The organism is Chitinivibrionales bacterium, assembly GCA_014728215.1.
Taxonomy (GTDB): domain Bacteria; phylum Fibrobacterota; class Chitinivibrionia; order Chitinivibrionales; family WJKA01; genus WJKA01.
In genome coordinates, this window is sequence record WJLZ01000117.1 from 1 (window position 1) to 115,343 (window position 115,343).

Sequence of the window (115,343 nt, forward strand, 5' to 3'; positions counted from 1 at the left end):
TAGCGGCAGGACGGGCGACGAGTGTATTGTCAAGGAATACCAGGTATTCTTTGACGGCATCGTTGTCGGATGATGCATTCCATTGCAGGGTTATGCTCATGGGCGTTATGGTACCGCTCTGCAGTCCCGATGGTATTAGGGGAGGGTGCGTATCGGTAATTGTCGCCGGTGCCCAACTGTTCTGCACGATAACATCGGCCGCATTCTTTCCAAATTTAATCATTCCCAAGAGGTTATAATGAGAATGATCGTGCATGTATTTATCCCGGTCCATCGAAAAATCGGTGGGGATGACAGCACAATATTCGACCAGGTTGGGGAGATTTTCAATTTCGATAACAAGCTGGTTGGTATAATTCAAATTAACCGCATAGTCACCGTGAGAGTCCCGGTAATAGCCTTTTCTGAATTGAGAAACCAGAAAAGGAGTATCCGGTAGCCCGGTTTGTTGGCGGATTTTATCGGCAATGAGCTGGATATCTCTAATAAAGTTATTGACGCCGTCCATTGTGGAGGTCGGATTTGCCAGTTCTGCAATTATTCCTGCAATAGTAGCTGTGCCTTTGGCAGCATTGATTGCATCGACAACCTGATCCAGGAAATTCGCCCCGCTGCCGGTAGAACGGTTGTAGGCGTAATCTCCGACCGAGGTGCCGCCGTCGGCGTTTTGAATAATTCCAAAATAATGGTTTGGATACCGGGAGGCCATCTCTCTGACAACCGCCATTCCCATACCGCCGCCGACCGGTTTTTTGTCAGGGGTCTCGAAATTACGCTGGTCCCGGTGAACAGGTTCGGTTGCCGGAATCCATTCATGATGCGGCGGACCCGAATAGTTATCCTGAATATGGAAGTTCCAGCATCGTGGATGGGCTATGAAAAAGAAGTCACGACAACTGTCGGGCGTGGATCCCCGCCCAACCATGTTCGAATGGCCGATAAATACATAGACATGCATTTTTTCTTTGGGGACGGTGATCGAATTACCGCCGTCGGTCAAAACAACCTGAGCGTGTGCGCCGGATATCAAGAGAACAAAAATAAAAGCAGCAGAAATCAGATATTGTGAAGCGGCATGCGCAGCTCCGGAAAGTGGATGCTTCAGCATTGATAAACTCCTTTGAAAACCGGTGGTTGCTTAATCGCTTAAAATGCGAGTGTGTCTTTTTATGGATTAAGCCAGTAACAGCACCGGTTTCGATTTATTTTAAATTCGCCTTCAAATGCCAGGTAGTGGAAGCGTTGAGCATCCGTTACGTTAATATAATGAATATTGATGCATAATGTCGGTTGTTTTTGGGTTATGGAGCCTCTTTTTTTTAATTTTCTAAGCCAGGGAATACAAATGTGTATCTATGCAAAAGCGAGCCGGCAAAGTATATTCGTGCAGCAGTGAGAAAACAGAAAAGCAAAAGTGTCTGGCATGTTTATATACTACGCACGTGGGACAACACTCTTTATACGGGTGTTACAACCGATGTACGGCGGCGATTTATCGAACATTGTTCGGAAGGGCGCCGGCGGGCGAAATATCTGAAGGCCCATCCGCCCAGGGAAATAGCATTTTCCTGTGAGATCGGGAGCCGTTCGACGGCACTGAAAGTTGAATACCGGCTCAAGAAACTGACGCGATTGCAGAAAGAACGGATTATCGCGCAGGGTGAATTATCCTATCAACACGACAGTGGAAGGATATTGGTGAAATGACCTCTGAATTAGTTTATTCTACAGAAACAGGCCGGATATGTCCCTCCTGCGGCAAACCGGCTCAACACTGCATCTGCAGCAGGAAAAAAGGAGTTGCACAATCAAAAGGTGACGGACGTGTGCGGGTGTCCCTGGAGAAAAAGGGGAGAAAAGGGAAAGGGGTGACGATTATCACCGGTCTGCCGCTCAATTCCGATGAGATGAAAGCATTGACAAAAGAACTCAAGCGGGGTCTGGGGACCGGCGGCACGGTTAAAAGTACCCACATAGAGATTCAGGGCGATCATCGTGATGCACTGGTTGAAGAATTGAATAAGCGAGGGTATAAAGCCAAAAGGTCGGGTGGGTAAGCAGCATCATCGATAAGCCCGCTGTTTGCTTTCCATTGTGAGAATTGTTTATCCAGAGAAAAGAAACAAAATGCCGCGCCTGTAAAAATACACAGGTCGTCGGCAGCAGCAGAGGAGGAAGTATGCGCTATTTTTTATTTACGGTTATTGCAATCACAGCACTTGCCCATGCTGAGATCAAAACCGGCATGATCGAGTATTCGGTGGATACCGTACAGTTCAAAGGATTTTACGCCTTTGATTCCACCGTGCAAGGAGATCTGCCGGGCGTTTTAGTTGTCCATGAATGGTGGGGGCTCAACGATTTTGCCAGAGAGCAGGCAAAAAAACTTGCAGCGATGGGCTACTATGCTTTTGCGGCCGACATGTATGGCGGCGGCAAATCGACAAAAAAAAGAGAGCAGGCATCGCAATGGGCCTCGGAGGTGCGCGGGAATACAAAATTGCTTCGCAAGCGTGTGCGCGCAGCCCTGCAGACCCTCGCCCGGCAGGAGCGGGTGGATTCGACAAAGCTTGCGGCAATCGGTTTCTGTTTCGGCGGCACAACCGTACTTCACCTGGCATTTGGCGGCGTTCCGGTAGAAGGCGTTGCGAGCTTTCACGGGCATCTGCCAATTCCGTCCGAAAAAGAGCTGAAGCAGACCAAAGCGTCGGTCCTGGTTCTTCACGGCGCCGATGACCCCTCAATCAAAAAAGCGGATATAGATACATTCATGGCAGCCTTGAAAAAATCATCGGTTGACTGGCAGTTGATCTTTTTCGGCAACGCGGTGCACAGCTTTACTAATCCGAAATCAGGTTCGGATAAATCGAAGGGAGTTGCCTATAACGAGCGTGCGGCAAAAAGATCGTGGCGTTATCTGGAGGTGTTTCTGAGAGAGATCTTTCGGAAATGAGGATTTGATTTGGGGGAAAGATCGCTCGCAATACGTTTCTCAACGAGTCCGGAAAAAGAATAATATCTGTGACAAGGAGACCTCTCCCGGACTCGATCCGGAAACGACAACGATTTGCGAGCGCATCCATTTTTCCAATACCGTTTTTGCCCGGCTATCTCCCGAGACCGAAAACCAGGCCGCCGTTAAAATTCCAGTAGTTATTGGGTTGATCATCACGGGCCACATAATTCCATTGAGGATACAAACGGAGCATAACCGGTGTTGCATGGCCGATTGTTACACCGCCGCCAACAGAAACACCGAAATGAGTACCGGTGCCTTCACCAAGTTCCCTTAAAATATGCTCGCCCCGCAGATTGATGGCATTTGCGGTAGTTTCGGAATGAATTACATACAGTCCTGCCCCTGTCTGAACAAAGAGATTAATGACATTTTTCTCAAAAAGTGTGGTCAGGCGGACCAGCGGAGCAATTTCCATACTCCAGATAGTGCCTTCAATATCGAGAATATAGAGGGAATCGTCAAGCTCCGGAAGCATTTCGTCCATTGACGGCGCCCAATCGGTATAGCTGTACCGTAAACCGATATGAAGAAAATCGAAAAGGGCATAGACACCATCGGTGGTGAATGAAAAACCGATCTGCAGGTTATCGATCCCCTCTCCCAGCGATTTTGCCGCTGCACCGTCGGCAGCAAGAAAAACCGATTGTCCTCGGGAGGCTGAATTTATCGCAACTACCATTACGAAGAGATATATCATTTGTCGATTAAATATGAACATAGGTTTCTCCTTTCCCCCTTCCGAAGCGTAAGCCGGAGTGGTTTGTAAATCGTGTTTGTTGGCAGGATCGGGGGACTGATTGGACCTGCAGCTGTTGTATACATTTGCAAACATAATGCCAGATTCAGAGCAGTTTCCCTGTGATGTTGCCTGAAGTGGTGTACGAATGGTAAAGGCCGGGGCAACGTGAATCAGGCGCCGTGAGGGGGCAGTATGCTGTCATAAAACGGTTATACGCCCTGAAACCGAGTGTCCGCCATAGGTAAACTTCGCGTAGAGTATGGTATGAGATGGGGGATTTCGGTTTAAGGTGAATGTTCCGGGGGCCTGGTATCGCTGTAGTTCAACGCATTCTTCTCCGGTAAGAAAGAGCCATGGAATGCCGTGGTCGACCGAACTATCTTTTCGGGGTTACCACTACCGGAACCGCCGGAGGTGATTCCGGTGCTCCGGTGAGGTGACGGTGATTGTTCCCTGCGCAGAATCGCCGGGGGAAGGTCCGCGATCGATATACTGATTTCCATTAATAGAAGCATATAATAGAAGCATAAACCCCTGAGGGTTTGCCGGTAACGGAAATTTCATTAAGGACCCCAGTTCTTTCGTTGGTGAACGGTATGTCAGGTGATATTATTGAGGAACGTTTTCAAAAGTGACAATTTATGGAACAACTTTTGCTTTATTCAGGAATGTTCAAAAAGGTAATAATTATATTCATTGCCGCTCGTGAGTAGCTTCATATATTTTTCTTCTCAATTTTCCCCAATTTTTCCCATTTCCGGAAAAATCTGGATTGCAGCCCACTCTTTCAGGAGGTTCGTTATATGCATCTCAAAAAAATAATCCATTCTATCACCATCATTTCTATGTTGCTGATCTCTTTGATATCCCTTCCCCTGTCGGCCGAAAATAGTGGCATTTCACTGGGCCTCAATGTCATGCTGGGTGGTCGCTATGATGATCTTCGGATGTGTGTCGGCTCGCCTGAAGGAGTAAAAGGTGGTCCTATTGCAGATATCATGCTTATCACCCGTTACCACCTCAATGACCGGGCGGTGGTCGGTTTCAAGCTGCCGGTGATGCGTCCGATCCTCTTTGGCGTGGCCTTCGACATGCTGCAGTTCGAGCCCGAATTCATTTTCGAGTATTCGATCCCCGTAAATGATGATATGGATTTGGTTGTCGGCCCGGGGCTGGGCGCCAGCTTTCACTATGGTCCCGATTACGAAACTCCCAAAGACGCCGAAAATCCCGAGGAATTTTTCGCTGCCGGCCCCTTTGTCAGTGCGCTTTTTGGATTGAATTTTCAGTCGGAAACCGGCAAAACCCGCATGATCGGGATCCGTCCTTTTTACACACCGCTTTTTACCGGGGACCGCGGGACCGGTACCGTTGTCGGTGCGGCGCTTGAAGGGCATTTCGGGTTATACCGGTGGTGATCGACCGGCGTGGATGATCGGTTCTTCGGATATGCACATTTCAGCAGGAGGACCTTTGTGCAAAATTTCCGGGGTTCGTATGCAAAAACAGGCACCAAAAAATTGTCGATAATTGCACTATTTTATCGATGCCGGTATACAACTGGAAATAGGCCGATTCTGAATATTTCAAGGAGTGCTTAAGCGGTTAGAAAATCCCAAAATTATATGGTCCGATCCGGAATGGCGGTGAACCCGCGAGGGTGAAACAAGATGTATTTTTCTGAATCAGAAAATTACTTCATAATTAAAGCGAAGTATCCTCAGAGAAGCTCGTGGAATTATCCGAAAACAGAATCCTATGCCGGCAATCGAAGTACAAAATCTCTGTAAAACCTTCAAAGTCCATCAAAAACAGCCCGGGCTTCGGGGATCGATTCGCTCTCTTTTCCGACGGGCGTGGACATACAAGCCGGCTTTGACCGATGTCTCCTTTACGATCAATCAGGGAGAAATTACCGGCCTGGTCGGCGCCAATGGTGCGGGCAAGACAACGCTTATAAAAATTCTTTCGGGTGTTATTTTTCGCGATCGGGGGACGGTCTCGGTGCTCGGCTACGATCCCTGGGAGCGAAAAAACGAATTCCGTTCAAAAATCGCCCTGATCATGGGCCAGAAAGCACAACTCTGGTGGGACCTTCCTGCAGCAGACTGTTTTTTACTGCTCAGAGAGATATACCGTATCCCCAAGGAAGAGTATCATATCCGGCTGGAGAACCTCGCGACGATTCTTGATGTTTCACATCTATTAACGACTCAGATACGCCGGCTTTCGCTTGGCGAACGGATGAAAATGGAGTTGATCGCCGCGCTGCTGCATAATCCATCGGTCATCTATCTCGATGAACCGACTATCGGCCTCGATATAACCTCCCAGCGCGCAGTCCGCAATTTCCTTCTGGAATATAACCGTCGCCATAGTCCTGCAATGATTATCACTTCTCACTATATGGAAGATATCAAATCGCTCTGCGAACGGCTGATTATTATCCGTAAAGGCACGATTGTTTATGACGGTCCCCTGACCCACATCGTAGGCGAACATGTGCGCTATAAAATTGTTACGGCCCATCTCCCCGAGGGTATTAGGGTGTCGGAAATCGCCTCATCCTTACCGGAAACGATCGGTAGGGTGGTGCCCGGAACCGATAATATCCTCCGGGTGCAGGTGCAGCGGCGGTATGCGGTCGCTGCGGCACAGCATATCCTCAGCTCCTGGGATATCGCCGACCTTGCTATCGAAGAAGAAGATATCAGCACCATTATCGAATCGATCCAGAAAGACGGATGAATATACTAATGCGACTTGTAATGCCCCAGGTCTTTTTTCAGGAGCTACGGAAAATTTTTGCCTACCGGGTCAATTTCTGGATACAGTTTGTTGTTTCCCTTCTCGCCCAATTCAGCATCGCTTATTTCCTGTGGAAAGCAGTGTTCGAAAGCTCCGGCGCGGAGAAAATCGGCGGCTACAGTTTCCGCTCAATGATGATATATTATCTGCTGGTCCCGGTGATCGGCAGAGCAGTGCGGGGGATGCAGTTCGGCAACTTCTCCGAGGATATTTATCAGGGTGCATTGACAAAATACCTTGTCTATCCTGTTTCTGTTTTTGTCTATAAGTTTACCGCCAACCTGGCCCATTGCGTAGTATTTGCTGCCCAGAGTATTCTGATTATTATCCTCAGTTCATACATCGCCGATCCTTCGGAGCTGTCCCTGACACTTTCAGGAATTGTACAGGGGTTTCTGGCTGTTGCCGCGGCGTCGCTGCTTTTTTTTACCTTTAACAGTATGATAGAACTGATTGCATTCTGGGCCGACAATGTCTGGAGCCTGTTGGTGATCGCCCGGTTTATTACCGGCCTTCTGGGCGGCTCGATGTTACCGCTGTCGCTCTTCCCCCAATGGATACAGCCGCTTCTTACAGCTCTTCCCTTTGCCTATTTTGCCAGCTTTCCGATCCGTTGTCTGATGGGAGAGGTTACCTTTACTCAGCTCTTACAGGGGCTTGGAATTATGGCGCTCTGGAATGCCGTTTTTACCGCAGGATTTATGCTGATATGGTATCGGGGAAAGTATAAGTATACGGGGGTGGGGATTTAGAGAGAATGGAAAAAGTTGAAAGAGAAGAAGATAATAAACGAGGATAATGGATCAGGATGGTAGATTTTTCTTCCGCTCAAATGCTTGTCCTTCTCCCGGTAGCACCCCGGGACAGGTCTTTTGTCTCAAATCGAAATCAACCTTAACCTTAGCCTTAGCCATAATATGTTACGCTATATTCGATTATTCGGTTATTTTCTCAGGTTTTCCTTTTCAAAGGCCATGGAGTTCCGGCTCGATTTTTTCTTCCGGATTGTCATGGATACCATCTATTATGTGATAAACTTTATGTTTTTTGAAGTTGTTTTTTTGCATACGGATGTTCTTGGGGGGTGGACAGGGAATCAGATGCGGGTGTTTGTGGCCGGTTTTCTGGTTGTCGATGCGTTGAGCATGACTCTTTTTTCGAATAACCTCTGGCATTTAAGTACCTATGTCAACCGGGGCGATCTGGATTATTATCTGATTCGTCCGGTATCATCACTCTTCTTTGTCAGCCTTCGTGATTTTGCCGCCAATTCCTTTATGAACCTAATCATGGCTGCAGCCATAGGCGTCTGGGCTTTGAACAGCTATGATGGGACGGTGAGTTTTGTGAAAGTGTTGCTGTTTGTAATATTTCTTGTCAACGGCGCCTATTTGCGTTATTGCGTTCGGATGATGACCATTATTCCGGTGTTCTGGCTCCATTCTTCCCAGGGCATGGAAGCCGTTTTTTTTCATCTCAACCGGTTTATCGAGCGGCCTGACAGAATTTTCACCGGCGTTACCCGGATCATTCTGACAACAATTTGCCCTTTTCTCCTGATGGCGTCCTATCCTGCCAGAATCGTGCTGGAGCCCTTCAACCCAGCTGTCCCGGTAACCATAATTGCGGTTACCCTTGCCTTTACTTTTATACTTGGACTTTTATGGAATGCCGGTTTGCGGGCCTACGCATCGGCGTCATCATGAGATAAATGCATGAGCGTATACTACGGCGGAAACAGGTTGGGAGGATCAGAACCGGTGACCGAAAAATGCGCCCACATCGAAGCGGCTGTATGCGGCTACCTGCTCGTAGGAGGCATGGCCGCGGAGAAGGACGAAAGCAAAATGAATTGCCATTATTCCGTTGTTACGTATCCGGCGTTCGTGGGCTGTTTCCCAGGTTTCGGTACGGCCTATCGTGTTGAGCATGAGTGCATTTCTGGTTTCCGATGAACAAATGACAAATGCAAATCCCATCCGCCGTTTTCCCGGACCCACATTATCGTAATAGATCCGTCGAGCCCCTATCTTGAGCGGTCCCAGATCGGGAAAAGTGACGGTCACCTCATGTGGTGTATCCTCATACATACGGGGGGAGATGCTGAAACCGGACAGGCTGATATCATTGGTAAGTGCCTGTAAGGAATATCCGTTGCCTTCGATTTTCACCGGTGTATCAGAGGTGACCTCCGGCAGATCGATATGATCCACATTCCGGGTGAATCACCCTGTTGCGATTATTTTGAAAAGGTCGCCGACCGGATAAGCGAGGTAGTGATTCCGGAAACAAAAACGGCCATTCTCAGAATTAAGAACGCGCTTTCCCGATCAGGAGATTATTAGCTGGATGCCGTGAATGGAGCCGGCTTTTTGTCTGGGCAGGTCTGTACTAGCTTTTTGATGGCATTCTTTTTGCCTTCATTATTCAGGGATATTTCTTTTGCAGTCAAAAAGGATGAAAAATTATGCGTTGCCCTACCTTGAAGACAAAGTTTTTTTGAAAAGGCCGGTTCTTTTCCCTCTCGAAATAACTACTACAGAGGATACTGCAGATTTACCGGGATTTTTAAAGGAACTCTCTACCGAATTGCAGAATAAATGCTTTGTAGCGAAAACAGAAGAAGAGCTTTAACCTTCAATTTCTCATCTTGTCATTTCCGCAAGCATTATTTCCTTCACCCTTTGATCGGGTCCCGAAAAAGGTTCGACATCCATTGCTGTAGAAAGTGCGCTAAAGAGCATTTCATGCATGGTCCTGCAAGGGGGGAGGTGACTGCTCAGGATCATCGAGGGGCCCACGTGTCGGAGCGAATCGATTGCATGATCGACGACATACTTATCGGCGCACGAAAGCCAGGGAGAATCGGCGGTTGCCCAGGTGATGAGTCCTTTGTGAAGGTCATCCTGATCGATAACTTCGACCGCTGGGGCAGGCTTTTTAAGCACGGCCCCGAAGCAGTCGGAACTGAACAGATTACCTGTACGTTGATCAAGCACACCCGTGGTTTCCGGAGCATCGTAGGCCGGCGGTTTGATACAGAGCAGTTGACGGTCGCCGACATTCAGTGATTGTCCGGGATTAAGGAGATAACAGCGATCGACAGGATGCATCAGGAGCCCCATTTTCCCCATTCCCACATAGGTGGTGATTATCTTAAGATGAGGCGCCAGTGCAAGGAGCGCACCCAGATTTCCGATATGGTCGGGATCAGTATGGGTCAGCCATATCCAGCGAAGGTCTTCCGGATCGATAAGTCCCCGCAAGGCCTGGATAAATTCCTTTCGGAGGAAGGCCAGTCCTGAATCGATCAGGACCGGCTCCTGTGCATAAATCAAAAATGCGTTTGCCGGAAGAATTCCATATCCGGGAACGGGCAGATATGATTCAATCGCCCGCGTATCAGGGCCGAGCGTCTGGGGTTCGAAAAGTATAGGTTTATCGATAATCATAGAGACTAATTCTATTTCGGTTCGACATTAACGTCAACGGTTGTCTGTTCCTGCATTATGCCCTCCTTTGGGAAGTTTGTGTTGATCTTTTGGTACCCAAACGAACAAGACGTCGAGAATAATTCGCAATTCTTGTGCCAATTGTTAAGGGCACATAATCGATGAAAGATCCTCTATCCTGCTGATCTGTCCTTCACCCTGGTACAGAGATTGCTTGCTTTTTGAATCCGGGGATATTGTCTTGTTCGGAATGAATATCAGAGTCGATTTTGGTGATCCAATAAACTGGGAGGTTTCGATGGCCAGATTTAGGATACCGACGGGATTTAATGATATGCAGTCATTCGGGCTTATAGACGCATTACTTGGCCGCCGGTCCCGCCGGTTTTTTATGGGTGCTGAAATTCCCGATGGTATATTCACCTATAAAAGTAACCATGCTCCTGTTCCCCTTTCCGATTTCGAGAAATTGCTGGTTGTAGCGGCTTGTGGTGCCAATACAGGCTGGAATAATTTGATTTATCGGGCACAGCGTTTTGCACCGCATCTCTCGAACTACGCCGGTGCTGCCGGCGGACGTGTTTTTCCCTCGGCCGCAGCTGTTCACGATGAAATCTTCAAGGAGTGTATCGCTCTTCAGGCCCAATATATCTACAACACCTTCGGCAAGTTTCCCGGTACTGTGCCGTCCATGATGGTTATTACCTATCTCCAGGCTCATCATCTGGATACCGGATTCTACGATACATTCTACACGCCGGGAGCGTATCTGAAAACCCATGCCGATCATTTCGGGCAGTGGCATTCTGAAGAATCGGAATAAATCGGAATTACCGTCATATCAGGAGGTATCCCTATGTACATTGGTGGACACAATGCAATTTTTATTCTAACCGTGTTCAGCTTACTGCCGGCCGGGTGTTCCAGCAATGGTGCCGGTGAGAGTAACGACCATAGGGGGCAGCTTATCCGGGTGGATCGTTATACTCCGGCCGGTCGAAAGCATTTATTCAGAGACTATGCTGCGGTGGATTCTTCTGGAAATGTCAATGTCGTTGTTGAGATTCCCGCCGGGACCAATGAAAAGTGGGAGGTGGACAAATCGACAGGAGAGCTGAAATGGGATTTCAAGCGGGGAAAACCGAGAATTGTTTCTCATATAGGATATCCGGTGAACTACGGCATGATCCCCGGAACATTTCTTCCAGAGCAGATGGGGGGTGACGGCGATCCTCTTGATGTCATTATTATAGGACCCGCAATCGGGAGGGGAAGAGTGGTGGCGGTCCGCCTGGTCGGGGTTTTGAAAATACTCGACGATGGAGAAATCGACAATAAAATTATCGCCCTTCTTCCGGGATCATCACTGCACAAAATCTCCGGTATGAAGGAATTGAGAGATGAGTATAAATGGATAACGGATATAATCAAGATCTGGTTTTCTCATTATAAAGACCCCGAAAAAATGGTTTTACAGGGGTTTGGAGATGCCGCTGAGGCCCGCATAATGCTTGATACTGCAATTGCAGCTTACCATCGGTATTTCCTTCAGATGCAATAATATTTGACTATTCCGAGGGGAAGATCCGTAGTATGAGGGGCATGCTTTTTTGCGAATAAAATTTTATATCTGGTTGCAACGTCGTATTTTATAAGAGAATTTAAACGGTTATCCAAAAAGCGATAAAATCATGAATATATTTCTGAAACCTCGTGCAGGATTGTTTTTTCTTATTCTTTTGGCGAGGATGTATTCGTCTGGGGCCGAGCAATTTTATTTCAATATCGAAGATAAAATTAACACATCCCGCCATATCGACTGGCGCGAGGAAGAGATTCTGTTACGGAAAAAGCTTTATGTCTCCGCTTTCAAGGATTCGCTGCGTGACACGCTTGATGTCCCTAAAATACTGTCCTTGAGAGATATATCTCAGTGTCAATTCGAGGGTGTGGAGGAAAAGTTGACATTTGAGGTGAAATGGGGGTTTGTTTCGGCCGGATACGGCGTTTTGAGTGTTTCTCCGGGCCAAAACCCCGATTGTATCGAATTGACCGGTATGGCGGTTACTCACCGGTTTCTGGGCGCCTTGTACCGGGTTAAGGATTACAGCCGTTGTGAAATTGATACAGATGGTTTTTATCCTCTTTTTTTTGAGGAGCACATACGGGAGGGGCGATACCGGTCAAACCGCTGGCGTGTTTACGATCATGTTGGCGGCAAAGTACATGCATCAAATTCAAAGCATTGCTCAGATTCGGTTCCCCCCTTTGTTCAGACCTATCTTTCGGCGTTTTATTATTTCCGTACCGTACCCTGGGATGTCGGGGATACGGTATTCGTCAATTCCTTTGTGCAGGGAAAAACCTATCCCATGTATTTCGCCTGTATCGAGCGCGATACGATTGATATCGAAGGCGCCGAATTTCCCTGTATCAGAGTCCGTCCTCATCTGAAAGAAAAGGCAATGGTTTTCGGTGCAGGCGATCGTGTCGATATCTGGCTCACCGATGATAAGTATCGTTTACCGGTTTTCGTTAAGGCAAAGATTCTCTTTGGAGCGATCAAATGCTCCCTGGTGTATGGAAAACGGGTGAAGATTAAGTAGCGGTTATTTGGGAGTATATTGATCACGTCATTCTATCGATTTTTACTGATAATCGGACGAACCGGAATCGGGGAGTGATGAAAAACAATTTCTCTTCAATCTCTTCGGGCCCGTTGCATGACCGATTATTCCGTTTTCGATTTTCAGCTTTTGCGTTTTTGATAATTTTCCCCTTGCACCTTTTGTCTGCCGATCTTGTTCCTCTATGGGGCAGTTGATTTCTCCCTTTTCACCTTTGACAATAATTGACTACCGGGAGCCATCAACCCGCAAGCGGCTTTTCGTGCTTGATCTGAAAGACCGCCGGCTTCTCCATACCGGCCTTGTTGCGCACGGAAGGAACTCAGGAACAAATTTTGCTACCTCCTTTTCAAATAGACATGGATCACTCAAAAGTAGTCTCGGGTTTTTTATAACCGGTGATGTGTACTATGGCAAGCACGGATATTCGCTCAATTTGCATGGTATGGACAAAGGCTATAACGATAATCAGCCACATATCTTTTTTGCTAATCCGGTACAGGAACTCATTTATCAAAATGTTAAAACATTGCAGATCCCCCGGAAAAGGTATTTACATGATGGATTTCCTTCTGTAACAGATGTTGTAATACAATTTTATGAAATTCGTGGGTTTACCGCTGCCTGGCGTGACGGAACAAAAGTACGGGAGCTGACCCGGGCTATTGACAGTGTGCGGGCCGACGGTCTGGATCCCCGGGACTACAGGCAAAAGCAGGTCGGTTCATATCTTCAGAGTATCAAAGAATGGGAGTATCTCGATCCTGCAGTCTTTGCAAAATGGGATATCCTGCTCACTACAGTACTGGCCTTAATGATATGGCATCTTCGATACGGCAAGACCAATCATGAAGAATTTTATAAACATCTGCAAAGGGAATGTCCCGATAATATCATGGAAATTATCGCCTGTATGGAAACAGTCCTCGATGCGCCCTCGGTGTATATAGCAGTCGAACGGTGCAAAATCGGCCATCGTATCTACCGTGATCTTAAAAAAGGATACAAGCAGTACCGTTACATCGCCGCCCAGGGGGGCTGGCAGAGTATTCCCGGGTGGACCCAATTCGCACCGGGACACAGAGGCAAGGGTGTTGCACGAACCCGGCAGCGACTGGCCGCCGGTCACGACCTGGAAATAATAACCGATTCAGAATTATTCGATTCCGTCCTTCAGGATGCCGCGAGAAAATTCCAAAGCTGTCATGGCTTACCACCCAATGGAATTGTAGTTAAGCATACCGTTGCAGCGATGAATGTGCCGGTAGAAAACAGACTTGCTCAGTTGGAAGTTAATCTGGAGCGTTGTCGCTGGTTTGGGAGGGATTTGCCCCGTCGTTTTCCTTATCCCTATTATGTTTATGTCCATGGCACACCCTATTCATCTCTTTTTGAAAAGGGGGCCCGTACTTTCAGTTCGGGATGTATCCGGGTTGAAAAGTCGGAGGAGCTTGCAGAATTAGTTCTTGGCGATGATGAGAACAACGTCGCCATGCTTCACGAAGTCCTTGCCCGGGGGGAAACATGCACTATTAATCTTCCCGTACCACTTCCGGTCTTGGTACTCTATATGACTGCTATGGGTGATTCTGACGGCACAGTGTATTTTCGACCTGATATATATCAGAGAAATGATCGTGTCCTTTCAGCCTTGAGAAACATACGTGATGCCTTTTGATTTGTTTTTTACTATCTTCTCTTTCCCAACCACCAAAAGGTGCAGTAACCCGGCATAATATTTGCTTCATAATGCTGCCGATTCAAAGAAAAATTTGAGGGAATTAATTCAGTACCGTGATAAACAATTATCTATCCCAAGCCCGAATTCGACCCGGCGATCTTTATGCCTGGAAAGGATCATCAATGCTTATTGCCGATTCCAGTGGTACGTGTGGTGATCACCGGTTTAACGGCTACTTTTTTTACGGCACCCGGTATTTAAAAAAGCTCTCGCTTCAAATAAATGGAGAAGCGCCCTATGTATGCTCTCACGGTATTTCGGGTAATAATATTCTTGAGTTTTCACTGATTTATCCGGAAGTTAAGACAGGAGGGACAGGCGGGAGCGGATCGGGAATGATCAACAGGCAGAAGGGGATACTGGAGCGAAGTCTGACCTGCTTTGTACGATACACCATTCGCCCTGCCGGTTTTGATATTGAATTAAGCATTACAAATACCTGGAATGAGCGTGCATCGGTAACCGTTGGGTGGCTGCTTGATGCCGATTTCGAGTCATTTGAAAATGTACAGAACCGGAATTGCAAGGGGCGTGGAAAAGTTTCAATGGCGAAAGAGCCGAGGGATGTTCATTTCTGTCTTGAGAATGAAGCGTTGGGATTGCGTACAATCATTACACCATCAGGCGCTGATTACCGGATAAAAACCGATACAAAAAGTCTGGAAACCGAGCTGGATCTTTTTAAAAAAGAAAGAGCATGTATTGGGTTAAGTGTACGAGCGGTTGACCCACAACATAAAATCACCGAAGATCAACAGCGGGAACGGGAGAATTATCTCTACAACTGGATCCGGCAATTAAGCAGGCTTGATGCTGCAGATAAACACCATTTCACCCGTATATTCAATGATTCAGTTGAACTGGTGGGCACCGCAGCGGGGCTTGACGGTTCCTCTGATGAATGGATGGCTCCCTATGCGGGATATCCTCTTTATCCCTTTCTATTCGGCCGGGATGCGTTGACTTCTACCTGGATGATCGCTCTCTACGACCATGGACGGTCGCTCGATCATACATTGACAAAACTGGGGCGATTACAGGGATGCACCGATGATCCATGGCGGGATGAAGAGCCGGGGAGAATTATTCAGCAGGCACGGATGGATATACCTTCACGCCTGGGAGAGAACCCTTTTCTGCGGTATTATGGAGATTTTGCGTCACCGCTTATGTATGTCATATCAATGGCCTATCTCTACGCATGCACGGGCAATCTCGATCAAATTCGTAAACACTGGGACACCTGCTGTCGAATTCTCAACTGGGCCGAACGGATGGGCGATCCGGATGGTGACGGGTATCTGGAATATACTACCCGTTCGCCGGACGGTCCACGGAATCAGGGATGGAAAGACAGTGAAAATGCGGTTGTCTACGAAGATGGTACCCTGGTAGAGCCGCCCATTGCCACATGTGAAATTCAGGGATATTACTACGCAGCGCTCCAGACAGCATATGTATTCTCTTTTGCACTTGGTGCAAAGCGGGATGCATTTGCATATTACACAAAAGCAGCTTCACTTAAAAAGAATTTTAATCGTGATTTCTGGGTGGAGGACGGTGGCTATATCGGATTCGGTCTTGATTCGCAGAAGCGACTTATACGGGGAAAAACATCCAATATCGGTCATTGTCTTGCGGCAGGCATTATCGACAAAAAAAAGGTTCCCTTTGTTGTACGAAATCTTTTTACCAGGGATATGTTCTCGGGGTGGGGAATTCGAACACTTTCATCAAATCATGCAGCCTATAATCCTCTGAGTTACCATCTCGGCACTGTATGGCCGGTGGAAAACGCAACCATAGCTTTAGGTCTGCGAAGATACGGTTATACCCATGAGGCAATGCAACTTGTGGAAGCGAACTATGATCTGGCATCACTCTGGTATTGCAATCGGGTACCGGAGTGTATCGGCGGTTATGACCGGACGGAATATGGTCATCCCGGTTCATTTCCCAAGGCAAATGCGCCTCAGGTATGGAATGGAGCTGCGTTCGGGCTTTTTTTACAGGTGATGCTTGGTATGCAGCCGGTTGCGCCCTTTAAAACACTGTTTGTCGACCCGGCGCTGCCGGCCTGGCTCCCACAGCTAACGATCCGCTCACTGAGAATCGGCGATGCAACGGTGAGTATTGAATTCCGAAGGCGCAGATCGGGCAGGACAACATTCAAAATCCTGGAGAAAACCGGAACACTTCATGTGCTCCGGCAACCGCCGGTGAATTCACTTTCGACATCCTTATGGGGACGCACTTGGGCACTTGTGAAGGGGCGTTAGGGGAGAGGGTGTTTTTCTCCCTTTTGTCCTCATCGCTCATCTCCGGTTGTCCCGAGATACTCATGTTATACATGAACATGTGTCGAAGGATCATTTGTATTCTTCCCAAAGCCTTATCACTAAGGTTGATAATATTTCATAGCTTCATCCATATTTTCTTTGAGAAGTTCGATTCGTTGCTCGTATGATGGATGGGTGCTGAGAAAAGCAGGGGGTTGACCGTTCTGCTGCTTTTCTTGCATGCGTTTCCAGAAGTCAATAGCTTCATTGGGATTGTAACCTGCCATGGCCATGAATATGATTCCCAGACGATCGGCTTCCTTTTCGTGAAGTCTGCTGTAGGGAAGAAGAACGCCGACCTGAGCGCCGAGGCCGTAGGCAGCCATGAAAAGCCGCCGGGTAAACTCAGGTTCTTCACTGAGTGCCACACTGAGTGCGCTAGCCCCAAGTTGCAACAGAAGAGCCTGGCTCATTCGTTCATTACCATGGTGAGCGATAACATGGGCAATTTCATGGCTGAGAATAACCGCCAAACCGGTATCATCTTCGGCAATCTGCATTATGCCGGTAAAGACGGCTACTTTTCCTCCGGGCATTGCAAAGGCATTGGCCGAAGAGTCGTCAATAAGAGCAAATTCCCATTCAAAATCGTCAATGCGATCGGTAAGACGTTCCCGGCGCATATAGGTTTCGACCGCCCTTTTAACCCGCCCCCCCACACGATTTACCATGCGGGCCTTACCGGTACCCCGTACAACATCGCTTTGATCAAGATATGCTGAATACGATTGAGCACCGAGTTGAATGAGTTGTTGATCCGATATGAGAACGAGCTGCTGCCGCTGGCTTAAGGGGACAGGTTGACACAGGCAAATGAGTGCACAGAACAGGGGCAACCATATACATTTTTTGATATTGAACATCATAATCTTCTCCTTTCTGAAAAATATTTGTCCCTTTGGGCAAAAAGTAAGGTTTTTTCATTTAATAGGCAAATGATATGCCGAATTCCCTGGAGACAAACCTGGTTCGGTGGCATAAAAATTGCTGGTTTTCGGGGGGTATTTTATCAGGTCTGATAAATTGTATTGACTAAAATCAATAAATTATCATATTCGAAAAATTAATTTTTGAAAGCGGGAATATGGTGTGCACAATCAACTTTTTATCGCGAAAAAGCAAAAAATACAGAAGATCAATATTGATATACATTATGGCTTAATTTGGTTGTCATTGGCATAAGAATTGCTCCCTACCTTAGGCATAAATCGGACGCAAACTTTTACCCTTATCATTCAAGGAGGTTGCCATGTGCAGGCGAAAAAAATTCCAGGCGGCTATGGCGATGACGGTTGCCGCTATTCTGAGTTTCTCTTTACCAACTTTTTCTGAAGGTGGAGTGTCTTTAGTCAAGTATGTGCTTGGAGGCGCGGGCAAATACGATATGGAAGACATCAATAATGAAATTAACGGTTTTGGCATTGATGGCTTTAATGACTGGGCAGGACAGTTTGGTGCAGGCGCACAGCTTGGTGTGGGTGATTACTTTATTTTCGGTCATCAGTTCACAGTCAACTGGTGGGAAGAGGCCGATGGTGAAAACAATCTCGATGGCGGTTTTCAGACCTTTAACTGGGTAGCATATAGCGGTGTCGATCTGATACCCTTTATGGCAAATATCCCGCTTCGGTTTTACCCACAGCTTGGCGTCGGTGGCGCCTTAACCCGTCTGAAAATCAGCGACAGCTCCTTTGATTTCGATCAGGCTGTTGTAGAGACTGCGAGCAGAGATGCGCTTTATCAGGCCCATTTCATCATCGAAATTGCCGGAGTGGTCGATTATACTTTTTTGGTTCCGAATTGGAATAAAGGTATAATTGTTGGCGCCCGGGCCGGATTTTTATGGCAGCCATTTGTGAAGGACAACTGGAATCGGAGCGGTTCCAATTTTACCAATGGCCCCGAACATCATCTCAACAGCCTTCAACTTCAAGGATTTATCGGTTTGAACTGGCTATGCGAACGTAAATAATACCTGCTGCGTGTACGCAGGCGGTAAAGCCGTAGGAAACAGGGGGCGTTTTCTGCGGCTATTTTTGTATCCCGCACAATTACCCTCTGGTTATGCAAGCTGCAAAAACATATAAGGTCGGTTGCTCCTCCTCACTATAGTATAGTTGCGGTGCCTGCACCGGACCGTACCCCGTCTTTTCATTCCCCTTACATTCCCTCATATCATGTAATCGGAGTACTGATATATCTGGCACTATTATTGCATTTACTATCACAGGAGATTGTTACGCTGGTGTGCAAAAGTAAACGTTGAATTACACGATGGTTGAGCTTTCTCATTAAGCAGGGAAATGGCTGGAGGATTCATGCTTGATTCGCTTTTCGATATTAACAGAGGAGGAGGGCTTTTCCCCAGGGTTCCGGCAGGAGACATTGTTCTCCGGATGCTGGTTTCCATAGGATTCGGGCTGCTGTTGTCGCTATTACACGGAATGGTCCATCGGCGGATGGGAACAAAATCAAAGTTTCAATGGGCCCTTGCAGTGCTGCCGCTTATATCGGCTACTGTTATTCTCGTTATCGGCAATAATCTTGTGCGGGCTTTCGGTTTGATCGGGGCCGTGGCTCTGGTGCGTTTCCGTACGGTGGTAAAAAACTCTCTTGATATGTCGTTCATCTTTTTGGCAATCGCGCTTGGTATCGCTGCAGGGACCCATCTTTTTATGATGGGAACTGCGGCATTTGCCCTCTTCGGCATTCTGCTGATTTCCATGGATATTCTCGGCTATGGTATAAGGGATAAGCGCCATCATAAATATACGGTTTCAATAAAGACAGATGATATTCATGCTGCCGACGGCTGGCTGCATATGCGACTGGGAGATTTGGTCATGAATTCTGAATTCAAAACAATTAGAAAATCTAAAAATTATGACCTTGTATATCGAATGGTTTTCAAAAAGGGTGTTACCTATCGTGATGTTATGACAAGGATAGATACAATTGCCGAAGGAAATATCAAAAATATCACCGTTCGCCGTTTATAGCGGTCTTTTTTAGAGAGAAAATTGCAAATGGATAAAACGACCATAAAAGCAAATAATTGTCAATTAAGCGCTTTGTTGCTGGCATGGGTAATTACACTCAGCATGTGTATTGCAGCGGATCTTTCAATGGATGGGGCCGTACGGACCGGGTATGGGTATGAGAATGATGGTTATTTCGATTTAACAACAGGCAAGCAGGTTAAAGATGCTTCTACACTGTATATTGTTGTTGGGCAACTTGATATTGAAGCGGTCGTTACCGACGATATTCTCGCATTTATGGAAATATACGGAGATATAAACGATCTGGGTTTTATCCTTCGTGAGGCCTGGATAGAGTTTGACGCAGGTAAAAAGAAAACACTTCGTATCGGGTCGCAAAAAAAGGATTTCAGCCTCGAAGAACGTTCCAGTCGCCATGATCTGCGCACCATCGAACGTTCATTGTCCCATCGCTATATGGATTCATTTCATGTGCTGGGTTACGATTGGGATATACGATTTAAAAGAGAACGTGAACGTAGCGAAAATATGGAGCGGGATCTCTATGTGAGTATGGGCATTGATGGTGATATCAGATTTTTTCTTCTTGGAACCCTCGAATGGGAATGGCCGAAACGGAAAGTGGTCGTTTCTCTAATGCCTTTTCTTCACAACCGGCATCTGCCCTATGGATTTGCCGGCTCGGCATTACAGTTTTTTAATAAGCGGTTCTATTTTACCTCCGAGCTTTTTGTCGGGATCGATCCCCACGCTACAAGGCTTTCGGGGATAATAGAAGAAGAACGGTTCGTATATTTTATCACTCCCCGCGTGCTTGGGGCATATACGAAGTGGGCAAAATTTTTGAGAGTTTTTGAAGGGATAGAATTTGTTCTGGGACTCAGCGTTCTTTTCGATGATGCAGGGTATTCGCAAGATGCTAAAATGCAGGCTGTCCCGGGTGTGACACTCCTTTTTGATCAGGGGCGGGATGCGGTCTGGAAAACCAATGTCGATCTGGTATTCTCCAATGAACGTCCCGACCATGTTCTTGTCAATCAGAGTTTGTGGGTTCATACACAACTGCAGGTGGAATGGTGATTATGCATGGCAGAACATTGCGACATTTACGTGTGGTTATTTTACTTGTTATAATAAATCTGGCTTGGGAAGGTTGTCTGGTCTTTGAACCATGGGACAATGAAAACGATCCCGTTATGTATCTGCATTGTACGATGACCGAGGAAAACTACCACCAGTTGTTTAAATCGACCTATTATAATTCGTGGTTTGGAATTAACATATGTGAAGGCGATTCGGTTGTTGATGCCCGATTGCGTATTCATGGTAATGTTACAAGGAAAATGTTTAAAAAATCATTTCAGTATCGCACATTCTCGCATTCTGTGCCCAGAAAAAAGATTAGGAGTACGGTACTTTCTGCATTCAGAGAAAACTCCTGTTCCCATTATCGCTATGCTGTATATTTCTTTTCCAAAACATCACTGCTTATTACCGACCATCAACCGGTGCGGTTGTATATCAACCAAAAAGACCATGGTCTGTACCTGAAGCTCGAAAAAATTGACGAACACTTTTTCAGCCGCCGTAATTTACCCCTTTCCAGCCTCTATAAAATGAATGCCCGATCATATTTTGGCTTTCGCTACGGTACGGTCCAGCAGAATTTTGATAAGAAAATACCCGATGATGATTGGAGTTTTGATGATTTGATCCAATTGAATCGAATCATTGAAGAGGGTATCACTGAAGAACGCCTGGAGTTTCTCTGGCATTGGCTTGACAGCAGTAGTGCCCTGGACTATTATGCAATAAGCCGTCTGATCTATAACTGGGATGGTATCAACAATAATGTTTACTTATATTATAACAGCAGAATCAATAAATTCCAGTTTATTCCCTGGGACCTTGGCCATACTTTTGAGGGAAGCACGTTTTTTGTCGATGTCGAAAATGGCCTGGTCGAACAATTACTCGAAATTCCTCATATAAGAAGTTCTGTTGAAAATCGGATGGCGCACTATTTTGATTATCCGCGGGATTCGGTAGCGCTCGATTCAATATTCTTTCATACATACGATCATTGCCAGCACGATATCTTTGCCGACAGTACAAACAATGACTGTATCGAAGCACTCTACTCAATGCGCAGCTATATTAAAGGAGTCCGGGACCGGCTCAGGGAGATGGGGTATAAGGAATAGGATAACGGTAAGTCGCTCAACCGCTCGGAGCGATGTGTACCCAGCTGCGTCGAAGTAAGCGGAAGTCCCGACCTGAGTCGGAACTCCCTTTCCTCATATTCGTTCAGCGGTGGGCAATTATGGAAAATCAGTCTTTTTTTGACTCTTCGTGGCGATTCCTGAAAGCGAAAAAGAGATTCTTACTTTCTGTAATTGATTGGAACAGGCGATAATCGGACGTGCTGTTGGACATATTAACTATCACCGAAAGGTACTTTCTTTTCTGGATTTGACTGCTCAACCAGTGCGGTGCCTCGATGAGGAGTCCTGATCAATTTGTTCGTTTTATATCCTTTATTTTGTGCACTCTGGATCATGCGGGTTAATGTTCTGGGATAAATATCGGGTTTCCTTGCGAACAACCAGAGGCAATCGCCTTTATCATCCGAGGCTATGAATGTGTGATAATTGACCGTATCAATATCAATAATGGAAAAATCCAGTGAAACGAAGGGGAAGACTTTAAGTTCCAGTTGAGCGGGTTTTCTTTTGTCCGGCAGGCATCCTCTGGCTTTGAATGAAACCGATTCACCACCAAAATGGTGTTTGTTTCCTTTTGTTGTAATACTGATTTTTCTTTTTTTGTTATCGATTGCAATGTTTATCGTTACGTTCACCATGTTTTTTTCGTGTTCGTTGGGAAACCGGGCTATCTCATACCAGGTCCCCGATAATTTTGAAAAGTCGATTTCTTTGACGGCCTTGGTACTGGGCGCCGAAGAAATCGGAGATATCATGGTGAAACAGAACAGGGGGAGAAAAAAAGAGAAAGAGTATGACGGCGTTTTCATGCAAGGATGCATAGAACCTCCGGTAAATAAGAGTACAACAGATTGCCTGAAGTAAACAGACGGTGTTCAATGTTGAAGTAATATACGGATTACCACCGGAGTTATTGCCTCCCTGCGAACAGGAAAATTGAGTATGCAAGGGAGTCTCATGCAAGGAATCCGCTCAGTTTTTGCAGCCGGCAGGAACGTATTTATGAGACAGGTTTTGCTCCGCTTAAGAACGATGGTGTGGGTGGGGGGGATGCCAGATGTTTTTGAATGCCTTGCCGAAATGGTCTGTTTTCCGCTCGGGATACTTCTTTCCGACATTAAGTGCTGCCCTGCTCCAGAAAATGGCGATGGCAATGGTTATAAACGAAAGCCATCGAAGGGTTGAAAAATCGGTAAATATCAGGGTGATAATCAGACTGACACCAATGGCCAGAACTTTTGCAAAACGCTGAACAAACATGTCGATAAATGCTTTGGCCTTATATTTTTCTTCTACAGTTACCGATACATAGAGAGCTTCTTTGGCCGACTGATTGATTGAATAGGCAAAGCCATTATCTGCGGTATTCAAAAAACTTCCCACCCAGAGAAGGGGGAAAAGCAAAAAAGCGGTTGACCCCGAGACCATTGCAATCGGCAGCACCAGAAGTGCGACGGTAATATTGTAATGGGTCATTATGAAGCCGGTTAAAAAGATCTGCACGAGCATGGAAACCCAGTTGGTTATCATATAAATAGTCGAGAACTGACGTCCGATTTCCTTTCCACTCAAATAATATTCGATTGTGGCGGTAAACTGGAAATCCATAATGGTGGAAGCTATCTCGTAAAATGCAACAATCGCAATAATAGAAAGAAGATATCTCGATTTGAAAACCAGCTTTGCTCCTGCTAACGCCGGATTGCTTTTTGTAGACGATGCAGGGGGCATCTGGTCTTCATGTTCATCTCCATTTTCGGGAAGTTTTTTCAGCCATTGTCCTGCAAAGAAAGCAAGAATGATAATTATTCCGCTCATGGTAAAACAGATCCACATCCATTGGCTCCGATCTATAACCTCGAGCCATGATCTGAGAATTGTGGCGCCGAATACGCCTCCCGCAACCCCTCCCAGACCTACGGGACCATAAATTCGTTTCGCCCGTTTTGGGGAGACGCTGTCATTGAGGAAGGCGAAGAATGTTGCTACCATAATTGTACTGAAAAGGTCTCCGACCAGATAAAATGTCCAGACGGAGATATGCGATGGAGTGCGAATGGTATAGCTGAAGATAACAAAGCAGGCCATGAAAAAAAGAGCAAAGGTGAAGGTCATTTTTTGACGGCGGAACCATCGGGACAGGAGGCTGAAGACCGTTACCGCACCGGCAGCGACAACCATATTCAATATCTTTGCAAGCAGTTCCGCCTGCGAACCCCACATCTGAAATGTCAAAAAATTGAATCCGCCGATCCGGTCGTAAAAGGTTATAAACAGCGATTTTTTTAAGGGTTTTAAAATCCAGAAAGTGCTGATAACCAGAAAAAAATAGAAAAACATTGCAAGAGCAAAGGGCAATTCATTTTTATGGATATCCATGAATGGTTTAATTATATTGCGCATAAATGGAATACTCTCTTTTAGCGCTCCACTCCGGTCAGTACCGGAGGGGCATGGGTTTCTTTGTTAACATATACCTTGATTTCTTCACCCGATTTTTCACCATCCCGAATTGTAATTATATGAACCGCTTCACACATACTTTTTTCTGTGGCAGCCTGAACCGGCAGGCAAGGTTTTTCGGCTAGTTGCCATTCTGATTTGCGGGAGGGGCCGGAAACCGGCTTGATGCGATACCGGTACTGAGTTGCCCTTTTATCGGTAAATCCTGCTTTTACCGCCAGATCTTCGAAACAAAGATGATACGCTCCTTGCGCAGGTTCCTCGATACGAAATTTATCGAGCGGGTTGACCTCCTCATAAAATTCTCTCCCGATTTTATCTCTTCTCTTTTTCAATATATCGGCAATATAGCGTGCGGCATCGGGATTGGAATACTGCGCTGTTCCAACAATCGCGTCGATCTGCTGGTCGGTAAAAGACATGACAGTGCGTGCGGCCCAGAATCCATCCTGAGGGCTCATATTTGCAAAGGCTTTGTTGGGCAGAAGATAGCGAAACCGGTGAGGGCGCAACGTACGGGCTTCCCATGCTCCCACACTCGGTAACGGGATCGTATCCCACCGGTCATACAGAGGGGTATACAAGCCCAGGGTAATAAACCGCAATGCAATGATCGGAATATCGAAATAGTATTCGTGACCGTGTATTCTCGACATCGGACCTTGAGATGAGGCACCCAGTGTGCCGCCGAAATCCAGAAGATAATGGAGCACGTAGCCTTTGCCATTTTGGGTTATATAGGTGTCGAAGGTGTTGGCAACGGTAAGATCGTAATGATTGATCCATGAGCCGATAACATACAGTGCCCGTAGTTCCCTCCGGTGCTGGTGGGGGATAAAATCATTGGGATCATCCTTTCGGGTACCTCTGAAACGCCAGGCGCTAAGGGGTTCTCCGGTGATATATTTGCTTGCCAGGCCGCGAACAAGGCCTTCTTCGGTTCGCTCTACAACTGCCAGGATCTTCTCGAGATGGTACCGGCTCATCTCCCGGGTGCGCCCCTGTTCATCGATGATCGTTACTCCGCTGTCGATATCTATCCTGCGGGGATCGAAATAGACGATATAATTTTCGGGTACGCGGTAACCCGCTGCATAAAGAATTTTGGTGGAAATCATTTCCGCGCCGCTGGTCAGCTCAGGATATCCCGGAGGATCCAGTTTGATGACATAGCGGTCTCCCCGTACATCTTTGATATGGAACCCGGCCGATTTTCCGACATCCTTTGCACGAAAGATAAGCCACCGGTTGCTCATATCCGGACCACCGGTTGTATTGGGGCCCCTGACAATTTCATCAAGGCTCATTGTTCCCCCGGTCTTCCGGTTGACATACCAGCTCGAATTGGGTACTTCGCCAAATGCATTGATATTCATTGCAGGATAATACCTCCCGGTGAGTTTCCTGATCTGACGGACCGGGTCGAGAGGATAGATGAATGAAGCCCGGGTTATGTTCATGATCCCGATACTGACAAAATTTCTATCCTTTGTTTCAGGCATGGGTATATACTGCATATCGGGAGGAAAGGGCTCGGGGATTACACAGGGGTTTTCGTTTTCAGATCCCCCTATCACCATCCCTGCAAAGAGCATGACAAAGTATTTTAAAAGATGCTGTTGTGTTATTCTTCCTGCCATACCCACCACGACTCCACTCCAAAGTTTAAATAGGCCCGAATATTTTCTTTGCTGAATGCCAGGTCAAAATCGAAAAGCAGCGTTGAACCGACATGAACACTGAGCCCGCCGCCGTAGCCGAATCTCAGATTGTCGGTGGTAAAATTTTGAAAGATATCATCGGATACTTCACCGGCATCGATAAAGGCTTGAAAAATTATCCTGCGTTCGAAAAATTTCCAGATTGCGAAATGATATTCACCCGAAAAAAGAACAAAATCTTCGGCAATAAAGCGGCCGGCGTCATACCCCCGAACCGCGTCAGGACCTCCAATGTTGTTGAGCAGATAAAAAGGGATTTCCCTGTTTTCAAAGGGTTTTTTGAAGTTTCCTGCAACTCTGAATATGAAAAGGCGATCGGAAAGGCGCGGAATTTCCAGATAGGTTTTAAGGTCGACGAATGCAGTCATGAACCCGAAATCATCAACATTCACTTCATTGTGCACCCCACCGCCGATTTCGGCCCGTACGCCATTTACCGGAGGTATTTTTTCCCTTCGGGTATCAAGAATTACTCCGCCCCGTACTCCCAGAAAAAAAGGATCGCTTCTGAGGCCGGGAATTGAAGGGGCAAAGAAAAGCTCCTCTATCTCAGGCGCCTCATCTCCCCGTCCCTCGGATATAAACCAGGCATCGCCAAGGATGCCTGCCCAGGGAAAAATAATCCGATGCAACGGATACCGCATCGAGAGAATCAACTCGATGTTTCGTTGACCATAGATGCTTTCATTGCTTTCTCGGGTATCCGGTCCAATACCAAAAAATTCTTCATCTGGAATATAGCGATAGTTGATAGAGGTCCCAAAATCAATATCACTATCGAGTATATCATATTTAATGAGTGTCAGATCTATACCATGGCGGTCAAGAGAGCCGTATCTGAGCATTCCCGATATCTGGAGTGATGGGTCAAAGTTGTCCGTTGTGCTGAAATGTATTCCGAAACCGTCTCTGGGGAGATATGACGGCACAATAACAAAGGCCCGTCTTCCGAATAAAATGCCCAGAAGAACCTGGGCGATATTCCGTTCCTCCACAAAGTTGGCGACACCTGCACCGGCACGGGCCATCAAATAGATTGGAAGTGTCGGCATTCTTCCGAGCAATGATACCGGATACTCCCATGCCGGGCGAGAGGGCCTTTTTTCAGGAAATGCTCCGGAATCGGCAAGGGTATCGGTTTCATCGTCTGTCCCACACATGCCTGCAGAAAGAAAACAGAGGATAAAAAAGGGGGCCAGAAACAGTCGTGGTGATTTCTTGTGTAAAGGGAGCGGTTTTTCGCACAAATGAGTATATATGTGTCGAAAATGGGAAATGATGAATATTGTACCATGTAATTGTTGCATGATCCGCCCATTTCAAATTAACGGTATATTGTAAAGTGGTTAATACAGGGAACAGGTGCATATCAATTCACGAGAGAAAAGAATATGCCTCCACCGGATTAAGTAAAGAGCGTGTTATTGACCGTTTATCAAAAAGAAAAGAACTGCACCAGTTTTCCATAGAATAAAGCAAATAGCATACCATTGTTAACCTCGAAATGCGATCATGCAGAGCGGGGCGAAAGGATGTTGCTTTGAGTATGTCAGGGGTTTTTGATTGGAACGGTGATCGTGAGGTTGACCCGTTCGGGTGAAAAATGGACATTTAATGCATTGAGCGGCAAGGGTGTTTGGGGAATGAGAAGATTGGTAAGGAGGGTGGCGCAGAAATTACCGAGGGATGCTCCAAAAAGGACATCGGAAGGATAGTGCTTCCGGGCCTCGACTCTTGCCCATGCTGTTGCGGCGGTGAGCAGGGAGAAGCCGACGGTGCTCAGGGTTTTGGCTACGGGGGCGATATCCATTCGGCGAACCATCTGTGCACCGACAGCGGCATGGACTGACGCGGTGGAAGTATGTCCCGAAGGAAAACTGTAGTCATCAGATTTGTCGGGACGAATACGATCGGTTTTTCGTTTCATGTGACGGGTAATCATACGATTGGCTTCAACCGCGCCCAATCCGGCGCCGACTCCTGTTATAACCGGCAAAACCCGGAGATCGGAATTCCCGAGTGTATACTTGAGAATCACGGCGGACTTGGCGCTGATTTGTGCTGCTTCAAGAAAACGATCGCTCGCCCGGCCTGCACGATCTGGTGAACCGAAAATCGGATTGGTTGAAGAAGCCCAATCGCTTATTGTCTTATCACCATTGAACAAATATATCAAACCGGCTGCGGTGGCAGGTATCCAAAAGGAGGGAGAAGATGCGGCCTCAGTAACCGCTGAACTCACGTGCCTGACACCGGAATGTATCATCGGAACACCATCGCGGGAGCCAATCCGATATGATGAACAACCGGTAAGAGAAAACAAAAAGATTCCTGCGGTAAGAAGAATAACTGATTGTGAAATGGAGCACATGCACAGGAATGATCTTGATAAAAATGACCCTGGCGATTTTTTGGAGCAGGAATTGGTTAAGCGTTTAAATTGCGATTTCAATGTGAATCTCTCCTGTTTTTCGGATTTTTGGGTTTCCATGAATCCCTTGTAAAACTGCAGACGTTTCTGATTTACCTGGTTTGTCGTATCTATAAAATAAATTAATGTATTAGAGAGAATCCGGTTGACAGGGATATGCGAAAAGTGGCCGGATATACCGGCCACTCCGCCTGCGGTCACTCATTTGTGCGATTTAAATGGATATTGCTGGAACTTTGCGTTTTGCTCCATTATTTTTGAATGGTTTCCTGTAAGATATTTTCTGCTTTTTCTGCAGCCTGTTGAGCTTCCCTGGCAGCCTCTTCAGCACGATTCGCCGCCTCCTGAGCATTTTCAGATGCTTCCTGGGCATTTTCAGCAGCATCTTCAGCATCAGCTACACCGTCCGCCATGCCGTCCGCCATGCCGTCAACCTGATCCTGCTGGACGCCATTTGCTACTGCATCTTCTTGCATGCACATTCTGGACGCCATCAAACTGCAACCATTCTGAAAAATCACCATTCCAAGAACAAGGGCCGAGAGAGCGATCCTTTTTACCATCTGTGTCGCTTTCATTGTGTCACTCCTTTCCTTTTATAAAAAGTACATAGGCACGGTACACCACTTCTCAAGTTTTTACTTTAAGTAAATGTTGCATCGGGTAGTCCTCCACTTTTACATTCAGCAATTCTTATGCCATTTTATCTCTTTGCTGTTCCCTTTTTTAAAGATTATGTCTGGCCCTGTAATTGCTAAATATTAGGGTGTGAACAATAAGGATTTGCTTATGCATAAATATTAACAAAGAAAGCGGTTTTTGTCATAATGATAAAATATTCGCTGGATCACCTGCGGTATAACAGGAATAGCTATAATGTATATAATTATTATTATGCTGCTCTATATATTTTCCCTCGGATGTGTATCGGCGCCCGAAAGTAACCGAAACAAATCTTTATACAACTCGGTTTATTATGCTCAGCAAGCAGGGAGCATCATCGGGAAACCGGGAAAGCACATCGTGCAGGATCGGGAAACGTTTGCCCAGATAGCAAGAAAATATAATATCGGATTCAACGAGCTTACCGATCTCTATCCTGCAATCGATCCCTGGATCCCACCTGAAGGCAAGGAACTGCTTATTCCTACCCAGTGGATTCTTCCCGGAATCGAGAAACGAGGAATTGTAATCAATATAGCAGAAATGCGGCTTTACGATTTTGGAGACAGCGGCGCAACCATTTATACCTATCCCGTTGGAATAGGCGACAATACCTGGGAGACCCCGCAGGGTTCATTTAAAATCGTGACAAAAACAGAAGATCCCACCTGGTTTGTTCCCAAATCTCTCCAGAAAAAGTACGGGGTTAAAAAGATCGCTCCCGGACCACGGAATCCGCTGGGAAAACATTGGCTCGGGTTGGATAAGGACGGGTATGGCATACATGGTACCAATTTTCCTCTTTCAATCGGACGGCGGGTTACTCACGGTTGTATCAGGCTCTATCCCGACGATATTAAGGAGCTTTACGAGCGAACCGAAGAAGGTACGAATGTTACCATACTCTACGAACCGATAAAAATAGGGATGTTGAACGGAAGAATTTATGTAGAAGCTCATCATGATATTTATAATAATATCGACGATTATTTTCTTCATGGTCTGGATTTACTTACCCGGTCAAACCTTACCTGGAATGTAAATATGAAAAAATTCCGGCTGACACTGGAACGTAAATGCGGCTTTCCGGTTGATGTTACCGCTGAAGAATTCCCCGCCAGTTGAAGGTCTTTTCTTCTCGAATATGAGAACCGTAGTTTGTGTTTTTGGAAAAATTTTCAGAAGGGCATACCGAAATCAAAATACAATTCGACAAGTGATTGGTCTTCTTCCTTATCGAGCTTGAACCCGACATCGAAACGAAACATCCCGACCGGCGTTACCAGCCGAAGACCGGGTCCTGCACCGTATTTAATATCAGTCAAGTCGACAATCTCAGTATCCTGCCATACAAAGCCGGCGTCAAGGAAGCCTGCACCATAAAACCACCAGAAAAGAGGAAACCGGATATCGATAACATGAAAGACAAGCTGAACATTGCCACCCACCGGTTCGCCGGTTTCGTTGGTCACTAGATTGTTGAGTTCATATCCTCGTACAGAGCGTGGTCCTCCGGCAAAGAATTGCTCTTGAGGGGGAACGATTTCACTTTCACCCCAGGGTTTTGCCCACCCGGCCTCCACTCCCGTCGCAAAATATAGAATTTCACGCCAATGGGTATAGCCACTCACCAGAGCGGTGGTCTTTACAAACTGATTTGTTTCTCCTCCCCCCAGTATGCCTGCCACTTCGCTGGTTGCAAGAGCATATATGCCCTTGGTGGGAAGGAAAATGTCATTGCGCCGGTCATAGGTGAGGTCCACACCGATACTCCGGGTGTCCCTGTTGGAAACATCTTCGGGAAGGGTGTCCAGCGATGCTGCTGAGACGCGGAGTACCTTCTCATACATGAGCCAGAAACGGTAGGCGAAATGGAAATCGGTCTGTCGACCAAGTGCGGCTTCAATACCGGCGAATTCACCGCTGAAACCGAGCGGGACTTCAAAGAAAAGTGTATCGATTCGCCTGTAGAAGGCGCTGAGACTGGTTTGCAGGGGGAAAATAAAAAGCCATGGGGTAGCGTATCGAAGGGCTGCTCGCTGCTCGATACCCGACAGTTCGCCTTCCAGCGTTATCCGGTGCCCCCTCGAAAGAAAATTTGCATAGGAGAGTTCCAGAGAGGTTCTGACCCGCTCGGTCGAGCTGTAGCCGATACCCGCTTCGAGGGTATAGTAATCGGTTTGATCGATTGTAATAACAACCGGCACGGCCGTATCGATGACCGTAAGCGTTTCGGCCGAATCGGGAATGAGCGGTTCAATACGCACAAATCGAAACAGGCCGGTGCGATATAACCGTCGCTGGGATTTGCGAATTCTTTTTGACGTGAGTGTATCTCCCGGTTCAAATTTCAGCTCTCTTCTTACCACCAGAGGTTTAACCGTTGTAAGGCCCTCAATGCGGATGTTTTCCACCATAATTCCAGGCCCCTCCGTTATCTCAAACCGGACGTCGGCCAGATACTGGTTTGAATCAATATCGACCCTCGGTTCAACCTTTGCCTCAAGAAAACCTGCCGCCTGTAAAATGTCCTCTAAGGTATCGGCATCATCATTAACATAGGCCATATTGAGTGGAGAATCGACTTCTGTTTTAAGAAATTCTGCGGCCGGGGAGTCGGTAATTACCGGATTAGGAGCAAGGGACAGAGAATCGACAACTACCCGCTTGCCTTCATTAATGTCGAACTTTACATCAACCCTGTCTTCTCCATCATCTTTAATTGTCCAGGATTCAACGGAAACATCAATAAAACCTTTGCTCCGGTGGAAACGCTCAAGCGCTCTGACATCCATATCCATCATGAATTCGGAAAAATCCGTTTTGCGGAAAAAACCCGCCGGCTGAAGATTCGTAATCTGCAGCAGTATGTCCCGTGGGAATGTCTCATTGCCGGCAAAGATAACATCATCCACAACCGGCTTGGCCCGTCCAAACACAACGTCGACAGGGATACCAATGAGAATGATGCAAAGTAGTAATGCGCATTTGTCCATAAAGCTTCTCCTGTCTTTGTAATTTTACCAACTGAGCCTTACTTTAAGATCGATACTGGTATTTCCCTCCTGACCGGCCCTTCCTACTAAAAAGAGCCATCCTGTTAAACGATAGACTGCGGTGACAATCTGATTTCCCAGCGCCGACAGTGCGGTGCCATAGGTAAGGGTCAAGCGCTCTGAAATTCTCTTGGTCAGCGAAACCTGCGCTTCGGTGCCCGTGCCAAAAACATCGCCGGTAATCGTGATGTCCTGCAATCCAAGCAACTGTTCGAGCCTTCGAGTGCCGAATCCGATCAACTGGTTTGCAGCCAGGCTTTGAATGCGGTCGGCCAGTTCACCGCTGACACCGCCCAGGGTTGTACCCAGCGTGAGGACACTGACAATATCAGGTTGACTGAGCGGCGGTTCGGAGTTAAGAATAACTTCCGGATTTTCCAGCGTGCCGGTAACGATGAGCGTAATCGTATAGGTCTCGGATTCGGGAACCTCGGTTCCCGGTGAAGGCGAGACTGTTACAACGTCGGTTGTTGCGGTTATAGAAAGCGATGGGTTAAGCTCCCGGGGATCATAAAACCGGACAAAGCCTTCGGTAATATCAAATCGCCGGTCAAGATAGAATATATCACCTTCAACGACCTCGACAAAACCGGTAATTCCCGGTTGAGCAGCAGTTCCGGTGATTGTTACCGACCCGGTAAGCTGCGTCTCGGCAAGATTCATATCAATATAGAGATTCCGCTCCAATCCAACGTTGACCCGAAGGTCCAGCTGCTGCAAAAATTCATTCGGTTCTGCAGGAGCGCCGGGACGTGGACGGGCGAGTTCGATGAGCTGGGGAACCCAGATCTCCTGAATAATCCGGGTCTCGCCCATGTCAAGGTTTCCTTTCAAAAGGTATCGATTATCCCGTGATACCATACTCAGGTCGGCGGATTCGACACGGACAAGAGCCAGGTTTTCCATTTCCAGCGAAGCATCATCGGCATCAACGTTAATATTCATATAGGGAAGTCCTCCACCGGGACGCAAAGCGATCCATCCATTTATATCTATGCTGCCATCACCTAATTCAGTTTCCATCGATTGAATGACCATGGTATCCCCGGCTAATTTTATTCTTCCTTCGACCGGTCCGATTTCCGTATCGATGCCTTCAAAGGCAAATACACCGTTTTCCAGTCGCAGGGATCCGGTAGAGTAAAACCTGCCGTCCTTGAGTGTTATAGTGCCACCGCCTTGCAAAACACCTTTTTCAATCTCCAGACCGGGGATGAACTGCTCGATAATCGATATCGGAACATCGGTAAACTCGAACTGGAGATCAGGATCGCCTCCCGACAATATTTTGTTTACCTCACTGAGTGGTATCATGCCGCTGACTTTCAGAGAACCCCCCTGTTCGAAATAGGCATACCCGGTATCCAGTTGTACCGTATCACCATGCAATGTGCCTTTCCATTTCGATCGGATAATTGTCTGGTCTGATAGTTCGATATTATCCGTTGAGAGCAAAAAGGTAAGAAGTGGTGTATTCAGCGTTCCTTCCAATGATGATGCGAGTTTAATTCCTGAAGCCGAAAGGTTCCATGGTTCATAGGTAATGGTGGTGGTTTTGATACCAATGTCGCCGTCAATCAACCATGCCGCGGCATTACGGCGCAGGCTTACATCGATACGTGCCGGCCCTCCCGAAGCATTGAGGCTGTCACCCATCATGCCGTCCAGTTCCTCGAGCCGGATTGAATCGCCCCGTACGGTTATATAAAAAGGCGATGCTCCGCTGGTGTCGATTTCGAAAGTGCCCGGGGAAGCAAATGGAATTCGGCCGTCAACGGCAATGTCGGGCACCGAATCGTACAGCAGCAGGTCGGCATGGGCCCACACAAAGGTGTCCCGGAGCGATGCGCTGCCGTCAATAGCTCCCAGAGCAATGCCCTGATAGGCGGTGTTGTCCAGACGAAAGTGCATCTCGCCGGTCATACCGGCGGGAGTACGGGCAATATCTGCCGTCGCATTGAGAACGCCCCCTGCCTCCATTTCAACGGGCGCCCATAGGAGAGCTGTTCCGATTCTGATCTTTTCAAGTCGCACTATGCCCTCAAAGCGCCCCTTTTGTATGATTCCCGATGCTATAATATCGCCACCGGGTTCTTGCTCTTTTCCTTTCAGGTCCACAAGACGGGTTCTGAGCTGCACTTCCTGTGAATCTTCGTGCATGATATAATACCCATTGCTGATAAGTGAACTTTTTGCTTTCTCCAGACGAAGATCCTGCCACCTGAGTTTATTGAGACTGTCCAGACTTACCTTTCCTTGAGCGCTCTGGAGAGTAAACTGTTCATAATACAGATTGTTACCGTTCAGTTCTGCTGTTACCGAGGGATTTGTCAGTGTCCCCGATGCATTGGCTTCGATTGTCACGGTTCCCCCCGCGTTGGGGATATCGAAAACATCGAGCGCGCTGTCAAGTCTTCCCGAAATGACGGCATAGGCATTTTCAATCTCAAGGGTGCTTCCGGGAATTTCTGCCGATGCGTACAGAGTATCAATGTTCATATTGAGCCAGGTTAGCTTTGGTGATGACACATTCATTTGAATGCGAGGGCTTAAAAGAGGCCCTGTCATATCTGCCTGTGCATACAATGCTCCTTCTATTGTATAACCGGTGAAAGATTTCGAGATAAGCGAAGGCTCGAGGATTTGCGCTGCGAGATTTCCTGTGATGGTTTCATTGGCGACAATGCGTCCGTTGCCGGTAATCCGGTTTCTGTCCCAATCGAAATCCAGATTCCACTGGGCGGTATCGAGAAGAAAACTGAGTCTGGCAGGACCGGAAACCAGCTCAGGACCGGCAAGACGAGCTTTGATATCTGCATATGCTGGAAGCGTTTCCAGGCCTGTGCCGGAGATCCGGGCACGCATGTCAACCTGCGCATCGGCCATAATCTCCCCGGTAGCTTCGGGGATTTGCATACGGGAGATATCCAGGTTGTCGATTCGGGCATCCAGAGCATAGCGTTCTATTCGAAATGAATCGGCAGGTAGCGGGATAACGGCATATCCGTCCAGGCGGGCGTTCCCTCCGATCCCCCGGGTGAAAGCCCTGATGCTTGCGGTGTCCGATTGATCATAGGTCGCCCTCAGCCGTAAGGAGTCGACCGAATATCCTGCATAGCCGATATCCGCGGCATGAACCATGGTCTGGATATGGGGTTGGGCAAAATCTCCCCGGGCAGATGCGTCGATAGATATTTCTCCGGTTCGGGCAAGCTGCGGTGCCATATCCCGCAGAAAGAGTAGCGTTCCTATATCTCCCTGCACCTGTGCCGATGCGTCCCAGTTGACTTCGCTGGAAAAGGGGATTGTTCCCTTCCCGGTTATTTTCATGCCGCCGGTAAGTGCGGCAAGCGTATCGAGAGTCAGCTTATTTTCGCCGGTACTTCCCCGAATCATGATTTTTTCCACCGGCCCTTTCCACCATTGTGACCGGAGCGCAGCTTGAGAAACCAGAAGGTCAAAGTCGATAGAGTCGAGTTGCGGCAAAGCGCCGGTTAGTGATGCTTCGGATACAAAGGCGAACACCTCGGTCTGGTAATCGCGATACAGGCATTGAATATGATCGATTTGAATTGATGAAATCGTAATTTTCCAGGGAGATTCTTCCGGTGGTTCAACCTGCGGCTCTACAGGTTCGGGCATGACCGGAAGGATCAACGCTCCCTCTTCGGTACGGGTAATCAGACCCGAAAGAACATCCGTCCTGATTGATCCGATCTGTACCTTATTCCATAAAAGAGCGGGAAGAAAGAAGGAGATCCGAAGATCCTTAATTGCAATCGAATCGGGGCGAGACGAAGATGACCGTACGATAAGAGTGGATACCGAGAGTGCGGTCAGAACATTGGTGCCGATGCCGTTTACAGAAACATCGCCGACAAACAGAGGATCCAAAAGCTTCTCTACCCGTGCCTCTGCGAACCGTTGCACTGGAGGCATCTCCAGAGCAACGATTGCTGCAATGCTGAGTAGAAGCGGCAGCCCGACAAGCAGTGCTGCCGCTATAATTACAATCCAGAGGCCGGCTTTTCGTGGTTTCATCATGCAGGTTGTTGAACGCCTCCCAGACCACCGGTTACGGCCAGTACCACGGCCAGAATAACTGCCTGAATAACCCATCCGATAAGGCAAACTCCTATGGCACGCCAGGTGCTTTTGTAGTCGAGTGCTTGACGAACAGCTATTACCATGGCGGCCAGCATCCATATCGCGGCAACAAAAAAGGCGATTGCGCCGAGAAGGGGGATCAGGCCTAAAATCCGGATAAGACCGGGTGCACTGGAAAAACCGGTCGTGCGGAGAAGCTCGCCATAGGTTGCCTCCGTTGTTGGTTCGGGCAGGAGCCGGGTACCAATTAAATAGGTCAGATAAGCCCAGATAAACCACCCGGCCAAGGCACCGACTGTTCCCCATATAATTCCTGCAGCACCGCCGGTCCGTACTGAACCGATACCGGCTGCCAGACTCGATAAGACCACTACCGCCAAGGCCTGACCCGTAGCATGTTTATCAGCTTCAACATCTTCGTAAACACCCGAATCGAGCCATGCTGCATGAGTTAACCGAAAAGCAAAATCTGCCATAGGACCTCCTTGAGGGAAATTCGAAATAAAAAGGTAATGAATTGCAAACTCGAAATTCGATCCCGTCGAAGCGGGACGAAATATGAAAATGGGCAGATTCAGTTGATCTGCCCTTCTTCTGCCCGTTCTTTCAGTTCTTCGTCGGCAAAGATTGCGATTTCAACCCGACGGTTTTTCTGACGGCCTTCCGGGGTGGCATTGGTTGCAACAGGATCTGCGGCGCCCATGCCCACGGTTGATATTCGTACACCCGAAATGCCCTGCAGTTTCAGGTAATCGGAAACCGCTTCAGCCCGCTGTTCGGAAATCTCCTTCTGATCTTCTTTCGTACCGGTCGAGTCGGTATGGCCGACGATCAAAATATTGGTATCTTCATATTTCTGCATGACTTCAGCCATCTCCTCCAGATTGTCCTTTGCTTCCTGGTCCAGATCCGCAGAACCCTTATCGAAGAGGACATCCGAATCGAATGTTACTTTGATTCCTTCACCAACCCGTTCGACCTCGGCCTTTTCCAGTTCTTCATCCAGTTCATCGGCCTGGTTATCCATATAATTTCCGATTGCTGCTCCTGCTGCACCGCCGACGACGGCGCCGATTATTGCTCCGGCAGCCGTATTACCCGCCTGCCTCCCTGCTATCGCACCAACCGTGCCACCGAGCACCGCACCGAGACCGCCTCCCTTGGCAGTCTTGCCGCCATTGCAATTGAGTACCAATGCCGCAACAAGAACCATAATGCCAAGTGTTTTATGTAGTATGCTCATTTTCATTGTATACCTCCTGTAATCTTTATTGAGTCCTATTCCGGAAATAGAATTTCATTGCCGGAATAGGTTTAATGTGTCAATATGCCTGCGTTGGAAAGGTTGCATGAATGGTAAAAAGCAATTCGTGTGCCATGGGAAAAAAATGCCGCCAGGTACCGATAAAGCATCAGGAACGTGGGGGGACGGGCAAAACTGAACCGTAAGAATGTACTTCTGGCATAGTAATTGCAACCGCTCTTAAAGAGATATATTAAGCCGTTACAATCGACTTTTACAACGTTATACCGCCCGGGAATGAAGCTCATTATTGTACCGCAGATACATTTCCGCTCTTATCGTTGTGAAAGATGCTTATACAGAACGAATCGGATTAAATGAATCAGTATCGTCTTTATATAAAAATCAAACATTAAAAGAATACCACATCAGACAGACTGAGAGGGTATAGTGAGTAGAAAAAGCAAATGACCGGAGACAAGAAATGAGAACATTTTCCATATGTGCAAAAAATCCGGAGAGCATTCCTGCTATTGAAAAAATCGCCTCCCAAAAAGGTTTTGTTTATGATAAGGGCAATCCCGATTTTATCATTTCACTTGGTGGTGACGGCACTATTCTTATGTGCGAGAGAAAATTTCCCGGTATTGCAAAACTTCCGGTGCGCGAAAGTCTTATCTGTTATAAATGCCATGATGAACCACTCGACCGGATGTTCGATCTAATCAGAGATGGGTTGGGAGAAATTATTGAATTTCCGAAACTTGCAGTTCAATGCCGGAGCGTACGGCTTGTGGGAACCAATGAGGTCGTGGTGCGCAACGCAGATCAGCGACGAGCCCTTCGTTTCACTCTGAGATTCGATGGAAACGCCGGAAAGGAGATATTTATTGGTGACGGCATTGTGGCGGCAACTCCCTTTGGTTCGACCGGGTATTATCACTCGGTAACCGGGACACGTTTCGGTAAGGGAATCGGACTTGCGTTCAATAACTGCACGATATCCCACGATCCGGTTATTCTGAATGAGAAGTGCAGCGTCGAACTGGTGGTTGAGCGCTCAAGGGCTTGCGTGACAGTCGACAACGCACCCGAAATAATCACGGTCACTCCCCGTGATTCGATAAGCATAACACAGGCAGAGGAATCAACACGGCTTCTCTCCCATCGGCAAATACCGCAAGGAGCAGAGCCGAAATAGAAACAACAGCTAAGGACAGGGTTTATGTATGTCAAATTAGACGATTATGCAATATGGATTAAATGGGTGTCGATTGTTTGCGGCGTGATCAGCCTTTTCATCATTATGCTACATCTTCCGATGCGCACAATCAGCGAACGTCTCGGAGATTTTGTTCAAGGCCTCGGCATATGGGGCATGATCATTTTTGTAGTGGTATACATTGGCGCCACGGTCATGCTTGCTCCCGGTTCGGCCCTTACGCTTGCGGGCGGTCTTATATACGGGCTTGTATGGGGAACCATCCTTGTATCCATTGCTTCCACAACAGCCGCGGCCGTCGCTTTTCTTATTGCACGGTATGCAGCGCGGGACCGGGTCGTCCGCATGGCCCAACAACATCCCCGGTTTGCCGCAATCGACAAGGCAATTAATGATGGCGGCTGGAAAATTGTTGCCCTTTTACGTCTTTCACCGGCCATCCCCTTTAATCTTCAGAACTATCTCTACGGATTGACTCCAATCGATTTTAAAACATGTATCGCCACAAGCTGGTTGTTTATGCTTCCGGGTACATTCATGTATGTATATCTCGGCTATCTTGCCCGCGCCGGCGTAGCGGCAACTGCTGAAGGCAGAACGGCAGGGGCGGGCATATGGGCATTGCGCATTGCGGGATTTATCGCTACCGTCGCAGTGACCGTATATATTACCCGTCTGGCCGGAAAAGCGCTTGCCGGAAAGACGGAAATTCAAAAAAGTGAACAATCCAAAGCACATCCACCGGCTGTAAAAAAAACACCGCATTGGAAATTACTGTTCTACGCTGTTCCAGCGCTTATTCTCATGCTGTTTGCAGGCATTACGCTCGCGGAGCCATCCGTTGTCCGCGGTCCGGTTAAATGGTTGGTCTCGCTCTTTGGTCCTCCCGACGTTACAATGAAAGAGGCCTATGCGCCCAAACCACAGGGGCCATCGTTCGATCATTCACTCTTCGATTCGCTGCTTCAGGTGCATGTTGACAAAAAAGGGCTTGTCGATTATCAGGCCCTTGCACAACAGCCCGAACCGCTGAGGCGCTATATTAGGCAGATTGGAGAGGCTCCCTTTGATGCCATGGGACGGAACGAAAAACTTGCCCTGCTTATCAATGCCTACAATGCCTTTACCCTCCAACTCATACTCGAGTATTTACCTCTCGAATCGATTCGTGATATACCGCAGGACAAGCGATGGAAAGATCAGCGATGGCGTATCGGTTCCCATACCTGGAGCCTGGATCAGATCGAGCATGAGCAGATCAGGCCAAAATTCAAAGAGCCGCGTATCCATTTTGCACTGGTGTGTGCTGCAATCGGGTGTCCCATTCTCCGCCAGGAGGCATATCGTGCATCGCGGATCGATGATCAGCTTGAAGCTCAGGCGGTGTATACCCACAATCATCCACGATGGTTCCGGTATCCGTCAGACGATGAATCTGTTTTTCTTACAAAGTTATACCAGTGGTATGAAGGCGATTTTGAACAGATCGCCGGTTCGGCATTGCAGTACGCAGCCCGGTATTCACGCAAATTGAAACAGTCCCTGAAAAAAGGAAAAACACCCGATATACAGTGGCTTGAGTATGACTGGCGTCTGAATTCCCGGCAAAACAAGAATTTACTTGAAAAACAGTAACTCCTATGAAAAAAGTAACCGATATTCGTGGTGTACTGATACCGTTGGTGTTGTGCACTATTTTACCGGCTTGCGCAACCGCTGAAACCGCTCCTGCGCCGGAATCTTTCGCCAGGCGAAATCCGAGGGTTCTTGTTCTTCATTCATATCACTATGGATTTACCTGGTCGGAAAATATCAGTGAAGGCATACGAGCGGTTTTCGACAGCCTTGCGCCGGGCGTGGAAATCATTACCGAATATATGGATGTAAAGCGGATCTATGGCGAAGAATATTTTGGTGTACTCAAACAATTTTTACTATTGAAATATGGAAGGTATCCCATTGATGTTATCATTGCCGCCGACGACTGGGCGGTTGAGTTTCTGCTTGGTATTGGAAGTGAAATCCTGCCGGGAACACCGCTTGTATTCTGCGGGTTGAACGACTATGATCCCGAGCGGCATAAGGGAAATGGCCGGGATATTACCGGTGTGGTTGAGGATATCGATATTAAATCTACGCTTGAAGTTGCGCTGTCGCTTCATCAATCGGTGACCGATGTCGCTTATATTTCCGATCCCACGATAACCGGGAGCGCATTGAAACGGAATGCCGAAAGGGTTTTTGATGAGTACCGCGACACTATAAATTTTCATTATATCGAGCACAGGTCAATGGGGCAGCTACAGCAAAGAGTTAAAGACCTTCCCGATACATCCGTCGTAATCGCCTTTATCTTTACCCATGACCGCTATGGCCGCATCTGGTCTCATGAATACAATCTCGAACGTCTGGTGTCGAAATGCCCGTACCCGATTTACAGTGTGTGGGAGTTTTATCTGGGGCACGGTATTGTGGGCGGCATGCTTACCAGCGGTATGGAACAGGGCAAGACCGCCGCCCTGCTGGCGTACCGCATACTTGATGGAGAGAATGCAGCTGATATCCCTATTGTAACAAAAAGTCCCAATGTTTACAAGTTCGATTATGTCTATCTTGAGCATTTCGGTATCGATCTCGACGATTTACCGGAGAACAGCATCGTTATCAACGAGCCATTCTCCGTGTACCAGGAATATAAATATGTTATCTGGAGTTCGATCGCCCTTTTTCTGCTCCTGATCATTGTTGTTGTTCTGCTTGTTGGGAATACGGTTTTACGCCGCAGATCACAGCTCGCTCAGAAGATCAGTGAGGAACGGTTTCGTTCCTTTATGGACCATGTTCCCGGACTCGTTTTTATCAAGGAACCCTCGGGCAAAATTATATTTGCCAACCAGGGATTTTATTCATATCTGGATCTTAAACCTGAAACAATTGTAGACAAAAACGATGAGGGGGTTTTTCCTCCGGAGCTTTCCCGCAAGCTTGGTTTTGATGATCGACAGGTGCTGGAATCAGGCCGGAGTGAGGAGGTCGAAGTTTCTTTTGCGGGTCGAATATGGTCGATACACAAGCTGACCATAAGCCAAACGAACGGCCCTGCACTGCTCGGAAGTATCGCCCTTGATATTACCGAACGGAAGCACGCCGAAGAGAGGCTCAAGACCTCATTGCAGGAAAAGGACACCCTTCTGCACGAATTATATCACCGCACAAAAAATAACATGCAGGTGATATCGGCTTTTCTCGAATTGCAGGCGATATCATCGGGTAACGAAGAAGTCGAAAGGATAATCCGGGAAAGCCAGTTTCGAATGCAGACCATGGCCCTGGCTCATGATAAGCTTTACCGGTCTCAGGACCTTTCCCGTATCGATATGGAGCGGTATTGTATCGATCTTGCCCGGATGCTCATGTCAATATACGACATTCCTCCTCACAAGATTGATATCCGCTTTGATATCCAGAATATCAAATTGCTTATCGATCTTGCCATACCCTGTGGATTGATAATCAACGAACTGCTCTCCAATAGCTTCAAGTATGCCTTTCCTCAGGGCCGGAAGGGACGGATCACTATCGGCTTGCACAGAATCAACGCTCATCAACTGGTACTGAGCATTACCGACAACGGCATCGGCCTTCCTCCTGATTTCGATGTCATGAAGAGCGAGACACTGGGAGTACAGATAGTTCATCAGATTGTAGAACACCAGCTTCATGGTTCAATAAATGTTGCGAGTGATCGTGGGCTTAAGTGGCGCATTACATTTAGAGACGATCTCTATTCGGAAAGGGTATGACAATGAGAGCATCACCATCAGTACTAATTGTTGAGGATGAAGCGGCTATGGTAATGGCGCTGAAAGCACGACTCAGAGCCGATGGGTTTTCGGTATGCGGAACAGTTTCAACCAGGGAAAAAGCGGTATCTTCGGCAATCGAGAATTCTCCGGATTTTATTGTAATGGACATTCGTCTGAGCGGTAGAAGTGACGGTATCGAAGCGGCGAAGGAAATTACTGATAAGATACATACGAGTATCATCTTTGTAACCGGTTATTCGGAGGGAAGCATCAAACGCAAAGCCATGCGGGTAAATCCGGTGGCCTACATGGTAAAGCCTTTTCCAATATCCGAACTCATATCAATCATGAACCGGTGCCGCTGATGGACCCGCACCAGTGGCATGATCCTTGCGAATCCAAATTTTGATGGGGGAAAGCCGGAAATTTTTTCGATTACAACATAATTTAACGTTGCTTATGGAATACGCATGCAGCGGAGGAGTATGTTCGACGAAAAAAACCCCACCAGAAAGTGCAAAGGGTGTCCTCAATCCGGGATGGTATTGTGTGCAAAGTGGCATCAAAAGAAAAAATCGGCGTTTTCGTCGGCAACACCAAACATCGCATGGTGCTCCAACGGATGCTGGGGAAATGCTGTCAGATAGAATCCGGTTCTCCGGAAGAGATTTTTCCCCGGGGGCTCGATTTCTGCATTATCGACCGTCGCTGCCTGAAGAAATATGAAAATCTCATCGCTGCGCAAAGGGAGCAGGCAAAACCGTTGATGTTCCCGGTTCTCGGGCTGATCTCCAGAACCGGTGTGAACAGCGTGAGCCGGTATCTGCATACATGTATCGATGATCTTATCCTGACGCCGCTTATTCCGGAAGAACTCATGACCAGAATCGAAAATCTCATGCGCCTGAGAAAATGGTCGATTAATAGAGAACGACCGGGTGGTATACACCGTAAACATCAATCGGTTTCCGGACCGGTTCCTGTATCCGATCGTGGCGGAGCGTCGGAGAAGGATAGGGATGAGGAGTTGGACTCGAGCGGAGGCCGGTATCGTAGGGTGGTTGAAGATCAAACCGATTTTATTGTCCGATGGAAGCCCGGATTTATTCGGACCTTTGTCAATACCGCCTATTGTCGGGCATTCGGGATAAGCAAAGAGGATGCGCTGGGAACCTCATTCATATCCCTTGTTGCACCCGAACACCGTCAACAAATTATTCAAAAGATTGATCGTCTCAGCCAGGAACATCCGTGCGAAACCGACGAGCACCGCTCATTTCTTTCCGACGGCAGCATTGAATGGCAAGAGTGGACCGACCGGGCTCTGTTCGATGATTCGGGACAGATCGTCGAGTATCAGTCGGTAGGAAGAGATATCACCGGGCGAAAGCAGATCGAAGAAGCGCTTCGGCGGAGCGAGGAGCGGTATCGACTGGCCCAGCAGCTTTCCCGTATCGGAACATGGGAGTGGAACATAATAACCAGTGAGGTATTCTGGTCGGATGAAACGCTTGCAATGTGGGGTCTTAAACCGGAAGATTTTCACGGCTCGGTTGATGATGTCCTCGAGCGCATCCATCCCGACGATGTCGAGCAGTGGCGTAAAAATGTGCGTGCCTGTGTGGAAAAGGGGGGGAAGCACAGCGTTGATTTCCGGATCGTTAAACCTGATGGGGAAATACGCTGGATTGCCGGGTATGGCGATACCGAACGGGATGAAGAGGGGAACCCGCTCCGGATGATGGGGGTGGGGATGGATATCACCGAGCGCAAGGAGGAAGAGCTGAAGCGTAAGATCGGTGAAGAACGGTTCCGGTCGTTGATGGAACATACCGCCGAGGGATTTTACCTTCTCGAATTACCGGAGCCGATGGCAACCGATTTGCCCCTGCAACAACAACTCTCTATTCTCTATCGAAGTGCAATTGTCGAATGCAATAATGCCCAGGCACGAATGTATGGGTATACAAAAGCCGAAGAGGTAATTGGAAAGCAGGTATATGAACTCCATGGGGGGATTATCAAGTTGGAAAATATTGCTTTTGTCACCGCATGGATCGAACGCGGTTATCATATCACCGGTGCCCAGTCGGTCGAATTTGACCGATACGGCAATACTGTCTGGTTTTCCAATAACGTGACGGGAATTATCGAAGATAAACGGCTCGTTCGTATCTGGGGGACACAGACCGATATAACCGAAATGAAACGGGCCGAGGAAGCTGTAGTCCGTGAGCGGAATGTTTCTAATACCATCGTGGAAAATCTGCCGGGGATTTTTTATTTATTCGATGAGCAGGGGCATTTTCTCCGCTTTAACAAGGTTACTGAAAAAATTACCGGTTATTCTATTGAAGAACTCCGGAGTATCCGTCCGGCGGAATTGTTTACAGGAGAGAGCCGAAAAAAAAATCGAAGAAGGTATTCTTAAAGCTTTTGAAACAGGAGAGGCGGATGTTGAAGCCGAACTTGTTGCAAGGGACGGCAGGAAAAAACCTCATTATTTTACCGGAAGGCGTATCGAATATGAGGGACGCTCCTGTCTTATCGGCATGGGAATCGATGTTTCCAAACGCAAGCAGGCGGAAGAAGAACTGAAAGCATCTTTGCAGGAAAAAAACACCTTACTCCAGGAGTTGTATCACCGCACAAAAAACAACATGCAGGTGATTTCAGCACTTCTGGAATTACAGGCGGCATCATCCAACAATGAAGACGTTGAGAGAATTATCAGAGAAAGTCAATTTCGCATGCAGACAATGGCGCTGGCTCACGAAAAACTATACAAATCAAAAGAGCTGTCCCGTATCGATATGGAACCGTACCTTATCGATTTAACCCGGTTCCTTATGACTATTTACGACATTTCGCCGGAGAAAGTCGGTGTCCGGTTTAAAGTCGATAATATAAAACTATTGATCGATCTTGCCATCCCCTGCGGGTTGATCATCAATGAATTACTCTCCAATAGTTTTAAGTATGCATTTCCGGGTGATCGGGAAGGCCGGATCTATATAGAAATGCACAGAGAAGAAAAAACCATCCAGTTGAGTGTAAGCGATAACGGCACAGGATTACCCCATGGGTTTGACATCACGAAGAGCGAAACACTCGGAATACAGCTTGTTTATCAGATCGTCGAGCACCAGTTGCATGGTTCGGTAAGTGCTAAAAGCAATGGCGGACTCCGGTGGCATATCCGGTTTCGTGAGGACCTTTACTCAGAAAGGGTATAACAATGAAAACATCGCCATCAGTACTGATTGTTGAAGATGAAGCTGCTATGGTAATGGCGCTCAAAGCACGATTCAAGGCCGGTGGATTTTCGGTTATCGGATCAGCTTCATCAAAGGAAGAAGCTGTTTCGCTGGCTCTTGAAAAATCGCCGGATTACATAATAATGGATATACGCCTGAGCGGTGAGAGTGATGGTATAGAAGCCGCGCAGGAAATCGCCGATAAACTGAACACCCATATCATTTTCATAACCGGTTATTCGGAAGGAGACACCCGGCGAAGGGCCATGCAGGTGAAGCCGGTAGCCTACTTGGTAAAGCCCTTTGCAATATCGGAACTTATCTCGATAATGAGCCATGACGGGGGTGGACGGTGAAATGGTGGCATAGTATTTGCTTTTTCCTCCAGATAAACACAAATAGAACCATACAGGTATAAAAAGGTTTGGAGTTTTCATGAGCAAAGAAAAGGGTCCATGATACTATGGCTCACGAAAAGCATTCTTCCGGTCCCAAGGGACACAACGGCGGTGGGAATCATGATTCCCATGGGGGCTCACAGAATCATCAGGGCCACCATAAACACATGGTGGAGGATTTCAAACACCGTTTCTGGATATCCCTTGCACTGACCGTCCCGGTTTTAGCCCTGTCTCCCCTGATTCAGGGATTTATCGGTGTGCGGGAGGCGTGGCGGTTTCCGGGTGATAGTTTTCTGCTTTTCGGTTTTTCCTCCCTTATTTTCGTTTATGGCGGTTGGCCTTTTGTTAAGGGGTTGTACAATGAAATGAAAAAGCTGCAGCCGGGGATGATGACCCTGATCGGGTTGGCGATTACGGTTGCTTATGGCTACAGCGCCCTGGTCACCTTCGGTCTTGAGGGTAAAGTATTCTACTGGGAGCTTGCGACACTTATCGATGTTATGCTTTTAGGGCACTGGATCGAAATGCGTTCCATTATGGGAGCGTCGCAGGCGGTCGAATCGCTGGTAAAGCTTCTGCCGTCTCAGGCGCACAAGATTGTTTCCGGGGGTGATACGGAGGATGTCCCCATCAGTGAGCTTAGTATGGAAGACAAGGTGCTTGTCAAGCCTGGGGAAAAAATACCTGTTGACGGCACAATCGTGGAGGGTGAGACGTCGGTTAATGAATCGATGCTGACCGGGGAATCGAAACCGGTGCATAAAAGGGATGGTGAAAAAGTAGTCGGCGGTTCGGTGAATGGTGAAGGCTCCATAAAGGTGAGTGTGGAAAAGACCGGCGAAGATTCCTATTTATCGCAGGTCATCACCATGGTGCGGAATGCACAGCAGGGGAAAAGCCGCACTCAGAACCTGGCCGACAAAGCGGCCGCCTGGCTGGCCGGTATCGCCATTACCGCAGGAATTATAACGCTTATAATATGGCTCGTGGGGTTTGGCGCCGAATTTGTGTTTGCTCTCGAACGGACCGTAACGGTCATGGTAATTACCTGCCCTCATGCCCTTGGGCTTGCCATCCCGCTTGTTGTAGCTATGTCAACCTCACTCAGCGCTTCTCACGGTCTCCTGATCAGGCAGCGAAGCGCATTTGAGCATGCCCGCAATCTTCAGGCGATCATATTCGATAAAACGGGAACATTAACACGGGGAACATTCGGTGTTACTGAAGTCAAGCCATTGTCGAAAGGCATGGATAAGCAAAAAATCCTATCCTATGCCGCCGCAGTTGAAGCCCAGTCGGAACATCCCCTGGCAAAGGCGATTGTAGAGAACGCCGGCGATAAACGGCCACAGGTGAGTGGTTTCAAGTCGATAACCGGACGGGGTGCGCAGGGAACGGTGGATGGCACAGAGGTCAAGGTGGTCAGCCCTGGCTATGTGAATGAAAATAATATCGAATACGATAAAGATGCTCTTACCACTATGCAAAAAGGCGGCAATACCGTCGTATTCGTTGTATTTGATAAAAAGGCTGCAGGATTGATCGCGCTTTCGGATATTGTCCGTGAAGAATCTAAAGAAGCGGTAGCATCCCTGAAAGAGATGGGGATACGGACCATGATGGTAACCGGTGACAATGAAGCGGTGGCCGAATCGGTTGCGAAAGAAATCGGTCTCGATGAATACTTTGCACAGGTGCTTCCGGAAAAGAAAGTAGACAAAATCAAAGAGGTACAATCGCGGGGAATAATTACGGCGATGGTTGGTGATGGTATCAATGATGCTCCGGCGCTCGCTCAGGCCGATATCGGCATTGCAATCGGTGCGGGTACCGATGTTGCCGCCGAAACTGCGGATATCATCCTGGTCCGCAGTAATCCCATGGATGTGGTATCGATTACTGCTCTGGCAAAGGCTACCTACCGCAAAATGCTCCAGAATCTTGCCTGGGCCACCGGCTATAATGTTATCGCAATCCCCCTTGCCGCAGGTGTCCTCTACAATTGGGGAATTATCCTCAGCCCGGCAGCCGGTGCGATCTTAATGTCGGCCAGCACGGTAATCGTGGCCGTTAATGCCCGGTTTTTGAAGGTCCCGCAGTATCAGGAAAAGAAAACCTGATCCTTTTCAGGATTTGAGAAGCCAAATTCGCAGATTTGGGAATACGAAGGAAGGTCAAAAGCCGAAGGCATTAGATCCCAAAACTCAAACAACATTTTAAAAATTTAAGGTCACCCCTGACGAACCATCATCTCCTCCATAACCGACTTAAGTCCCTCCACATACCGTCGTCCGTCTTCACGGCCATCTTCGGGATGAGCTTTATCTTGGAGTGCATCGGGTAAAATCGGCTTTCCGAAGGTTACTTTGATGGTGGTCGGCCGGGGGATTGCCCGTCCTATCGGCATTGCGCGTTCGGTTCCTTTGATAATGACCGGCACTATCGGAAGGGGGCGGTGTTCCAGCACAAGTCCCAGACCGGGGCGGAAGGGAAGGAATTCACGTGATGTTTCCCGCCGTCCTTCGGGATACCAGATAAGGTTACGTTTACGATCGATTGCTGCTGCAGCAAGGGCCATATCTTTGCGTGCATTTCTGCCGTGCTCGATCGGTAGCGCGTAGGCGAGACGGCTGACAAATCTGAACAGCGGATTGCGAAAGGCAACTTCAACCCCCGCAGCCCAGGCACATCCTTTAAGATAATCGTATGGAAGTATTGCGGCAATCACAAAGGAATCGATATAGCTGATATGGTTAGGGGTGATAATGCACTGTCCGGCCTCATACAGGTTGTCGATACCCTCTGTGCGCATACTGAAAAGAGCGCGCATCAGTGTTCTGTTAAAGAGATAGAGCCCGTGGGCGCAAGCCTCCGTTGCCGGGGTGTGGGGCCTGAGCCAGTGCCGTTCAGTAGCATTCAAAAGCTGCTCCGGGGCTCGGAATGGATCGCCACCCTGCTGGGCACCGCTCCGGGTCTGACCGGCGATCTCGCGGAGGAGGTCACGAACCGTTTCGATTCGTCCGATAGCCTGCTCATCGATTTCCACCCCTGTTTTCTCGCTGATGTCAAGGGTTATTTCGAGCCATCCGAGAGAATCGATTCCCAGATCGATTTGAGGTGATGTGTCGGGTGTGAGGGGGAAGTCGCTGAAACGACGGGCCAGGATTTCCCATGCTGTGTGAGACGCGGGATTTTCGAGCAAAGCTTTGTCATCGGAACTCATTTCTTCGATGGGGATCGGGCCTGCGTGCGGCAGTGGAGACTCCCGGCTTTTCTCTGCGCGGCTATAGTGCTCATCAAGCAGATGACGCCGTATTTTACCCAACCGGGTCCGGGGGAGATTTTCACGAGATATCACATACTGTGCGATACGTTTATAGGTGGGCAGGTTTTTGCTTTGTTCTTCCATAGCCTCTCTGATCGCTTCACCGGCAGGCATGCCGTGGCCGGTGATTGCACCGATATCGGGTACCACAACCGCAGAGAGTTTCCCCTCGCGCATCAGTACCCCTGCCTCTTCGATAAAGCGATGCTTTTCGTACCACTCTTCGATCTCATCGGGCTGAATGTTTTCGCCGCTTTCGGTTACCATCACTGTCGATATTCTTCCGGTGATAAAGAGAAATCCATGGTTGTCGACATATCCCAGATCACCGGTGCGAAACCAGCCATCGGGGGTAAATGCTTTTTTTGTTTCTTCATCGAGGTTTCGATAGCCTTTGAAAACATTCGGCCCCTGTACCTGTATTTCTCCCTGGCCGGTAACACTTTCGGGTGAATTTGACTTATGGATACGCAGCCCGACCTTATCGATTATCCGTCCGGCGCTTCCAGGCTTTGCCATGCTCGGAAGGTTGAGGGTGAGCAGGGGTGATGTTTCGGTGAGTCCATAACCGGCGGCAACGGTGAATCCGAGGGATTCCAGTTTCAAGAAAAGCTCTTTGGAAAGAGCGGAACCGCCTGAGGCGGTCACCCGGAGATGGGGACCGATACGGCGCCGAAGCGGCTGTAAGAAAATTGCACCGATTCCGGTGTTAAACCGCTTCCTGAGCACCATTGACACCTTCAACCCTGTCCGCAGAGCAATACCCGCCGGCCCCTTGTATTCTTGCAGTGAATGTTCGATGTTTTCATAGAACGCGCGATAAAGGCGGGGGACGCCGATGATAACCCTTGCATCACCCTCCTTTATAGCGCGCATAAGGTGCGGGCCGGTAATGGTATGGGGAAAAATCACACAGACACCCAGCGAGAGCGGTGCAAAAAGACCGATAAAAAGTGGATATACATGATGTAACGGAAGCGGCAACAGAACTCGGTCGTCCCGGTTTATCAGTTTTGCATTGGCAACCGTTTCGAGTTGAAAGGCGATATTCTGAGCGCTCAGTGGTACGCCCTTTGACGGACCGGTTGTTCCTGATGTGTAAAACAGCACTGCAACATCATCCGGTTCAAGGGACGGCAATTCTCCGGTGGGGTGGCGATAGGTGTCGGTTTCATCAAGCCGGATCAGTTCGGGCGTGGATTTGAGAGAGAGCTGCTCGATCTTTTCAAAAGAAGAGTCATCGGCAATAATAAGCCGCAAAGCGGCATCGTCGATTATATGCTCAAGCGAATCATCGTCAAGCTGCCGGTCAATAGGGACAAGGACTGCACCGGCCCTGATCAGCGCAAGGGCAATGGTTGTCGTTTGTATTGAAGGCCGTGCGATAAGCCCCACCCGGTCGCCTTTTTGAATCATTCCGGCGCCAATTCCCCGGGCAAGGGAATTCATGTGTGAAGAAAGCTCTTCGAAAGTACATCGATAAATGGTGTCACTTTCCCCGAATTCGATGATTGCGGTTTTTGAACCGTATTGCTTGAGCACATCGGTAAGACGGTGAAGAGTATTGGTAAGGGCGCTCATAAGTTTACTCCGAGGTTCCCATAATGGATATCGCAGCAATTCCGATTTCCATAACACCCAAAAAATTTTTTAGTTTATGCTTTCTGTTGAATTAAAAAGGCCCTTGCCTTATCCGGCGAGAGGGCCCAATCGACATTCATGTGAATACGAATTACTTTTCAAGGTATGGAATTTTGTCTCCAGCGTTTTTAGCGGTTACCGGAAAGGATGCGCACATCATGCATGACCTCCGGTTGGAGCATGACGGCCTGCGCGCGTGCCGGTTTCCAATGCCCGCCATAGCGCCAAAGCAGCTACAACGATTCCAACTACCAGAAAATTAATTGCCGTCTGCAGCGCGGGTACGAATGACGAAATGATAAGCCATACTCCCAGGGCGCCATTGACATACCCCTGCCATTTGTGCTTTGGAGTCCAGAATCCAAATACAGCAATAACAGCTCCGGTAATCAAAAAATTCGTAGTAGTAAAAAGGGGAGCCGATGTGCTTGATATAATGGCCCAGATCCCCGCGATAACATTTATCCATGCTTGCCACATATATTCCTCCTTGTTTTACATATTTATGAATACAGATAGTAAATGCAATTTAATAAATTGCAAATACTGTGCCATTAGGCAAGGGTCCGGTTTATCATTCGCCACTTTGCCGCCTGAGTTTACCACATGCCACCGGCAAAGTCACATGTGCCGGGACATTGGGAAGCGACTGGACTGATCCGGGAAGTTGCATGTCGGGTGCTACTCCGTGGATGTAGACGATTCGGTGGTCAAGGAGCAGCGAATCGATGCCGTACTTCTGCTTCATGGCATCCTGCAGTGTGCCGATCATTACCGTATCCCTGTAACTGATCGTTCCCTGGCTGTCGGCTACGGGATACGTTTGAGTGGTGATCTCCAATGCAGCGGGGTCGGCATTGAAAGGGACAAGGGTAATACCGGAAACCGCCTGTGTTTCGACCAGGTCGATGATGCTGTCGTTATTGGTATCCTGGGCCATTTCCGCACAGTCGGCATCTTTTCCATCTTCAAAGCCGTGATAATGTTGAAGGTGCATAATACCGGGTACGAGACCGGTCGCTTCAACCGAGATAAAAAGTGAATCACCTTTCCGGGTTAATGTGGCGGTTCCGGATGCTTCTCGACCGGTTACCGAGCTATTGAGAGACTTCAAATCCGCTTTATACACTACATTTTCCGCCTCTTTTTCCTCGCCGGTTTCCGGGGCGCAGCGGAAATGGGAAAGACTTAAACTTAAAAGCAAGCCTGTTACAAGAATATGAGGGGTGATGTGCATCGCTTATCTCCTTTCGGAATAATGTGACCTGCATAATTGTGGGAATATCGGGCAATCAATATGCCGAATGCCGATTATTGTGAGCAGAGCATTTTTTGCGGCGGAATTATTTCCCTCCTGCTTTTTTACCGCCGATACGCTCGATAACCCCGATAACACTGTCGGGATTGAGCGAGATCGTATCGATTTTATTATCCACAAGAAATTGCGCAAAATCGGGGTAATTACTTGGCGCTTCACCGCAGATCCCCACTTTACGTTTTGCCTTGTGCGCTTTCTTTATTACCATGGCGATCATCTCTCTGACTGCGTCGTTACGTTCATCGAAAAGCGCTTTCAGGATATCGGAATCCCGGTCGATTCCCAGAGTAAGCTGGGTGAGATCGTTCGAACCGATAGAAAAACCATCAAAGCGTTCGGCAAATTTATCGGCAAGAATCACGTTTGACGGGATTTCACACATGACATAGACTTCCAGACCCCCCTCTCCCCGTTTCAGCCCCTCGCTTTCCATGACCTCGAGCACCTTATCGGCTTCCTCGAGGGTGCGGCAGAAGGGAATCATAACCTTGACATTTTCTAGTCCGATTGTATGTCTGACTTTACTGATTGCCCGGCATTCCAGAGCGAAGCCCTCACGATAGCGATCATTGTAATACCGTGAAGCGCCTCTAAAACCGAGCATGGGATTTGCTTCGCCGGGCTCAAACGATTTCCCGCCGATCAGATTGGCATATTCATTGGTTTTGAAATCGCTCATTCGTACGATCACCTGATTCGGCCACTGCGATGCGGCGATACGGGCGATACCCCGCGCAAGATTATCGACAAAGTACTGCGTTTTATCCTCGTACCGTTGTGTCAAATCTTCGATCTGCCTGCGGTCGTCTTTGTCCTCCACCGCATCAAAATGGGTCAGCGCCATGGGGTGGATTTTTATTGCGTTATTGATAATGAATTCCATACGAGCCAGGCCGATCCCTTTGACGGGCAGGCGCCACCATCGGAATGCCGCATCGGGACTGGCGATATTTATCAATATATCAATCGGTGGTTTAGGCAATTTTTCGGTATCGATATCCCGCGCTTCAAAATCAAGCTTGCCTTCGTACACATTCCCCTGATGTCCTTCAGCGCAGGAGATCGTTACCTCGGAAGAGTCTTTGATTTGTTCGGTAGCATTCCCGGTCCCCACCACGGCGGGCATGCCGAGTTCGCGACTGACAATTGCCGCATGCGAGGTCCGGCCGCCGTGATCGGTGATGATTCCTGCGGCCTTTTTCATGATCGGCACCCAGTCGGGATCGGTCATGCCGGTAACCAGTATTGCTCCGTCTTCGAACTGGTCCTGCTGTTCCGGTGATGATATTATCTGGGCTTTGCCGGCGGCAATGCTTTCGCCCACAGCAATGCCTTCGGCGAGTTTATTCCCCTTTTCCTTGAGACTGTACGTTTTAAAGGACGTTGCCTGTTTCTGGGACTGGACAGTTTCGGGCCGGGCCTGAACAATGAACAGGTCGCCGCTGTCGCCGTCTTTTGCCCATTCCATGTCCATGGGCTTGCCATAATGTTTCTCGATAGCCGCGGCCCATTTCGCAAGCTGTACGATTTCATCTTCATTGAGCACAAAGGCCTGTCGTTCCTGTTCCGAGGTTTCGACATTTTTTGTGGCCTTGGATCCTCCTTTACTGTAAATCATCTTTTTGGCCTTGTTACCCAGCGACATGCTGACAATCGGTTTGAAGTCATTGTTATCGAGCAATGGTTTGAATACAACGTATTCGTCGGGATTGATAGTACCCTGGACGATATTTTCTCCAAGGCCTAAACCGCCATTGATCACCACTGCATTGGGGAAACCGGTGTCGGTATCAAGCGAAAACATGACTCCCGAACCGGCATGGTCGGAGCGGACCATTTTCTGAATGCCCACCGACAGGTAGACTTTCATGTGATCGAAGCCTTTTTCGGTACGATAGCTTATGGCCCGATCGGTAAAAAGAGAGGCAAAGCATTTTTTGCATGCATCCAATACATCATCCTCTCCTGATATATTCAGAAAAGTCTCCTGTTGTCCTGCAAAGCTTGCCGAAGGAAGGTCTTCTGCGGTAGCGCTGCTCCGGACAGCAACATCCGTCTCTTTCTTTTTATAACGTTTTGATAATTCATTATATGAATCGCGAATTTCCTGCGATATATCATCGGGAAAGTGCGATTTGAGAAAGAGCTGACGGATCGATTTGCCGACTTTTTCGAGCGATTTATCGCCCTTTTTCAGATCGTTGATCAGCGAGCGTATTTTCTGGTCGATCTCGTTTTCCTGCACAAATTTCTTATAGGCTCCAGCGGTCGAGGCAAATCCGTCGGGAATACGGATCCCTTCAGCCTTGAGCGACCTGATCATTTCGCCCAGTGAAGCATTTTTGCCTCCCACCGTTGCGGTATCATCTGAACTGATTTCTTCAAACCATCGTATAAACGTTGAATTCTTCGCCATAATTCCACCTTATCGGTCAAAAAGTTTCTGGATTACAAAAGAGATTGGACGGCAAAAGGAATGTCGCCCCTGTATGTCAACTGAGAAATTTTGCCACCTTGTTCGATTCACGCACCATCTGTGCAGCATAGCCCCATTCATTATCGTACCAGCTCATGATTTTCACCAGATCGCCGTCGATTACCTTCGTCATGGTAAGATCGACAATCGATCCCCGGGGATCCTGAACGATATCCGAAGAAACGATGTTCTCATCTGAAACACCGAGAATGTCTTTATACCGTTCTGTTTCACTTTCTTCTCTGAAAGCATTGTTTATTTCATCGATACTTGTTGATTTTACGGTAATACAGACAATGTCGGAGATCGATCCGACAGGTATGGGGACACGGACGGCAACACCGTCGAACAATCCTTCGAGATCGGTTATGACTTTGGTGGTCGCCTTGGCCGCGCCTGTTGATGTGGGTACTAGATTGGTCGCAGCAGCTCTTCCCCGTCGGACCTTTTTGGAGGGGCCGTCAACAATCTGCTGCGTCGAGGTATAGGCATGAATGGTCGACATGATCGCTTTTTTCACTCCAAAACGCCGTTTCATGATTTCGATTACCGGGGTGATGCAGTTGGTCGTGCAACTGGCGGTCGAGAACATGGTATCCGATTTTTCAGCATGATTAACACCGGGAACAACGAATTTCATGCCGTCACCTTTGGAGGGTGCCGAAAGGATGGCGTATTTGGCGCCGGCCTTAAGATGTTTTTCGAGGCCTTCCTTGTTGGTAAAGTGTCCGGTGCACTCGAGTGCGACATCGATTTTCATGTCTTCCCACGGGAGCTCTGAAGGTTCTTTGCTGTTCAGCATCCTGATATTGGTATCGCCGACCTTCAGATGTTCGCCTTCGGCTTTTACCGGTTTATGGAACCGGCCGTATACGGAGTCGAATTTGAGAAGGTAGGCCAGATTTTCGGCGGGAAGGAGATCGTTGACAGCAACCACTTCCATATCGGGCATATCTGAAGCAATTTTCAGAACCGCACGGCCGATTCTTCCTAATCCGTTAATTGCGAGACGTGCCATGGTATTTCCTTTCTCAGGAGGTGAGATGAGTATTCATCATTAAAATTGTAGTAAAGGATCTGCAATTCTGATGCCAACCTCGAGTTTTGTGCGGCAAAATCATTTGCAAACCGCCGGAAGGAGAAGTACCATGATCTGGCTATGGTTTTGTGACGATTCTCATAATCGACAAATGCATTCGCAAAAATAAGAGTCGGGGACGGACGCTTCTCAAAATGGTTCCAGACGCACCCAGGGAGCTGGAGCAGGGGCTTGGCCTTCTTTTCGGTGCGTTGGGAATATTTTTAGCATCACCGCTTACCGTATCGGTAATGGTTTTCATTCAACTGCTCTACGTACAGGATATTCTGGGTGATTCTATGCGAGCCTTTGGAGAGACGTGGCCTTTCTGGTCACCGGCGATGGTGATCGATTCTTTGGGCCATATTCGTCAGTGTGAAATCCATGCAAAGTCGGCTTTCTGTTTCGGTCCCACAACAAAGATTTTGGTCTGCAGTTTGCATGAATATATATCAAAAGAGATTGATGGTACGATATGAAAGCACAAATATCTACTCTGTGGTACTGGCTGCAGAACAGTTTCTGGTTTGTTCCCGCGTGTATGATCCTGGCGGCAATAGTTACGGCAATAGGAAGTTTGTATTTCGATGCTGTTGCGGGGGATTATATACAAGAATGTTTGCCCTGGATTTATACCGGCAGTCAGGAGGGAGCGCGGCAGGTTATGGCAACGATTGCCGGATCGATTATCACCGTGGCAGGGGTGGTTTTTTCGATTACCATAGTCGCCCTTGCGCAGGCATCATCGCAATTCGGCCCCCGCGTTCTTCGTAATTTCATGCACGACAAGGGGAATCAGCTTTCACTGGGTATATTTGTTGCCACCTTCAGTTTCTGCATAATCGTGCTTCGAAGCATTTTCGGGAATTTCGATCCGGCCGTGGTTCCGCAGATCTCGGTACTAATCGGCGTGGTACTGGGATTTGTCAGCATAGGGTTTTTTGTTTTTTTCGTTCACCATGTAGCGGAACAGCTTCAGGTCGACAACCTTATTGCAAATCTCGCATCCGAAATGAAACATGCGATTGCTTTTGAATACCCCGGCGACAAGAGGGTGAAAGATGATACCCAATCGGACTCCGGTACCGACAAATATACAGAGGGGACCGAAATACCATCGCTTCGCTCGGGATATATACAGGAGGTTGATATCGGCAAGCTGATCAGCTATGCCTCGAAGCTTGATTGCTGCTTTTATGCCAGGCTCCGCCCGGGCGACTTTTCTTCACCGGGAAAATCCCTTGGCACTCTTTTACCCAAAAAGAAGGTAAACGATCGTGATATCCATATAATTAACAGCCTGTATGTTCGGGGGTCTCATCGAATACCCCGTATGGATCCAGCCTATAACATAAATCTTATTGTCGAAATTGCGGTCCGGGCACTCTCTCCCGCAGTAAATTCACCCTCTACGGCCATGATATGTATCGACTGGCTCGGGGTTCTCCTTGGCATAATAGCACGACGTACTCCCAGGCAGACAGGGTTCGCCGATGACCGGGACGAGCAAAGGCTGGTCCTTCCCGTTATACCATTTGAATCCTTTTTCAATAGTGCATTCGGTGAAATCGTCCACTTTGCAGCTTCACAACCACGGGTTATAATCCATCTGATCGATACCTTTCTCTATGTGGCCTCGCAAGTAAGACAGCGCGAAAAGTATGATATTATTCAGGCCTATGCCGACAGGATCCAACGGGCAACGAAAAAACTGAGCGAACCGCAGTCGGTAGATTTGATCATGGAAGCCCATGGCCGATTGATGCATGCAGTTGGAATGCATTAATCCGGTAATGGGTTCTAACGCGTACCCAAATGGCATCAAAGAGGGAAAAATCTTTGCTTAAAAATAACTCAAGCCCCCTCAATCTCTGGCACATAGTTTGCACATTTAACATTCACCTTTACCCACCCAAAATAAGGAGAATGCACAATGACATGCCGTTGGTTGATGTATAAAGAGCAAATAAAAAAGAATTCTTATTACCTTGTGATTTACTGCCTGGCTGTCGCATTAGCCGGTTGCGCTCCAGGCCCGGACGTGAGTACACAGATGTATTCTCAGGCGATCGATTACCCGGCAACGGATCCTGAAACTGTCGAGGTTTTTAGGAAAGAACCAAAGAGCCGGGAGTTTGTCGAAATTGCGGAGATCGTTGTTGATGGAGTCCGGGAATGGGAACAGGCAGAAAAGATTTTGCGGATCAAGGGGGCCGAATTCGGCGCCGATGCTGTTTACGTCTACGAAACAATGGTACACGAACAGGAGACATATCCTTCACGATGCTATTCCCGATACTACTATGGATTCGGCCCCCCGCACTTTGGCGGTTTTCCCGGCGATCCCTATTTCCGGTACCGCAGTTACCCTCATCATTACTATTACTGCTACGGCGATCCGGCATTCAGAACCATAACCTATACAACAGTCGTAGGGATTGCGATAAAGTATAAGGAAACTCAAAACAACAATGATGAATGAATCTTCTGCAGGCACGCGCCGTGAGCGTTCGGCCGAATGGTCCATTGTACAGCTCGTTTTAATAATTCATTCAGCCGGCCATGATTTCATTAACCGGGAAAGCTATATCCTTTCAACACAAATTCAGATGTCATTTTAAGATAACCCTGAAGGATGGCTGTTATGATAACCCAAATCTTTATGCGGGCAACAGCATACAGCGTTCCAGTTGTGTGCATCCTGTGCGTTTCATGTGATGAGTATCCTCCTCGCCCCGACAGAAACGGCTCACTGACGGTTGTTGAGCTTTTCATTGATGAATTCCGGTGGAGCGCTCTTTTGAAATCGAGCCATCTTGATGAATGGGAGGCGGTTTCGGTTGAAACCGACAGCGGTTTTTTTTATGGAAAAGTCCGTATGCATGGTGGGGTGTCCCGTCAGTATCCGAAAAAATCATTCAAGCTGGTCTGTTTCGACAGCGTTTACCGTGAGTGGGGAGATAAGGCAATGGTAATTTCCTCCCAGTTTTCCGATCGAAGTTTCTGTAAATATCGCCTTGCAAGTTATTTCTTTCGCAAAACATCACTCCATGTACCCGATGACCGGCCTATGGAACTGTATGTCAATGGGCGCTATGTGGGGCTGTTTCTGGAACGTGAGCCGATCGATGAATATTTTTTGCATAAACGCGGATTATCCATAGCAAGTTTATACAAAACAAATTACGGCGCCCGATTTACATTCCGTCATGACATGCTTGCACAAAACGGCTGGCAAAAGAATGTTCCCGATGACGATATGACGTATATCGATCTGGAACGGCTTATTCTGACTTTAGATAAAGGGATTACCGAAGACCGGCTTGAAGAAATCGGCAGGATTCTGGATATTCGCAATGTTCTCGAATACTATGCGGTAAGTCTTGTTATTGGTAACTGGGACGGCATAACAAAGAACTTCTATTTGTATTATAACCCGCTTGTCGGCCAATTCCAGTTTATCCCCTGGGATCTTGATCTGACTTTCCCCGGGAGGCCCGGGGAACTGCCGGAATATGAAAACGATCTATTCGAATATCTTGCCGAACTGCCGTCATGCAAGCCGATTCTCCATGATATTATGGCAGATATATTTGACCTCGATGAAGCCCTGAGAACGCTTCGTCGTTATGAGGAAGAGGTGAAGGATGCCTATTTCCGCGACCCGTATCTCGGTTCTTCTCCCGAAAAACAGTCCAGAAAGATCGAAGAAATCGAAGAATATCTTCGGGCCATGAATGCGGTGCTTGTGGAAATGGGTATTGAATGATTATTGCCTACATAACCGCCTGCCGGAGAACCGAAACCCCCAATGCCCCAGCTTAGCTGTAAAGAAAATATTTATGCGCCGCAGCATCCGTGAGCAATGGCGTTCTGAATCGAAATGATTCACTATGTATTTTATAGAGAGTATGGTTTATTAATTCTCATAGGCACAAAAAAGGGCACCCTTTGATCACACACGTTCATATAAAAAATTCGGTTGGCCGTGCTCCTGCTGCGAAAAAAGTGATTGCCGGAATTCTTGCAGAGGAGCGTAAAAAGCTCGACCGGCCGTTTCTTGTAGCAGTTGGAGGTCCCGGGGGAACGGGCAAAACAACCTTTTGCAAAGAGTTGGCACAGGTTCTTGATAACAGGATGGTTTTAACGCTGGATGATTACAAATTTTCCCGTTCTGAGCGACAGGGAAAAAATCTGTTCGGCGCACATCCCGACGCCAACAGAATCGCTTTGATCAAAGAACATCTGGGATTGTTGCGAAAAGGGGAAAGCATTCAGAAGCCGGTTTACGATGCGGTTTCGGGCAACTGCGATGCCTCAGAGCCGTTTATGCCCGGCGACATAATTATTATCGATGGAGAAATATCCACCTACGAGATTTTCAAGGACCATATCGACCTGTCCATATTTATCGATTCCGACTGGAAGACACAACTGAATACCCGGGTAACGAGGGATATCGAAGAACGGGGCTATACAAAGGAAAAGGCGATTGCGACCTTTTTGCAGTCGAATCTGCGCGAGTTCGAAGAACATGGTGCACACAGCAAGGCCTGGGCAGATATTCATCTCTATTGCCGCGAAGACTACCGCCTGCTGCTGGAATCAATCAGTAACCGTCTGTATGATTCCTATAAAGCGCTGTTCACTGCAGAGTACGATACAGTCGATTTTGCCGGCCTTATTGTTGCCGTCCCGACTCCCTTTAAACAATCAACAGGAGAACTGGATGTTCGATCCCTTATTCTTCTCTGTGAATATCTGGCTGAAAAGGGAATGACCCGAATTCTGGTCAACGGGACAACCGGTGAGTTTTTCTCACTAACTCCTGATGAACGGCGGATTGTTCTGGAAACGACCCGCATGTATTTCCCGGGCCTGGTGCTGTATCATACCGGCGTTACCGGAGTGCAGAATAACAGGGATGGAGTCTCTATGGCCGAAGATATGGGTGCTGATGCCTGTGTTGTGCTGAGTCCCTGGTATCCTGCGAGGCTGAGTGAGCAAGGGCTTGTCGATTATTTTTGCGCCATAGAAGAACAAAGCTCTCTACCCTTCTACATTTATAATTTTCCAAAAAACACATCAAATCCGATAACGCCGGAAATTGTAAAAAACATCCCGCACCATGGATTGAAGGACTCGGGATGCGATTTCTCGTTGATAGCGCATACGCCGCGGTATTTTATCGGCGGTGATCGAAAAGCATCGGAGGCCCGTTCTCTGGGGGCCTGTGGTTTTGTTTCAGGAAGCGCACCGGTTGCGCCTGCGGTGTATACCCGTTTTGAAGAAGCGTTGTTAAAAAAAGATAAGGATGCATTACCTGAGCTTCAGGAAAAAGTAACGCAGGTCTCAGGCTTTGTGAGCCGATCGAATTCTATTGCCACGATAAAGAGATGCCTGGCATGCATTATTTCGGGCTTTCCTTCAGCAGTCCGTCCTCCGCTCGAGAATTCAACAATGAACGATGAGGAAATACAAAAGCTGTCGATATTATTTTAAACCCCGTTCAATGTGGAATAATGAAGTCGAAAGAAAAAATAGTAACCCTGTATCTTCTTGTTTCCGGTGGCGTGGGGCTGATATATATGGGGCTTTTGTATATTCTGGATTCGGTGGCTGGATATTCGCCTGCGGTTTCGGTAACCGGCGCCTATGTGACCGCCATGTCTTTCTATTTTATAATCAACAAACTTGTCATATTCGGGCGCTTTAAAAGCGGTAGATCCGGTCGCGAATTCCTTCAATTCGCCCTTGTTGTAACGGTCAATTATTTCGTAACCCGGTTTATCGTACAGGGCATTCATGCCCTGACGGGAGAAGTCTACTCCGGCTCTGTTCTGGCCGGGGTTATAACTATATCGCTTACCTACCTTGTATTTGACCGAATTGTGTTTAAAACGCGGGATTAATCGTTGGTTTTTTTTCCTGTTCATCAACAATTCCCGCATACTTTTCGTGAATCATTTTGCGGTCGAATTCCCGGAATCGGAAAAGCATGTCCTGCTCTTCCTTGTCTGAAAGATAGGTCCGTGCTGCCGGAAAGAATATTTTGTCTTCTTTCTCAATGTGTTGAGGATAGAAATCGATGAGTATCTGAATTTTTTCCGCCATAACCGGAAGAGCTGTTGTATCACCAGTGCGATAACGATTGTTTGCGTCGACCAGGGCTCCGGTTGTCTGGCGGGCAAATACATGCTCCCGGATCAACTCATTCATCATAACATTGTCCTTTTCGGTAAGGGAGCGAGAACCCAGATCCTTAAACAGAATATCTTCTTCTTTACCATGATGTGTTCTGTCGGCGTAGGTGCGCAGAAAATCAACGATCGTGTCGATAAAAAGGGGATCGGCCTGTTCGATTGAACGTATCCTGGCAAGTTCATTACGAGCTACAGAAATCATCCGCTCGATCAACCGGTGTTCTTTCATAAGCGGGCCACGTATCTGCATGAGTTGACTCCCTATTTCGAAATCGGAATGGTACTATTCTCCAGCATGCTTCATAGGATGCCTTGCGCTTTCACATCCTGCCTCCAAGGCACTGTCGACAATTTCCTGAGGAGTACATTTCATGCCCTGTTTAAACGTGCCTCCTGAACCGTGGATCTGGGAAATCTGCCAGTTCTGACAGAAATCGCAACGGAAATTGCACCCTATGGTCGCCACCGAATATGATGTGCTACCCGGAAGGACCTGATAAAACGGCTTCTTTTCTATCGGATCGACATGCTGAGCAATCAGACGGCCGAAAGTGTGAGTATAGAGAACTCCATCAATATTTTCGCGTATACAGCAAAAACCTAGTTTGCCCGGTTTAATCCTGCATCGATGAGAACACAGATAGCAATCGACAGCGTTGTCATCCCGTTTTTTGTAAAGCATCGCTTCCTTAGTTGACATAAAAGCACCTATCGGTAATTTAGAAAATCGAAATTCGAAATGATATGGAAACAAATTTTGATGTTTGAAATTCGAAATTGATTACAATTACTGTTCCTTGACTATAACTTCACCGACCATTCCTGCTTTCTCATGGGGAATGCAGAAATAGCGGTAGAGTCCGGCAGTGGTAAATGTATGCCTATATTCTTCACCCGGTTGCATAGTGCCCGAATCGAAGGGCTTGGCTCCTTTTGGGAGTGCAACATTTTTCGGATCATTGGCTTTTTCCAGATAGGACCAGAGCGAATCCGCGGTTGTGTCCGGCATGACTTCGTTCATACCCTGGGGGCTTTCTTTCTTACCTTCACACCCGCCCAGACCGAAAATTACAATGGCTGACAAAAATAATGATGAACATGCACATGGTCTGTACATACACCCTCCTTCGTGTTTGGTAATGGCCACTATTCTTTTTAGTAATGTATCGATTTCCCGTAAAAAATTCATTTGATTGTCTCCTTATGATTACCGGTTTATGTATGGGCTCACACTGTCGCCCGCATTTCTTTCCACGATTCGACCATGACTCCTCTTGCATTGGGATCTCCTTTAACCATGGCTGACATCTATCCTTTTGCCTGCTCGAATGTAACATGAGGAGGCCAGATAGGAACCTCAGGATCACAGTGAGCATCGATAACAAAGGGACGGTCGGCTCCGAATGCCTTGTCCACGGCAGGAGCGATAAATTCCGGCTTGTCTACTTCGATACCATAAAATCCCAGGCTTTCCGCATAGCCGGCATAGGAGAATTCGGGGATATCCTGCGATGCACTGAATTTGGGATTTCCTTCCATAACCCTTTGTTCCCAGGTAACCTGGTTCAAATCTTTATTATTCAGCACGAGGATTATAAGCCGGGGATCGTCCCACCGTTTCCAGTACTTTTTGATTGTAATAAGACTTCCATTATCGAGCATCTGCATGGCCCCGTCACCAACCATGGCAATTGCAGGGCGATCCGGGTGAGCGAATTTGGCAGCAATCGCATAGGGGACAGCAGGACACATCGTTGCGAGTCCTCCGGAAAGTGAACCCTTCATCCCGCGGCGTATTTTCAAATCCCGGGCATACCAGTTGGCTGCGGAACCCGAATCACAGGTGAGAATGGAATTGTCGGGAAGCCTGCGTGAGAGTTCCCGGAAAAGCCGTTGGGGATTGATCGGATTGGCTGAATGCATGGCCCTGGCTTCAAGAACTTCCCACCACTCCCTGATATCATTTTCTATTTTTTCCTGCCATGCTCTTTCGGTGTTAAATTCGAGCAGGGGCAGGAGGGCTTGAAGGGTAAGCGCACTGTCGCCGATAAGGTTGAGTTCCATAGGATAGCGAAGACTAAGCGCGCGGGGTCGAATATCGATTTGTATGCCCCGTGCCTGCCCTTGTTTGGGGAAAAATTCCGCATAGGGAAAGGTGCTGCCGATCATCAGAAGGGTATCGCAGTTCATCATCATGTCCCAGCTCGGTTTGGAGCCTAAAAGCCCGATCGGACCGGTTACATAGGGGAGATCATCGGGGATTGCAGCTTTACCAAGAAGTGCTTTGGCAACCCCGGCACCGAGCTTTTCGGCCACATTCATGATCTCATCGGTCGCATTCAACGCACCTGCGCCCACAAGCATGGCGACTTTTTTACCTTTATTGAGGATGTCCGCTGCCTTTACAAGGTCATCCTGCTGCGGCACAATACGGGGAACGGTTGCACCCACACCGGTAAAGGTCGTTCCATGTTTACGTTCGGGCGATTCAACAGCTTTCATCTCCTGAACATCATTGGGAATAATCAGACAAGTAACCGTCTTTTCGCCCACAGCGATTCGTATGGCCCGGTCGATAAGCTGTCGTATCTGTGATGGTTGGCTTGCCATATGCACAAATGTATTGGCGACATCTTTGAACAGTGAAACCAGATCGACTTCCTGCTGATAGTCGGAGCCTAACGCAGATCGGGCCTGTTGTCCTACAATTGCTACTACCGGCTGATGGTCGAGTTTTGCATCGTAAAGTCCGTTGAGCAAATGGATTGCGCCAGGTCCTGAAGTGGCCATACACACACCAACCCGGCCGGAAAATTTGGCATGGGCACAGGCCATGAAAGCCGCTTCTTCCTCATGACGGGCCTGGATAAAGTCGAGTGTGTCTTGATGACGATTCAGGGCTCCCATAATGCGTTAATGCCGTCACCCGGAAAGCCAAATACGCGATCGATATCCCATTGATGGATCCTTTCAACCAGGAAGTCACTTGCTGTTTTCGTCATTACAATTCTCCGTCTCTTGATATGGTAATGTTCACAGCCAAAACTGCTTTGATAGGAACTACTTACTAATTTTGCAGAAAAGTGTGCAAATTCCATGCCATGAGAGCCAAATAAAAGTTGGTATAGATATTGCGGGAGAGTAGCAATTGGATATTACTATTTTAAAAAAAATCTTCTCAATTTCAGAATTTCAGCAATGATTGCAAGGAGCGAGATGTGCCGTGGAGAGTTAAAAAGTCAAAGGTTATGCTGATTATCAATCCACACTCGGGCCAGGAATCGCCGATGCCGCCGATGTTGAAAAGGATCACCGGTATGAAATCGGCCCAGATACCTCAGCGAAATCACCGTACCGATATTACCGAATATATTGTCGACGCGCTCAAAAAGGCAGGCATTAATCCTAATGTCGTGAAGACAAAAGGTCCATCCGATACCACTCAGAAAGCCAGGCAGTGTGCAGAGCAAGGGTATGAAACGGTGATTGCAGCAGGCGGTGATGGTACAGTCAATGCGGTAATTAACGGTCTGGCAAATACGAAAACCGCTATCGGTGTGATCCCCCTGGGTACCGCAAATGTCTTTGCAATACAAATGGGTATCCCGGTGGATGTGCATGAGGCATGCAGAAACATCGCTTCGGGCAAAAAAAACCGGATCGATCTGGGGCTGATTAACGATCGGTATTTCGGGTGTACGGCCGGGGTAGGATTCGATGCCTTTGTAATCCGGCAAACCCGATCACGGCTGAAACGGAGTATCGGAACACTCGCCTATGTTTCGGTCGGTTTAAGTAACCTTTTGAAATATCCTTTTCAGCGAATCAAATTTACGGTGGATGACAACTCCGAATCGCGATACGCTTACATTATTATCATAGGCAACGGAAAGTATTATGGAGGAGAACTGATTGTGGCTCCCGAAGCCGATGTGCAGGACGGGAAACTCGATGTCTGCATTTTCCGTCACCGGGGGATCATGCATCTTCTCTCATATCTCTGGGGTTTGTGGCGGGGTACCTTATGGAGCTATACCGATGTCGATTGTATTAAGTGTAAAAGCCTTTCGGTATTTAAAAGGGGGCACCACCCGGTCCATGTGGATGGTGAGTATTACCGCAGAACACCGGTGCGCATTACCGCTCAACCCGGAGCATTGTATGTTATCGGATCAAAGATAAATCAATAAATGAGGTGGAATATATGGTTGAACTGAAAAAAGCTGCAATTTTTGATCTTGATGGTACATTGATACGAAATGCAAGTGCAGAGGTGATCTTTTTTCGCCATTTGCTCTTTCACGGTGGTCTTTCACCCTTCAATCTTATCCAGATGCTGGCCGCTTTGTGGACTGCCCGTGGCAATTTTCATGCAATGACCAGAGAGAACAAGCGGTATCTGCGAAATAAAAATACCGACAAGCTTGAGACGGTGGCTCGTGAGTATTTCGAACCCCGTACCGACAACCTGGTATTCCCAGTGATGCATCGGGTGATTGAAGAGCATCGGGAAAAGGGCGACGTACTCCTTTTATTGAGTGGCACCCTTGATCTGATAGCCGCCTGTTTTCAACGGCATCTCAAGTTTGACGGGGCCAGGGCGGCAAAACTCGAACATAGAGATGGAAAATATACCGGTCGGCTCGAAGGTATTATTCCCTATGGATTCGGCAAGCTTGAAGCACTTCGTGAACTCATGCGCCATCACAATGTCGATGCAAATAAGACAACACTCTATGCAAATATTTTTTCCGACCGCTATGTCATGAACGCAGTTGAACGTGCTGTTGCCGTCAATCCCGACCGCCGGCTTCGGGCCTATGCCGCGCGCCGGGGATGGCAGGTTATTGATCCGGTTAAGAGGTGAGAGCCGAAGGTGGAACGTTAAGAGAAGAGGATAATGGATGAGGATAATGGTATCCAGCATCCGGCAACCAGTATCGAATACGTTTGATCTTCTGTGATTTTTTTAATTTTGCGAAAGTTTTTCGCAAAAATGAAATAAGAACCTACTTGCCTTCGACCGCAACATCGAGTTTCGGGAAATTAACAATTTCGATGGTTGATGAAGCAATGGTGTTCCCTGCCTTGTCGAATCCCTCGATTACCTCTCTGCTAATGGCATCCTTAATGTCCCTGATATTGTATTCCCGGGTAATAAATCGGGTTGCAAGTTCGAGCCAATTGTCGGTTAACCGGAGATACACTCTGGGTGTGAGTTCAAAAAAAGAGCGGTTGTTGTTATGTTTATTCCCTGATTCGACCGGAACAGTGCCGCAGCATCTTTCCTTCCACGAACAAAAAGGCGGGCAAATCGTTTGCTCCCCTTGGCCGCAAGCCACAGGACGACAAGCACTCCAAGAGTCAAAAGCAATTTCCGTCCGTTTGCATCTGTAAAGCCAACCAGCTTGACGCCAAAAATGCTGAGTGCACGGTTCGGGCCGATGATATCGAAGATTTGTGACATAACAGTACCCACATGATTTACGCCATGTTAAGCAAACGGTGTGCCATGGGAATGGGCTAAAGGTTGGTGGATGAAGATAATCCGAATCCGATATCCTGATCCCTCTGCCCTGTATCCTGCTTCACTGGGGAATAAAATTTGCTTTCTTATAACAAAATCTTATCGGGGGAAGCGTTCTATGCGACCCCTATCGGATTTGCGGGAGAGAGCGATCAGAGGACATGTCAAGGATATCGTTATCAGCGCCCTGAGACAGGAAAATTTTTATGCCCAGCCACTTATCTCGGTAACCATATACGAATAACATTTCGCGAAAAAATTGCCATTGGTGCGAACATCTTTCGCAAATTTGTAACTCAGCCTCCTGCGGATGCTTCCTTCTGCAGGTATGAAAAATTTCGGCACCAAGGGACTCTCCTGTTGATTAGAAAGATTCCGGTATAATCAAGCGAATGGCATAGGAATTGCTTCACCCATAGACTTGTACAAGAATTCATACTGGTGACTGGGCAAATTTGCTTCAAAGTGGTGAGGCGCATATGAAAAGTAATGTTCTTATTGCCGGTGGGGCCGGTTTTATCGGTTCCCATTTATGCGATTATCTTCTTGAACGCGGCTATCGAGTACGAGTGCTTGACAATCTTGAGCCGCAGGTGCACGGCGGTTCCCAAAAGCCGCCTTCCTATTTGAATCCGGAAGTCGAATTTATTCTTGGTGATATCCGGGACTCCAGAAAGGTAGAAACTGCCTTGCGAGGTGTTGATATGGTAGTCCATCTTGCCGCCGCAGTCGGCGTGGGGCAGAGTATGTATGAGATCCATAAATATATGGATACAAACACCCGGGGAACATCGGTACTGCTGGAGGCTCTGATGAAGCATCCGGTCCGGAAACTGGTGGTTGCATCGAGTATGAGCATTTATGGAGAAGGACTGTATAAATCTCACACGGGCCATTTCGTCCAGGGGCTTGAGCGGACAAAAGAGCAACTTCAACGGGCAGACTGGAATGTCTATGATGAAAGCGGAGACGTTCTTTATCCTGTTGCTACGTCTGAAAAGAAGCTGCCAACGCTCTCTTCTATCTATGCCCTGTCAAAATACGATCAGGAACGGATGTGTCTACTTTTCGGCAATGCCTATTCTGTCCCTGTTGTGGCGATGCGCTTTTTTAATGTATACGGACCCCGTCAAGCATTGTCGAATCCTTATACAGGTGTACTGGCAATTTTTGCTTCACGACTGCTTAATGGAAAACCGCCACTCATATTCGAGGACGGGAATCAGATGCGTGATTTTGTAAATGTCCGGGATATCGCTTCTGCATGCACACTGGCGCTCGAAAATGATTCAATTCAAAATGAGGTTTTCAATATAGGGAGCGGACGGGCCTGTTCGGTACAGGGGATCGCCGAAAGCCTGGCTGCCGTACTCGATAAAGAATATATCGAGCCGGTTATCACAGGAAAATACCGGGTTGGAGACATTCGACATTGTTATGCCGATATCGAAAAAGCACAGCAGAAACTCGGGTATGCTCCTGCGGTAACACTTGATAAGGGAATGGTTGAACTTTCAGGATGGCTTCAAACACAAATTGCCGAAGATAATGCGGAAATGGCTGCAGAACAACTTGCACAAAGGGGGCTGACTGTATGACCGAAAATGCCACCGGTACAAAAGCTTTGCAATTAATAGATGGAGATGCTGCATCCAGTCGGACCAGTGTCGGTTTTCCCCACATTCGCAATTTCGGAGACCGTGAGCATGCCGTCCTTATAACCGGAGGCGCGGGCTTTATCGGAACTAATCTGGCTCATTCTCTTCTTACGAGGGGAAAGGATGTTGTCATTTATGATAATTTCTCCCGGAAGGGGGTGAAAAGGAATTTTGAATGGTTGAGAGAGCGACATGGTAAAAAAGTCTCATTATGTTTTGATGATATCCGGGATAGTGAAGCGATAAAGGTTGCGATGGAACGGGTGTCACAGGTTTATCATTTTGCCGCACAGGTGGCGGTTACGTCAAGTCTTACCGATCCTCTTACCGATTTCGAGATCAATCTCAGGGGCACGCTCAATGTTCTTGAAGCCGTGCGATCACAAGAAAATCCGCCTTCAATCGTTTTTACCTCGACAAATAAGGTGTATGGAGATCTTGCTTCTCTCACAATAACCCAAAATGACAGCCGCTATGAGCCTGTTGACGAACAGATGAAATGCACAGGAATCGGTTCGAATCAGGGATTGTCGTTTCATAGCCCCTACGGATGTTCCAAAGGCGGCGCAGACCAGTATGTTTTAGACTACGCGAAAAGCTACGGTATTTCAAGTGTGGTATTCCGAATGAGTTGTATCTACGGACCTCATCAGATGGGTACTGAAGACCAGGGGTGGGTGGCACATTTTATTCTTAGCGTACTTCTGGGAAAACCCATAACCCTGTATGGCGATGGCATGCAGGTTCGTGATATTCTTTATATTAACGATCTTGTTGAAGCATTAACGATAGCACAGGACAATGCTGCATCCCTTGCCGGGCAGGCATTTACAATAGGTGGTGGGCAGGAGAATGCAATTACTCTTCGTACTTTGCTCGATATCATTTCTTCTTTGAACGGAAATATGCCGCCGATAGAGTATTCCGAATGGCGGCGAGGCGATCAACGATATTTCGTTGCCGACACATCGGCATTCAGAGAAATCACCGGCTGGAATCCCCGGACCGGGTTTAACAAAGGGATAGAGCTGCTGTATCGGTGGCTGGTCGAAAATAACATCAATGCACAAAACGCTTACAGTCAATTGTCGGCACAGGAAGGAGTCGTAGCATGAAACAAGGCGTAGCTTCAAAGAAGAATAATGTCAAGGTTGAGCCCGCTGCATTCGGGATAATCGGGGGACGGAAAACAATGGCTGCCGCTATTTTTGAAGCACCACAGCGTGTAAAAGTGAAAGCGGTACCGGTTCCTGAAGTGAAAGAGGACCAAGTTCGAATAAAAATAGAGGGCTGTGGTTTATGCGGATCAAACCTTCCGGTCTGGCAAGGCCTTCCCTGGCTCAACTACCCCTTTGCTCCCGGAGCACCGGGCCATGAAGCTTGGGGATATATCGATTAAGCCGGAGAAAATGTCGCTCATGAGAGGGAAGGAAAACCGGTTACCTTCCTTGCCGGCAATTCTTTTGCCGAGTACGATGTCGTTGATGCATCGATGGTCATACAGTTGCCCGAATGGCTGAAAGGAAAGCCTTTCCCCGGTGAACCGCTTGGATGCGCAATGAATGTTTTTGACAGAAGTGATATTCATTCAGGACAGACAGTAGCAATTATCGGGATGGATGTTTCGGTGGGTTGTTCCTGGAATCTGTCTGCAGGGCGGGATGCCGTTATCGAACTGCTGTTATACGGTACACAGGGAGGGCTGTCTATCCGGAATGTAAATGGTTCGTTCTATGATTTTATTGCCGAGCGATTCTCGGGAACTTCCTGTGAAAAGCTGCATGGACCGCCGGATGACTGGGGTGGCCGCGCAGCAGTCGGCTGGGCCAGAAATCTCGGCCATTCGCCCGGGTACGATGCCGCCATTGAACAGGCGGTGACGGTGGCAACGATTATCGATCGTATTTACGAAAGTTAAAAAGGTGTTGTTTTCGAAAGGAGGAACGGTATGTCGGTAGAATCAAAGGCAACAGTAAATCACGATGAAATAAAAAGATGGGCTGAGGAACGCAATGGCGTACCGGCCACAGTAAAGGGAACCGAACATGGTGGAGAAGAGGCCGGGTTACTGCGGATCAAACTTCCCCAGGGTGAGGATGAAGCCCTTGAAGAAATCGGCTGGGAAGACTTCTTTAAAAAATTTGAAGAGAAAAATCTGGCATTTCTTTATCAGGAGACAACAACGGAGGGTGAACGGAGTTACTTTTCAAAATTTGTAGACCGAAGTTCGGTAGAGGCATATGCTTAAAGAAAAATTTAATGAAGGATCATTCAACCCCTGGGTAAAGAAAGTACTCATGAGTGCCGATGCTATGGGCGGCGTGTGGACCTATGTACTCGAGCTTAGCCGGGGTCTCCGGGATTATGGTGTTGAGGTTATTGTAGCGACGATGGGGAGAAGACTGAGTCCTCAGCAACGGGCAGTTGCCCGGAAAGTGACTAATTTACATGTGGAGGAGAAAAGTTTCAAACTGGAATGGATGCAGGAGCCGTGGGAGGATGTCCGGCGCGCCGGCATGTGGCTTCTGGAGCTTGAGTCGATGCATTCTCCCGATATTGTACACCTTAACGGGTATGCTCACGGCTTTTTGCCTTTCAGCGCACCGGTGATTGTTGTTGCGCACAGCTGTGTTTATTCCTGGTTTTCTGCGGTGAAGGGGGATAGGCCTCCAAAGATATGGCGGCGATATTATCGCAATGTAAAACGGGGGCTGAATGCAGCCGGTTACCTTGTTGCACCAAGCCGGGCCATGCTCCAAGAAGTGCAAAGATATTATGGCCCCCTTTCCCATAACCGCTATTCGGTTTTGTATAACGGCTATTCGCTTCCCGGGAAAATCGAGTCGACACAGAAAGAAGAAATATTTGTTTCGGCCGGAAGGGTCTGGGATGAAGCCAAAAATATGGCATTTCTGGATTGCATATCTTCAAAACTGAAATGGCCACTTTATATCGCCGGCGATTCAATCGCTCCAAACGGTGTAAGTGTGACACTGGGAAAATCGATGTATATGGGAGGGATATCTCACGGAAGTGTTCTTGATCTTCTGAACCGGGCATCGGTATATGTATCGGCAGCATTCTACGAACCCTTCGGGTTAAGCGCGCTGGAGGCTGCAACGTGTGGGTGCGCTCTGGTACTGCCCGATATTCCAAGCAGCAGGGAAATATGGAACAATAATGCGCTCTATGCATCACCGAACGACCCGGAAAAATATTGTGAGATATTGAATATGGTAGCGGAGAAGCCCGGGCTTCGAAAAGAAATGGCGAGAAGAGCGCAGGTGCATGCGGCAGGATTTTCTTCATCAAAGATGGCGTCCGATTACATGCAGCTCTACTCCACTATGATAGCAAACAGCGATAAGTTCGAAACTTTCAGAGATTACGGGCGCGGCAGTGAAATAAAAATGGGGAGATTGATAGCGTGAAAATAGTATTGTTTTGTCATTCTTTACAATCCGACTGGAACAATGGAAATGCCCATTTCCAGCGGGGAATTGTTTCGGAACTGGCACGTCGTGGGCACCGGGTTGAAGTTTATGAACCCGAAAACGGATGGAGTTTTGAGAATCTGGTCCGGTTCTACGGCCGCCGGCCTTTGCGGGAATACCATCGGATCTATCCATCGGTTAAAAGTACTCCCTATCAACTGGAAAACCTCAACCTCGATGAAGTTCTCGATCATACAGATCTGGTTATAGTTCATGAATGGAATGATCCGGAGCTTGTCCGGCGTATCGGCCTGTATCGGCGAATTCATAACGATATCAGAGTGCTGTTTCACGATACGCACCATCGTTCGTTCAGCAGTCCTGAAATGATCGACGCCTATGCGATTTCAGAATTTGATGGAGTGCTTGCCTTTGGGGAAAGCATCAAGCATCAGTACGAAAGAAATGATTGGAGCCGGCGGTGCTGGGTCTGGCATGAAGCTGCCGATATTAATGTCTTTTTTCCCCGCCCTTATGCGGGTAAAAAGAAAGATCTGGTGTGGATCGGCAATTGGGGGGATGATGAACGGACTGAGGAATTGAAAGAGTTTCTGCTTGAGCCTTCGCGGATACTTGGTCTTTCAGCACATGTTTACGGAGTACGTTATCCGCCGGAAGCTTTGTCGCTTTTGGCATCGTGCGACCTGCTCTATAATGGATGGCTTTCCAATTTCAGAGTTCCCGAGGTTTTCAGTGAATTTTCCATGACGGTTCATATTCCACGCCGGTATTATTCACGATATCTGCATGGCATTCCGACAATCAGGCCTTTTGAAGCGCTTGCGTGTGGTATACCGTTGATCTGCGCGCTCTGGCACGACAGTGAAAATCTTTTTACTGCCGGTGATGATTATCTGCCGGTACGCAACGGCAGAGAAATGCAACAGGCGATCAGAGCGGTACTCAATGACAAAGATCTGGCGCAACATTTATCACAACACGGCCGACAAACAATTATTGAACGGCATACCTGTTCAATTCGAGTCGATCAGCTACTGGAAATTGCAGAAGAAATAGGAATTCAACCTGCTGTAAAAGCCCATGTGGATGCGGATTAGCGGGATAAAAAAAGGAGACGCAACGTATGATACAAAAGGAGAAAAAGCAGTCGATAGCATTTTTTGGATCGAGCCTTGTTTCGGCCTACTGGAATGGTGCCGCAACATACTACCGGGGTATTCTTGAAGCCCTTAACAAAAGAGGGTACAGAATCACCTTTTTTGAGCCCGATGCATTTGAGCGACAGCAACATCGTGATATTGCCGATCCCGAATATGCTGAGGTGGTTGTGTATAGTGCGGAAAGCGAGCGGGATGTTTTTGACACATTGGATCGGGCAACAGGATACGACATTATAATCAAAGCAAGTGGCGTTGGTGTCTTCGACCACTTACTGGAACGGTCGGTTCTCGAATTTCGTTCATCGGGAAGTCGTGTTATATTCTGGGATGTTGATGCACCGGCTACGCTCGACAGAATGAGTAATGCACCGGATGATCCTTTCAGAGGGCTGGTACCTCAGTATGATCTGATATTTACCTATGGCGGAGGCGATCCGGTAGTTTCGGGATACAAATCCTTCGGCGCCGCTCGTTGTGTACCGATTTACAATGCCCTCAATCCCGACACACACTTTCCAACAGATTCCCGGGAAAATTTTCGTGCCGATTTATCATTGCTTGCCAACAGAATGCCCGACCGGGAATCCCGTATCGATGAATTCTTTTTCAAACCGGCACGTCTTTTAAACGCCAGAAGGTTTCTTCTTGGAGGAAACGGATGGGGGCAGAATGTCCCGAACCTTCGGAACCTGAGAATCATGGGCCATGTTTATACCTCCGACCATAATGCATTTAATTCTTCGCCCCTGGCGGTACTCAACGTAAGCCGTCAGAGTATGGCATCCTTTGGCTTTTCACCGGCAACCCGGGTTTTTGAAGCTGCCGGCGCCGGCGCCTGCATCATTACCGATACCTGGAAAGGAATCGAACAGTTTCTGGTTCCCGGCAAAGAGTGTCTTACCGCAAATTCCGGAATCGAGGTTGCCGAAATTCTTGCAGTTCTGACAGCAGAACGGGCCCGAAAAATCGGTGTTGCGGCCTTCAGTAAAGTGACCAGTGCTCATACCTATGACCATCGCGCAGAACTGGTCGACCGGCAACTGCAACGTTTGCTCAGACTGATTCCGGCAGGGGAGGGCTGATGAGAACAGATAAAAATTCCCTGTCATTTGTGATCCTCGGTTTGTCCCTGAGTTCTTCCTGGGGAAACGGACATGCAACAACCTACCGATCGCTGATAAAAGCTCTTACTCAACAGGGGCATAAGATCCTTTTCCTGGAACGGGATAAGCCATGGTATGCAGCGAATCGTGATCTCCCTCATCCCGATTTCTGTGATATGCAATTGTATGATTCAATCGAAGATCTCAATAGTAAATTCCGGATATCGGTTCATGATGCAGACCTGGTAATAGTAGGGTCCTATGTACCGGAAGGGGTTGACGTTGGTGCGTGGGCGCTCGAGCATGCACGAGGAATTGTCGGCTTTTACGATATCGATACACCGGTAACACTCGCCAAGCTTGATTCAGGAAACTATGAGTATATCACACCCGGACTTATTCACCGGTATCATATATATTTCTCCTTTACCGGTGGGCCGATGCTGAAGAGATTGGAAAAGACCTATGGTTCGCCGAAAGCATTGCCCCTGTACTGCTCGGTGGATCCAAAGTCGTATTACCCGACTTGTGACAAAGGTGTTTACGATTGCGGGTACATGGGAACCTACAGTCCTGATCGGCAGGAGTTTCTCAATCGGTTTCTGATCGAACCGGCACGGTCCCTTGATAATAAACATTTTATTGTAGCCGGTTCGCAGTATCCCGATTATATTAAGTGGCCTCCAAATCTTGAGAAAGTGGAACACCTCCAACCCGAGCGTCACTGTTTTTTTTACAACAGTCAACGGTTCACGCTGAACATAACCCGGAGAGATATGATAGCGGCAGGTTATTCGCCCAGTGTGCGGCTTTTTGAAGCTGCGGCCTGTGGTGTGCCGGTCATTTCCGATTACTGGGATGGACTTGAGACATTTTTTACTCTCGGAGAAGAAATTCTTTCGGCACGCCGGCCGCAGGATACCACCGAGTATATAAGCCATATCGATGATACTCAGCGGCAGATAATCGGCAGCCGGGCCAGACAGCGGATTCTCGATGAACACACCAGTGAAAAACGGGCACAGCAGCTTATAATGTATGTGAAAAATTTATAAATTCAATAATGTATTCCGCTTATCGTGGCGATATCATTGTTTTATCCCGGTGGAATTTTCCTTAAACAAATACCCACCGATGTGTAGGGATAACCATGATAGGCTTTCATTTTTTCGGCGGTATCGGGCCAGTTGACACTTAAATCCAGATCACCCTCAATCTCCCATCCCTCTGCTCCGAGGATATGGCGACGGAAGCTGGATTCATCAAAAAAATACCAGTCTACCGGAAAAGGTCCACCGGCGCCTCCGTAATAGAGCTGTTCGTCGGCGTCTTTGTAATAGTCGGTCGTAAGCAGCAGTCTGCCTTCCGGCCTGAGTACCCTGTTCAATTCATTCATTGCCCGGCCTATCGAAGACGGTGAGAGGTGTTCAATTACCGAAAGGCAGAAAACCGTATCAAAAGAACCCTTGTGGAAAGGAAGCCTGCCCATATCGCCGCGAAAATAGTGCAGGGTTCTTTGTATATATTGACTCATATCTTTACCGAAAGACCAATCAAGCGCGGCGACCCGGCAGCCGATCGAGTGGAGATACAAAGGAAAAACCGACATTCCGCACCCGACATCCAACACCTTCATATCCGGTTCCAATCCTGCTCGTTCCAATGCCCAGGGATATTCCCATCGTTTGCCCGGATGGAGGTATAAGGATGGATTGCGCCGCAGGATTTCTTCAAATTCATCGAGGCGTTGTTTAAAAGACGGACTTTCCAATTCGTTCAGATCCAGTATTCGGTTGGGAGAGCGTTGACTTTTTGAAATCATAATGACCTTTCTTCTCATTACTTGTATCGATTATTTTTTTAAACTCCCGGGCTACGATATCGACGGTACTCTCTCGATCGATACAACTTCCGGAATCGATCATACAGGATCCCAGGCAGATACACAGTGGCGGTCCGAATGAGGTCGTTTTTCGGTAGGGACATGGAATCGTCCAGCCGCCGAATGCACCGGCTTGGGCATGAGCCGGGAGATAAAGAGCTGGATGCGTGGGCCCAAAGAGTGCGGTGACCGGCGTTCCCACAGCATCAGCCATATGCATCAGCCCCGTATCATTACAGAGAAAGGCATTGCATTGCCGGAGCAGAGCCGCAATATTTCGGAGGTTTTCTGTTTTGACAAGACTTATATGCCGGCGATTTTTCCCGATATTACGAATTAATTGGTAAACTTGAGAATCGGAGGGTGCGGCAAAAAGCAGAATATGGACATCAGAATTCTTAATGGTCTTATTCAATACCTGAGTAACCCTTTCCAACGGCCACTGTTTCAGTGGCGACGACGCTTCAATTGAAGCTCCGGCAAGCCGTTTGTCGGTAAGCGCATTATCCATGATAAACTGCCCGGCAAAATGAAGTGCTCCTTCACCGGGATAAATAAAAGGGCGCAAATGCGAGGGGACAGGCAATCCCCAGCCATATTCAATTCCTCTTCGTAGAGCACCCTGACCCTGTTCGCCCTTGGAAAGAGATTCATCCTGGGCTTCAATATTGGTATCCAGAAGAGTTGCCCGGGCATATCTCCAGATTGCATTCCGCACCGCTATGATGGCATGGGATATGTCGAGTATCAGATCGAACCTGTTTTCATCGAGCCAGGTGTGGATTTCCTGTTCAATTCGTTCATTTCCCCAATCATACCAGTGGGAAAGACCCCACTGTTTTACATCAAAAAGAATGTCTACCCGGGGATCATTACGGAGCAGGTCGAGAGCAGGGTAAACGCCCATGGCCACGATTGTCGCCTGTGGTGAAGCTTTCCGAAGCGTTTCCAGAACAGGAGTCTCCATGACCACATCGCCGATTCCGTAGCGAAGGCAGACCAGAATGCGGTGCGAATTTTTAAAAGCCGGATTAATGGTTGCCGGATCCGAATCGCATATTTCCACTGCTTTTTATCTCCTGTGTATGGCGGATATTATCGATCTATTGTATGTGCTGTTGCTGCTTCGAATTCTTCTTTGTCCCATGTTGTGATGCAGGAGGGATGTTCGGTATCGGGCTCACACACATAAATTTCCGGTGACGGATTACCGGTTATGCGCATGCCGCTGGAACGCAACATGGCTTCCATACATGAAGCATTTGGTGCCCACCAGTTGGTAGGATCACCTGCGAACCGATGCTCGATAAAGGCCATCTTGGGCCAGCTGGCTTCGAGCATGTGATCGCGATGGGTAATATCGGCATCAGTAATAATGACGTCTTTTGAGTTTCCCGGCATGGAAAGGGATTGAAAAATCATCAGTGACTTAACGATTCGGGAAACAATGTCGAGCCCAAGCAGCGGATATCGCAGGTGATATAACACCCCCATAAAAAGTACGATATCGAATTGAACGTTAAGATTTCTAAGATCGTAAACCTGCATTTTCCGGTAGAGTATCCGGTCAGACATATCAAAAAGGCCGGCAACCCACCGAGCCTGCTCAAGGTAATGATCATTTGAATCGATTCCGATAACCTGAGCGCCCCGTCGGGCAAGTATCAGTGAATAAAACCCGGCATTGCAGCCGATATCCAGCACTGTTTTTTCGGTGAGATCTTCGGGGATAATCGATTCTAACCGGGACCACATGGTTTTGGGAAAATCTCCCAAAAAATGATCGGGTGCTGTCTGCATTCCATTGGGAAGATGAATATTGTGAAACCACGGTTTGAATTTTTCAATCCGCTCTTGTACCGTGCGCTTAATGTGCTGCTCCCCTTTTGTCATCGATGTACTCCCTTTTGATTGTCAAGCGATCATAGTATGGGATCACCAGGTAATTGAGTAAACGTTTCCGCAAGTTTCGTGCCAGTAGAATGCCACAATTTACGAACAAAATATGAGGTGGTAATTCTCAAAACGCATCATTTTTGGCATGACAATTGCGGCAGTTTTTGCACTAATATTACCGGAGATTCACGTATGATTGAAGCGATAAAAATATGGAACGAACCGAATAATCTCTCTCACTGGGATTTCCATGAGGACTCCGGGTGGGAGATATTTTCAGAAATGGTAAAAAGTGCGGCTCGTAGGCTGTGCCGGATTTGTCCTCATATCCCTCTGGTTCTGGGGGGGATTTCACCTGTTGATCCTAATTTCATGGAATTGATGAATGATCGGGGGGTTCTTGATGTTGTCGATGCGGTAGGTGTCCATGGATTTCCCCTGGATTGGAACCATTGGCGATTAAACGATTGGCCGCAAAAAATAGTGGAAATTGAATCCGTAACATCATTACCGGTCTGGGTAACCGAGGCCGGCGTCTCCAGCTTTGGTTCGGATGAGATCCAGGTGTACGGATTGAAACGCACGATTGAACTGTTAAAGGGCCGGGTCGATCGGGTATTCTGGTACTCGCTTCTGGACCTTCCGCCGCAATGGACTGCCACAACGCGACATCAGGAGAAACAGGGAAGCTCCTATTACCGTCATTTTTACCAGGGACTGGTCAGGGCCGACGGTACTCTGAAACCGGCTTTTCACCATTTCGACCCCGGTTTTGGAATATGTCAATGGTTTTCCTATGAGGATCCCCGGTTGGATACGGCCGTGGAACTTTTCAAGCGCCTTGAAGTAAAAAAAATCAGAACCGGCATAAGCTGGGCCGATTGGCACCGCCCAGATGCTGTCCAATGGTTCGATCGTCAGATGAAAGCGCTTGAGCCTTTTGATGTTTCGCTGACTTTGTGTTTCACACCGCCTTCCCGAGGACGAAAGCCTCATCATACGAGTCCGCCGATTGTGCCCGAAGAATTTTCATGGTTTGCCGATGAAATCGCCCGGAGATATATCGGGAGGAAAAGCGTTTCCGGTCAACACCGCAAAGTAAACATCTCTGAACGGAGGAAATAACAATATGGTCGACTCGGTCATGATATGGAATGAACCGAATAACCTTGCTCACTGGGATTATACGCTCGATCCGGAGTGGAATATTTTTGCAAAAATGACAATCGAGGCGATTCAGGCTATCCGTACCGAAAATCCCTCCCTGAACATTATTCTTGGCGGCATATCCCCCGTCGATCCCGATTTTATTGCAAATATGAAGAGCAAAGGTGTTATTGACTGTGTAGATGGTGTCGGGATACATGGTTTTCCCTACGACTGGAACCACTGGACGGTCAATGAATGGCCCCAAAAAATTACCCGGATAGGAGAAATCGCCAAGAAACCGGTATGGGTCACCGAAGTCGGGGTTTCTTCATTCGGCGCAGAGGATGTTCAGGTAATAGGAATGGAGCAGTCTGCTCCGCTGCTGAAAGAAAATGCCTCACGTACCTACTGGTACAGTCTTTTGGACCTGCCCCGGACCTGGGAAGCCGTGGCGCATCAACCGGAAGCTCAGGGAAATGAATATATCAGACACTTTTACATGGGCCTGCTTCGAGAAGATGCAACACCTAAGCTGGCTTTTTACACTTTCGTTAATAATGCGGACGACATGGGAATATGTCAATGGTTTCATCTCAACGACCAGCGGATGAATCTGGCGGTAGAGTTATTGAAAAAGATGGATATACAAAGGGTGCGAACAGGACTGAGCTGGGCCGATAGCATCTATCCCGGAGCATATAAATGGTTCGACAGGCAGATGAAAGCGCTCGAAAACTTCGAAACCTGTATCACTTTCTGTTTTACTCCCTCAGCCCACGGCATAGCACCCCACCATACAAGTCCGCCGAAAACGACCGGCCGGTTTGCCGAGTTCTGCGCTTCCATGGTAAAACGCTACATGTGTTAACTGTCAAACATGCATCGGAATACAGGAAGGTATAATATATGAGCAGATTTTTACTGATCCGTCATTGTGAAGCCGATCATATCGGCAATTTTGTTGCCGGGAGAATGGATGGCGTCCATCTGAACGGCAAGGGGCGCAAGCAGGCAGACGCCCTTGCCGAACGTTTACGACAGGTCCCTATGGATGCAATCATAACAAGTCCTCTGGAACGGGCATTCGAGTCGGCGGAATTATTAGCCGAAAGCAAACGAATCTTTCTGCAAAAAAATGACGCACTCAGCGAAATGGATTTCGGCCGATGGACAGGGTGTGAGTTTGAGGCATTGAAAGATGAACCGCAATGGAAGATCTTTAATTCATTCCGAAGCGGCGCACTGGTTCCCGGCGGTGAATCGATTCTCCAGGTCCAGTGTCGTATGGTATCTACTATTCTGGAAATCAATACAGAAAAGCCCGATTCAACGATAGCGCTGGTGAGCCATGCCGACCCGATAAAAACCGCCCTGATCTATTTTCTTGGTGTGCCCATCGATTGCATGTTACGGATGACCATATCCCCGGCATCAGTCAGTGTACTCGATATCGGAGAAAATGGCGCGGTGGTGCAGTGTATTAATGATGTTGATGGGAGATTGAGTGTTGATTGAAACAGGAGGTCTGCACAATGTTTGGAATGAAAAAGAGTCACAATTTAAAACAGAAGCTGATATGGTTATCCCTTGGTGCTGCGGTGACCGGATTGGCGGGGCTGGCTGGAAGTGCCATGGCAAAAAGGATCTGGAAAATCTGGCGTCGTAGTGAACCGCCGGAGGATGCCGAGTCATCGCAGACCGGCTGGCGTGATGCTGTGCTCTGGACCGCGCTTACCAGTCTTTTTATCGGTGTTGCAGGGGTAATGTTCAAACGTTTTGCAGCATTAGGATGGAAAAAAACTACCGGTCACAATCCGCCATCGTGAAGTACTGCGGGACAATGATGCACATTGCCCCGCAGGAGTTGCCAATCATCGGGCATAGACCGAAAGTTTTTCCTGTATGTATTGCAAATGCCGCTTTTCATCATCGTAATTTTCATCGATAACCGTCTTAATCTCCTGAGGCAGATCCAGTCCATGAGCATTGGAATATTTTTTATTTGTCAGTTTTTCATTGCCCTCCATGGCTTTCAGTGCACCATCGGTACCCATCATGCTTCGCAGTGCCGTAAATCCCTCGATTAAAAATCCACTGAGGTCCGGCGACACCTTGGGAGGTTCTTCGCCCTGTTGACGGATCAAATCGGCAAGACGCTCCACATGGCGGTCGTGGTCGCCCTGATACACTTCCAGCTGCGATTTAATATCGGCATCCGATTCGTCGACACGTTTGATCGCCTGGTCGTAAGCATGAGATGCATCGACATCAAGCTGCATTAAAGACTTGAGGGTATCGATAATTTGATTTTTCTCCATGAGATACTCCTTATGGTTAGTGTTGTTTACAAACACATTTAAACTACGACGCTTTCATAACTGCGGAACCGTTCCACCGGATGAGGCCCTTGGATTTCCTGCCGGTAATCCCGTCCGAACTGATCGATATGCTGCCTGATCACCGCCTGACTCGGAACAAACCCGTCTTCGTTGACCTTTTTCTGATACATTGCATAATCCGAATTTTCGGGAAGTTCTTTTGCCTGAACATAGTCGGTGCGATTTGCGGTCAGGTCAACCTGATTTTTGATGATCTCACGCACATATTCCTTATTCGATTCGAAGATTGTGGGTTCGGGGAATTCACCGTATTTTTCTGCCGGATCGCGATTTTCATATTTTTGTGTCAGCTCCCGGGCGATCCGGTTTATGATGCCGCACCGCCCGTTCTGTAATTTTTATGGATGATTTAGTTGCTATGCCTGTTTGGGTGGATTCTCACTGCTCTTTTCGGTTTTCTGCATTTCTTTTTCAGTCGCTTCTTCGGCCTTTTGTGCAGTTTCTTTGGCCTGGGATGTTACCTTTTCTTTAGCTTTTTCGGCTTGTTCGCCCATGAGACGTTTTTCGGTATGAGTAGGTCTGAATGCCAGGCCTGCGATAATACCCGCAGCCATTGTCGCGACACCTGCAGCAAGGGGATACTCTTGCAGGATATCTCTGGCCCTTTGATAGCCCTCTGCGGTCTGTTCTCTCCGCTTGCCCGCCATGGTGCCGAATTTCTCTGAACGTTCTCTGAATTTATCCGCCTGCTCACCTGTTTTGGCTTGTGCCGATCCTATGCCGTGACGGGCCGATTCGATTGTTTCTTCAACCGATTCACGTGCCGAGGATATCGTCGATTTGGCCGTGTCAAAGGCCTTGCCGATGCCATGCCTGCCCTTATGCAGTGCTTCCGTGCCGGTGCGGCCGTCATGGGGCTGCATATTCCAGGCAATCCAGCCGATACCCGCGCCTACAAGCATTGAGGGAAAGGGGTTTTCCTGGATGGTTTGAAAAATGCGGTTGCTTAATTCAATTGCAGACTTGCGGGCATGTTCACGATCATGGGGAATCTGGAAATAATCATAAACATATTCTATAAGATGTCCCGGGCTGAGACGATTGCCGAGTGCATCGAGCGTCGTATCCATGTCATGACGTGTATGGTCGACATCTTGCTCGATCTCCTGAGAATTTTTATGTCTGCCGTCCTGGCGCGCACTCCACTCATACTTATGATGAGCCGGCGGTGTCTGCTCTAATGTTTTCGTTTCTTGTTCAGCCATTCTCTATCCTCCTTCATCGATTTGATTGTTTTTTCGGGTACTGCGCTGGTGTGTTTGATTGTTTTTATAGCTTTTTGTATGAATGCGTATCCGATAATACCAACGACAGCACCGACAATCAGGGACATCACCATAATAGCGATTGATTGAGTAAGTCCGGCATTCTGCAATCCCCAGGCGCCCAGATAATTGAGCCCGTTAAGCAGAAATAAAAAGCCGGCGTACGCTATCAGAGAACCCGCCATAAGGTATGCGCCGTTGCGAAGAAGGCGGGAAACTTTTTCGCCGGTTTCCGCTTTGGCGAGTTCGATCTGCTGACGAACCAGGACAATGCTCTCGTCACGTAAATCTTTCAGCAGTTCCGAAAACGATTCTTCTGTTGCAACGGTTTGCGGTTCATCGTATATGTTCATAATGCTGCTCCTTCCTCTGAATGCTGCTCGAGCGGCGGTTGTGTAGCGACCATCTCCTTCTGAACCGGCTGGGCAGCTTCATGACCATCGGGAGAAGTTGATGCTCTGAAAAAGCGTGATGCGGCGATACCCGAAAGAAACATCCCACCGATTACCAGTCCGGGATGTTTCCGGCTGTATTCCTGTGATGTGTTGATCAGGTCTCCGATATCCCGGCCGGCAAGGTTGTTCGATGCCTGGTCGATAGTATTGGCAGTAGTTTCAAACCAATCGGCAAGCGAACTGTTGTTTTCACGAAGCTTCTGTGCCGCACTGTGAAGAGCCATGCCGATTTTCTGCACTTCACTTGCAGCTGCCGATTTTTCCTGATTAATAAACTGTGATCCTTCCCGCTTGATCTGGTCTCCAACCTTTTTGGCTGTGCCGGAGACTGCTTCGGCCTCCGATTCGACAGTGCGGGAAGACTGGTTTTTCGGATTTGACATCATAACCATCCTCCTTTTTTGAGAACTACCATTCTATTGAACTGTTGACTACTGGTATTAGCAATTTTGGGGCCAAGAAAGGCTGAAAAGACATTTTATCCATACTTGAGAATTTATATATTCCTGAAGGAGGCTCAAGGGTATACGCCTGAATCGATTATCATATTCGAAAAATGTATTCTATGCTTTGATAATAAATTTTCGCTCTCATAGTGCATATTCGGTTAGATTACAGGAACTGTTTTCGCAAAAACTGAAATTTTAACGATATGATTCCTATGCTTCTTTTTTCATGCTTCAGAGAGGAAGAATCGGAGCATATTTTATTCCTTGAAATAAGATATCCTATAGATAGAATGAGCAGAAACCGGCATGTGGTTTGCTTTACAGTTGACGATCCCTCTTGAGTAGTCTATTATCGATTTTAAGCTATCCCGGTTTCCAGACTCAAACTTCTATAATCCCGTTGATCAATGGGACAGCGGATATTCGGGCTTTAATTACTTTTGATACAAAGGAGGTTGATTATGGAGCAAACCAGAGAAGCGACCAGGCAGCGAAGGAAAGGGCGAACGCCGCCATACCGTGAAGACGGTCACGGGCGGCGAGCACGACGTCCGGAACAGATTCCAGATAAAGGCTGGCGGGATATTATCATGCGGGTAAAAAATCAGATTGGGGAAGACAATTTAAGCATTGTCGCGGCAGGGGTGGCATTTTTTGCTTTTCTTGCAATATTTCCGGCGATCGCCGCTCTCGTATCCATATATGGTCTTGTGGTGGATCCCCAGATTGTACAGCAACAGCTTCAGCAGGTTGCCGGTTTTTTTCCGGCCCAGAGTCGTCAGTTAATCTCGCAGATGCTTCAACAGATCGCGGCCGGTTCGCAGCAGGGCCTTGGGTGGGGACTGGCAATAAGCCTTCTCCTTGCATTATGGGGAGCGAATAAGGGAACAAAAGCACTGTTTACCGGAATTAATATCGTCTATAATGAACATGATGACCGGGGATTTATCAAGCAGAACGCACTGACCCTGCTCTTCTCACTCGGCGGAATTCTGCTTGCCGTTGTCAGCCTTGCTCTTGTCGTAGCTCTGCCTGCGATTCTTGGGATCCTGGGCCTTCCCCTGTGGGGACACATTGCCGCCCGGATATTTCGATGGCTTCTTTTAACCGTTGTGGTGCTGGGCGGGCTTTCATTGCTCTACCGGTATGCTCCCGACCGGAACAAACCACGGTGGCAATGGATCACCTGGGGCTCGGGTATTGCAACAGTTTTGTGGCTTGTGGCGTCATGGGCTTTTTCATTTTATGTTTCCAATTGGGGAAGCTATAATAAAACGTATGGCTCGCTTGCCGCAGTAGTTATTCTTCTTTTGTGGTTTATGCTTACCAGCTTTACCTTTCTTTTAGGCGCCGAGATTAATTCTGAAATGGAGGCACAGACACAGGAAGACACAACGGTCGGACCGGATAAACCCATAGGGGAACGAAATGCTCTCAAGGCAGATACGGTGAGTGAATCACCCTAACTTTTGGGGGCAAAATTCTTTAAAAGAAAGCAGTGCCGGATGATCGGAGAACCATATACTTCTCCGACCATCCGATCGATAAGGGGCGTGAGCGGATTATTATTCAACTTCTTCTTCGATTTCCTCCTGAGCTTCTTCACCTTCTTCCTGAGCCTCTTCGGCTGCTTCACCGGTTTTCTCTTTGGCCTCTTCGGTTGTCTCTTTCATTTCTTCACCAGCTTCTTCGGCCGGTCTTTCCTGTTCACAAGCTGCAAAGGACAGAACCATTGTCAAAAAAATGGGGAGCAGTTTCTTTATGCCCATGCCACAACTCCTTTTTAAGGTTAATAAGTACGATAAAAAAAATATACAATATTACAAAAAAATATTCGGTTGGCTGTCCGGAAATTTCGGAAACCAACCGAATATTCATATGATGTAATTCAGAAGTTTCGGTTTACTGTGTCATTTTGCATTGTATCACGGCGATTATATTTTTGTATGGTATCCTGACGGTTATCCATTTGTGCCGTGTCCTGCCCAATACCATTCATCTGTGCCGTATCAGCCATAGCGGTGTCCCACTCGGTAGTATCCATTTGTGCGGTATCCATCTGTGCAGTATCCCGACCCATTGCACCACCGGGTTCCTGCTGGATGCCATTGGTTCCGTTCTGCTGTTGACGTTCTCCCATTTCGCAGCCCCAGGATAGAAGCATCGCTCCGGCTATAGATATGGTTATTAATGGTTTTCGTGTAATAAGCATTGTATTTCCTCCTTTGCAAATATAGTACTAATTTATTTTCCGAACATTAAAAGGAATTCAAAAAGCTTGTCCGGCGTAAGATCTATTTACTCTACGCCGGCCGGCGGAGATTGATATTTAACTGTTTCCTGTTTATTCATGTTTACTGTCGGCGTCCACGTTGTTGACCTTGTGAACGCTTCCACAACGGTGAACCGTCCTTTGCACGAAGCGGGACATTATTAGTAAATATCTCAATTTCCTGTGCAACCAGAATTTGTTCACCACGGACCCTTGCAGAAAATCCGATTACCTTGATAGAATCACCCTTTTCAAAGGAAATGTTATTTTCGGTCAAAAAGGCTCCCGGCGCGGTATGAACCTTCACCATTCCGGTATCGGTATCGAGTGTCAGCACATAGATATTTCCGGTGCTGTCCACCATCTGAACGATACCTTTTACCGTGTCCGGTGTCTGGTTGTCAAAACCATTATACATACCGTTCCGGTCCTGCATACCATTCGTATCACGTTTCCATTCCTGATCTTCCTGATCGTAATATTCAATACCATTCGTGTCACGCTGCCATTGGTCTTTCCGATCATAATCCTTGGTACCATTCTTGTCTTTTTTCATCTGGTCTTTCTGATCATAATCTTGTATACCATTGGTATCGCGTTTCCATTCCTGGTTGTTTTTGTAACGCTTTTTTTCTGCATTTTCATTTTCGTGCTGACGGGCAAAACCGCCTGCCGTCAAAAGGAAAACGCCGGTACACAGCGCCGCAATACGAATATTTATTATAGAATTATTAGTTTTCATCCTGAAACTCCTTTCGGATGTCTCCGCCTGCCGGCCTGCCGGACAAGCTTAAAGCAGATCGGATCTTATAATCCGCTTCTGCCACGATATCTAAAGCGCAAATAATATGCCAGAAGTAAATGATCCATGGCTGGTGTATATATTTTACGGGTCCTGATTATTAAAGATTTATTTGTCCATACCTGTACTTTAACACGTGGCAGTGTAGTAGCGAGCCTCTTGGTATGATTGTTGCTCCTTTTCAGAAGTACTACAGTTTTACAGCATTTAGAAATTACCTGCAATCTACGAATGGAAGACTTCTATGGAAAATCAGACAAAATCTCCGGTTAATATCCAGCAGCACGTGAATATTCTCGGCTGGCTTTTTATCATTCTCGATCTAGTTTTTATTGTCGCGGCGATCTTTGCATTTTTTTTAATAACCGGTATCGGGGCGTTGCAGGGCGGAGAATATTTTCAGTATGTCTCTCGAGTGACAGCGACAGTTGTAGCGATAGCATTAACGATTATTTCAATTCCGGGGTTGATTGTCGGAATTGGAATTCTTAAAAGGAAATCATGGGCGCGACTTATCGCTATCATTCTGGGAGTGATAAACCTTTTCAACTTTCCGATTGGGACAATTTTAGGAGTATATACTTTCTGGGTTCTTTTAAATCCCGAAAGTTCGGCTCTATTCGAGTAATACACTCATGGAGATAATACAAAATAATACTACCGAAAGCTTTAAAAAACCTTTCAAGGAGGCTTTATGGAAGAGACCGTATTAATGAAAAACAGAGTTGCGGAACATACCCCGCCGTCAATTAATGCCCGAATACGTCGGAGAATCGATGTGTCGGTTACCTATTATGCAAAACATCCGGACCGTATCGATACACGGCTTCGTGAACTGGATAATGAATGGGATATCGAACGGTTACTTGAGGCCAATGCGGCGAGTTTAATGCTCTATGGTCTCTTGTTCGGGCTTGTCGGAAGACGGTATTATCTTTTACTGCTACCTCTTGTAGTCGCAGGCTTTTTACTTCAGCATGCAATTCAGGGTTGGTGTCCGCCGATTGTGGTATTTCGCCGCCTTGGCGTGCGGACAAAAGATGAAATCCTTCTGGAACGCTATGCCTTGCGGGCTATTCACGGGGACCTCGATCCTATATTCAATAATCGCGAACGGGAACCCTCTGAAAAAGTCGGCGATGTTCTAAATGCACTTGAAAAATGAATCCGATAAATGTTTCATGATTCAATTATGGCCGGCATGATAATTTACGAAAAGCACTACAGCTGAAAGGAGAAATGAGCATGAACCTGTTGCATCGGATGAAAATTGTCCGTCCTTCTTCACCGACGGATCGTACGAATAACGGAGGTTCGAGCGCTCATCTTTTTGCCGATCTCCGAAATCAAATGGCAACCCTTGCCGGCTTAGAAAAGACACTCGCAAAAAGGGAAATAAAGGATCAGCTCATAACTGCTTTAAAAGGTGTTGGATTAATTGCGGCAGGTGCGGTAACATCATTTGCAGGTGTCATTGTCCTGCTGATAGGTATCGCTGCCGCACTTTCTCTTATTCTGGATAATATGGCTATTCCAAGAAAGCATATCCAGTGGCTGAGTTTTATAACCACCGGAGGGCTTGGATTACTGGGTGCCGCAGCATGTGTTGTTGCCGCGGCTCTGACATTACGGCGTTTACGTGCCGGGCTTCCACGGACAATACAAACCATAAAAGAGACAGCGTCCTGGGCCGGTGAAGTTGCCCATCCGAAAAAAGATTGAGGCTAAAGCGTTGATGATACAGACATCGGTAAATCATGACAGGATTTCTTTATGACTGATAAGAATGGTTATTTACCATCTGATACACTTCAGGATGAATCAGACGATGATATTGTTGAGGCAATCGAGCAGACACGGACCCGGCTCGAACGCACATTGACAAGCCTCCGTTTCCGAGTTCATCGGCTAATAATAACAGTAAAAATAGTTGTTGCTGTGGTTATTGCCATAATATTTCTAATCAAGATATTCCGCCTGTGGTCCGGAAAACGAAGGCACAGCCATCATAAAATGAAACGGTAAGACTGGAAAAGGGAAAGAAGTGCTGGAGTATTAGAGCGCCACCCTTACTACAAGGAACAGTGGGGTGCATTACTTTTTGCTCCATAACTCCAACACTCCATTACTTCACTTTATGCGGATGTTCTTTTATGCCTTTGCCATTTTAGTTAATTTACGTTTAGCTCTTTTACCAAAGATAAATGCTCCGGCTTTTCCTGATTTTCGAAGCATTGCACCCATACCTTTTCGTGCCGGCCTGAATCTCAGAATTTTGATACCGCCTTTTGCCGCCGCTCGTCGTGTCCAACGTGATTTGATCCATGCAGTCACCCCACCGGCAATACCGCCGACTACGGCAACAGGAATAGCAACTAATGCGATCTTTTTCTTTGTCTTGTTCATAGGAATCTCCTTTCAAAGAATTTAATAATAAAATATATGGTGACGATTGTCTATTTCAGGTTCGTTTCCTGTGATTGACAATGTGAATCAATTCAACATCAAAGATCAAAGGCGTATTTGGCGCAATCAGCGGTGGAATGCCTTCAGCCCCGAATGCCAGATCAGGTGGTATGAAAAACCGGTATGTTGCACCTTCCTGCATCAGTTGAATGCCTTCCGAGAGCCCGGGGATCGTATTCGGCAATCCAAGTCTTACCGGCTGTTCCTCCTCCGTGCTGTCAAAGACTGTGCTGTCAAGGAACATGGCCCGGTAGGATACCAGTACCGAATCATCCGCCATCGGGTTATCGCCGTCGCCACGTACGACCACCTTGTACTGAAGTCCCGATTTTGTTGAATTGACACCCTTACGCTTCTTGTTCCGGTTAAAATATTTATTGCTCTTTTCAAGATTGGCAGCCGCCTCTTCAAGTTCCTTTCGATGCATATACGCCTGTGCTTCCATGGCAAATACCATTCGAATCGAATCGGCACTCAATGAGTCAATCAGTGAAGATTTCCCATGACGAGCATGTTCGATCCCCAGCGTGAAAGGACCGGGCTTTATATTTGCTCCGAGATCATTAAGTTGCTCTCCGATATCACGACCGATTATGTAGCTGAGTGAATCGACATTGTCGGAAAGTATTACGTCATTCAATATGTTCTGCTGTGTATCGCATTCTGTCGTGATCACCGCAGATCCGACAAAGACTAAGAATAAATATTTGTATATTGGTATCATAATGATAAACCCTCTTTCTAGTTACTGATACAAACTGAGCCACCCTTGAGCACCGACCGGGGGCCACTCCTGTCTGTATAGTAAGCAATAAAAGTGCCATAGTGATCGAAGAGGGTGAAGATTATTCGCACTCTGGGCTCAACAAGCGTTCGCAATAGATTGCCCAACAAGTTTGGGAGAAGATTTGGAGCGAAAATTGACAAAGAGTACAATTTGAGGCGTTGAGGCTGAGGTTCAATGAGAGAGCATTGAACCCCGAACCCTGTACCTTCTAACCATTGATAATCCTCCCGCCGTTGGGATGGAGTGTTTGTCCGGTGATGTATGATGAATCCGATGAGGCAAGAAAGACATAACAGGGGGCCACTTCAGAAGGTTGACCCGCCCGTTCCATTGCGGTTCCGCTGCCGAATGATTCAACTTTTTGCTCGCTGAAACTTGCCGGTATGAGAGGTGTCCAGATCGGCCCGGGAGCAACGGCATTCACTCTGATACCTCTTCCACTGAGATTAATAGCCATCGACCGGGTGAATGCAATAATCGCGCCTTTTGTTGAAGCATAATCGATAAGTTTGGGATGGCCCTGGTAAGCGGTTACCGAGGATGAGTTTATAATCGTTGCACCTTTCTGGAGATGGGGAAGTACTGCTTTGGTGATGTAGTACTGAGCGAATATATTGGTGCGGAAAGTGCGTTCCCACTGCTCGCTTGTCACCTTGGTAAGGTCGTCACAGGCATGCTGCTCACCGGCATTGTTGATAAGGATATCGAGTTTTCCAAAGGTAGTCAAAACATAGTCGACCGCTTTGATACAAAAGTCTTCATTGCCCACATCACCGGTTATGGTTAAGCACCGTCGGTTTTCCCGTTCGACTTCCTGTTGCGTATCACGGGCATCTTCGTGTTCGTTAAGATAGGTAATTGCAACATCGGCGCCTTCACGGGCAAAATGGACCGCCACCGCTCTGCCGATTCCACTGTCGCCACCGGTAATCAGCGCCATTTTGCCTTTCAGTTTATCCGCCGCTTTGTATTGGGGTGAGATTGATTGCGGCTTGGGTTCCATAGGTTCGCGCTTGCCCGGCTGCGGCTGCTGCTGTTTTGGAAACTGACCTCCCATAGGTGTGCCCTTTGTGGAAAAAATGCATTCTCCCTCTCCTCGGACCTTTACTCATTTTGATGATTGTAAATAATTGCAATATTCATGCCATCCGGAATATGCCATGGCATTGCATTTGCATTATGTTGATGTACATCTTAATAGACTCGAAACTGAATATGCACTCAGGCAAAGGGGAACGCTTAATGGCACAAACCGGAAAAAAAGAGAATACAAATAAATTACCGCCCCAGCACAAAGCAGCCCGGCCCCACTCAAAACCGGTATTAAAAGACCGGGATGTCCCCGAACACATGAACCGCTTCACCATCCTGGTTCTCTTAATAATCTCCATTGTTGCATTTTTGCCCTTTGTGGCCATATTTTTTGTGCCCCTTGTTCTCGCTGCGACGTTCGCGACCATTTTCTACGGCTTTTATCGGATAATTTATAAGCGACTCTGGCATCAACCGGTGCTCAGTGCCTTTATCTGCTGCATAATTTTGATAATCGGTATGCTTATTCCTGCCTATGTGCTGGTGCAGCTGGTGGTAAACCAGGCGATCGACCTTTACGAACAGGTTGCCCCGACCATCAGGGGTGCTTTTCAGGACGACGTACAGTATGAATGGCTGCAATTAATCCGGCGATTGCCTTTTGGACGATGGCTGATCGATCAGGTCGATTGGAGAGCAATAGTAAACTCAATAGGCTCCACCCTGACTTCACTGGGCACGACAATTCTGAATCGTACCTCTGCCGGAGTATTCGGTTTTGTTGCAAATTTGCTTATCACCTTTTTTATTCTCTTTTATTTTTTCATTGACGGCAAACGACTGGTCTCATACGTAAAGCATCTGCTGCCGATCAGGGATGAATACAAAGAGCGTATCGTGTCGAATTTTCTTTTGATCTCAAGGGCCACTGTCCGTGGTACGTTAATAATCGGACTGGCACAGGGATCCCTCGGCGCCCTGACACTTCTGATTTTCGGGGTCGATACCTGGATTTTCTGGGGATTCATAATGCTCATATTGTCGATAATACCCATGGTCGGACCGCCGATTGTATTGATTCCCGCGGGATTTATTCAAGTCATGAAAGGCGATATATGGCAGGGGATCGGGATCATTATATCGAGCCTTCTGGTCGTATCGAGTGTGGATAACGTGCTTCGCCCCAGAGTCGTCGGAAGCGGTGCGCGTATGCACGATCTGATGATATTCATTTCAACGCTCGGCGGACTCAGCATATTCGGAGTCATGGGCTTTATCGTGGGACCGGCAATAGCTTCATTTTTTGTGGCCGTCGTGAACATCTACCGTCAGGAGTTCGAGCCCCAGCTTGGAAAGTTCGATCCGTCGGGATAGAAGGATTGGGGAGGATAATGGATGAGGATGGTGGAAGCAGCATCCGGAAAAAACATGTCATTTCCGGTTTATTTACAATATCATCCATCGCAGAGCGCTGTCGGCCAGGGTGATCAGGAGGGCTGCTATGATAGTCCAGCCAAAGCCTTTGATTTCGAATCCGGGGATGAGTTTGTCGGTGATCCAGAGAAGAAATGCGTTGATAATCAGTTTGAAAAGGCCGAACGTTATGATAATGAGTGGAAGAGCAAGAATGAAAAGAAGCCATCCTAAAAGAAAGTTGATGACACTGTACACGACAGCAACAAGAAGTGCGACGCCGAAACTTTTGACATGAATCGCGGGAAGCAGCTTTGCAACGGCAAATACCGCTAGGGCAAGAAGAAGAATTTTAAGAATGGTTTCCATATTGTACTCCTCGAATAAAGAGAATTCCTCACTTTAATTTTCCACGCAAAATTAATGCCATCAAAAGAGAACTGATTGTTCCTGTGAATCGAAAAGACAGCGGGATAATTGCCGATTCCCAATGATGCAAATTCGTTTTTACGAAAACGCGAAACGATAGGGGATAAGCGGGATACAATGAAGAGTATGTGGTGTCAGCACAGGCATGTTTTTTGCATTCTTAAATTAAGTAAACAGAAATGCCGATAACCACATTCGGGAAATGAGGATATAGTATGGCCATTGTTTTCGGAGCTTTTGAATTGTATCATTATGTAAGCAGGGCTGTTGACGCTCTGGTGGAGATGAGAATCGCAGAAGAAGACATAAACGTTCTTGCCCAGGCTGAGGATATTCAGAATATAGAGGCGGTCCAGCTCGAAACATCCGATGATGCCCATTCTAATATAACGGCTAGGGGAACCGACAATATCCTCGATACGCTTCTGGCGGATGTTGCAAAGGTTGAAACAACCGATGCCGGCTATGTACTCGCCTGTGGCCCGACAGCACGGGAAATTATCCGCAGAAGTACTGCATTGAAAGTCTCGGATACATCCCTTTTCAATCAGCTGAAGAAAGAATTTCCCAAAGAAGAAGCCGGGCAATTTGTTGCGCATATCAGAGACGGTGGTATTCTTCTCTGGGTTGAGATTGAAAACTCCCGGGAAAAAGAGATAGCCGGAACCATGCTCGAAAACGGCGCAGTTTCGACCCATTCGCTGGAGACCGTTGAGAGCAGTGGGAGTGAGGGATGAGGATAATGGATCCGTACTCTGAATTTCGAGCCACTGCTGGAGGGGAGCGGAAGTCGTTTAACGTGAAACCCCGAACCCCTTATGAGCGACAACGAGAGAGGCAATAGTCCCGGTACCTTGTACCCTTTCCCCAGTAAACGGCCCTTGCGCAATATTTCCTTTTATCATTCGTAATTATCTCTCAATACAAAAACGGCAGATTACGTGCCCGGCATGATAATCGGTTTCGATTTCTGGCGGGGAGGTGAAAAGCCGACTCATGAATTATTAAAATGTCGTTATACTGTGTAATTTAACCGTAGAAGTAATACTTTGAGCTTGAGAATTTTCGCGCAGATGCGCTGGCAGTATTTCTTTTTTGTCGTTCTCTTTCATGTTCCTGCACTTTTAAGCCGTCCGGGCATCAATCTGAAGGGTGCGGTTGTCAACCAGGCACTCATGCCGGTTAAGGGCTTAACGGTAATGCTGGTCGGCGGGAATGTCCGGGATACCACCAATGAAAGAGGTGAATTTGTTCTCCATCGTCCACCGACATCCCCGGGAGAACAGCGCTTAGCCGGAGCCTTTCCGGTACGTGACAACCGGGGCGCCATTCAAACCATAGCCCTGACACCATCATCACCATCCGGCTATGCTCCCCTTGCTGTTTCGAATCCCTGCGACAGTTTGCGGTTCGAACGTTCGGGAAAGCGTATCGCCTCGGCAGTACTCGCCGAATATAATGGCGAGATATATGTCATACTCGATATCGTGCCCGAGGAAATCGTGAGCATTGCAGCATCGGAACTCGGGGATCGGCCCAATGGCATTGGTACGGAGCTGGACAGAGAACCCTATGCGTTGGGACACTATCTTGGATTCAGGGAAGCCTGGTGTTCTGAGTTTGTCTCATGGGCATATAATGTCGCCGGCTTTCCGCTTACCGAAGGCTCGCAGGGTGGATGGCTTCACCGAAGCTCCCGTTCTCTGAAACGATGGTTTACCCGCAACGCGCGCTTTGTACCGCGTACCGATCCTTACTGGGAATCGAACGCCCCCTCGCCGGGCGATTATATCCGTTACGATAATGCCATGGGGGGACACAGTGGAATTGTAGAAGCGATACGGGGCTCGACACTCTATACCATTGAAGGCAATGTAAAAAACCGTGTTGTGCGGCGTAAAATTAGCAACTGGCGGGACCGTGAGGATATCGACGGTTTCGGATTGCGAAGCCGGGCACATGAGAATGTGACAGTGTACAGTCGCTGATTATCGATCTGCAGAACGTGAAGTCATGCTCCTCATGCGCCCTCGATGAGTTATCCCATGCCTACACCCCTATGAGACAAGCTCTACCTTAATCCAATCCGACTTCCGTATGTCAAAGACGCGGTAGGCCTCGACCGCTTCATCCAGAGATACGATCTCGGTAACAATGCCCGATGGGTCAACCGAACCGTTCACAACGAGTTCGAGCAGCTCCGGTATATACCGACGGTGATTGCAGTTCCCCATATTGATAGTCAGGTTTTTGTTCATGGCAATACCGATCGGAAAGCGGTGCACCTGCTGGGGATAGACGCCGATAATCGCCAGGGTGCCGGCCTTGTCCAGTGCTTCAACTTCCCAGTCAAGGGCCGGCGACGGCGCATTACCGGGTTGCCACTGTCCGTTTTCAGGGTGTCGATTGGGAGCAACCTTAACTGTATTTCCCGGAGCGATTTCCACACAATCCGCACCGAAATAGCCGGTTGGTAAAATATCCGAAAGAAATATGGCACTGGCCGTAATTTTGACAATTGCATCGGTGGGTTCCTGAATTTCAGGCTCAGGTACATCGTCGAGTCTGATATCACTTATTTCATGAAATACTACGGCATGCATAGAGATCTTTTTTCGTGAAGGGTGATGGAAATGATCCGGCTGAAGGGAATATCATGCATTGCAAAGCATGTGCCCGATAAATCAAAGATCTGCGGGGTCTAAAAAGATGCGATGTCTGTTCATCGTCGATAACAGGAAAAAGTGATTCTTATATGTACAAACTGCCTTCAATACACTTAAAAAAGTTCATGGTCGTATATGTCAAAATATTGGTCTGTTTCTTGCAATGAAATATACTTGGCGTGTTAAATATAATGGGGATACAATGAAATTTGCTCAATGCGTAAAGCGCACCGGACGTTCGATTATTGGTGTGGGGACTTCGGTGGGTGTGTGGAGTCTTAAGCTGCAAATGACACTCACGTATAATTACTACAAACAAAGGAGTGTGCTATGGCAAAGCAAGGTAATGGAAAATCGGAAACCCTGGAACAGGGTGATGTACTGTTTTTTTATCGGCCCAGAGTAGAAAAAAAGAAAGCAACCGGCCGCGGAGATCTGCAGCGGTTTTATATGGTATTGCATCCAAGTGATAAGGACCGGTACCGTCTTGCGATCATCGGCCGCAAGCGGATGCCCGATCCGTCAAAGCCGGGCATGTCGAGGATGTGGGGCTTTGTCGATACGGTGCGCAAAAAACCCGATTCGATCCGCAATGAACTGGGAGGAAAAGAATACGGGACCAAAACGCGGGGCAAGCGTGAAGTCCCCCCGACCCGCCCTGCCGGTGAAGGAGTATATCGGATTATCCGTCACGACAGCCACACCCATCTTGCGTATATGCTCGAGCTTCCAAAAAAACGCCGCGGGGTGCAGGAAGAACTCGAGATCGAAAAACAGGCGAGTTATGTCATAAGCGTTGCCAATCTCGAACGCTCCTCGCCCCGCCCGGCCCGATTGCGGCCTTCACAACAAGCTACCTATTCGCAGAAACTGAAACAGAAATTTCGGGGACGGAAATTCTCAGAGGTCGATCCGCCCGATTTCCTCAACAAGCAAGGAGCGGAATTTCTTCTGGTTTCAGCGGCAGAGGATATCAAAAAGGATCTGGGTGTCCAGTTGCATCCCCGAGATGAAGATAAAAACAGCGCTGAAGTATTCCGCCACCTGAAAGTTGACAGAAAAAAAAGACCGGTGAAACCGCTGTTTACGGGGGAATGGAAATGACGATGGAGAGGGTTGAAGGTATAGGGTTGGTGCAAAAACGGATGAAGTATTCCTTCAAACCCCGCCGATAGGTACCAGGGAACGGAAACAGGTCATGCAACGGTTATTTTCTCATCCAGATATACATCCTGAATAGCATTGAGCAGCTCCACGCCTTTGTTGAATGGTCGCTGAAATGCTTTCCGTCCGCTGATAACTCCCATGCCACCGGCCCGTTTGTTGATAACCGCAGTGCGGACGACCTGTTCGAGATCATTTTTGCCCGATGCACCGCCCGAATTGATAAGGCCGCAACGGCCCATGTAGGTATTGGCTACCTGATACCTGACCAGATCGATGATGTGGTCGGACATGAGTTTTTCGTACATGAGCGGATCGGATTTACTGTATTTGAGTTCTTCAAAACCATGAAGGGGGACCGGAAGTTTTTGTTTGACAATATCAGCTTGGATCGTTGCGCCGAGATGGTTGGCCTGTCCTGTTAAATCTGCCGCTATCTGAAGATCTTTGTTTTTATCCTGCAGGTCTGTGTTTCTGAGATAACACCAGAGTACGCATACCAGACCTAATCGGTGGGCATGTTCGAAAAGCCGGGAAACTTCTTCAATCTGACGCCTGGATTCGGGGGATCCGAAGTAAATTGTTGCTCCCACGCCGATAGCCCCCATCTCAAAGGCCTGTTTCACCGAGGCGAATATGCGCTGGTCGTAGGTGTTCGGATAGGAGAGAAGCTCATTGTGGTTGAGTTTGACGATGAATGGTATTTTATGCGCATACCGATGGGCAACCGATCCCAGAACACCCAGCGTTGAGGCTACCGCCGAACACTGAGCTTCTAAGGCAAGTCGGACAATCTGTTCGGGATCGAAATATATGGGATTAGGGACAAATGCGGATCCGGCGGTATGTTCCACTCCGTGGTCTACCGGAAGAATTGATATATAGCCGGTCCCGGCAAGACGGCCGCCGGAGATGAGTGTCGATAAATTCCTGAGGACGGTTGGACTGCGGTCGGATGCCGCATAAACATCATCGATCCAGTTTGGTCCCGGCTGATATACCATGCTCGACGGTATATCACAGCAGGTGTGTTCCAGAAGATCTTTCGATTCATTGCCGAGAATATTTTCAATATCAATAGTCATAACAGATATTCCTCCTTATGTTGTTACCGCACCATAAAAACAGCCGAAACAATGATAAATAATCAATGCTACACAACAACCGCTTTTGCAATGTCGTTCGCTTTTTTTTCTCCATATAACAATTGTACCAGGGCAAGACTGAATTCAAGTGCTGTGCCCGGCCCTTGACCGGTAATAATATTGCCGTCGATTACAACTCGTTGCCCGATTGCTTCCTGGTTTTCGAGTTTTGGGGCAAAATCGGGATGACAGGTTGCCTTGTGATTATCCAGAATTTCATGAAATTCCAGAATAACCGCAGGTGCTGCACAGATAGCCCCAATATACCGGCCACTCTTATTCTGGTTCAAAAGCATTTCGGTAAGTGTGGGATCATCCCGCAGATGTTCGGCGCCCCGTGCACCACCCGGAAGAACGATACAATCGAATTTCTCATTAAGACACCCTTCAATCTGGCGGTCTGCGACCAGTTCGACTCCCCGAGATGCCGTAATTCCCAACTGTCCGCCGCAGGCCGCTACGGTAACATCGGCGCCCGCCCGGCGCAATATATCAATGATGGTGACCGCTTCAGTTTCTTCAGTCCCATGGGCTATGGGAACAAGTACTTTTTTCGACATGGAGATACTCCTTTCAACAATTAAGCTGACCGCATAAAGAAACATTCAAATTTCATGCCGGCAGAGTGACTGCGCTAATTCTGAAAAAAACATTGCTCTGAGGGTTAAATCATTTAATGGCATGTAGATTGCATATTTATGAAAATTGAGAATGCCGGTTGCAGAGTGAAAATGCGATGCAGCAAGATGAAAATCTGCTGCCGTGCTGTTTTAAGATTCCGGATTTGAATTCACCTCGAATTCATTTTCAAAGGTTTTGGTAATTCTGAATAGTGTCATAATCAGGAAAAGAGTTCTTAATAATGCAAACAATTGAAGTGTTAAAAGGGATGCGTGATGTAGAGAGAGAGCGCATTAAGGAGTATTACCGTACCCCTCCGGTGAGAGAGCGCATTTTAGAATTCCTCGGTGACGGCGGCAGCAGGGAGCCTACGTGTATGTATATTGCCCACTATGGTAATACAAGCAAATATCTTCCCACAGCAGAACCGGTGTCTGAGCTTGATAAAATTCTGGGGTACAATGACGGCCTGTTTCGTTCTCTGTGGGATCAGCATTCACTCATTGCAGATGTCGATGTTGAATACGTCAATTTTGATTTTCCCGCCGAAGCCTATCTCGATCCTTATCGAACGTTTAGTTTGCAGCAGAATGTGAGACAGGCTTTTGTTGATACTTTAGGAGAGTATGGGATTGAGCCTCTTCAGCTCCTTACCGGACGGGGATATCATTATGTATGGTCTATACCGAAAGGAAGTGCGTCCTTTAATGCTCTGGTCGATATCGGACGTATTGGCGGGGATTTGCACGATTATTACCGGTCCCACAAATATTTCGGCAATGCCCGTGTCGACGATACCCTTGGATGTGCCTACACCGGTCTGGGGATGGTTATCGAATACTTCGCCCACCGAATTATGAGGAAAGCCGGCGGTAAAGGGCCTTTATCGGTGCAATTGACTGCAGTTGTTGTCGGTCCGGCTGAACGGGGAAGGGAAATCGTTTCTCTTGATATCTCAGAATATGCCGATCCGTTGAACACCCGGATCCTGCAGACCCCTTTTACTCCCTATCTTAAACCTCTGTTGAAAGGGGGCATTTTACATGATGGAATACGGAATGAGATTCCGCTTATGACCCCGGTACCCTTGAATGGTCTTGATGTTTATAAAGGGCTCGATACAATGCGGTCACTTTCCCAGAGTGCTTCCTATGCGTGCACTACCCACACGATTATTCCGGAGATGGGGAGCCCGATGGCGGCGTTGATTGCTGCCTATCGCGGCTCGCCGCTCGCGGGGTTTCACAAAGATTTTTATTCAGAGGAACACGAGCCGGTGGAACGATGGTCCAACACGTACGATCACCTGGATATGAATCTGCTGCCGGTGTGTATCAGTACTATTCTTACCAATCCCAACGATCTGCTGCTCACTCCCGCGGGTATGCAGCAGGTAGTACGGGGGCTCTATGCCTTTGGATGGCATCCGCGGCATATTGCAGGATTGATCCGCTCGAAGTTCGAACGCAATTTCGGATGGGGTAACGAATGGTATGCCTACAATGCATCGAGCAGGGCGGATGTTTACACCCGGATGTTTGCCGGACTTATCACTGTCGGACTCGATGAATTAATCGATTTCAATTGTATATCAACAAAGGAAAAGGGTTACTGCTTTAAAAAGGAAGGATACTGCGATCTGAGCGGTTTACGGCAGGCAGCCCTGGAAAGGAGCCACAGATGAGCGACTGGCCGGTAGGATTGTCAACAGGATGTTTTTATACCAAAAGCATATTCGATTGTATCGACAGTATTATCGAAAGCGGTTTCAATATGATCGAAGTATGTTCGTCACCAAACCATCTCGACTACCACAATGAAGCTGCTGTACAGGAGGCGGCGCGCATGCTTGATGACAAGCATGTTGAAACCTATTCCTTTCACGCTCCCTTTTCGGAAAACATAGATATTACGTCATTAAATGATCACGAACGGGAACATGCCTTCAATGAGATAAGTCGGGCCGCACAAGCGGCGGCAACGCTCAATGTACGATATTTCGTACTCCATCCGGGCCCCGAAAAGACCTATAATGTTCCGGCCCACGAGCGCATGCAACGGATGAGAAATGCGGCGGAGGTGCTTGATCGTATCAGTGAACGATGCTCGTCGCTGGGGGTCGGTGTGGTGCTCGAAAACATGCTTCCCCATCTGTTCTGCGGAGACATCAGCGAAATGGTCTGGCTTCTGGGAAGTATCAACAGTGTTATTCCCGGCGCATGCCTTGATACGGGGCATGCCTATCTTTCGGGCAATCTGCATCATGTGATGTATAAGTTGTCGGGACTTCTTTTAATGATCCATGCCAATGACAACAAGGGTAACCGGGACGATCATCTGCCCCCCGGGCGAGGCGGTATCGAATGGAAACGGTTGCTGTGGGAACTGGGGCGTACCGGCTTTCATGGGGGGATTATTCTGGAGGTTGCCGGAGATGAGCGTATGGATCCCGATAAGCTTTTGCATGGCGCAAGAGAAGCCCGGCTCTACCTGCGCCGCATTATGCAGGAACTGGCACTTGCCAGTCCTCCGGCAGTGGCGTTTGGAAGTTTTGAGAAGGTGCCGGCAGAATAAATATATCATATCAGTTTCCGGTTACCCGGAAAACATCCCCCGGACAGCTCCGGTAACAATCAAAAATTGAATTGTACCTGCCATATTGTATATTGTAAAAAACTTTTCGATTCGTACAGTCTACACCACCGTAAACGTATCGTTTATTAATTGAAATGTTCCGTGGTATTGTCAAGGAAACCTCAGTGGAACGGGGTTTATCTATGGTAATATTAAAAAAAATCTTTACGGGTATGTGTTCAATATTTATATTTACAACTCCTTTTGTGCTGGGCTGTTACAAATTTCCGGATTGACTTTGTTCGATTCACCATTAAGAATCATGGGGGTAACTCATGCCTGAACAAACCCGCCCTGAGACCGGAAGACTTATTGCTGATGCTGTGGCGATCGATTCAAATAAATGGAAAAATCTTACTTCAGATGATTTTTCAAAGATGAGTAAGGAAGATCTCAAGGATATTGTTGCAGAAATGCAAATCTATCAACAGGGCCTGGAGATATTCAATCGGAATCTTGCCGGTTCGAACAATAAGCTTGCCCGTGAAAAAGAAGAACTTGAGCGTTCTCATCGCTTTTTTGGCAATTTTTCCGAAAAGACAACCGGCAATAGTATACAAAATGACCGTGAACAGTTGATCGAGCAGCTAGCCCGTGAAAAGGAGGCGCTTGCCGAATCGGAACAGCTATTCCGGATCATGGGGCATTCGATTGACTATGGTGTCTGGGCTGCCGATGCTTCGGGGAATATTACCCATGTTTGTCCCAAACTGACCGATATGCTGGGAAAATCATTTGAAGAGGTCCGCGGCTTTGGCTGGCTCGATACACTGGTTCCCGAACAGCGGGAGGACGTTGCCGATTTATGGATGCATTCGATACGGACCGGCGAGCCGTTCGAGCATGAGCATCATTTTGTGGCCAAAAATGGTGATATCCGTATTGTGCTGGGGCGTGGCATGCCGGTGAGAAATGAAAAGGGAACCGTTGTTTCCTGGGCGGGCATCAATCTCGATATTACCGACCCCAACCGAGTTGAAGAAGAGCTTATGCATACCAGTGCGGTTCTTAAGAGAGTCAATAAAAATCTACAGGAGAGCCGTGAATATCTCAATCGGGCCCAGGAAGTGGCCCATATCGGAAGCTGGCGGCTGGATATTCGAGAAGGCGAGGCGCTTTGCTCCGATGAAGCATGCCGGATTATTGGGATAGCCGATCAAAAAGAGATAACTAGTGAGATGTTTGCTTCCATAATTTATCCTGACGACCGGGATAATGTTGAACAGATGCGGGCTGAACTCATGCAGGGGAACGCACGTGAATTCGATAACCGGATTGTGGTTGACGGAAAGGTTAAGTGGGTGCGGGTTCGTTCCGAGCCCGAATTCGACAACAATAATGTACTCACCGGTGGATTCGGGACCATCCAGGATATTACCGAACTGATGACTGCCCGGAAAAAAATTGAAGATCGCGAAAAGCTGTTCAGCCTGGTGCTCGAGAATTCCCGTGACGGCATTCACCTCTTCGATCTTGCTGCCGAAAAATTGGCATTCATGAGTCCGTCGCTCGAAAAACTTACCGGCTTTACACTCGATGAAATCGAGCAGTTACCCCTTGGAGAGATTGCTTTCCGATTGCATCCCGATGATATTGAGACTGTCAATAATTACCTGAGCGAAATTATTGCAGGCAATGAACCGGATAAGCCCATGGAGTATCGCTGGCGTATTAAAAGCGGTGAGTACCGGTGGTTCAGTGACAGCAGAAAGGCGATCTGGGATCATGAGGGAAATGCAATCGCCCTCGTTGGTGTCAGCCGTGATATTACCGATCAGAAAATAATGGAAGAAAATCTCCGGCGCCAGGCAGGCGACCTTTCCGTCGTAAATGGTGAACTCGAGTCCTTTTCCTATTCTGTCTCCCACGACCTTCGCAATGTAGTCAATAACATCGCCGCGCTGATCGATGTATTCGAGGTTGATAATCTGGATCGTATTAATGAAACCGGAAAAGCATGCCTGCTTCATATCAAGCAAAATGTTTCCCGGATGTCGGATACCATCTCCGATCTTCTGCAGCTTTCCCGTGTTTCAAAACAGGAGCTGGAAATTACCCAAACCAACTTGAGCCGTATTGCCGAAAGATTTATCGATGAATTGAAAGAAAGCAATTCCGGCCGCCGGGTCGGGGTAAATATCCATGATAACATGACTGCTATGGCCGATCGGGGGTTGATGCGACTCGTTATGGAAAATCTCATCAGAAATGCATGGAAATATACCTCTAAATCTAAACAACCGGAAATCGAAATCGGCTATCGAAAAGAAGGACAGGAGAGGTACTTTTTTGTCAAAGACAATGGCGCAGGTTTCGATATGAAAGATGCGGAGCGGATTTTCGCTCCATTCCAGCGGGCCCATTCCAAAAAAGAGTATCCCGGTACTGGAATCGGTCTTTCAATTGTCCGCCGCGTTATCAAAAAACACAGTGGCGAAATATGGGTCGAATCGGAAACCGGAAAAGGGTCATGTTTTTATTTTACGCTGGGCTAGCTGGGAAGCAAGGGCGATGGTGAAGGGGGAGAGTGTTTGAGTTTAAAGGTGAAGGAAATCGAACTTCGGCAGTTAACCGATTAATATCTGCATTCACCCAGGGTTTTATGACCCAAACCTCTTCATAATAAATGCACCGGTGATTCGCAATGTATTATTTGTGTTTTAATATTATAGTATATTATTACTCTACATTTCACCGAATTCATAACAAAAAGTCCTTTTAAAAAGCATGTGTCAGGATGGTGGAGAAGGCAGCTATGAATCAACAACCCAAACATAATTTCCCGATAGTCGCAATCGGCGCTTCTGCAGGCGGACTGGAAGCATTCACCGAACTGGTAGCCGATTTACCCGAAAGGCTGCATGCCGCGGTAATCTTTGTACAGCATTTGCCCCCGGAGCGCAAGAGTCTTCTTCCCGATCTTCTGCGGAACAAGCGTCCGGACCTCCATTTTTCCGAACCCGAGGAGGATACGTCCCTCGAGCCGGGGCATATTTATCTCGGCCCGCCCGGGAAAGCACTTACCCTTGATAAGTGTATGCTGCGCATCAATCCTGAAACCAAGCGTCATCCCCCGCACATTATCGATAATCTGTTGATATCTCTTGCCCGGGCTGTCGGAGATCGTGCGGTGGGTGTTATCCTTTCGGGTGCGGGAAGTGACGGTGCCCGGGGGGCGAGTGAAATCAGGGCATTGGGAGGCAGCATGATCGTGCAGGATCCTGCTACCGCCCAGTTTCCTTCCATGCCCAGGGCGGTCATTGCCGCAGGCGCCGCTGATATGGTAATCAATCCGGCTGCTATCGCCCGGACCATCGATAACATTGTCGACACGCATCAGGAAGTGGAAAAAATAGATGAGCTGACAACGCCGGAGAATATGAAGAGCTTTTTTGATATGCTCTATAAGACGACCGGGTTTCGTTTTCAGGAATACAAGCAGAGTGTTTTCGAGCGGCGGGTCAGACGGCGTATGCAGCTTCGGGGCCTTACATCGGTCCACGAATACATACAGGAAATCGAGCATAAGCCTGATGAAGCCCGGCAGCTTGCTGGCGATTTCCTGATCGGTGTCACTTCCTTTTTCCGCGATCCCGACGCCTGGCAGGAGCTGAAGGCCCATGTCGTCCGTTCGCTTATTTTAGAAAAAAAAGATGAACCCATCCGTGTCTGGACTCCGGCCTGTTCCACCGGTGAAGAAAGCTATTCCATTGCGATCATGCTCCATGATGAACTCGACCGGGCGGGCAAAGAGAAATATTTTCAGATATTTGCTTCCGATATCAACGATGGGGCCCTGGAAAAAGCGCGAAAGGGGGTTTATCCGGGGTGTTTTGAAGGTGATATTCCTTTGGAGTACTGGCCGAAATACTTTACCTCCAGCGAAGACCGCCAGACCATGGAGGTCAACACCGAAATCAGAGAAAAAATCGTATTCGCCCGTCACGATGTTCTCGAAGATCCGCCCTTTTCAAAACAGGACCTGATTATCTGCCGCAACCTGCTCATTTATCTGGACCCCCGGGGCCAGGAACGGTGCATTGACATTTTCAATTATGCCCTGGGCGAAAACCGGTATCTTTTTCTGGGCAAGGCTGAAGGTGTTTCCGGCAAATATGCCCAGTTTCAGAAACTCGAGCCCAAAGAAGCGAATATTTTCAAACGTCTTCCCGGTGTGGCGCCCTCCCGTTTTCCAACCACGATTCGTCGTACAACGGCAACGCAGCAGCAAAAGCCCGAGCCGCAACCCATGCCGCCCAATGCTGCAGTGGTTAACGCGGCCCGGAATGTGCTCCTTGCAGCCTATACTCCGGCTGCGGTGGCTATCGACAAGGATTATACCGTTCTTTTCAATAACGGCCCGGTCAACCGGTATCTGACGCCTCCCTTCGGTGAACCGACCCGGAACCTTCTGGAGCAGCTGCCCAAACGGCTGGCAACCAGAATACGAAGCGCTGTCTACCGGGTATCACAGGATGGTGAACCTGTTGTGCTGCGTGCAACCATAGACAAACGAAAACTCTCGGTCACCGTATCAAAACTCGAAGAGAGTGATAGTCATTTCCTTGTTGTATTCGAAGAGAAAAAGGGGCGCATGGCGGCTGAACAGAAAGCAATTGCTGAAACGCCGTCCGGAGATGATTCGACCATGCGGCAACTCGAGGATGAACTCACCGCAACCCGACTCGATCTTCAGCAGCATATCGAACAGCTCAGGAATGTCAATGAAAAACTCCAGTCGTATAACGAAGAATTGACTGTCTCCAATGAAGAACTGGAGACCTCGCGGGAAGAACTCCAGTCGCTTAATGAAGAACTGATTACGGTCAATGCCCAGTTGCAGAGCAAGATCACCGAGCAGGAAGAGACCAATAACGATCTGGTCAATTTTCAGACCAGTACCAATCTTCCGGCGCTCTTTTTAGACCATCAATTACGGGTACGCCGGTTTACGCCTGCAATGACCGGGCTCGTTTCGCTCATACCCGGTGATATCGGCAGGCCGCTCGCCGACCTGTCACAGAAGAAACTGGGGCCCGATCTGGAACTGGATGCCCGCACTGTACTCGACACCCTGGAAATCGCACCGCGAGAGATCGCTGTGGGTGATGCCTGGTATATCCGTTCCACCCAGCCCTATCGCACCGCCGATGACCGTGTTAACGGCGTTGTTATGACCTGGAGCGATGTCACCTCACTGAAGCGGGCTCAGAAAGATCTCCGCGAAGCGGCCGAAAAATTCCGTATCGTTGCCGATTTTACCTATGATTGGGAATACTGGCGCGGGACCGATGACCGTTTTATCTATATGACTCCCTCATGTGAAATTGTAACCGGCTACAGCAGGGAAGAATTTATGGAGGACCCCGATCTGTATACCCGCATCATTCATCCCGACGACCGGGAAATGATGGTGAACCATCTGGCCGACAATATGAAACAGCGCAAACAGGAGGAATTTGAATTCCGCATTGTCCGGCGTGATGGAACGATGCGATGGATCGGACATAAATGCCGGCCGGTAATTGGTGATAACGGGCAAATGATGGGGCGCCGTTCGGTTAACCGGGATATCACCAGACAAAAAGAAGCCGAACAGGAGCGTGAGTTGCTTATCGTCCAGCAACAGGCGATCATGGAGAGCATGAACGACGCCTTGGTAATCGCCGGTCCCACAGGGGAAATTATCTATCATAATCCTGTCTCGCTGTCACTCCATGGATACTCATCACAGGAAGCTTCCCATATCACCGGTAAAACTGCCTCTACCCTGTGGAAAAATTACGATCTCGATGGTAATGAGTTGCCCTTTGAACAGTGGCCCATGCCGCGCGCACTGCGATCTGAACGTTTCTCGGGGTATGAAGTCAGAGTGAAGAGCGTTGAAACCGGCAAAGAGTTTATCGGAAGTTATTCCGGATCGCCGGTATTTGATGTTCATGGTAATCTGTTTGCTGCACTGCTCACCATACGTGACATTACAGGCCATAAAGAGATTGAACTGGATTTGCAGAGGAGCCGCAGGGACCTCAACCGGGCGCAGGAAGTTGCTCAGGTGGGAAGTTGGCGGATGGACACACGGAACAACGAGCTGTTCTGGTCGGATGAAGCGTACCGTATTTTCGGAGTGCCGAAGGGCACGAAACTGAGCTACGAAGATTTCCTCTCCTTTGTTCATCCGGACCAACGGGAGACCGTGGACCATACTTGGAACGCGGCGCTCAAAGGCGAGCCCTACGATATCGAACACCAGATAGTTGTTGACGGCACAATTAAATGGGTCCATGAAATCGCTGATTTCGAATTTGATAAGAACGGTGAGCTTACCGGCGGTTTCGGAACCGTGCAGGATATCACCAATCTCAAGAAGACCGAACTGGCCCTTCGGGGTGAGCGTGAATTACTCGACACTATTTTTGATTCTATTCCGGTCATGATTACTCTCTACGAACCCACCTTGAAGATACTGACTCTCAACCGTCAGGTATACGAAACCACCGGCTGGACCGAAGAGGACCTGAAGCAGAAGAGTATAATGGAACTCGTCTATCCCGATCCTCATTATCGCAAGGAGGTAGCAGACTACATGCAGTCTCTACAGCCGGGATTTAAGGATATTGTTATGACCCGCAAGGACGGCAACACGGTGGAGACCAGTTGGGCGAATGTTCGTATCCCCGACGGCCGGCAGGTGGGGATTGGACTCGATATCAGCGAGCGAAAACAGAATGAACGGGAGCGCGAAGAGCTTTTTAAAAAGGCCGAAAAGGGGAAAGTTATTCTCGAAGCCCTTCTGGCCCATGTTCCCGAAGGTATCGTTATCACCGGTGGAATCGGCGAATCGGTTACCATCAGCCGGACCCTTCATCAATGGACTGGTGAGCGTATGCGTGACGGTATCGCATTCGGTAGTGATGAATTCGTTGAGGCCTGGGGGCTGGTCGATCCCGAAAACAAAGAGCCGATCGATGCTGAACAACTGCCGATCATGCGGGTATTCAGGGAAGGGCGACCTGTTGTCAACGATGTCTGGCTGCAGAAGGGGCCCGACGGCTCCTGGCGGTATGTTTCGGCAAACGCCGGTCCGATTCTCGACCGGGAAGGCAAGGTGAAGGGATGTGTGGTTGCCTGGCGTGATATTACCGATATGAGGAAAAATGAAGAAGCGCTCAAGCGGCGGACCAGTGAGCTGGTTGCCACCAATGAGGAACTGGAGTCGTTCTCCTACTCGGTTTCACATGATCTGCGCAATCCCCTGAACAACATACAGATAATGACCGAAATGCTCGAAGAATGCAGTGATGAAGCCCTTGATGATGACGGCAAAAAGGCCCTTGAGCATATTGAAAAGAATGTCGACCGGATGACCAATATCATCGCCGACCTTCTTGAGCTTTCGAGAATTTCCCGTCATGAACTCCAAATCCAGTATACCGACCTCAGCGCCATGGCCGGCGATTTTATCGATGAACTGAAACGGACCAATCCGGAGCGGGAAATCGATATTGTCATTCACGACAGCATGAGTACCCGGGCCGACCGGAGACTCATGCAGCTCGCGTTGGAAAATCTCATTCGCAATGCCTGGAAATATACTGCCAAATGCGAACATCCCCGTATCGAAATCGGCGTAAAACAGGATTCGGACAGCCCGGTGTTTTTTGTAAAAGACAACGGCGCAGGATTCGATATGAGTAACGCAAAGAGAATCTTCACTCCTTTCCAGCGCGCCCATTCCGAAAAGGAATACAAAGGTACGGGAATCGGACTCTCGATCGTCAAACGAATAATTCACAAACACGGCGGCGAAATCTGGGCCGAATCCGAGATAGGAAAGGGGTCGTGCTTCTATTTTACAGTGGAGTAAAAAACCGGTTTTCTGAAAAAAAGGATGGTAACGAGAACAATTAAAACCGACGAGAAAAATCAGCGTAAGTATATACTATGCTGAACGCTTCAGATTACATCCCTGTTCATCGGTCGTGATCTTTCCCGGCTTCGTTGAGTCCCGCATTATCGGGATGAATAATCTTGAATCTCTTTCTGCTGCTCATTCCTCACTTTCGATAATTTTCTCTGCAATTTTGCGAAAAAAGAAGTCCTATTCTCAAATAGCCACGGTAAACTGATTTTTCTTCTGCATTGGTATGGTTTTTGCATTTATCTTAGCATGAAATCGAAGAAGAAGATCAGCAGGCGACAAGAAACCAGCATCCAGTAATCGAAAGGACAGTATATGCTCAAAGAGGAACGTGAAGCGGTGAAAGAATCCTATGCAGGGATAGAGGATGGTGATGTATTCTTTTTTTACCGCCCCAAAACCGACAATCCCGAGAGCGCCCATGATATCCAGTCACTTCAACTGGTCCTTCATCCTCTGGCAAGTCGGAAGTTCCGGTTGCTGATACTGGATACGGCGGTTATGCCCCAGAGGACTGAGACATTCAACGAAATTACCGGACGGGTCGACTGTGTTACCGATAAGGAGATGGTCATTCGCAATCGTCTGAAGGAACGGTTTGGCGAAACAAGGGGAATTGCAACGCTGGAAAAGCCCTATTCGCGAATCTGCGCCGAGGGGGTCTATTCCCTGGTACCTCATAATAATCGGATGTATCTGGTATACCTTCTGGAATTGCCCGCGCTTCCCGGTAATGCCCAGCAGGTGTTGGGTATCCGGCGTGAAGATGAGTTTCTTGTTGGTGTTTATAATCCGCTCTTCGGCAAGAGTGAAGAAGACCTTGAACGTGAGGAGGTCGGTGCGGAGGAACCCCGGTATCCCGATCAGCTCCAGAAGACCTTTAACCGGGGGCATATCACCTATGATGTCCATCCCGAATTACTCGACTATGAAAATGCACGGTTTGGTCTGTTCCGCAGGGGTTCCAAAGAAGCCCGCACGCATGCCGCCGATGTCGGCCCTATGTGGGAAGATTTCGATACCGCGGATATATTCAGAAAATTGGAAATGCGTAAAGAACGAATACCGATCGTATCGATTCTTGAGGATTTACGGTAGATAGATTGTTAAGAGGAATTAACGAATACGAGAATGATCAGGATAAACGAAAAAAGGTGGAAAACAAACATGAGAGCACAACGCTGCCGGCGTATGAGGTAAAACGTCATTTTTGCAATCCACTTTCTTTTCCTTCAATCGTAATCAAAAACCTTTCACCCCAAAAAAAGCGAGGGTCCTATGAAACTGAGCAGTCCTGCATTCGAGAATGACGGTATTATACCTGCGAAGTTTACTTGTAAAGGCTCGAATATCAATCCGCCATTGACTATCGAAGACCTTCCGGAGGGTACGAAGAGCCTCTGTCTTATCATGCACGATCCCGATGCTCCATCGGGGGATTTTGTTCACTGGGTTGATTACAATATCGATCCCACCGGAGAAATTCCCGAAAACAGCACGCCGGGAAAGCAGGGAAAGAACGATTTCGGTAACATCGGCTACGGCGGACCGTGCCCGCCACCCGATGGTGCACATCATTACGTCTGGGAACTCCATGCACTCGATACCATGCTTGGTATGTCTGGAGGCACGAGCAGACAAGAAGTCGAAAGTGCGCTTCAGGGACATGAGCTTGCATCGGCGCAACTGGTCGGACAGTTTGCTTCGGAGAAATAAGCGTAGGGTGCATGTGTTAGGAATTCAACGAAAGGAGAGGCATATGGCCGGCGCAAAAGAACCGTGGTATTGTAAGCACAGCAATCTTGGAAAAGCCTTTCATCAGTTTTACGACACATGCCAGAATGAAACAAATCTCGATAATAAAACCCGCGAGCTTCTGCAGCTTGCCCTCGCGTCTGTTTTCCGTTGCCCCCGCTGTACCCGCGAACATTTGAGAGGTGCACTTAATTCAGGTGCGAGCAAACAGGAAGTGTCCGAAACACTGCTTATCGCCGCACAGGAAGGCGCGGGAACACAATTGAGCCGGCTTAAAGAATAGAGGAAGAATTGGAGTACCGGGTATCTGATTTGCAGCCCATTACTCCATCACTCTATCTCTTACTTTTAACCATAAGGAGGTTTCTATGGATTACGAAATGCTTCGACGCCGTGTAGAAGAGCTTCCTTTTATTCCCGACAGTCAGACTGCCGAAGTGGCAATCAAATCGGTACTTGGTCATCTTGCCAGCCGTATGGAGGAAGACCAAGCGCGGGTAATGACCGCAAGCTTTCCGCCGTCGTTGAACTACGATACGCTCCGCAGTCACCAGCAGACAGTCACCACTATTTCGGTGGTACAGTTTATCGAAGACATTCGTGAACAATTTGGTTTTTCAACCGGAGATACTCATAATCTTATTCGAACAATCATGCACTCAGCCAAAGGGGACTTTTCTCCCGATACACTCCAAGAATGGGAAAAGCATCTTCCGGAAGACTGGGCTGAAATGGTTGAGGAGGCGTGAAGGTTAGAAGAAGGATTGAAGGATGCGAGAACGATTAAGATGGACGAGAGGGAATAGGGCCGGGTTCGCGAAGTTACGAGCGCATTATGGAAATCGTTACAAAAACAGTCTGTTTCTTTCTTTTTGTCTACCATACTCGTTCTCCTAATCCTTAATTTATTGGACTATGAACGAATTGCTCTGTATTATTATTGGTGGTTTTTTGATGAGTCTGATAGCCGTTGTTGGTGGTTTTACGGCTATTTTACAGAAGGGATTGCTCGATCGGATACTTCTTCCAATTGTAGCGCTCGCCGCGGGGACACTCCTTGGAGGTGCGCTGTTCCATATGATTCCCGAAGCGATTCAGGTAATCGATCCACGGGACGCGGGAATATGGGTGATGGGCGGTTTTATCACCTTTCTGGGACTCGAACAGTTTCTTCACTGGCACAACTACGCGCATCACTCGGCCGAAGATAAGCATAAGCCCATGACCTACCTGGTTCTGATCGGTGACGGAATCCATAATTTTTTAGGGGGGTTGGGTATTGCAAGTACTTTTCTTATTGATCCCCGGGCAGGGATAGCAGCCTGGATCGCCGCAGCCGGCCATGAAATACCCCAGGAATTCGGCGACTTCGGCGTACTGGTTCACGGCGGCTGGAACAAACGCACCGCCCTTATTCTGAACGTTCTTTCGGCACTCACCTTTCCGGCAGGCGCCATCCTCGCCTATTATGTATCACTGAGGTTCGAGACCGCCGGACTGGTGCTGTTCGGCGCGGGAAACTTTATCTATATCGCAGCATCGGACCTTGTCCCCGAAATCAAACTCCATAAAACATTGTGGAACGCCATAGTTCATTTTTCTTTCCTTGTTGCCGGCATGCTCCTCATGCTCGTGTTATCCTATGCTTTTTAAGGAAGGCCATGGGTGAGGGTAAGGAGGGATGAGGGATTGAAGACAACGAGAATGATTACGATGAACGGGCGGAGGAGTTTACGTGGTAAGAATGTGGGTAACTTAAAAATAGTGGAGGCTTTTTTGAACCTTGACCGCCTGTCCCGGGCTTATTTCAGGATTGTGTGTTTGAAAAAAACCTCACCTTCGTCTATGCTCCTCATCCATTATCCTTCTCCTCCTTCATCATTTCAACAGCTGTATACCACGCAAAAACATTTCTACGGCAACTGTAGTTAGAAGCATGCCCATTAACCGTTCGATAGCTGCGATAGTTCGCAGGCCGACAAGTTTTGAAATATTGCTTGATATCAGCAGAATAAGTAATGAAAGAAACCAGGCTGAAAAAAGTGCAAGCAGCCATTGCGGCCAACGCTGAGGATTTCTTGCCATAAGTAACAGTATGGTTGCCATGGCCGACGGTCCGGCGATAAAGGGTACCGCCAGGGGAAATATGAAGGGTTCCTCTTCAGGTGATGCTCCAAAAATTTCCCTGGAATCGGAAAAAATCATCCGCAAGGCAATAAGAAACAGTATGATTCCCCCTGATATACTGAGGGACACTCTTGACAAAACAAGGAATGCAAGGATATATTGCCCGGTAAAAAGGAAAATGACAAGAATCAAAAAGGCAATGCACATTTCCCGCAGGATGATAATTCTTTGACGTTTTGGCTCGATTTTTTTGAGAACAGATATAAAAAAGGGGATATTGCCGATAGGATCGAGCACTAAGAAAAGAAGGGCTGCTGCCGAGAGGGTTGTCATAGTGGTAAGTAAGGGGGGGGAGAAGATCGATTAAAGATAACGAGAATGATCAAAATGAACGATAAAGAATTTTCCTATTGTTTACCCAGATGCGGGAGGCCGGAAACCAGCTTCATTCTCATTAATCGTTCCCTTTATCTTCCATTGCTTCTCCTCCATACCAATTCTCTCCCGGGGCGCCTGTGCGCCCTGGGAAGAGAAATTATTGGTAGTTCCCTCAGCCCTTGACTTCGATTTTCTTTGCCTGGGGTTGGGGCCGGCTTGTTTTCTTCAGTGAAAGCTCAAGAACGCCGTTTTTAAATGTTGCGTTGATGCTTTCTTTATCGACATAGTCGGGAAGCGTAAAAGAACGGCTGAATGAGCCATAGGCCCGTTCGAGATGGCTGTAATACCCGCCTTCTTCTTCCTTTTTCGATTCTTCTTTTTTATCGCCGCTGATAGTGAGAACATCACCGGATATCGAAATGTCGATGTTGTTTTTGTCAACACCAGGAATGTCGGCGCGAATGAGAAATTCATCCTTTTCTTCAACAATATCCATACTCGGCCACATTCTGCCGCTGATATCCCGGTTGGACATGCTGAAAAAAGGATCGTTAAAAAAGTCGTTGAGAAGAGTGCTTAATGAACTCATGGTCCGTTCGGGGCGGAAAGTAGGTAAAAAAGCCATAGGTCCTCCTTTAGTAAATAATGATGGAAAAGAAAATCCTACACTGCTTCCATGGTAAGCAGATTACTACCGAGGGCATTCATGTGTTGTTGACAATTTAAATCAATGCCTTCGAATTATTTTCCGCATTCATTGATGCAAAAGTTATGCCATTCGGGAAGATCGATCGGTGTTTTAGGTGCGTGAGAAAGCTCCACAACGGCCTCCTTTCGAATGGGATACTCCGGTATCCATTCGTAATTTCGAAAATCGCATTTGCATTTCCGGGAAATTTACGCTTTTGCCGTGCAGTCCATATTGTATCAAAGCAGCATGTGAATGAATAGTATCCCGGCATCGAATTTG

111 protein-coding genes and 2 pseudogenes are annotated in these 115,343 nt (G+C 47.8%); 66 read left to right on the forward strand and 47 right to left on the reverse strand.

The annotated features are described in order from the left end of the window. Window positions 1–1,108 (reverse strand): hypothetical protein (locus tag GF401_08645; protein ID MBD3345114.1); only part of this gene is annotated, 1,108 nt, incomplete at its 3' end. Between the two features lie 284 nt (window positions 1,109–1,392). On the opposite strand from GF401_08645, the gene GF401_08650 reads away from it, so the two are divergent. The 3 genes from GF401_08650 to GF401_08660 all read left to right on the forward strand — a co-directional run bounded on the left by GF401_08650 (window position 1,393) and on the right by GF401_08660 (window position 2,953). Continuing rightward, window positions 1,393–1,707, forward strand: a complete 315-nt coding sequence (locus GF401_08650) for a GIY-YIG nuclease family protein (GenBank protein ID MBD3345115.1) — start codon at window positions 1,393–1,395, stop codon at window positions 1,705–1,707. Next, window positions 1,704–2,057, forward strand: a complete 354-nt coding sequence (locus GF401_08655) for a translation initiation factor Sui1 (protein MBD3345116.1) — start codon at window positions 1,704–1,706, stop codon at window positions 2,055–2,057. The genes GF401_08650 and GF401_08655 overlap by 4 nt, the downstream gene beginning before the upstream one ends. Before the next feature lie 122 nt (window positions 2,058–2,179). Beyond that, window positions 2,180–2,953, forward strand: coding sequence for a dienelactone hydrolase family protein (locus GF401_08660; GenBank protein MBD3345117.1), 774 nt, complete (start codon window positions 2,180–2,182; stop codon window positions 2,951–2,953). Window positions 2,954–3,107: 154 nt separating this feature from the next. On the opposite strand, the gene GF401_08665 is transcribed toward GF401_08660, so the two are convergent. Together GF401_08665 and GF401_08670 are read right to left on the reverse strand one after the other, a co-directional pair. After that, window positions 3,108–3,737 (reverse strand): hypothetical protein, encoded by a 630-nt coding sequence (locus tag GF401_08665; protein MBD3345118.1) that lies wholly within the window; start codon window positions 3,735–3,737, stop codon window positions 3,108–3,110. A 417-nt stretch (window positions 3,738–4,154) separates the two neighbouring features. Then, on the reverse strand, window positions 4,155–4,322 hold the full coding sequence (locus tag GF401_08670) for a hypothetical protein (GenBank protein MBD3345119.1): 168 nt from the start codon (window positions 4,320–4,322) through the stop codon (window positions 4,155–4,157). Between the two features lie 239 nt (window positions 4,323–4,561). Here GF401_08670 and GF401_08675 point away from each other — a divergent pair, with 239 nt between their 5' ends. From GF401_08675 to GF401_08690, 4 genes are all read left to right on the forward strand, one after another. Next, window positions 4,562–5,176 (forward strand): hypothetical protein, encoded by a 615-nt coding sequence (locus GF401_08675; GenBank protein ID MBD3345120.1) that lies wholly within the window; start codon window positions 4,562–4,564, stop codon window positions 5,174–5,176. A gap of 340 nt (window positions 5,177–5,516) precedes the next feature. Next, the gene (locus GF401_08680) at window positions 5,517–6,506 is read left to right on the forward strand and encodes an ATP-binding cassette domain-containing protein (GenBank protein MBD3345121.1); all 990 of its coding nucleotides are present in this window, start codon (window positions 5,517–5,519) and stop codon (window positions 6,504–6,506) included. After that, window positions 6,503–7,318, forward strand: a complete 816-nt coding sequence (locus GF401_08685; GenBank protein MBD3345122.1) for a hypothetical protein — start codon at window positions 6,503–6,505, stop codon at window positions 7,316–7,318. Before GF401_08680 ends, GF401_08685 begins: the two co-directional genes overlap by 4 nt. Before the next feature lie 165 nt (window positions 7,319–7,483). Next, window positions 7,484–8,272: a hypothetical protein gene (locus GF401_08690; protein MBD3345123.1), complete on the forward strand. Its 789-nt coding sequence runs from the start codon at window positions 7,484–7,486 to the stop codon at window positions 8,270–8,272. A gap of 45 nt (window positions 8,273–8,317) precedes the next feature. Here the strand turns inward: GF401_08690 and GF401_08695 are convergent, their stop codons facing one another. Next, window positions 8,318–8,779 (reverse strand): hypothetical protein, encoded by a 462-nt coding sequence (locus GF401_08695; GenBank protein MBD3345124.1) that lies wholly within the window; start codon window positions 8,777–8,779, stop codon window positions 8,318–8,320. On the opposite strand from GF401_08695, the gene GF401_08700 reads away from it, so the two are divergent. Together GF401_08700 and GF401_08705 are read left to right on the forward strand one after the other, a co-directional pair. Further along, window positions 8,771–8,911: a hypothetical protein gene (locus GF401_08700; GenBank protein MBD3345125.1), complete on the forward strand. Its 141-nt coding sequence runs from the start codon at window positions 8,771–8,773 to the stop codon at window positions 8,909–8,911. The two genes, GF401_08695 and GF401_08700, sit on opposite strands and share 9 nt — an antisense overlap. Before the next feature lie 97 nt (window positions 8,912–9,008). Next, window positions 9,009–9,200 carry a hypothetical protein gene (locus tag GF401_08705; GenBank protein ID MBD3345126.1) on the forward strand — a complete coding sequence of 64 codons (192 nt, stop codon included), beginning with the start codon at window positions 9,009–9,011 and terminating at the stop codon, window positions 9,198–9,200. Between the two features lie 11 nt (window positions 9,201–9,211). Here GF401_08705 and GF401_08710 read toward each other — a convergent pair whose 3' ends face one another. After that, the gene (locus GF401_08710; protein ID MBD3345127.1) at window positions 9,212–10,018 is read right to left on the reverse strand and encodes an MBL fold metallo-hydrolase; all 807 of its coding nucleotides are present in this window, start codon (window positions 10,016–10,018) and stop codon (window positions 9,212–9,214) included. Between the two features lie 298 nt (window positions 10,019–10,316). On the opposite strand from GF401_08710, the gene GF401_08715 reads away from it, so the two are divergent. From GF401_08715 to GF401_08735, 5 genes and pseudogenes are all read left to right on the forward strand, one after another. Further along, window positions 10,317–10,841, forward strand: a complete 525-nt coding sequence (locus GF401_08715) for a hypothetical protein (protein ID MBD3345128.1) — start codon at window positions 10,317–10,319, stop codon at window positions 10,839–10,841. Between the two features lie 33 nt (window positions 10,842–10,874). After that, on the forward strand, window positions 10,875–11,579 hold the full coding sequence (locus GF401_08720) for an inorganic diphosphatase (protein ID MBD3345129.1): 705 nt from the start codon (window positions 10,875–10,877) through the stop codon (window positions 11,577–11,579). Window positions 11,580–11,709: 130 nt separating this feature from the next. Beyond that, window positions 11,710–12,624 carry a DUF3108 domain-containing protein gene (locus tag GF401_08725; protein MBD3345130.1) on the forward strand — a complete coding sequence of 305 codons (915 nt, stop codon included), beginning with the start codon at window positions 11,710–11,712 and terminating at the stop codon, window positions 12,622–12,624. Between the two features lie 205 nt (window positions 12,625–12,829). Continuing rightward, window positions 12,830–13,114, forward strand: a pseudogene (locus GF401_08730) (hypothetical protein). Between the two features lie 1,394 nt (window positions 13,115–14,508). After that, a complete protein-coding gene (locus GF401_08735) occupies window positions 14,509–16,665 on the forward strand; it encodes a hypothetical protein (GenBank protein ID MBD3345131.1) in 2,157 nt (718 codons plus the stop codon). A 119-nt stretch (window positions 16,666–16,784) separates the two neighbouring features. Here the strand turns inward: GF401_08735 and GF401_08740 are convergent, their stop codons facing one another. Further along, window positions 16,785–17,588, reverse strand: coding sequence for a M48 family metalloprotease (locus GF401_08740; GenBank protein ID MBD3345132.1), 804 nt, complete (start codon window positions 17,586–17,588; stop codon window positions 16,785–16,787). A 386-nt stretch (window positions 17,589–17,974) separates the two neighbouring features. On the opposite strand from GF401_08740, the gene GF401_08745 reads away from it, so the two are divergent. The 4 genes from GF401_08745 to GF401_08760 all read left to right on the forward strand — a co-directional run bounded on the left by GF401_08745 (window position 17,975) and on the right by GF401_08760 (window position 21,931). Next, on the forward strand, window positions 17,975–18,697 hold the full coding sequence (locus tag GF401_08745) for a hypothetical protein (GenBank protein MBD3345133.1): 723 nt from the start codon (window positions 17,975–17,977) through the stop codon (window positions 18,695–18,697). A 331-nt stretch (window positions 18,698–19,028) separates the two neighbouring features. After that, window positions 19,029–19,724 carry a DUF4956 domain-containing protein gene (locus GF401_08750; protein MBD3345134.1) on the forward strand — a complete coding sequence of 232 codons (696 nt, stop codon included), beginning with the start codon at window positions 19,029–19,031 and terminating at the stop codon, window positions 19,722–19,724. Between the two features lie 27 nt (window positions 19,725–19,751). Further along, complete coding sequence (locus GF401_08755) at window positions 19,752–20,807, forward strand: hypothetical protein (GenBank protein ID MBD3345135.1); 1,056 nt, start codon at window positions 19,752–19,754, stop codon at window positions 20,805–20,807. Next, window positions 20,774–21,931: a hypothetical protein gene (locus GF401_08760; protein MBD3345136.1), complete on the forward strand. Its 1,158-nt coding sequence runs from the start codon at window positions 20,774–20,776 to the stop codon at window positions 21,929–21,931. The genes GF401_08755 and GF401_08760 overlap by 34 nt, the downstream gene beginning before the upstream one ends. 233 nt (window positions 21,932–22,164) lie before the next feature. On the opposite strand, the gene GF401_08765 is transcribed toward GF401_08760, so the two are convergent. From GF401_08765 to GF401_08790, 6 genes are all read right to left on the reverse strand, one after another. After that, complete coding sequence (locus GF401_08765; GenBank protein MBD3345137.1) at window positions 22,165–22,773, reverse strand: hypothetical protein; 609 nt, start codon at window positions 22,771–22,773, stop codon at window positions 22,165–22,167. A 202-nt stretch (window positions 22,774–22,975) separates the two neighbouring features. After that, window positions 22,976–24,355 (reverse strand): hypothetical protein, encoded by a 1,380-nt coding sequence (locus GF401_08770; protein MBD3345138.1) that lies wholly within the window; start codon window positions 24,353–24,355, stop codon window positions 22,976–22,978. 17 nt (window positions 24,356–24,372) lie between these two features. Next, complete coding sequence (locus tag GF401_08775) at window positions 24,373–26,055, reverse strand: hypothetical protein (protein MBD3345139.1); 1,683 nt, start codon at window positions 26,053–26,055, stop codon at window positions 24,373–24,375. Continuing rightward, the gene (locus GF401_08780; protein ID MBD3345140.1) at window positions 26,040–27,443 is read right to left on the reverse strand and encodes a BamA/TamA family outer membrane protein; all 1,404 of its coding nucleotides are present in this window, start codon (window positions 27,441–27,443) and stop codon (window positions 26,040–26,042) included. The genes GF401_08775 and GF401_08780 overlap by 16 nt, the downstream gene beginning before the upstream one ends. Window positions 27,444–27,685: 242 nt before the next feature. After that, window positions 27,686–28,627: a phosphatase PAP2 family protein gene (locus tag GF401_08785; GenBank protein ID MBD3345141.1), complete on the reverse strand. Its 942-nt coding sequence runs from the start codon at window positions 28,625–28,627 to the stop codon at window positions 27,686–27,688. A 191-nt stretch (window positions 28,628–28,818) separates the two neighbouring features. Next, window positions 28,819–29,145 (reverse strand): hypothetical protein, encoded by a 327-nt coding sequence (locus GF401_08790; protein MBD3345142.1) that lies wholly within the window; start codon window positions 29,143–29,145, stop codon window positions 28,819–28,821. A gap of 298 nt (window positions 29,146–29,443) precedes the next feature. On the opposite strand from GF401_08790, the gene GF401_08795 reads away from it, so the two are divergent. Beyond that, window positions 29,444–30,355 (forward strand): L,D-transpeptidase family protein, encoded by a 912-nt coding sequence (locus GF401_08795; GenBank protein MBD3345143.1) that lies wholly within the window; start codon window positions 29,444–29,446, stop codon window positions 30,353–30,355. A gap of 53 nt (window positions 30,356–30,408) precedes the next feature. On the opposite strand, the gene GF401_08800 is transcribed toward GF401_08795, so the two are convergent. From GF401_08800 to GF401_08815, 4 genes are all read right to left on the reverse strand, one after another. Then, window positions 30,409–32,226 (reverse strand): BamA/TamA family outer membrane protein, encoded by a 1,818-nt coding sequence (locus GF401_08800; GenBank protein ID MBD3345144.1) that lies wholly within the window; start codon window positions 32,224–32,226, stop codon window positions 30,409–30,411. A gap of 24 nt (window positions 32,227–32,250) precedes the next feature. Then, a complete protein-coding gene (locus GF401_08805) occupies window positions 32,251–36,405 on the reverse strand; it encodes a hypothetical protein (protein MBD3345145.1) in 4,155 nt (1,384 codons plus the stop codon). Beyond that, on the reverse strand, window positions 36,327–36,869 hold the full coding sequence (locus GF401_08810; protein MBD3345146.1) for a hypothetical protein: 543 nt from the start codon (window positions 36,867–36,869) through the stop codon (window positions 36,327–36,329). Before GF401_08810 ends, GF401_08805 begins: the two co-directional genes overlap by 79 nt. Before the next feature lie 98 nt (window positions 36,870–36,967). Then, a complete protein-coding gene (locus GF401_08815; GenBank protein MBD3345147.1) occupies window positions 36,968–37,636 on the reverse strand; it encodes an OmpA family protein in 669 nt (222 codons plus the stop codon). A 712-nt stretch (window positions 37,637–38,348) separates the two neighbouring features. Here GF401_08815 and GF401_08820 point away from each other — a divergent pair. From GF401_08820 to GF401_08855, 8 genes are all read left to right on the forward strand, one after another. After that, window positions 38,349–38,837, forward strand: coding sequence for a hypothetical protein (locus tag GF401_08820; GenBank protein MBD3345148.1), 489 nt, complete (start codon window positions 38,349–38,351; stop codon window positions 38,835–38,837). A gap of 24 nt (window positions 38,838–38,861) precedes the next feature. Further along, window positions 38,862–40,493 carry a DUF547 domain-containing protein gene (locus GF401_08825; GenBank protein ID MBD3345149.1) on the forward strand — a complete coding sequence of 544 codons (1,632 nt, stop codon included), beginning with the start codon at window positions 38,862–38,864 and terminating at the stop codon, window positions 40,491–40,493. 5 nt (window positions 40,494–40,498) lie between these two features. Beyond that, window positions 40,499–42,661, forward strand: coding sequence for a PAS domain S-box protein (locus GF401_08830; GenBank protein ID MBD3345150.1), 2,163 nt, complete (start codon window positions 40,499–40,501; stop codon window positions 42,659–42,661). After that, window positions 42,658–43,029, forward strand: coding sequence for a response regulator (locus GF401_08835; protein MBD3345151.1), 372 nt, complete (start codon window positions 42,658–42,660; stop codon window positions 43,027–43,029). The genes GF401_08830 and GF401_08835 overlap by 4 nt, the downstream gene beginning before the upstream one ends. Window positions 43,030–43,211: 182 nt before the next feature. Then, the gene (locus GF401_08840; GenBank protein ID MBD3345152.1) at window positions 43,212–45,095 is read left to right on the forward strand and encodes a PAS domain S-box protein; all 1,884 of its coding nucleotides are present in this window, start codon (window positions 43,212–43,214) and stop codon (window positions 45,093–45,095) included. Continuing rightward, window positions 44,956–45,900, forward strand: a complete 945-nt coding sequence (locus GF401_08845; GenBank protein ID MBD3345153.1) for a PAS domain S-box protein — start codon at window positions 44,956–44,958, stop codon at window positions 45,898–45,900. Before GF401_08840 ends, GF401_08845 begins: the two co-directional genes overlap by 140 nt. Before the next feature lie 2 nt (window positions 45,901–45,902). Further along, window positions 45,903–46,277, forward strand: coding sequence for a response regulator (locus tag GF401_08850; GenBank protein MBD3345154.1), 375 nt, complete (start codon window positions 45,903–45,905; stop codon window positions 46,275–46,277). A gap of 107 nt (window positions 46,278–46,384) precedes the next feature. Further along, window positions 46,385–48,442: a copper-translocating P-type ATPase gene (locus GF401_08855; protein MBD3345155.1), complete on the forward strand. Its 2,058-nt coding sequence runs from the start codon at window positions 46,385–46,387 to the stop codon at window positions 48,440–48,442. Window positions 48,443–48,552: 110 nt separating this feature from the next. Here the strand turns inward: GF401_08855 and GF401_08860 are convergent, their stop codons facing one another. The 5 genes from GF401_08860 to gap form a co-directional block, all read right to left on the reverse strand. Further along, entirely contained in the window at window positions 48,553–51,228 is a 2,676-nt protein-coding gene (locus tag GF401_08860) for an AMP-binding protein (protein MBD3345156.1), read from the reverse strand. Between the two features lie 216 nt (window positions 51,229–51,444). Beyond that, a complete protein-coding gene (locus GF401_08865; GenBank protein ID MBD3345157.1) occupies window positions 51,445–51,768 on the reverse strand; it encodes a hypothetical protein in 324 nt (107 codons plus the stop codon). Window positions 51,769–51,862: 94 nt separating this feature from the next. Beyond that, window positions 51,863–52,525 (reverse strand): hypothetical protein, encoded by a 663-nt coding sequence (locus GF401_08870; GenBank protein ID MBD3345158.1) that lies wholly within the window; start codon window positions 52,523–52,525, stop codon window positions 51,863–51,865. Between the two features lie 106 nt (window positions 52,526–52,631). Then, the gene (ppsA, locus tag GF401_08875; protein ID MBD3345159.1) at window positions 52,632–55,022 is read right to left on the reverse strand and encodes a phosphoenolpyruvate synthase; all 2,391 of its coding nucleotides are present in this window, start codon (window positions 55,020–55,022) and stop codon (window positions 52,632–52,634) included. 76 nt (window positions 55,023–55,098) lie between these two features. After that, a complete protein-coding gene (gene gap / locus GF401_08880; GenBank protein ID MBD3345160.1) occupies window positions 55,099–56,100 on the reverse strand; it encodes a type I glyceraldehyde-3-phosphate dehydrogenase in 1,002 nt (333 codons plus the stop codon). 215 nt (window positions 56,101–56,315) lie between these two features. On the opposite strand from gap, the gene GF401_08885 reads away from it, so the two are divergent. The 6 genes from GF401_08885 (at window position 56,316) to GF401_08910 (ending at window position 62,072) form a co-directional block, all read left to right on the forward strand. Next, window positions 56,316–56,639, forward strand: a complete 324-nt coding sequence (locus GF401_08885) for a hypothetical protein (GenBank protein ID MBD3345161.1) — start codon at window positions 56,316–56,318, stop codon at window positions 56,637–56,639. After that, window positions 56,636–57,946: a DUF2254 domain-containing protein gene (locus GF401_08890; protein MBD3345162.1), complete on the forward strand. Its 1,311-nt coding sequence runs from the start codon at window positions 56,636–56,638 to the stop codon at window positions 57,944–57,946. Before GF401_08885 ends, GF401_08890 begins: the two co-directional genes overlap by 4 nt. Before the next feature lie 147 nt (window positions 57,947–58,093). Continuing rightward, complete coding sequence (locus GF401_08895; GenBank protein MBD3345163.1) at window positions 58,094–58,642, forward strand: hypothetical protein; 549 nt, start codon at window positions 58,094–58,096, stop codon at window positions 58,640–58,642. A gap of 153 nt (window positions 58,643–58,795) precedes the next feature. Further along, complete coding sequence (locus tag GF401_08900) at window positions 58,796–59,929, forward strand: hypothetical protein (GenBank protein MBD3345164.1); 1,134 nt, start codon at window positions 58,796–58,798, stop codon at window positions 59,927–59,929. Between the two features lie 182 nt (window positions 59,930–60,111). Further along, the gene (locus GF401_08905; GenBank protein MBD3345165.1) at window positions 60,112–61,662 is read left to right on the forward strand and encodes a hypothetical protein; all 1,551 of its coding nucleotides are present in this window, start codon (window positions 60,112–60,114) and stop codon (window positions 61,660–61,662) included. Window positions 61,663–61,682: 20 nt separating this feature from the next. After that, window positions 61,683–62,072, forward strand: coding sequence for a hypothetical protein (locus GF401_08910; GenBank protein ID MBD3345166.1), 390 nt, complete (start codon window positions 61,683–61,685; stop codon window positions 62,070–62,072). On the opposite strand, the gene GF401_08915 is transcribed toward GF401_08910, so the two are convergent. From GF401_08915 to GF401_08930, 4 genes and pseudogenes are all read right to left on the reverse strand, one after another. Continuing rightward, on the reverse strand, window positions 62,056–62,613 hold the full coding sequence (locus GF401_08915) for a cation-binding protein (GenBank protein MBD3345167.1): 558 nt from the start codon (window positions 62,611–62,613) through the stop codon (window positions 62,056–62,058). The two genes, GF401_08910 and GF401_08915, sit on opposite strands and share 17 nt — an antisense overlap. A gap of 33 nt (window positions 62,614–62,646) precedes the next feature. Next, window positions 62,647–63,063: a hypothetical protein gene (locus GF401_08920; protein MBD3345168.1), complete on the reverse strand. Its 417-nt coding sequence runs from the start codon at window positions 63,061–63,063 to the stop codon at window positions 62,647–62,649. An 87-nt stretch (window positions 63,064–63,150) separates the two neighbouring features. Further along, window positions 63,151–63,552 (reverse strand): hypothetical protein, encoded by a 402-nt coding sequence (locus tag GF401_08925; protein ID MBD3345169.1) that lies wholly within the window; start codon window positions 63,550–63,552, stop codon window positions 63,151–63,153. A gap of 119 nt (window positions 63,553–63,671) precedes the next feature. Next, window positions 63,672–65,365: pseudogene (locus GF401_08930) on the reverse strand (thiamine pyrophosphate-requiring protein). 216 nt (window positions 65,366–65,581) lie between these two features. Here GF401_08930 and GF401_08935 point away from each other — a divergent pair. Both GF401_08935 and GF401_08940 read left to right on the forward strand, forming a co-directional pair. Further along, the gene (locus GF401_08935) at window positions 65,582–66,553 is read left to right on the forward strand and encodes a YegS/Rv2252/BmrU family lipid kinase (protein MBD3345170.1); all 972 of its coding nucleotides are present in this window, start codon (window positions 65,582–65,584) and stop codon (window positions 66,551–66,553) included. A gap of 14 nt (window positions 66,554–66,567) precedes the next feature. Beyond that, window positions 66,568–67,230, forward strand: a complete 663-nt coding sequence (locus GF401_08940) for an HAD-IB family hydrolase (GenBank protein ID MBD3345171.1) — start codon at window positions 66,568–66,570, stop codon at window positions 67,228–67,230. A 142-nt stretch (window positions 67,231–67,372) separates the two neighbouring features. Here the strand turns inward: GF401_08940 and GF401_08945 are convergent, their stop codons facing one another. After that, the gene (locus GF401_08945) at window positions 67,373–67,570 is read right to left on the reverse strand and encodes a hypothetical protein (protein MBD3345172.1); all 198 of its coding nucleotides are present in this window, start codon (window positions 67,568–67,570) and stop codon (window positions 67,373–67,375) included. Then, complete coding sequence (locus GF401_08950; GenBank protein ID MBD3345173.1) at window positions 67,555–67,830, reverse strand: hypothetical protein; 276 nt, start codon at window positions 67,828–67,830, stop codon at window positions 67,555–67,557. Before GF401_08950 ends, GF401_08945 begins: the two co-directional genes overlap by 16 nt. Before the next feature lie 539 nt (window positions 67,831–68,369). Between GF401_08950 and GF401_08955 the strand changes: the two genes are divergently transcribed. From GF401_08955 to GF401_08995, 9 genes are all read left to right on the forward strand, one after another. Beyond that, a complete protein-coding gene (locus tag GF401_08955; protein MBD3345174.1) occupies window positions 68,370–69,488 on the forward strand; it encodes an SDR family NAD(P)-dependent oxidoreductase in 1,119 nt (372 codons plus the stop codon). Beyond that, the gene (locus tag GF401_08960; GenBank protein MBD3345175.1) at window positions 69,485–70,663 is read left to right on the forward strand and encodes an SDR family NAD(P)-dependent oxidoreductase; all 1,179 of its coding nucleotides are present in this window, start codon (window positions 69,485–69,487) and stop codon (window positions 70,661–70,663) included. Before GF401_08955 ends, GF401_08960 begins: the two co-directional genes overlap by 4 nt. Further along, the gene (locus GF401_08965; GenBank protein MBD3345176.1) at window positions 70,660–70,947 is read left to right on the forward strand and encodes an alcohol dehydrogenase catalytic domain-containing protein; all 288 of its coding nucleotides are present in this window, start codon (window positions 70,660–70,662) and stop codon (window positions 70,945–70,947) included. Before GF401_08960 ends, GF401_08965 begins: the two co-directional genes overlap by 4 nt. A 93-nt stretch (window positions 70,948–71,040) precedes the next feature. Then, complete coding sequence (locus tag GF401_08970) at window positions 71,041–71,466, forward strand: hypothetical protein (protein MBD3345177.1); 426 nt, start codon at window positions 71,041–71,043, stop codon at window positions 71,464–71,466. A 30-nt stretch (window positions 71,467–71,496) separates the two neighbouring features. Then, window positions 71,497–71,796 carry a hypothetical protein gene (locus tag GF401_08975; protein ID MBD3345178.1) on the forward strand — a complete coding sequence of 100 codons (300 nt, stop codon included), beginning with the start codon at window positions 71,497–71,499 and terminating at the stop codon, window positions 71,794–71,796. Continuing rightward, a complete protein-coding gene (locus GF401_08980; GenBank protein ID MBD3345179.1) occupies window positions 71,789–72,979 on the forward strand; it encodes a glycosyltransferase in 1,191 nt (396 codons plus the stop codon). The genes GF401_08975 and GF401_08980 overlap by 8 nt, the downstream gene beginning before the upstream one ends. After that, entirely contained in the window at window positions 72,976–74,100 is a 1,125-nt protein-coding gene (locus GF401_08985) for a glycosyltransferase (GenBank protein MBD3345180.1), read from the forward strand. The genes GF401_08980 and GF401_08985 overlap by 4 nt, the downstream gene beginning before the upstream one ends. Window positions 74,101–74,126: 26 nt before the next feature. Next, complete coding sequence (locus GF401_08990) at window positions 74,127–75,245, forward strand: glycosyltransferase (protein ID MBD3345181.1); 1,119 nt, start codon at window positions 74,127–74,129, stop codon at window positions 75,243–75,245. Window positions 75,246–75,265: 20 nt separating this feature from the next. Continuing rightward, window positions 75,266–76,321, forward strand: coding sequence for a glycosyltransferase (locus tag GF401_08995; protein ID MBD3345182.1), 1,056 nt, complete (start codon window positions 75,266–75,268; stop codon window positions 76,319–76,321). Window positions 76,322–76,362: 41 nt separating this feature from the next. Here the strand turns inward: GF401_08995 and GF401_09000 are convergent, their stop codons facing one another. From GF401_09000 to GF401_09010, 3 genes are read right to left on the reverse strand one after another with little or no spacing between them, the layout of a single operon-like run. Then, window positions 76,363–77,106: a methyltransferase domain-containing protein gene (locus GF401_09000; GenBank protein ID MBD3345183.1), complete on the reverse strand. Its 744-nt coding sequence runs from the start codon at window positions 77,104–77,106 to the stop codon at window positions 76,363–76,365. Next, window positions 77,018–78,214, reverse strand: coding sequence for a hypothetical protein (locus GF401_09005; GenBank protein MBD3345184.1), 1,197 nt, complete (start codon window positions 78,212–78,214; stop codon window positions 77,018–77,020). The genes GF401_09000 and GF401_09005 overlap by 89 nt, the downstream gene beginning before the upstream one ends. Window positions 78,215–78,243: 29 nt before the next feature. Further along, complete coding sequence (locus tag GF401_09010; GenBank protein ID MBD3345185.1) at window positions 78,244–79,041, reverse strand: TIGR04290 family methyltransferase; 798 nt, start codon at window positions 79,039–79,041, stop codon at window positions 78,244–78,246. Window positions 79,042–79,236: 195 nt separating this feature from the next. Between GF401_09010 and GF401_09015 the strand changes: the two genes are divergently transcribed. The 4 genes from GF401_09015 to GF401_09030 are packed head-to-tail and all read left to right on the forward strand — an operon-like array spanning window position 79,237 to window position 82,019. Continuing rightward, window positions 79,237–80,169, forward strand: coding sequence for a beta-xylosidase (locus tag GF401_09015; protein MBD3345186.1), 933 nt, complete (start codon window positions 79,237–79,239; stop codon window positions 80,167–80,169). 4 nt (window positions 80,170–80,173) lie between these two features. Next, window positions 80,174–81,061, forward strand: a complete 888-nt coding sequence (locus tag GF401_09020; protein ID MBD3345187.1) for a beta-xylosidase — start codon at window positions 80,174–80,176, stop codon at window positions 81,059–81,061. A gap of 38 nt (window positions 81,062–81,099) precedes the next feature. After that, window positions 81,100–81,708 carry a phosphoglycerate mutase gene (locus tag GF401_09025; protein MBD3345188.1) on the forward strand — a complete coding sequence of 203 codons (609 nt, stop codon included), beginning with the start codon at window positions 81,100–81,102 and terminating at the stop codon, window positions 81,706–81,708. Window positions 81,709–81,725: 17 nt separating this feature from the next. Continuing rightward, a complete protein-coding gene (locus tag GF401_09030; GenBank protein ID MBD3345189.1) occupies window positions 81,726–82,019 on the forward strand; it encodes a DUF4235 domain-containing protein in 294 nt (97 codons plus the stop codon). 45 nt (window positions 82,020–82,064) lie between these two features. Here the strand turns inward: GF401_09030 and GF401_09035 are convergent, their stop codons facing one another. The 5 genes from GF401_09035 to GF401_09055 form a co-directional block, all read right to left on the reverse strand. Continuing rightward, on the reverse strand, window positions 82,065–82,511 hold the full coding sequence (locus GF401_09035) for a DUF2383 domain-containing protein (protein ID MBD3345190.1): 447 nt from the start codon (window positions 82,509–82,511) through the stop codon (window positions 82,065–82,067). A 38-nt stretch (window positions 82,512–82,549) separates the two neighbouring features. Next, on the reverse strand, window positions 82,550–82,795 hold the full coding sequence (locus GF401_09040) for a hypothetical protein (GenBank protein ID MBD3345191.1): 246 nt from the start codon (window positions 82,793–82,795) through the stop codon (window positions 82,550–82,552). A 153-nt stretch (window positions 82,796–82,948) separates the two neighbouring features. Next, window positions 82,949–83,797 (reverse strand): DUF3618 domain-containing protein, encoded by an 849-nt coding sequence (locus tag GF401_09045; GenBank protein MBD3345192.1) that lies wholly within the window; start codon window positions 83,795–83,797, stop codon window positions 82,949–82,951. Then, complete coding sequence (locus GF401_09050; protein MBD3345193.1) at window positions 83,770–84,210, reverse strand: hypothetical protein; 441 nt, start codon at window positions 84,208–84,210, stop codon at window positions 83,770–83,772. The genes GF401_09045 and GF401_09050 overlap by 28 nt, the downstream gene beginning before the upstream one ends. Beyond that, window positions 84,207–84,698: a hypothetical protein gene (locus tag GF401_09055; protein ID MBD3345194.1), complete on the reverse strand. Its 492-nt coding sequence runs from the start codon at window positions 84,696–84,698 to the stop codon at window positions 84,207–84,209. The genes GF401_09050 and GF401_09055 overlap by 4 nt, the downstream gene beginning before the upstream one ends. A gap of 524 nt (window positions 84,699–85,222) precedes the next feature. Between GF401_09055 and GF401_09060 the strand changes: the two genes are divergently transcribed. After that, on the forward strand, window positions 85,223–86,227 hold the full coding sequence (locus GF401_09060; GenBank protein ID MBD3345195.1) for a YihY family inner membrane protein: 1,005 nt from the start codon (window positions 85,223–85,225) through the stop codon (window positions 86,225–86,227). Between the two features lie 99 nt (window positions 86,228–86,326). Here the strand turns inward: GF401_09060 and GF401_09065 are convergent, their stop codons facing one another. From GF401_09065 to GF401_09075, 3 genes are all read right to left on the reverse strand, one after another. Then, on the reverse strand, window positions 86,327–86,530 hold the full coding sequence (locus GF401_09065; protein ID MBD3345196.1) for a hypothetical protein: 204 nt from the start codon (window positions 86,528–86,530) through the stop codon (window positions 86,327–86,329). A gap of 119 nt (window positions 86,531–86,649) precedes the next feature. After that, window positions 86,650–86,973, reverse strand: coding sequence for a hypothetical protein (locus GF401_09070; GenBank protein MBD3345197.1), 324 nt, complete (start codon window positions 86,971–86,973; stop codon window positions 86,650–86,652). 142 nt (window positions 86,974–87,115) lie between these two features. Continuing rightward, on the reverse strand, window positions 87,116–87,775 hold the full coding sequence (locus GF401_09075; protein ID MBD3345198.1) for a hypothetical protein: 660 nt from the start codon (window positions 87,773–87,775) through the stop codon (window positions 87,116–87,118). Between the two features lie 304 nt (window positions 87,776–88,079). Between GF401_09075 and GF401_09080 the strand changes: the two genes are divergently transcribed. From GF401_09080 to GF401_09095, 4 genes are all read left to right on the forward strand, one after another. Then, window positions 88,080–88,463: a hypothetical protein gene (locus GF401_09080; protein MBD3345199.1), complete on the forward strand. Its 384-nt coding sequence runs from the start codon at window positions 88,080–88,082 to the stop codon at window positions 88,461–88,463. Between the two features lie 84 nt (window positions 88,464–88,547). After that, complete coding sequence (locus GF401_09085) at window positions 88,548–89,000, forward strand: DUF2892 domain-containing protein (GenBank protein ID MBD3345200.1); 453 nt, start codon at window positions 88,548–88,550, stop codon at window positions 88,998–89,000. A 74-nt stretch (window positions 89,001–89,074) separates the two neighbouring features. Next, entirely contained in the window at window positions 89,075–89,557 is a 483-nt protein-coding gene (locus GF401_09090) for a hypothetical protein (protein MBD3345201.1), read from the forward strand. A gap of 51 nt (window positions 89,558–89,608) precedes the next feature. After that, window positions 89,609–89,860, forward strand: coding sequence for a hypothetical protein (locus GF401_09095; GenBank protein MBD3345202.1), 252 nt, complete (start codon window positions 89,609–89,611; stop codon window positions 89,858–89,860). A 126-nt stretch (window positions 89,861–89,986) separates the two neighbouring features. Here GF401_09095 and GF401_09100 read toward each other — a convergent pair whose 3' ends face one another. The 3 genes from GF401_09100 to GF401_09110 all read right to left on the reverse strand — a co-directional run bounded on the left by GF401_09100 (window position 89,987) and on the right by GF401_09110 (window position 92,145). Further along, window positions 89,987–90,241, reverse strand: a complete 255-nt coding sequence (locus GF401_09100) for a hypothetical protein (GenBank protein MBD3345203.1) — start codon at window positions 90,239–90,241, stop codon at window positions 89,987–89,989. Window positions 90,242–90,296: 55 nt separating this feature from the next. Continuing rightward, complete coding sequence (locus GF401_09105; GenBank protein ID MBD3345204.1) at window positions 90,297–91,025, reverse strand: hypothetical protein; 729 nt, start codon at window positions 91,023–91,025, stop codon at window positions 90,297–90,299. Window positions 91,026–91,296: 271 nt separating this feature from the next. Continuing rightward, the gene (locus GF401_09110) at window positions 91,297–92,145 is read right to left on the reverse strand and encodes a glucose 1-dehydrogenase (protein MBD3345205.1); all 849 of its coding nucleotides are present in this window, start codon (window positions 92,143–92,145) and stop codon (window positions 91,297–91,299) included. Window positions 92,146–92,204: 59 nt separating this feature from the next. Between GF401_09110 and GF401_09115 the strand changes: the two genes are divergently transcribed. Further along, a complete protein-coding gene (locus GF401_09115; GenBank protein ID MBD3345206.1) occupies window positions 92,205–93,494 on the forward strand; it encodes an AI-2E family transporter in 1,290 nt (429 codons plus the stop codon). 72 nt (window positions 93,495–93,566) lie between these two features. Here GF401_09115 and GF401_09120 read toward each other — a convergent pair whose 3' ends face one another. After that, the gene (locus GF401_09120) at window positions 93,567–93,902 is read right to left on the reverse strand and encodes a phage holin family protein (protein ID MBD3345207.1); all 336 of its coding nucleotides are present in this window, start codon (window positions 93,900–93,902) and stop codon (window positions 93,567–93,569) included. Window positions 93,903–94,177: 275 nt separating this feature from the next. Between GF401_09120 and GF401_09125 the strand changes: the two genes are divergently transcribed. Then, entirely contained in the window at window positions 94,178–94,699 is a 522-nt protein-coding gene (locus GF401_09125) for a hypothetical protein (protein ID MBD3345208.1), read from the forward strand. Between the two features lie 318 nt (window positions 94,700–95,017). Continuing rightward, complete coding sequence (locus tag GF401_09130) at window positions 95,018–95,950, forward strand: CHAP domain-containing protein (GenBank protein ID MBD3345209.1); 933 nt, start codon at window positions 95,018–95,020, stop codon at window positions 95,948–95,950. 69 nt (window positions 95,951–96,019) lie between these two features. On the opposite strand, the gene GF401_09135 is transcribed toward GF401_09130, so the two are convergent. Further along, window positions 96,020–96,565, reverse strand: coding sequence for a hypothetical protein (locus tag GF401_09135; protein ID MBD3345210.1), 546 nt, complete (start codon window positions 96,563–96,565; stop codon window positions 96,020–96,022). A gap of 393 nt (window positions 96,566–96,958) precedes the next feature. Between GF401_09135 and GF401_09140 the strand changes: the two genes are divergently transcribed. Beyond that, window positions 96,959–97,732 carry a hypothetical protein gene (locus GF401_09140; protein ID MBD3345211.1) on the forward strand — a complete coding sequence of 258 codons (774 nt, stop codon included), beginning with the start codon at window positions 96,959–96,961 and terminating at the stop codon, window positions 97,730–97,732. A 92-nt stretch (window positions 97,733–97,824) separates the two neighbouring features. Here the strand turns inward: GF401_09140 and GF401_09145 are convergent, their stop codons facing one another. After that, complete coding sequence (locus GF401_09145) at window positions 97,825–98,886, reverse strand: class I fructose-bisphosphate aldolase (GenBank protein MBD3345212.1); 1,062 nt, start codon at window positions 98,884–98,886, stop codon at window positions 97,825–97,827. 59 nt (window positions 98,887–98,945) lie between these two features. Continuing rightward, a complete protein-coding gene (locus GF401_09150; GenBank protein ID MBD3345213.1) occupies window positions 98,946–99,497 on the reverse strand; it encodes a DJ-1 family protein in 552 nt (183 codons plus the stop codon). 302 nt (window positions 99,498–99,799) lie between these two features. Between GF401_09150 and GF401_09155 the strand changes: the two genes are divergently transcribed. From GF401_09155 to GF401_09195, 9 genes are all read left to right on the forward strand, one after another. After that, the gene (locus GF401_09155) at window positions 99,800–101,242 is read left to right on the forward strand and encodes a hypothetical protein (GenBank protein ID MBD3345214.1); all 1,443 of its coding nucleotides are present in this window, start codon (window positions 99,800–99,802) and stop codon (window positions 101,240–101,242) included. Continuing rightward, window positions 101,239–102,132, forward strand: a complete 894-nt coding sequence (locus tag GF401_09160) for a TIM barrel protein (protein MBD3345215.1) — start codon at window positions 101,239–101,241, stop codon at window positions 102,130–102,132. The genes GF401_09155 and GF401_09160 overlap by 4 nt, the downstream gene beginning before the upstream one ends. Window positions 102,133–102,467: 335 nt before the next feature. Continuing rightward, entirely contained in the window at window positions 102,468–104,687 is a 2,220-nt protein-coding gene (locus GF401_09165; GenBank protein MBD3345216.1) for a PAS domain S-box protein, read from the forward strand. A 242-nt stretch (window positions 104,688–104,929) separates the two neighbouring features. Next, window positions 104,930–110,059: a PAS domain S-box protein gene (locus GF401_09170; GenBank protein ID MBD3345217.1), complete on the forward strand. Its 5,130-nt coding sequence runs from the start codon at window positions 104,930–104,932 to the stop codon at window positions 110,057–110,059. Window positions 110,060–110,428: 369 nt separating this feature from the next. After that, entirely contained in the window at window positions 110,429–111,211 is a 783-nt protein-coding gene (locus GF401_09175; GenBank protein MBD3345218.1) for a hypothetical protein, read from the forward strand. A gap of 180 nt (window positions 111,212–111,391) precedes the next feature. Further along, window positions 111,392–111,829, forward strand: a complete 438-nt coding sequence (locus GF401_09180; protein ID MBD3345219.1) for a YbhB/YbcL family Raf kinase inhibitor-like protein — start codon at window positions 111,392–111,394, stop codon at window positions 111,827–111,829. Then, window positions 111,708–112,151, forward strand: coding sequence for a hypothetical protein (locus tag GF401_09185; GenBank protein ID MBD3345220.1), 444 nt, complete (start codon window positions 111,708–111,710; stop codon window positions 112,149–112,151). Before GF401_09180 ends, GF401_09185 begins: the two co-directional genes overlap by 122 nt. A gap of 85 nt (window positions 112,152–112,236) precedes the next feature. Beyond that, the gene (locus GF401_09190; protein MBD3345221.1) at window positions 112,237–112,617 is read left to right on the forward strand and encodes a DUF2267 domain-containing protein; all 381 of its coding nucleotides are present in this window, start codon (window positions 112,237–112,239) and stop codon (window positions 112,615–112,617) included. Window positions 112,618–112,783: 166 nt separating this feature from the next. Continuing rightward, window positions 112,784–113,521, forward strand: coding sequence for a ZIP family metal transporter (locus GF401_09195; GenBank protein MBD3345222.1), 738 nt, complete (start codon window positions 112,784–112,786; stop codon window positions 113,519–113,521). A 225-nt stretch (window positions 113,522–113,746) separates the two neighbouring features. On the opposite strand, the gene GF401_09200 is transcribed toward GF401_09195, so the two are convergent. Both GF401_09200 and GF401_09205 read right to left on the reverse strand, forming a co-directional pair. After that, window positions 113,747–114,328 (reverse strand): NAAT family transporter, encoded by a 582-nt coding sequence (locus GF401_09200; GenBank protein MBD3345223.1) that lies wholly within the window; start codon window positions 114,326–114,328, stop codon window positions 113,747–113,749. A gap of 217 nt (window positions 114,329–114,545) precedes the next feature. Continuing rightward, window positions 114,546–114,998: an Hsp20 family protein gene (locus tag GF401_09205; protein MBD3345224.1), complete on the reverse strand. Its 453-nt coding sequence runs from the start codon at window positions 114,996–114,998 to the stop codon at window positions 114,546–114,548. Between the last annotated feature and the right edge of the window lie 345 nt (window positions 114,999–115,343).

Excerpts from the sequence above, each read along its gene's own strand:
- GF401_08665 (MBD3345118.1), bottom strand. The coding sequence starts at position 3,737 with ATGTTCATATTTAATCGACAAATGATATATCTCTTCGTAATGGTAGTT.
- GF401_08780 (MBD3345140.1), bottom strand. The coding sequence starts at position 27,443 with ATGCAACAATTACATGGTACAATATTCATCATTTCCCATTTTCGACAC.
- GF401_08785 (MBD3345141.1), bottom strand. The coding sequence starts at position 28,627 with ATGGAAACCCAAAAATCCGAAAAACAGGAGAGATTCACATTGAAATCG.
- GF401_08655 (MBD3345116.1), top strand. The coding sequence starts at position 1,704 with ATGACCTCTGAATTAGTTTATTCTACAGAAACAGGCCGGATATGTCCC.
- GF401_08965 (MBD3345176.1), top strand. The coding sequence starts at position 70,660 with ATGAAACAAGGCGTAGCTTCAAAGAAGAATAATGTCAAGGTTGAGCCC.
- GF401_09155 (MBD3345214.1), top strand. The coding sequence starts at position 99,800 with ATGCAAACAATTGAAGTGTTAAAAGGGATGCGTGATGTAGAGAGAGAG.
- GF401_08915 (MBD3345167.1), bottom strand. The coding sequence starts at position 62,613 with ATGCAGATACGTGGCCCGCTTATGAAAGAACACCGGTTGATCGAGCGG.
- GF401_09175 (MBD3345218.1), top strand. The coding sequence starts at position 110,429 with ATGCTCAAAGAGGAACGTGAAGCGGTGAAAGAATCCTATGCAGGGATA.
- GF401_09180 (MBD3345219.1), top strand. The coding sequence starts at position 111,392 with ATGAAACTGAGCAGTCCTGCATTCGAGAATGACGGTATTATACCTGCG.
- GF401_08715 (MBD3345128.1), top strand. The coding sequence starts at position 10,317 with ATGGCCAGATTTAGGATACCGACGGGATTTAATGATATGCAGTCATTC.
- GF401_08805 (MBD3345145.1), bottom strand. The coding sequence starts at position 36,405 with ATGGGTTATTCAGGCAGTTATTCTGGCCGTGGTACTGGCCGTAACCGG.
- GF401_08690 (MBD3345123.1), top strand. The coding sequence starts at position 7,484 with ATGTTACGCTATATTCGATTATTCGGTTATTTTCTCAGGTTTTCCTTT.
- GF401_08895 (MBD3345163.1), top strand. The coding sequence starts at position 58,094 with ATGACATGCCGTTGGTTGATGTATAAAGAGCAAATAAAAAAGAATTCT.
- GF401_08700 (MBD3345125.1), top strand. The coding sequence starts at position 8,771 with ATGATCCACATTCCGGGTGAATCACCCTGTTGCGATTATTTTGAAAAG.
- GF401_09060 (MBD3345195.1), top strand. The coding sequence starts at position 85,223 with ATGGAGCAAACCAGAGAAGCGACCAGGCAGCGAAGGAAAGGGCGAACG.
- GF401_08810 (MBD3345146.1), bottom strand. The coding sequence starts at position 36,869 with ATGGCAGATTTTGCTTTTCGGTTAACTCATGCAGCATGGCTCGATTCG.
- GF401_08750 (MBD3345134.1), top strand. The coding sequence starts at position 19,029 with ATGGCTGGAGGATTCATGCTTGATTCGCTTTTCGATATTAACAGAGGA.
- GF401_09185 (MBD3345220.1), top strand. The coding sequence starts at position 111,708 with ATGCACTCGATACCATGCTTGGTATGTCTGGAGGCACGAGCAGACAAG.
- GF401_08870 (MBD3345158.1), bottom strand. The coding sequence starts at position 52,525 with ATGCACATCACCCCTCATATTCTTGTAACAGGCTTGCTTTTAAGTTTA.
- GF401_09120 (MBD3345207.1), bottom strand. The coding sequence starts at position 93,902 with ATGGAAACCATTCTTAAAATTCTTCTTCTTGCCCTAGCGGTATTTGCC.
- GF401_08830 (MBD3345150.1), top strand. The coding sequence starts at position 40,499 with ATGAAAAAAGTAACCGATATTCGTGGTGTACTGATACCGTTGGTGTTG.
- GF401_09020 (MBD3345187.1), top strand. The coding sequence starts at position 80,174 with ATGGTCGACTCGGTCATGATATGGAATGAACCGAATAACCTTGCTCAC.
- GF401_09195 (MBD3345222.1), top strand. The coding sequence starts at position 112,784 with ATGAACGAATTGCTCTGTATTATTATTGGTGGTTTTTTGATGAGTCTG.
- GF401_09110 (MBD3345205.1), bottom strand. The coding sequence starts at position 92,145 with ATGGGAGGTCAGTTTCCAAAACAGCAGCAGCCGCAGCCGGGCAAGCGC.
- GF401_09115 (MBD3345206.1), top strand. The coding sequence starts at position 92,205 with ATGATTGTAAATAATTGCAATATTCATGCCATCCGGAATATGCCATGG.
- gap (MBD3345160.1), bottom strand. The coding sequence starts at position 56,100 with ATGGCACGTCTCGCAATTAACGGATTAGGAAGAATCGGCCGTGCGGTT.
- GF401_09075 (MBD3345198.1), bottom strand. The coding sequence starts at position 87,775 with ATGAAAACTAATAATTCTATAATAAATATTCGTATTGCGGCGCTGTGT.
- GF401_08970 (MBD3345177.1), top strand. The coding sequence starts at position 71,041 with ATGGTCATACAGTTGCCCGAATGGCTGAAAGGAAAGCCTTTCCCCGGT.
- GF401_09200 (MBD3345223.1), bottom strand. The coding sequence starts at position 114,328 with ATGACAACCCTCTCGGCAGCAGCCCTTCTTTTCTTAGTGCTCGATCCT.
- GF401_08940 (MBD3345171.1), top strand. The coding sequence starts at position 66,568 with ATGGTTGAACTGAAAAAAGCTGCAATTTTTGATCTTGATGGTACATTG.
- GF401_09070 (MBD3345197.1), bottom strand. The coding sequence starts at position 86,973 with ATGCTTATTACACGAAAACCATTAATAACCATATCTATAGCCGGAGCG.
- GF401_08800 (MBD3345144.1), bottom strand. The coding sequence starts at position 32,226 with ATGGACAAATGCGCATTACTACTTTGCATCATTCTCATTGGTATCCCT.
- GF401_08775 (MBD3345139.1), bottom strand. The coding sequence starts at position 26,055 with ATGGCAGGAAGAATAACACAACAGCATCTTTTAAAATACTTTGTCATG.
- GF401_08910 (MBD3345166.1), top strand. The coding sequence starts at position 61,683 with ATGAAGTCGAAAGAAAAAATAGTAACCCTGTATCTTCTTGTTTCCGGT.
- GF401_08850 (MBD3345154.1), top strand. The coding sequence starts at position 45,903 with ATGAAAACATCGCCATCAGTACTGATTGTTGAAGATGAAGCTGCTATG.
- ppsA (MBD3345159.1), bottom strand. The coding sequence starts at position 55,022 with ATGGCGAAGAATTCAACGTTTATACGATGGTTTGAAGAAATCAGTTCA.
- GF401_08860 (MBD3345156.1), bottom strand. The coding sequence starts at position 51,228 with ATGAGCGCCCTTACCAATACTCTTCACCGTCTTACCGATGTGCTCAAG.
- GF401_09165 (MBD3345216.1), top strand. The coding sequence starts at position 102,468 with ATGCCTGAACAAACCCGCCCTGAGACCGGAAGACTTATTGCTGATGCT.
- GF401_09135 (MBD3345210.1), bottom strand. The coding sequence starts at position 96,565 with ATGCATGCCGTAGTATTTCATGAAATAAGTGATATCAGACTCGACGAT.
- GF401_09065 (MBD3345196.1), bottom strand. The coding sequence starts at position 86,530 with ATGGGCATAAAGAAACTGCTCCCCATTTTTTTGACAATGGTTCTGTCC.
- GF401_09055 (MBD3345194.1), bottom strand. The coding sequence starts at position 84,698 with ATGATGTCAAATCCGAAAAACCAGTCTTCCCGCACTGTCGAATCGGAG.
- GF401_09025 (MBD3345188.1), top strand. The coding sequence starts at position 81,100 with ATGAGCAGATTTTTACTGATCCGTCATTGTGAAGCCGATCATATCGGC.
- GF401_08865 (MBD3345157.1), bottom strand. The coding sequence starts at position 51,768 with ATGTGGCAAGCATGGATAAATGTTATCGCGGGGATCTGGGCCATTATA.
- GF401_08845 (MBD3345153.1), top strand. The coding sequence starts at position 44,956 with ATGAGCAGGGGCATTTTCTCCGCTTTAACAAGGTTACTGAAAAAATTA.
- GF401_09190 (MBD3345221.1), top strand. The coding sequence starts at position 112,237 with ATGGATTACGAAATGCTTCGACGCCGTGTAGAAGAGCTTCCTTTTATT.
- GF401_08790 (MBD3345142.1), bottom strand. The coding sequence starts at position 29,145 with ATGAAAGCGACACAGATGGTAAAAAGGATCGCTCTCTCGGCCCTTGTT.
- GF401_09170 (MBD3345217.1), top strand. The coding sequence starts at position 104,930 with ATGGTGGAGAAGGCAGCTATGAATCAACAACCCAAACATAATTTCCCG.
- GF401_08735 (MBD3345131.1), top strand. The coding sequence starts at position 14,509 with ATGCTTATTGCCGATTCCAGTGGTACGTGTGGTGATCACCGGTTTAAC.
- GF401_09085 (MBD3345200.1), top strand. The coding sequence starts at position 88,548 with ATGAAAAACAGAGTTGCGGAACATACCCCGCCGTCAATTAATGCCCGA.
- GF401_08720 (MBD3345129.1), top strand. The coding sequence starts at position 10,875 with ATGTACATTGGTGGACACAATGCAATTTTTATTCTAACCGTGTTCAGC.
- GF401_09000 (MBD3345183.1), bottom strand. The coding sequence starts at position 77,106 with ATGAGAAGAAAGGTCATTATGATTTCAAAAAGTCAACGCTCTCCCAAC.
- GF401_08745 (MBD3345133.1), top strand. The coding sequence starts at position 17,975 with ATGTGCAGGCGAAAAAAATTCCAGGCGGCTATGGCGATGACGGTTGCC.
- GF401_09035 (MBD3345190.1), bottom strand. The coding sequence starts at position 82,511 with ATGGAGAAAAATCAAATTATCGATACCCTCAAGTCTTTAATGCAGCTT.
- GF401_09010 (MBD3345185.1), bottom strand. The coding sequence starts at position 79,041 with ATGACAAAAGGGGAGCAGCACATTAAGCGCACGGTACAAGAGCGGATT.
- GF401_08855 (MBD3345155.1), top strand. The coding sequence starts at position 46,385 with ATGGCTCACGAAAAGCATTCTTCCGGTCCCAAGGGACACAACGGCGGT.
- GF401_09050 (MBD3345193.1), bottom strand. The coding sequence starts at position 84,210 with ATGAACATATACGATGAACCGCAAACCGTTGCAACAGAAGAATCGTTT.
- GF401_08820 (MBD3345148.1), top strand. The coding sequence starts at position 38,349 with ATGTTCGATCTAATCAGAGATGGGTTGGGAGAAATTATTGAATTTCCG.
- GF401_08795 (MBD3345143.1), top strand. The coding sequence starts at position 29,444 with ATGTATATAATTATTATTATGCTGCTCTATATATTTTCCCTCGGATGT.
- GF401_08980 (MBD3345179.1), top strand. The coding sequence starts at position 71,789 with ATGCTTAAAGAAAAATTTAATGAAGGATCATTCAACCCCTGGGTAAAG.
- GF401_08925 (MBD3345169.1), bottom strand. The coding sequence starts at position 63,552 with ATGAATTTTTTACGGGAAATCGATACATTACTAAAAAGAATAGTGGCC.
- GF401_08725 (MBD3345130.1), top strand. The coding sequence starts at position 11,710 with ATGAATATATTTCTGAAACCTCGTGCAGGATTGTTTTTTCTTATTCTT.
- GF401_08755 (MBD3345135.1), top strand. The coding sequence starts at position 19,752 with ATGGATAAAACGACCATAAAAGCAAATAATTGTCAATTAAGCGCTTTG.
- GF401_08900 (MBD3345164.1), top strand. The coding sequence starts at position 58,796 with ATGGCTGTTATGATAACCCAAATCTTTATGCGGGCAACAGCATACAGC.
- GF401_08740 (MBD3345132.1), bottom strand. The coding sequence starts at position 17,588 with ATGTTCAATATCAAAAAATGTATATGGTTGCCCCTGTTCTGTGCACTC.
- GF401_09045 (MBD3345192.1), bottom strand. The coding sequence starts at position 83,797 with ATGGCTGAACAAGAAACGAAAACATTAGAGCAGACACCGCCGGCTCAT.
- GF401_09090 (MBD3345201.1), top strand. The coding sequence starts at position 89,075 with ATGAGCATGAACCTGTTGCATCGGATGAAAATTGTCCGTCCTTCTTCA.
- GF401_09160 (MBD3345215.1), top strand. The coding sequence starts at position 101,239 with ATGAGCGACTGGCCGGTAGGATTGTCAACAGGATGTTTTTATACCAAA.
- GF401_08660 (MBD3345117.1), top strand. The coding sequence starts at position 2,180 with ATGCGCTATTTTTTATTTACGGTTATTGCAATCACAGCACTTGCCCAT.
- GF401_09015 (MBD3345186.1), top strand. The coding sequence starts at position 79,237 with ATGATTGAAGCGATAAAAATATGGAACGAACCGAATAATCTCTCTCAC.
- GF401_08825 (MBD3345149.1), top strand. The coding sequence starts at position 38,862 with ATGTATGTCAAATTAGACGATTATGCAATATGGATTAAATGGGTGTCG.
- GF401_08890 (MBD3345162.1), top strand. The coding sequence starts at position 56,636 with ATGAAAGCACAAATATCTACTCTGTGGTACTGGCTGCAGAACAGTTTC.
- GF401_08770 (MBD3345138.1), bottom strand. The coding sequence starts at position 24,355 with ATGCGCAATATAATTAAACCATTCATGGATATCCATAAAAATGAATTG.
- GF401_08710 (MBD3345127.1), bottom strand. The coding sequence starts at position 10,018 with ATGATTATCGATAAACCTATACTTTTCGAACCCCAGACGCTCGGCCCT.
- GF401_08815 (MBD3345147.1), bottom strand. The coding sequence starts at position 37,636 with ATGAGCATACTACATAAAACACTTGGCATTATGGTTCTTGTTGCGGCA.
- GF401_09140 (MBD3345211.1), top strand. The coding sequence starts at position 96,959 with ATGGCAAAGCAAGGTAATGGAAAATCGGAAACCCTGGAACAGGGTGAT.
- GF401_09125 (MBD3345208.1), top strand. The coding sequence starts at position 94,178 with ATGGCCATTGTTTTCGGAGCTTTTGAATTGTATCATTATGTAAGCAGG.
- GF401_08960 (MBD3345175.1), top strand. The coding sequence starts at position 69,485 with ATGACCGAAAATGCCACCGGTACAAAAGCTTTGCAATTAATAGATGGA.
- GF401_08885 (MBD3345161.1), top strand. The coding sequence starts at position 56,316 with ATGGTTCCAGACGCACCCAGGGAGCTGGAGCAGGGGCTTGGCCTTCTT.
- GF401_08670 (MBD3345119.1), bottom strand. The coding sequence starts at position 4,322 with ATGAAATTTCCGTTACCGGCAAACCCTCAGGGGTTTATGCTTCTATTA.
- GF401_08680 (MBD3345121.1), top strand. The coding sequence starts at position 5,517 with ATGCCGGCAATCGAAGTACAAAATCTCTGTAAAACCTTCAAAGTCCAT.
- GF401_09030 (MBD3345189.1), top strand. The coding sequence starts at position 81,726 with ATGTTTGGAATGAAAAAGAGTCACAATTTAAAACAGAAGCTGATATGG.
- GF401_08955 (MBD3345174.1), top strand. The coding sequence starts at position 68,370 with ATGAAAAGTAATGTTCTTATTGCCGGTGGGGCCGGTTTTATCGGTTCC.
- GF401_08685 (MBD3345122.1), top strand. The coding sequence starts at position 6,503 with ATGAATATACTAATGCGACTTGTAATGCCCCAGGTCTTTTTTCAGGAG.
- GF401_08835 (MBD3345151.1), top strand. The coding sequence starts at position 42,658 with ATGACAATGAGAGCATCACCATCAGTACTAATTGTTGAGGATGAAGCG.
- GF401_09100 (MBD3345203.1), bottom strand. The coding sequence starts at position 90,241 with ATGAACAAGACAAAGAAAAAGATCGCATTAGTTGCTATTCCTGTTGCC.
- GF401_09095 (MBD3345202.1), top strand. The coding sequence starts at position 89,609 with ATGACTGATAAGAATGGTTATTTACCATCTGATACACTTCAGGATGAA.
- GF401_08990 (MBD3345181.1), top strand. The coding sequence starts at position 74,127 with ATGATACAAAAGGAGAAAAAGCAGTCGATAGCATTTTTTGGATCGAGC.
- GF401_09205 (MBD3345224.1), bottom strand. The coding sequence starts at position 114,998 with ATGGCTTTTTTACCTACTTTCCGCCCCGAACGGACCATGAGTTCATTA.
- GF401_09080 (MBD3345199.1), top strand. The coding sequence starts at position 88,080 with ATGGAAAATCAGACAAAATCTCCGGTTAATATCCAGCAGCACGTGAAT.
- GF401_08920 (MBD3345168.1), bottom strand. The coding sequence starts at position 63,063 with ATGTCAACTAAGGAAGCGATGCTTTACAAAAAACGGGATGACAACGCT.
- GF401_08950 (MBD3345173.1), bottom strand. The coding sequence starts at position 67,830 with ATGTCACAAATCTTCGATATCATCGGCCCGAACCGTGCACTCAGCATT.
- GF401_09150 (MBD3345213.1), bottom strand. The coding sequence starts at position 99,497 with ATGTCGAAAAAAGTACTTGTTCCCATAGCCCATGGGACTGAAGAAACT.
- GF401_08765 (MBD3345137.1), bottom strand. The coding sequence starts at position 22,773 with ATGCATCCTTGCATGAAAACGCCGTCATACTCTTTCTCTTTTTTTCTC.
- GF401_08675 (MBD3345120.1), top strand. The coding sequence starts at position 4,562 with ATGCATCTCAAAAAAATAATCCATTCTATCACCATCATTTCTATGTTG.
- GF401_09105 (MBD3345204.1), bottom strand. The coding sequence starts at position 91,025 with ATGATACCAATATACAAATATTTATTCTTAGTCTTTGTCGGATCTGCG.
- GF401_08975 (MBD3345178.1), top strand. The coding sequence starts at position 71,497 with ATGTCGGTAGAATCAAAGGCAACAGTAAATCACGATGAAATAAAAAGA.